Annotated in this window: 106 protein-coding genes (1 of these 106 only partly in view); 72 read left to right on the top strand and 34 right to left on the bottom strand. The window is 70.6% G+C overall.

Annotated elements, in window-relative coordinates; genetic code table 11:
* Positions 1–119 precede the first annotated feature (119 nt).
* Both ACFWHU_RS19215 and ACFWHU_RS19220 read right to left on the bottom strand, forming a co-directional pair.
* Positions 120–2483: a helix-hairpin-helix domain-containing protein gene (locus ACFWHU_RS19215; RefSeq protein ID WP_387225856.1), complete on the bottom strand. Its 2364-nt coding sequence runs from the start codon at positions 2481–2483 to the stop codon at positions 120–122.
* Positions 2480–3463, bottom strand: a complete 984-nt coding sequence (locus tag ACFWHU_RS19220; RefSeq protein WP_385795922.1) for an aldo/keto reductase — start codon at positions 3461–3463, stop codon at positions 2480–2482. Before ACFWHU_RS19220 ends, ACFWHU_RS19215 begins: the two co-directional genes overlap by 4 nt.
* A 150-nt stretch (positions 3464–3613) precedes the next feature.
* On the opposite strand from ACFWHU_RS19220, the gene ACFWHU_RS19225 reads away from it, so the two are divergent.
* Positions 3614–4666, top strand: coding sequence for an LLM class F420-dependent oxidoreductase (locus ACFWHU_RS19225; RefSeq protein WP_385795924.1), 1053 nt, complete (start codon positions 3614–3616; stop codon positions 4664–4666).
* Between the two features lie 302 nt (positions 4667–4968).
* The gene (locus tag ACFWHU_RS19230; RefSeq protein WP_385795927.1) at positions 4969–5751 is read left to right on the top strand and encodes a ferritin-like domain-containing protein; all 783 of its coding nucleotides are present in this window, start codon (positions 4969–4971) and stop codon (positions 5749–5751) included.
* A gap of 82 nt (positions 5752–5833) precedes the next feature.
* Here the strand turns inward: ACFWHU_RS19230 and ACFWHU_RS19235 are convergent, their stop codons facing one another.
* A complete protein-coding gene (locus ACFWHU_RS19235; protein ID WP_385795929.1) occupies positions 5834–6850 on the bottom strand; it encodes a magnesium and cobalt transport protein CorA in 1017 nt (338 codons plus the stop codon).
* A 121-nt stretch (positions 6851–6971) separates the two neighbouring features.
* Here ACFWHU_RS19235 and ACFWHU_RS19240 point away from each other — a divergent pair, with 121 nt between their 5' ends.
* The 4 genes from ACFWHU_RS19240 (at position 6972) to mshC (ending at position 10503) form a co-directional block, all read left to right on the top strand.
* Complete coding sequence (locus ACFWHU_RS19240) at positions 6972–7676, top strand: histidine phosphatase family protein (protein WP_387225859.1); 705 nt, start codon at positions 6972–6974, stop codon at positions 7674–7676.
* A gap of 106 nt (positions 7677–7782) precedes the next feature.
* Positions 7783–8373 carry a DUF3090 domain-containing protein gene (locus tag ACFWHU_RS19245; RefSeq protein ID WP_242569605.1) on the top strand — a complete coding sequence of 197 codons (591 nt, stop codon included), beginning with the start codon at positions 7783–7785 and terminating at the stop codon, positions 8371–8373.
* Positions 8337–9170, top strand: coding sequence for an SCO1664 family protein (locus ACFWHU_RS19250; protein ID WP_387225861.1), 834 nt, complete (start codon positions 8337–8339; stop codon positions 9168–9170). Before ACFWHU_RS19245 ends, ACFWHU_RS19250 begins: the two co-directional genes overlap by 37 nt.
* Positions 9171–9273: 103 nt before the next feature.
* On the top strand, positions 9274–10503 hold the full coding sequence (gene mshC / locus ACFWHU_RS19255; RefSeq protein ID WP_387225863.1) for a cysteine--1-D-myo-inosityl 2-amino-2-deoxy-alpha-D-glucopyranoside ligase: 1230 nt from the start codon (positions 9274–9276) through the stop codon (positions 10501–10503).
* Positions 10504–10604: 101 nt separating this feature from the next.
* Here the strand turns inward: mshC and ACFWHU_RS19260 are convergent, their stop codons facing one another.
* Positions 10605–11672: a PAC2 family protein gene (locus ACFWHU_RS19260; protein ID WP_385795939.1), complete on the bottom strand. Its 1068-nt coding sequence runs from the start codon at positions 11670–11672 to the stop codon at positions 10605–10607.
* Between the two features lie 255 nt (positions 11673–11927).
* On the opposite strand from ACFWHU_RS19260, the gene ACFWHU_RS19265 reads away from it, so the two are divergent.
* From ACFWHU_RS19265 to ACFWHU_RS19285, 5 genes are read left to right on the top strand one after another with little or no spacing between them, the layout of a single operon-like run.
* Entirely contained in the window at positions 11928–13247 is a 1320-nt protein-coding gene (locus ACFWHU_RS19265) for an enolase C-terminal domain-like protein (protein WP_385795942.1), read from the top strand.
* Positions 13244–14032: an SDR family NAD(P)-dependent oxidoreductase gene (locus ACFWHU_RS19270; RefSeq protein WP_387225865.1), complete on the top strand. Its 789-nt coding sequence runs from the start codon at positions 13244–13246 to the stop codon at positions 14030–14032. Before ACFWHU_RS19265 ends, ACFWHU_RS19270 begins: the two co-directional genes overlap by 4 nt.
* 43 nt (positions 14033–14075) lie before the next feature.
* Positions 14076–15149 (top strand): sugar ABC transporter substrate-binding protein, encoded by a 1074-nt coding sequence (locus ACFWHU_RS19275; protein WP_078078144.1) that lies wholly within the window; start codon positions 14076–14078, stop codon positions 15147–15149.
* Positions 15150–15151: 2 nt separating this feature from the next.
* On the top strand, positions 15152–16711 hold the full coding sequence (locus ACFWHU_RS19280; protein ID WP_387225868.1) for a sugar ABC transporter ATP-binding protein: 1560 nt from the start codon (positions 15152–15154) through the stop codon (positions 16709–16711).
* Entirely contained in the window at positions 16708–17739 is a 1032-nt protein-coding gene (locus ACFWHU_RS19285; RefSeq protein ID WP_385795949.1) for an ABC transporter permease, read from the top strand. Before ACFWHU_RS19280 ends, ACFWHU_RS19285 begins: the two co-directional genes overlap by 4 nt.
* Before the next feature lie 116 nt (positions 17740–17855).
* Here ACFWHU_RS19285 and ACFWHU_RS19290 read toward each other — a convergent pair whose 3' ends face one another.
* The 5 genes from ACFWHU_RS19290 to ACFWHU_RS19310 form a co-directional block, all read right to left on the bottom strand.
* A complete protein-coding gene (locus tag ACFWHU_RS19290) occupies positions 17856–18527 on the bottom strand; it encodes a FadR/GntR family transcriptional regulator (RefSeq protein ID WP_385795951.1) in 672 nt (223 codons plus the stop codon).
* A 185-nt stretch (positions 18528–18712) separates the two neighbouring features.
* A complete protein-coding gene (locus tag ACFWHU_RS19295) occupies positions 18713–20326 on the bottom strand; it encodes an FAD-dependent oxidoreductase (RefSeq protein WP_387225871.1) in 1614 nt (537 codons plus the stop codon).
* A gap of 31 nt (positions 20327–20357) precedes the next feature.
* Entirely contained in the window at positions 20358–21911 is a 1554-nt protein-coding gene (gene glpK, locus ACFWHU_RS19300; protein ID WP_385795957.1) for a glycerol kinase GlpK, read from the bottom strand.
* A gap of 46 nt (positions 21912–21957) precedes the next feature.
* Positions 21958–22749: an MIP/aquaporin family protein gene (locus ACFWHU_RS19305; protein ID WP_355183695.1), complete on the bottom strand. Its 792-nt coding sequence runs from the start codon at positions 22747–22749 to the stop codon at positions 21958–21960.
* 227 nt (positions 22750–22976) lie between these two features.
* Positions 22977–23741 (bottom strand): IclR family transcriptional regulator, encoded by a 765-nt coding sequence (locus ACFWHU_RS19310; protein ID WP_385795960.1) that lies wholly within the window; start codon positions 23739–23741, stop codon positions 22977–22979.
* A gap of 220 nt (positions 23742–23961) precedes the next feature.
* Between ACFWHU_RS19310 and metH the strand changes: the two genes are divergently transcribed.
* The 4 genes from metH to ACFWHU_RS19330 all read left to right on the top strand — a co-directional run bounded on the left by metH (position 23962) and on the right by ACFWHU_RS19330 (position 30381).
* On the top strand, positions 23962–27477 hold the full coding sequence (gene metH / locus ACFWHU_RS19315; protein ID WP_387225875.1) for a methionine synthase: 3516 nt from the start codon (positions 23962–23964) through the stop codon (positions 27475–27477).
* Positions 27478–27607: 130 nt separating this feature from the next.
* Positions 27608–28312: an HAD family hydrolase gene (locus ACFWHU_RS19320; RefSeq protein WP_387225877.1), complete on the top strand. Its 705-nt coding sequence runs from the start codon at positions 27608–27610 to the stop codon at positions 28310–28312.
* A gap of 87 nt (positions 28313–28399) precedes the next feature.
* Complete coding sequence (locus tag ACFWHU_RS19325; protein ID WP_385795967.1) at positions 28400–28570, top strand: hypothetical protein; 171 nt, start codon at positions 28400–28402, stop codon at positions 28568–28570.
* Between the two features lie 206 nt (positions 28571–28776).
* Positions 28777–30381, top strand: a complete 1605-nt coding sequence (locus tag ACFWHU_RS19330) for an ABC transporter substrate-binding protein (protein WP_387225879.1) — start codon at positions 28777–28779, stop codon at positions 30379–30381.
* Positions 30382–30475: 94 nt separating this feature from the next.
* Here ACFWHU_RS19330 and ACFWHU_RS19335 read toward each other — a convergent pair whose 3' ends face one another.
* Both ACFWHU_RS19335 and ACFWHU_RS19340 read right to left on the bottom strand, forming a co-directional pair.
* On the bottom strand, positions 30476–31147 hold the full coding sequence (locus ACFWHU_RS19335) for a response regulator transcription factor (RefSeq protein ID WP_023542799.1): 672 nt from the start codon (positions 31145–31147) through the stop codon (positions 30476–30478).
* An 82-nt stretch (positions 31148–31229) separates the two neighbouring features.
* Positions 31230–32114 carry a RecB family exonuclease gene (locus ACFWHU_RS19340; protein WP_385795972.1) on the bottom strand — a complete coding sequence of 295 codons (885 nt, stop codon included), beginning with the start codon at positions 32112–32114 and terminating at the stop codon, positions 31230–31232.
* A gap of 109 nt (positions 32115–32223) precedes the next feature.
* Between ACFWHU_RS19340 and ACFWHU_RS19345 the strand changes: the two genes are divergently transcribed.
* The 3 genes from ACFWHU_RS19345 (at position 32224) to ACFWHU_RS19355 (ending at position 35221) form a co-directional block, all read left to right on the top strand.
* On the top strand, positions 32224–33471 hold the full coding sequence (locus ACFWHU_RS19345; RefSeq protein ID WP_385796205.1) for a site-2 protease family protein: 1248 nt from the start codon (positions 32224–32226) through the stop codon (positions 33469–33471).
* A 53-nt stretch (positions 33472–33524) separates the two neighbouring features.
* Positions 33525–34427 (top strand): tRNA (adenine-N1)-methyltransferase, encoded by a 903-nt coding sequence (locus tag ACFWHU_RS19350; RefSeq protein WP_385795973.1) that lies wholly within the window; start codon positions 33525–33527, stop codon positions 34425–34427.
* 206 nt (positions 34428–34633) lie between these two features.
* A complete protein-coding gene (locus ACFWHU_RS19355; protein ID WP_385795975.1) occupies positions 34634–35221 on the top strand; it encodes a hypothetical protein in 588 nt (195 codons plus the stop codon).
* Positions 35222–35284: 63 nt separating this feature from the next.
* On the opposite strand, the gene ACFWHU_RS19360 is transcribed toward ACFWHU_RS19355, so the two are convergent.
* Positions 35285–35605: a ferredoxin gene (locus ACFWHU_RS19360; RefSeq protein ID WP_385795977.1), complete on the bottom strand. Its 321-nt coding sequence runs from the start codon at positions 35603–35605 to the stop codon at positions 35285–35287.
* A gap of 253 nt (positions 35606–35858) precedes the next feature.
* On the opposite strand from ACFWHU_RS19360, the gene arc reads away from it, so the two are divergent.
* The 6 genes from arc to prcA all read left to right on the top strand — a co-directional run bounded on the left by arc (position 35859) and on the right by prcA (position 41950).
* A complete protein-coding gene (arc, locus tag ACFWHU_RS19365) occupies positions 35859–37625 on the top strand; it encodes a proteasome ATPase (protein WP_385795980.1) in 1767 nt (588 codons plus the stop codon).
* A 236-nt stretch (positions 37626–37861) separates the two neighbouring features.
* Positions 37862–39373 (top strand): depupylase/deamidase Dop, encoded by a 1512-nt coding sequence (gene dop, locus ACFWHU_RS19370; protein ID WP_387225883.1) that lies wholly within the window; start codon positions 37862–37864, stop codon positions 39371–39373.
* Positions 39374–39507: 134 nt separating this feature from the next.
* Positions 39508–39726, top strand: coding sequence for a ubiquitin-like protein Pup (locus tag ACFWHU_RS19375; protein ID WP_078078162.1), 219 nt, complete (start codon positions 39508–39510; stop codon positions 39724–39726).
* A 7-nt stretch (positions 39727–39733) separates the two neighbouring features.
* On the top strand, positions 39734–40327 hold the full coding sequence (locus ACFWHU_RS19380) for an endonuclease VII domain-containing protein (protein WP_387225885.1): 594 nt from the start codon (positions 39734–39736) through the stop codon (positions 40325–40327).
* Complete coding sequence (gene prcB, locus ACFWHU_RS19385) at positions 40279–41124, top strand: proteasome subunit beta (protein WP_078079884.1); 846 nt, start codon at positions 40279–40281, stop codon at positions 41122–41124. The genes ACFWHU_RS19380 and prcB overlap by 49 nt, the downstream gene beginning before the upstream one ends.
* A 52-nt stretch (positions 41125–41176) precedes the next feature.
* Positions 41177–41950, top strand: a complete 774-nt coding sequence (gene prcA, locus ACFWHU_RS19390) for a proteasome subunit alpha (protein ID WP_385795991.1) — start codon at positions 41177–41179, stop codon at positions 41948–41950.
* A 111-nt stretch (positions 41951–42061) separates the two neighbouring features.
* On the opposite strand, the gene ACFWHU_RS19395 is transcribed toward prcA, so the two are convergent.
* Positions 42062–43114: a LacI family DNA-binding transcriptional regulator gene (locus tag ACFWHU_RS19395; RefSeq protein ID WP_385795994.1), complete on the bottom strand. Its 1053-nt coding sequence runs from the start codon at positions 43112–43114 to the stop codon at positions 42062–42064.
* A gap of 160 nt (positions 43115–43274) precedes the next feature.
* On the opposite strand from ACFWHU_RS19395, the gene ACFWHU_RS19400 reads away from it, so the two are divergent.
* From ACFWHU_RS19400 to ACFWHU_RS19460, 13 genes are all read left to right on the top strand, one after another.
* Entirely contained in the window at positions 43275–44546 is a 1272-nt protein-coding gene (locus ACFWHU_RS19400) for an MFS transporter (RefSeq protein ID WP_385795997.1), read from the top strand.
* A gap of 9 nt (positions 44547–44555) precedes the next feature.
* Positions 44556–45917 (top strand): Pup--protein ligase, encoded by a 1362-nt coding sequence (pafA, locus tag ACFWHU_RS19405; protein WP_078078166.1) that lies wholly within the window; start codon positions 44556–44558, stop codon positions 45915–45917.
* 124 nt (positions 45918–46041) lie between these two features.
* On the top strand, positions 46042–46977 hold the full coding sequence (locus ACFWHU_RS19410; protein WP_385796000.1) for an FKBP-type peptidyl-prolyl cis-trans isomerase: 936 nt from the start codon (positions 46042–46044) through the stop codon (positions 46975–46977).
* Between the two features lie 43 nt (positions 46978–47020).
* Positions 47021–47395, top strand: a complete 375-nt coding sequence (locus ACFWHU_RS19415; RefSeq protein WP_078078168.1) for an FKBP-type peptidyl-prolyl cis-trans isomerase — start codon at positions 47021–47023, stop codon at positions 47393–47395.
* Positions 47396–47529: 134 nt separating this feature from the next.
* Positions 47530–48486 carry a helix-turn-helix transcriptional regulator gene (locus ACFWHU_RS19420; protein ID WP_387225889.1) on the top strand — a complete coding sequence of 319 codons (957 nt, stop codon included), beginning with the start codon at positions 47530–47532 and terminating at the stop codon, positions 48484–48486.
* A gap of 17 nt (positions 48487–48503) precedes the next feature.
* Entirely contained in the window at positions 48504–49475 is a 972-nt protein-coding gene (locus ACFWHU_RS19425) for a helix-turn-helix transcriptional regulator (protein WP_387225891.1), read from the top strand.
* A gap of 23 nt (positions 49476–49498) precedes the next feature.
* Complete coding sequence (locus ACFWHU_RS19430; protein ID WP_385796011.1) at positions 49499–49750, top strand: hypothetical protein; 252 nt, start codon at positions 49499–49501, stop codon at positions 49748–49750.
* Positions 49751–49877: 127 nt separating this feature from the next.
* On the top strand, positions 49878–50075 hold the full coding sequence (locus tag ACFWHU_RS19435) for a hypothetical protein (protein WP_387225893.1): 198 nt from the start codon (positions 49878–49880) through the stop codon (positions 50073–50075).
* A gap of 207 nt (positions 50076–50282) precedes the next feature.
* Complete coding sequence (tatA, locus tag ACFWHU_RS19440) at positions 50283–50576, top strand: Sec-independent protein translocase subunit TatA (protein WP_078078173.1); 294 nt, start codon at positions 50283–50285, stop codon at positions 50574–50576.
* Positions 50577–50688: 112 nt separating this feature from the next.
* On the top strand, positions 50689–51582 hold the full coding sequence (tatC, locus tag ACFWHU_RS19445) for a twin-arginine translocase subunit TatC (RefSeq protein ID WP_385796017.1): 894 nt from the start codon (positions 50689–50691) through the stop codon (positions 51580–51582).
* Positions 51583–51625: 43 nt separating this feature from the next.
* Positions 51626–52522 (top strand): diacylglycerol kinase, encoded by an 897-nt coding sequence (locus tag ACFWHU_RS19450; RefSeq protein ID WP_387225896.1) that lies wholly within the window; start codon positions 51626–51628, stop codon positions 52520–52522.
* Positions 52523–52591: 69 nt separating this feature from the next.
* Complete coding sequence (locus ACFWHU_RS19455) at positions 52592–55420, top strand: DEAD/DEAH box helicase (protein WP_385796208.1); 2829 nt, start codon at positions 52592–52594, stop codon at positions 55418–55420.
* A gap of 176 nt (positions 55421–55596) precedes the next feature.
* Positions 55597–55881 (top strand): DUF6355 family natural product biosynthesis protein, encoded by a 285-nt coding sequence (locus ACFWHU_RS19460; protein ID WP_385796022.1) that lies wholly within the window; start codon positions 55597–55599, stop codon positions 55879–55881.
* A gap of 7 nt (positions 55882–55888) precedes the next feature.
* Here ACFWHU_RS19460 and ACFWHU_RS19465 read toward each other — a convergent pair whose 3' ends face one another.
* The 3 genes from ACFWHU_RS19465 to ACFWHU_RS19475 form a co-directional block, all read right to left on the bottom strand.
* On the bottom strand, positions 55889–56923 hold the full coding sequence (locus ACFWHU_RS19465; RefSeq protein ID WP_387225898.1) for an ADP-ribosylglycohydrolase family protein: 1035 nt from the start codon (positions 56921–56923) through the stop codon (positions 55889–55891).
* A gap of 43 nt (positions 56924–56966) precedes the next feature.
* Positions 56967–57614: a fasciclin domain-containing protein gene (locus ACFWHU_RS19470; protein ID WP_385796028.1), complete on the bottom strand. Its 648-nt coding sequence runs from the start codon at positions 57612–57614 to the stop codon at positions 56967–56969.
* A gap of 92 nt (positions 57615–57706) precedes the next feature.
* On the bottom strand, positions 57707–59386 hold the full coding sequence (locus tag ACFWHU_RS19475; protein ID WP_387225901.1) for a molybdopterin-dependent oxidoreductase: 1680 nt from the start codon (positions 59384–59386) through the stop codon (positions 57707–57709).
* A 163-nt stretch (positions 59387–59549) separates the two neighbouring features.
* Here ACFWHU_RS19475 and ACFWHU_RS19480 point away from each other — a divergent pair, with 163 nt between their 5' ends.
* Genes ACFWHU_RS19480 through ACFWHU_RS19500 form a run of 5 tightly spaced genes read left to right on the top strand, consistent with a single transcriptional unit; the run spans position 59550 to position 65179 of the window.
* Positions 59550–60857 carry an NAD(P)/FAD-dependent oxidoreductase gene (locus tag ACFWHU_RS19480; RefSeq protein WP_387225903.1) on the top strand — a complete coding sequence of 436 codons (1308 nt, stop codon included), beginning with the start codon at positions 59550–59552 and terminating at the stop codon, positions 60855–60857.
* On the top strand, positions 60854–61624 hold the full coding sequence (locus tag ACFWHU_RS19485; RefSeq protein WP_385796037.1) for a DUF1365 domain-containing protein: 771 nt from the start codon (positions 60854–60856) through the stop codon (positions 61622–61624). The genes ACFWHU_RS19480 and ACFWHU_RS19485 overlap by 4 nt, the downstream gene beginning before the upstream one ends.
* Positions 61621–63000 carry a class I SAM-dependent methyltransferase gene (locus tag ACFWHU_RS19490; protein ID WP_387225906.1) on the top strand — a complete coding sequence of 460 codons (1380 nt, stop codon included), beginning with the start codon at positions 61621–61623 and terminating at the stop codon, positions 62998–63000. The genes ACFWHU_RS19485 and ACFWHU_RS19490 overlap by 4 nt, the downstream gene beginning before the upstream one ends.
* Positions 62997–64376: a class I SAM-dependent methyltransferase gene (locus tag ACFWHU_RS19495; RefSeq protein WP_387225908.1), complete on the top strand. Its 1380-nt coding sequence runs from the start codon at positions 62997–62999 to the stop codon at positions 64374–64376. The genes ACFWHU_RS19490 and ACFWHU_RS19495 overlap by 4 nt, the downstream gene beginning before the upstream one ends.
* Positions 64373–65179, top strand: a complete 807-nt coding sequence (locus ACFWHU_RS19500) for a DUF1295 domain-containing protein (RefSeq protein ID WP_387225910.1) — start codon at positions 64373–64375, stop codon at positions 65177–65179. The genes ACFWHU_RS19495 and ACFWHU_RS19500 overlap by 4 nt, the downstream gene beginning before the upstream one ends.
* Before the next feature lie 68 nt (positions 65180–65247).
* Here ACFWHU_RS19500 and ACFWHU_RS19505 read toward each other — a convergent pair whose 3' ends face one another.
* The 4 genes from ACFWHU_RS19505 to ACFWHU_RS19520 all read right to left on the bottom strand — a co-directional run bounded on the left by ACFWHU_RS19505 (position 65248) and on the right by ACFWHU_RS19520 (position 68955).
* The gene (locus ACFWHU_RS19505) at positions 65248–66009 is read right to left on the bottom strand and encodes an anti-sigma factor domain-containing protein (RefSeq protein WP_387225912.1); all 762 of its coding nucleotides are present in this window, start codon (positions 66007–66009) and stop codon (positions 65248–65250) included.
* Positions 66006–66590, bottom strand: coding sequence for a sigma-70 family RNA polymerase sigma factor (locus ACFWHU_RS19510; RefSeq protein ID WP_385796051.1), 585 nt, complete (start codon positions 66588–66590; stop codon positions 66006–66008). Before ACFWHU_RS19510 ends, ACFWHU_RS19505 begins: the two co-directional genes overlap by 4 nt.
* 516 nt (positions 66591–67106) lie before the next feature.
* Entirely contained in the window at positions 67107–67949 is an 843-nt protein-coding gene (locus ACFWHU_RS19515) for a siderophore-interacting protein (protein WP_385796054.1), read from the bottom strand.
* Between the two features lie 100 nt (positions 67950–68049).
* Entirely contained in the window at positions 68050–68955 is a 906-nt protein-coding gene (locus tag ACFWHU_RS19520) for a 5'-3' exonuclease H3TH domain-containing protein (RefSeq protein WP_387226110.1), read from the bottom strand.
* Positions 68956–69243: 288 nt separating this feature from the next.
* Here ACFWHU_RS19520 and ACFWHU_RS19525 point away from each other — a divergent pair, with 288 nt between their 5' ends.
* The 4 genes from ACFWHU_RS19525 to ACFWHU_RS19540 all read left to right on the top strand — a co-directional run bounded on the left by ACFWHU_RS19525 (position 69244) and on the right by ACFWHU_RS19540 (position 74686).
* Entirely contained in the window at positions 69244–70401 is a 1158-nt protein-coding gene (locus ACFWHU_RS19525) for a glycine betaine/L-proline ABC transporter ATP-binding protein (protein ID WP_385796056.1), read from the top strand.
* Entirely contained in the window at positions 70394–73015 is a 2622-nt protein-coding gene (locus ACFWHU_RS19530) for an ABC transporter permease/substrate binding protein (RefSeq protein ID WP_387225915.1), read from the top strand. The genes ACFWHU_RS19525 and ACFWHU_RS19530 overlap by 8 nt, the downstream gene beginning before the upstream one ends.
* A gap of 388 nt (positions 73016–73403) precedes the next feature.
* On the top strand, positions 73404–73952 hold the full coding sequence (locus tag ACFWHU_RS19535) for a helix-turn-helix domain-containing protein (RefSeq protein WP_385796062.1): 549 nt from the start codon (positions 73404–73406) through the stop codon (positions 73950–73952).
* 11 nt (positions 73953–73963) lie between these two features.
* Entirely contained in the window at positions 73964–74686 is a 723-nt protein-coding gene (locus ACFWHU_RS19540; RefSeq protein WP_385796065.1) for a helical backbone metal receptor, read from the top strand.
* On the opposite strand, the gene ACFWHU_RS19545 is transcribed toward ACFWHU_RS19540, so the two are convergent.
* A complete protein-coding gene (locus ACFWHU_RS19545; protein ID WP_387225919.1) occupies positions 74625–75848 on the bottom strand; it encodes a TDT family transporter in 1224 nt (407 codons plus the stop codon). The genes ACFWHU_RS19540 and ACFWHU_RS19545 overlap by 62 nt on opposite strands.
* Positions 75849–75918: 70 nt before the next feature.
* On the opposite strand from ACFWHU_RS19545, the gene ACFWHU_RS19550 reads away from it, so the two are divergent.
* Positions 75919–76839 (top strand): LysR family transcriptional regulator, encoded by a 921-nt coding sequence (locus ACFWHU_RS19550; protein WP_385796071.1) that lies wholly within the window; start codon positions 75919–75921, stop codon positions 76837–76839.
* 91 nt (positions 76840–76930) lie between these two features.
* On the opposite strand, the gene ACFWHU_RS19555 is transcribed toward ACFWHU_RS19550, so the two are convergent.
* The 4 genes from ACFWHU_RS19555 to ACFWHU_RS19570 form a co-directional block, all read right to left on the bottom strand.
* Entirely contained in the window at positions 76931–78397 is a 1467-nt protein-coding gene (locus ACFWHU_RS19555; protein WP_387225921.1) for an alkaline phosphatase PhoX, read from the bottom strand.
* Between the two features lie 96 nt (positions 78398–78493).
* Positions 78494–79225, bottom strand: coding sequence for a gamma-glutamyl-gamma-aminobutyrate hydrolase family protein (locus ACFWHU_RS19560; RefSeq protein WP_385796075.1), 732 nt, complete (start codon positions 79223–79225; stop codon positions 78494–78496).
* Between the two features lie 94 nt (positions 79226–79319).
* Complete coding sequence (gene eat, locus ACFWHU_RS19565; RefSeq protein ID WP_385796077.1) at positions 79320–80852, bottom strand: ethanolamine permease; 1533 nt, start codon at positions 80850–80852, stop codon at positions 79320–79322.
* Between the two features lie 199 nt (positions 80853–81051).
* Positions 81052–81804 carry a FadR/GntR family transcriptional regulator gene (locus ACFWHU_RS19570; RefSeq protein WP_385796080.1) on the bottom strand — a complete coding sequence of 251 codons (753 nt, stop codon included), beginning with the start codon at positions 81802–81804 and terminating at the stop codon, positions 81052–81054.
* Positions 81805–81882: 78 nt separating this feature from the next.
* On the opposite strand from ACFWHU_RS19570, the gene ACFWHU_RS19575 reads away from it, so the two are divergent.
* The 6 genes from ACFWHU_RS19575 to ACFWHU_RS19600 all read left to right on the top strand — a co-directional run bounded on the left by ACFWHU_RS19575 (position 81883) and on the right by ACFWHU_RS19600 (position 87036).
* Positions 81883–83253 carry a glutamine synthetase family protein gene (locus tag ACFWHU_RS19575; RefSeq protein ID WP_385796083.1) on the top strand — a complete coding sequence of 457 codons (1371 nt, stop codon included), beginning with the start codon at positions 81883–81885 and terminating at the stop codon, positions 83251–83253.
* Between the two features lie 11 nt (positions 83254–83264).
* Positions 83265–84638: an aldehyde dehydrogenase family protein gene (locus ACFWHU_RS19580; RefSeq protein WP_387225924.1), complete on the top strand. Its 1374-nt coding sequence runs from the start codon at positions 83265–83267 to the stop codon at positions 84636–84638.
* A gap of 3 nt (positions 84639–84641) precedes the next feature.
* On the top strand, positions 84642–85445 hold the full coding sequence (locus ACFWHU_RS19585; protein ID WP_385796089.1) for a 3-oxoacyl-ACP reductase: 804 nt from the start codon (positions 84642–84644) through the stop codon (positions 85443–85445).
* A gap of 96 nt (positions 85446–85541) precedes the next feature.
* A complete protein-coding gene (locus ACFWHU_RS19590; RefSeq protein ID WP_385796092.1) occupies positions 85542–85847 on the top strand; it encodes a YrhB domain-containing protein in 306 nt (101 codons plus the stop codon).
* A 1-nt stretch (position 85848) separates the two neighbouring features.
* Positions 85849–86070, top strand: a complete 222-nt coding sequence (locus ACFWHU_RS19595) for a hypothetical protein (RefSeq protein ID WP_387225927.1) — start codon at positions 85849–85851, stop codon at positions 86068–86070.
* A gap of 33 nt (positions 86071–86103) precedes the next feature.
* Positions 86104–87036 carry a DUF2510 domain-containing protein gene (locus tag ACFWHU_RS19600; RefSeq protein WP_387225929.1) on the top strand — a complete coding sequence of 311 codons (933 nt, stop codon included), beginning with the start codon at positions 86104–86106 and terminating at the stop codon, positions 87034–87036.
* A 42-nt stretch (positions 87037–87078) separates the two neighbouring features.
* Here the strand turns inward: ACFWHU_RS19600 and ACFWHU_RS19605 are convergent, their stop codons facing one another.
* Positions 87079–88281, bottom strand: a complete 1203-nt coding sequence (locus ACFWHU_RS19605; RefSeq protein WP_387225931.1) for an amino acid deaminase/aldolase — start codon at positions 88279–88281, stop codon at positions 87079–87081.
* Positions 88282–89146: 865 nt separating this feature from the next.
* Between ACFWHU_RS19605 and ACFWHU_RS19610 the strand changes: the two genes are divergently transcribed.
* Entirely contained in the window at positions 89147–89986 is an 840-nt protein-coding gene (locus ACFWHU_RS19610) for a hypothetical protein (protein WP_387225933.1), read from the top strand.
* A gap of 74 nt (positions 89987–90060) precedes the next feature.
* Positions 90061–91302, top strand: a complete 1242-nt coding sequence (gene mycP / locus ACFWHU_RS19615) for a type VII secretion-associated serine protease mycosin (RefSeq protein WP_387225936.1) — start codon at positions 90061–90063, stop codon at positions 91300–91302.
* Here the strand turns inward: mycP and ACFWHU_RS19620 are convergent.
* The gene (locus tag ACFWHU_RS19620) at positions 91280–92005 is read right to left on the bottom strand and encodes a serine hydrolase (protein ID WP_387225939.1); all 726 of its coding nucleotides are present in this window, start codon (positions 92003–92005) and stop codon (positions 91280–91282) included. The genes mycP and ACFWHU_RS19620 overlap by 23 nt on opposite strands.
* A 156-nt stretch (positions 92006–92161) precedes the next feature.
* Between ACFWHU_RS19620 and ACFWHU_RS19625 the strand changes: the two genes are divergently transcribed.
* The gene (locus tag ACFWHU_RS19625; protein ID WP_387225941.1) at positions 92162–92899 is read left to right on the top strand and encodes an SseB family protein; all 738 of its coding nucleotides are present in this window, start codon (positions 92162–92164) and stop codon (positions 92897–92899) included.
* A 47-nt stretch (positions 92900–92946) separates the two neighbouring features.
* On the opposite strand, the gene ACFWHU_RS19630 is transcribed toward ACFWHU_RS19625, so the two are convergent.
* Positions 92947–93309: a DUF1844 domain-containing protein gene (locus tag ACFWHU_RS19630; RefSeq protein WP_385048855.1), complete on the bottom strand. Its 363-nt coding sequence runs from the start codon at positions 93307–93309 to the stop codon at positions 92947–92949.
* A 345-nt stretch (positions 93310–93654) separates the two neighbouring features.
* Here ACFWHU_RS19630 and infC point away from each other — a divergent pair, with 345 nt between their 5' ends.
* The 9 genes from infC to ACFWHU_RS19675 all read left to right on the top strand — a co-directional run bounded on the left by infC (position 93655) and on the right by ACFWHU_RS19675 (position 103815).
* The gene (infC, locus tag ACFWHU_RS19635) at positions 93655–94350 is read left to right on the top strand and encodes a translation initiation factor IF-3 (RefSeq protein ID WP_385796114.1); all 696 of its coding nucleotides are present in this window, start codon (positions 93655–93657) and stop codon (positions 94348–94350) included.
* A gap of 121 nt (positions 94351–94471) precedes the next feature.
* On the top strand, positions 94472–94666 hold the full coding sequence (gene rpmI, locus ACFWHU_RS19640; protein WP_385796117.1) for a 50S ribosomal protein L35: 195 nt from the start codon (positions 94472–94474) through the stop codon (positions 94664–94666).
* A 95-nt stretch (positions 94667–94761) separates the two neighbouring features.
* On the top strand, positions 94762–95148 hold the full coding sequence (gene rplT / locus ACFWHU_RS19645; protein WP_242571084.1) for a 50S ribosomal protein L20: 387 nt from the start codon (positions 94762–94764) through the stop codon (positions 95146–95148).
* A 158-nt stretch (positions 95149–95306) separates the two neighbouring features.
* Positions 95307–96146, top strand: a complete 840-nt coding sequence (locus tag ACFWHU_RS19650; RefSeq protein ID WP_385796121.1) for a TrmH family RNA methyltransferase — start codon at positions 95307–95309, stop codon at positions 96144–96146.
* A 95-nt stretch (positions 96147–96241) separates the two neighbouring features.
* Positions 96242–97468 (top strand): ATP-binding protein, encoded by a 1227-nt coding sequence (locus ACFWHU_RS19655; RefSeq protein ID WP_385796124.1) that lies wholly within the window; start codon positions 96242–96244, stop codon positions 97466–97468.
* Between the two features lie 186 nt (positions 97469–97654).
* Positions 97655–98791 (top strand): phenylalanine--tRNA ligase subunit alpha, encoded by a 1137-nt coding sequence (pheS, locus tag ACFWHU_RS19660; RefSeq protein ID WP_385796127.1) that lies wholly within the window; start codon positions 97655–97657, stop codon positions 98789–98791.
* On the top strand, positions 98791–101340 hold the full coding sequence (gene pheT / locus ACFWHU_RS19665) for a phenylalanine--tRNA ligase subunit beta (protein WP_387225946.1): 2550 nt from the start codon (positions 98791–98793) through the stop codon (positions 101338–101340). The genes pheS and pheT overlap by 1 nt, the downstream gene beginning before the upstream one ends.
* Positions 101341–101886: 546 nt before the next feature.
* Complete coding sequence (locus ACFWHU_RS19670) at positions 101887–103224, top strand: transcriptional regulator (RefSeq protein WP_385796133.1); 1338 nt, start codon at positions 101887–101889, stop codon at positions 103222–103224.
* Between the two features lie 51 nt (positions 103225–103275).
* On the top strand, positions 103276–103815 hold the full coding sequence (locus ACFWHU_RS19675) for an NUDIX hydrolase (RefSeq protein WP_385796136.1): 540 nt from the start codon (positions 103276–103278) through the stop codon (positions 103813–103815).
* Between the two features lie 26 nt (positions 103816–103841).
* Here the strand turns inward: ACFWHU_RS19675 and ACFWHU_RS19680 are convergent, their stop codons facing one another.
* Entirely contained in the window at positions 103842–104702 is an 861-nt protein-coding gene (locus ACFWHU_RS19680; protein ID WP_387225948.1) for a 3-hydroxybutyryl-CoA dehydrogenase, read from the bottom strand.
* Between the two features lie 158 nt (positions 104703–104860).
* On the opposite strand from ACFWHU_RS19680, the gene ACFWHU_RS19685 reads away from it, so the two are divergent.
* Entirely contained in the window at positions 104861–106183 is a 1323-nt protein-coding gene (locus tag ACFWHU_RS19685; RefSeq protein WP_387225950.1) for a glycoside hydrolase family 10 protein, read from the top strand.
* Between the two features lie 40 nt (positions 106184–106223).
* Here ACFWHU_RS19685 and ACFWHU_RS19690 read toward each other — a convergent pair whose 3' ends face one another.
* A complete protein-coding gene (locus ACFWHU_RS19690) occupies positions 106224–107120 on the bottom strand; it encodes a DMT family transporter (RefSeq protein WP_385796143.1) in 897 nt (298 codons plus the stop codon).
* On the opposite strand from ACFWHU_RS19690, the gene ACFWHU_RS19695 reads away from it, so the two are divergent.
* The 4 genes from ACFWHU_RS19695 (at position 107119) to ACFWHU_RS19710 (ending at position 110395) form a co-directional block, all read left to right on the top strand.
* Positions 107119–108555, top strand: a complete 1437-nt coding sequence (locus ACFWHU_RS19695) for a PLP-dependent aminotransferase family protein (RefSeq protein ID WP_385796146.1) — start codon at positions 107119–107121, stop codon at positions 108553–108555. The genes ACFWHU_RS19690 and ACFWHU_RS19695 overlap by 2 nt on opposite strands.
* A gap of 63 nt (positions 108556–108618) precedes the next feature.
* Positions 108619–109062, top strand: coding sequence for a GNAT family N-acetyltransferase (locus tag ACFWHU_RS19700; RefSeq protein ID WP_385796149.1), 444 nt, complete (start codon positions 108619–108621; stop codon positions 109060–109062).
* Positions 109063–109093: 31 nt separating this feature from the next.
* The gene (locus tag ACFWHU_RS19705; RefSeq protein ID WP_385796152.1) at positions 109094–109672 is read left to right on the top strand and encodes a histidine phosphatase family protein; all 579 of its coding nucleotides are present in this window, start codon (positions 109094–109096) and stop codon (positions 109670–109672) included.
* A gap of 57 nt (positions 109673–109729) precedes the next feature.
* Entirely contained in the window at positions 109730–110395 is a 666-nt protein-coding gene (locus tag ACFWHU_RS19710) for an ATP-binding protein (RefSeq protein WP_387225953.1), read from the top strand.
* A 99-nt stretch (positions 110396–110494) separates the two neighbouring features.
* Here ACFWHU_RS19710 and ACFWHU_RS19715 read toward each other — a convergent pair whose 3' ends face one another.
* The 4 genes from ACFWHU_RS19715 to ACFWHU_RS19730 all read right to left on the bottom strand — a co-directional run bounded on the left by ACFWHU_RS19715 (position 110495) and on the right by ACFWHU_RS19730 (position 113798).
* Entirely contained in the window at positions 110495–111472 is a 978-nt protein-coding gene (locus tag ACFWHU_RS19715; RefSeq protein WP_385796156.1) for an SDR family NAD(P)-dependent oxidoreductase, read from the bottom strand.
* A 41-nt stretch (positions 111473–111513) separates the two neighbouring features.
* Complete coding sequence (locus ACFWHU_RS19720; RefSeq protein WP_387225955.1) at positions 111514–112785, bottom strand: RNA polymerase sigma factor; 1272 nt, start codon at positions 112783–112785, stop codon at positions 111514–111516.
* Entirely contained in the window at positions 112785–113138 is a 354-nt protein-coding gene (locus ACFWHU_RS19725; protein WP_385796160.1) for a YciI family protein, read from the bottom strand. Before ACFWHU_RS19725 ends, ACFWHU_RS19720 begins: the two co-directional genes overlap by 1 nt.
* 153 nt (positions 113139–113291) lie before the next feature.
* A complete protein-coding gene (locus ACFWHU_RS19730; RefSeq protein ID WP_387225957.1) occupies positions 113292–113798 on the bottom strand; it encodes a hypothetical protein in 507 nt (168 codons plus the stop codon).
* A 214-nt stretch (positions 113799–114012) separates the two neighbouring features.
* Between ACFWHU_RS19730 and ACFWHU_RS19735 the strand changes: the two genes are divergently transcribed.
* On the top strand, positions 114013–114660 hold the full coding sequence (locus tag ACFWHU_RS19735; protein ID WP_387226112.1) for an HD domain-containing protein: 648 nt from the start codon (positions 114013–114015) through the stop codon (positions 114658–114660).
* Positions 114648–115343 carry the 5' portion of a GlxA family transcriptional regulator gene (locus ACFWHU_RS19740; RefSeq protein WP_387225959.1) on the top strand. It continues 318 nt past the right edge of the window, so only the first 696 of its 1014 coding nucleotides appear in the window; its start codon is at positions 114648–114650; the stop codon falls past the right edge of the window. The genes ACFWHU_RS19735 and ACFWHU_RS19740 overlap by 13 nt, the downstream gene beginning before the upstream one ends.

The raw sequence follows: 115343 nt of genomic DNA on the forward strand, positions 1-115343 counted from the left end.
CCCGCGGGCCGCGGGCGGCGGCCGCCCTCCTCGGGCCGCCCCACGGCTGCGGCGGCCCGCCCCGCGTGTGGGGGGGGGGGCCCCACGGCCGTTCGGGTGGCACCGCTCGTTCACACCCCTCACACGGCGGGCGTCAGCAGGACCTCCAGGAGCGTACGGAGCCGCGTCGTCCGCTCGGCGGCCGGAACCCCGGCCACCGCGTGCGCGAGCGCCTGGTCGACGCCGTGGACCACGGACAGATGGCGCTCGCCCCGGCCGAAGGCCGTGTACACCCAGGGCCGGTTCAGGCCCTGCGCGGCGTCACCGGGCAGGACGACGACGGCGGCCGGCCACCGCATCCCCGCCGCCTGGTGCGCGGTGAGCGCCCAGCCGTGCCGTACGACCGATTCGACCAGCTCCCTGGGCACCACGACGGGCACCCCGTCGCAGTCGAGACGGAGCCCTTCCGCGTCCGCCGACACGACCGAGCCCGTCAGGGTCCGGCCCGGGGCGGGCACATAGGCGACCCGGTCGTCCGGGTCGAAACCGCCGAACCGGCCGGGACCGGGATTCAGCCGCTCCTTGAGGGCCGTGTTCAGCGCGCGCGTTCCCACCGCGCCGCCGTGCCCGACCGTGATCACCTGCGTCTGCCCGGACGGCACACCGATGGCGCGCGGCACGGAGTCCGCGACGAGCTGCACCGTACGGTGCACGGCCTCACCCGCGTCGCGTACGGGCACGATCACGATCTCCTTGCCGGGGGCCTCGACCTGGTTCAGCTCACCGATGCCGATACCGGACACCAGCTCGCCGAGCGGCCCGGGGTCGGGCGTGCGCGAGGCGATCTGCGGGCACACACGGGCCGCCAGCAGATCCGCGAAGACCCGCCCGGCACCTGCCGACCACAGCACCCCGGGGTCGCCGGAGAGGACCAGCCGCGCGCTGTCGGGCAGCGACTCGACCAGCACCGTCGCCGTCTCCACGTCCAGTTGGGGCGCGTCGAGGACGACGAGGAGGTCGAGGTCCAGCGCCCCGTCCGCATCCCGCCCCGGCCCCTCCGTGCCGGACAGCAGCCCCGCGACGGTGACCGCCCCCGGCCCCAGCCGGCGTCGGCCGTTCTCGCTGTGCGCGGCGACGACCGGCCGCAGACCGAGCGTGCGCACGGCCTCGGCGAGGGCCACCGGCTCGGCACGCGCGGCCTCGCCACCCGTGTGGACCACCAGACCGTGTCCGGCGACCGCGCGGATCAGCTCGGCGGCCGAGGGCGACGGGGCCTGCGCCGCCGCCTCGTCCCAGGACGCCCCCTGGACGGTCTTCACCAGCCGGGCCAGACCGTCGGCGAGGCTCTCCTCGGCGAGGGCGTACCGGTCGAGTCCGAGCAGGACGGGTACGGCCGGACCGTCGGCGGCGCCGCCCGCGTCTTCGTCTTCCGCCGTCTCGTCCTCCGTGTCCCCGTCGGCGTCCTCGACGCCGTCCTGGAACACCAGCACGGCGCCCTCCGCGATCGCGTGCTGGAGCGCCTGGTCCGGATCGGGCACCGACCGCTCCGCCAGCGCGGCCCGCACCGCCGGGAACGTGAGCGCGGTGTGTCCCTGAAGGGCGGCGCGCTCAAGCAGCCAGCCGACGAGAGCGGCGGACCGCCGCTCGTCACCGGGACCGCATGCGTCACCGAGGAGCGCGCGGGCGAAACCGTCGGCCTGTTCGGGCCGGACACCGGGGACGGACAGCAACAGCCACGGATCCCCGCGCAGCGCGTCGCCGGCCCGCTCCCCGAGCGTGGCGGTGACCTGTGGGGCCAGCGTGCCCGGCGCACCGCCTTCGGCGAGCACGGCGGCGACGGCCGCCACGGCCTCCGGAGCGGTCGCGGGGGCGCCGGAGGCGGCGCGGGCGGACTCGGGAGCCAGGGGCCGGTTCTGAGCCGGTACGGCGGGGGCCGCGGGCTCGGGAGCGGCGGCGGGTGCCACCGGGCGGGCCGGGGCCGCCCGACCGCCCTCCATGGCCCGTACGGCGGCGAGCAGATCCGCCGCCTGCCCGCTGAGCTTGGCGCCCGCGGGGATCGGGCCCTCCTTCTCGGCCTTCCGCCGCGCGATCCGCTCGCGCAGCTCACGCTGGGCGGCGATCTCGGCCTCGGCCTCGGACGGTTGCGCCGCCGCGTCCCCGGCGGGAGTCGCCCCGCCCGGTGCGCCGTCCTCGCCCGCCTTCGCGTCCTCGTCGGGTGTGACCCCGTCCCCGGCGGACGCCGACGCGTCCTCGGCCTCGCCTTCGCCCCCCGAGGGTGTGGCTCCGTCCGGCGCGCCTGATACGGCGTCGCCGTCGACGGCGACCGCGTCCCCGGCGGACGCCGCCCCGTCCTCGCTCCCGGCGGGCTCCGCGTCGCTCACCGGGTCGTTCACGGCTGCACCGTCCCCGCCCGTCGCTGACGGCGACCCGGCCTCCTCCGCGACTGCGGTGTCGCGGTCCTCGGCGGGGGATCCGGGGGTCGTCCCCCGGGAAGGCACAGTCACAGCGTGCTCCAGTCCTGATCGGGATAGCGGTGCACGGGCGCCGACACGTCGTCGAGCGCCTGGCAGATCTCGTCGGGAAGCCTAAGGCTCTCCACTGACAGCGCGGCCGTGAGCTGCCGCGCGTTGCGCGCCCCGACGATCGGGGCGACCACACCCGGCCGGTCCCTGACCCACGCCAGCGCCACCTCCAGCGGCGTCGTCGCCAGACCCTCCGCCGCCGTCACCACCGCGTCCACGATGCGGCTCGCCGGTTCGTCGAGATACGGCTCGACGAACGGCGCCAACTGCACCGACGCGCCACGGGAGTCGGCGGGCGTGGAGTGCCGGTACTTGCCCGTCAGCACCCCCCTGCCGAGCGGCGACGAGGGCAGCAGTCCCACCTCCAGATCGACGGCCGCCGGCAGCACCTCGCGCTCCACCCCCCGTTGCAGCAGGGAGTACTCCATCTGTGTGCTGGCCAGCCGGGTCCGTACCCCGGGCGAGGCAAGCTGCCAGGTCGCCGCCTTGGCGAGCTGCCAGCCCGAGAAGTTCGACACCCCCGCGTATCTGGCCCGGCCGCTGCTCACGGCTATGTCGAGCGCTTGGAGCGTCTCCTCCAACGGCGTCCCGGTGTCGAACGCGTGGAGCTGCCAGAGATCGACATGATCGGTCCCCAGCCGCTCCAGCGAGGCGTCCAGGGCGGAGAGCAGATGCCCGCGCGACCCGTTGAAGCGTCTGTACGGATCCGGCACGCTGCCCGCCTTCGTGGCGATCACCAGATCCCGGCGCGGCAGGAGTCTGTCCACGAGCTGCCCGAGCAGATACTCGGCCTCACCGCCCCCGTAGACGTCGGCGGTGTCGACGAGAGTGCCGCCCGCCTCCCAGAAAGCCTTCAACTGGTCGGCGGCGTCGTGCTCGTCGGTGTCGCGCCCCCAGGTCAGCGTGCCGAGTCCGATCCGGGACACTCGCAGGCCGGTACGGCCGAGATGCCTCTGCTCCATGACCGCTGAGATTACTGGCCGTGGCCCCACTCGCAGTGAGCCTGTGGACAACCCGCCCCCGGCGGGCGCCCGATGCCGCCCCTGACGGATGCCGGCACCACGCGCTAGAGTCCCGGCACAGGGACGTTACTGATCAGTAAGGGAGTGGTTATGCGGCTCGGCATCAATCTCGGCTACTGGGGCGCCGGCATGGACAGCGACAACCTCGCCGTCGCCCAGGAGGCCGACCGGCTCGGCTACGACGTCTGCTGGGCCGCCGAGGCGTACGGCTCCGACGTCCCCACCGTGCTGAGCTGGGTCGCCGCCCAGACTGCGAACATCGACGTCGGCTCGGCGATCATGCAGATCCCGGCCCGCCAGCCCGCCATGACCGCGATGACGGCCGCCACGCTGGACTCTCTCTCCGGCGGCCGGTTCCGCCTCGGCCTCGGCGTCTCCGGACCGCAGGTCTCCGAGGGCTGGTACGGCGTGAAGTTCGACAAGCCGCTGGCCCGCACCCGCGAATACGTCGAGATCGTCCGCCGCGCGATGTCCCGCGAGCGCCTCTCCTACGAAGGCGAGCACTGGACCCTGCCGCTGCCCGGCGGCCCCGGAAAGCCGCTCAAGCTCACGGTTCACCCCGAGCGCGAGCACATCCCCCTCTACATCGCCGCGATCGGCCCCAAGAACCTGGAACAGACCGGTGAGATCGCCGACGGCGCCCTGCTGATCTTCCCCTCGGCCGAGCATCTTGAGGAGACAGCGCTCAGGCATCTGCGCGCGGGCCGGGAGAAGGCCGGTCTGACCATGGACGGATTCGACGTCTGCCCGACCCTGCCGATCGCACTGGGCGACGACATCGACGCGCTGGCCGACATGTTCCGCCCGTACACCGCGCTCTACGTGGGCGGCATGGGCAGCCGTAAGCAGAACTTCTACAACCAGCTGGCCCGGCGCATGGGGTACGAGCGCGAGGCCGCGGAGATCCAGGACAAGTACCTGAGCGGCGACAAGGACGGGGCCGGGGCTGCCGTACCGCACCAGCTGATCGACTCGACCACGCTGCTCGGTTCCGTGGAGCGGATCGCCGACCGGATGAAGGCGTACGCCGCGGCCGGTGTCACGACGCTGACGCTCGCTCCCGCGGGCTTCACCCTCGACGAACGGCTCGCGGCCCTGCGCGCGGGCACCGAGGCCCTGGAACTGGCCGGTCTCGTCACCTGAGCGCGCCAAAAACAGGCCCGAACGCGCCCGAACGCGCCTGATCACGTTCCGAGGCGCGTCCGAGCGGCTGAGAGGTCCGCGGCCGTGGTGGGGGCTCGGGGGGTCTTCCCCGCCACGGCCGTCATGAAGGACAACGCCCCGCCCCTCCACCCGGTTACGCGCCCCCGCATACGTACGGACGTGCCCCCGCGTCTCCCTCCTTCGGCCGAGTCGGGGCCCTGAGCTGTTGCCTGTTCCGCCGTGTCGGATTTGACTCCTTGTGCGGGTGTCTGTGGGGACATCCGGCATGGAGGTGGCATTCGATGTTCTCGGCCCGAGGCCTGTTCGAGGAAATCCTCGACAACGACGACTCCTTCCGGCTCTTCTGCTCCATCGCGGCCAGCGGCGAGGCCCAGGGCGGCTGGGAGAACGGCCGTATCGCCGCACTGGTGCCCGAAGGGATGCGGGATCTCGCACCCAAGATCACCCGGCACGGCGCCGACGAGGAAAAACACGGCCGGATCTTCGACGCGCTGCTCAAGCGGCGAGGTCTGGAGCCGGTCGACGTCCCGCCCGCCACCGACTACACGATGCTGCTCGAACAGCGGGGTATCGGCCTCCCGCACGACAAGCTGCGCCGGGACGACCCGCTGACCGAGGACGACGTCGTCGTCTACCTCTGCCACAGCCGGGTGACCGAACAGCGCGCCGCCGACCAGATGGACATGCTGGTGAAGTACTTCGGCGACCACCCGCTCGTCGGCAACGCCATCAAGATCATCAGCGCCGACGAGGTCAACCATCTCGCGTACTGCCACGAGGAGTTGCTGCGCCTCGCGCGCCGGGGTCACGGCCGCACCATCCACCGGGTGCTCCAGGAGAGCGCGCGGGCCGAGATCCGGATCTACCGCGATGTGAGCCTCGCCGTGATGGACCACATGGGACGCGTGCTGGGCTGGCCGCGGGCCAAGTCGGTGCTGCTGGCCGCCGGGATCCACGGTCTGTACGCGGTGGAGCGGGCGGGAGCCTGGCGGCGGATGGTCAGCCTCTCGATGCCGGAGCGCCGCGACGCGCTGAGCGGCCCGGCGACCGCCCCCGCCTTCTGAGCCGCCGGGCCGTCGGGCTGCCGAGCCGTCGGGCCGCCGGGCCGTCGGGCTGCCGAGCCGTCGGGCCGTCGGGCCGTCGGCGTCAGAGCCAGCCGTTGCGCTTGAACAGCCGGTGCAGGAACGTCACCGCGCCCACCATCAGGACCAGCGCGCCCGGATACCCCCACACCTGCCCGAGTTCGGGCATGTGCTGGAAGTTCATGCCCCAGATCCCCGCGAGCAGCGTCGGCACGGCCGCCATCGCCGCCCAGGCCGAGATCTTGCGCATGTCGTCGTTCTGCCGCACGCCCATCTGCGCGAGATGGGCGGACAGAATGTCCGACAGCAGCCGGTCGAGCCCTTCCACCTGCTCGTTGACGCGCGTCAGATGGTCGTCCACGTCCCGGAAGAACGGCTGCGACCGCTCCTGGACGAACGGCACCCCGGAGCGCGTGAGCCGCGAGATGGGCGCCGCCAGCGGCCCGGCGGCCCGGCGGAACTCCAGCACCTGCCGTTTGAAGGTGTAGATCCGCTCCGCGGCCGGCTGGTCGCCCGCCTCACGGCGGCGTCCGGAGCCGCCCTCGGTGGGCGAGAAGACCTGTGTCTCCAGCTCCTCCAGGTCGACCTGGAGTTCGGCGCCGACATCGAGGTAGTGGTCGACCACCGCGTCACTCACGGCGTAGAGGACCGCGGTGGGCCCGTGCTTGAGCACCTGGGGCTCCGACTCCAGGCGCCGGCGTACGGCGTGCAGGGGCGCGCCCTCGCCGTGCCGGACCGTCACCACGAACGAGTCGCCGATGAAGACCATCAGCTCGCCGCTGGAGACGGTGTCGTGCTCGGAGTCGTACACCACCGGCTTGAGCACCATGAACAGGGAGTCGTCGTAGACCTCCAGCTTGGGCCGCTGATGTGCCTTGAGCGAGTCCTCCACCGCCAGCGGGTGCATGCCGAACTCGCTGCTGACGAGTTCGAACTCGTCCTCCGTCGGCTCGTGCAGCCCCACCCACAGGAAGGCGTTCCCCTCGGCCCGCGCCTCGGCGAGGGCGTCGGACAGATCGGCGGGCCCGTCCGTACGGCGCCCGTCGCGGTAGATGGCACTGTCGACGATCACGCCGGACATTCTTCCCGGGCAGCGGACTTTGACGCACCTCCGTCGCATCCGCGCCGCGCGCCCCGTACGTCCCGCGTCCGCCCTCCGGGCGCCCGCCGCCCCCGTCACCGAAGCGTTTAGGCTGGCCGGCATGGCCACCCTGATCCTCGTACGGCACGGACGCTCCACCGCCAACACCTCGGGCGTCCTCGCCGGCCGGACCCCCGGCGTCGCGCTCGACGAACAGGGCGTCGCACAGGCCGCCGCCCTGCCGGGACGGCTCGCGGGACTGCCGCTCGCCGCCGTCGTCAGCAGCCCGCTCCAGCGCTGTCTGGAGACGGTCCGGCCGCTTCTCGACGCCCGCCCCGGCATCGAGACGCACCAGGAGGAGCGGATCAGCGAGTGCGACTACGGCGACTGGTCCGGGCGCAAACTCTCGGAACTCGGCGACGAGCCCCTGATGTCGGTCGTGCAGCAGCACCCCTCGGCCGCCGTGTTCCCCGGCGGTGAGTCGATGCGCGCCATGCAGGCACGCGCCGTGGACGCCGTACGGGACTGGAACGCCCGTGTCGAGGCCGAGCACGGCGAGGGCGCCGTCTTCCTGATGTGCTCGCACGGCGACATCATCAAATCCGTGGTGGCCGACGCGCTCGGCATGCATCTCGACCTCTTCCAGCGGATCCACGCCGACCCCTGCTCCGTCACCGCCATCAGGTACACCCGGCTGCGCCCGTTCGTGGTGCGGCTGGGTGACACCGGCGACCTCGGTTCCCTGACACCGCGTGAGAACGGCGCGGGCGGAAAGAAGGACAGCGGTGGTACCGCGGTCGTGGGCGGCGGCACCGGCGCGCCGTGATCTCCGCGCGCAGTAGGGTGGACGGGCCGTCCGTGCCACCCCGGAAGTTCGCTCCCCGGGCGCCCGGGCCCGCCCCATTGCCGTCAATTCCCAAGGGAGACAGGACGTGTCCCGTCAGGTGTTCCTCTACGACCCGCCGGACCGCTTCGTGGCCGGTACGGTCGGGCTGCCTGGCCGCCGTACGTTCTTCCTCCAGGCATCCGCCTCGGGCCGCGTCACCAGCGTGGCCCTGGAGAAGACCCAGGTCGCCGCGCTCGCCGAGCGGATCGATGAGCTGCTGGACGAGGTCGTGCGCCGTACCGGCGGCAACGCACCGGTGCCCGCCATGGCACCCACCGATGTCGCCGACGCCGCACCGCTCGACGCCCCCGTCGAGGAGGAGTTCCGGGTCGGCACCATGGCGCTGGCCTGGGACGGCGACGAACAGCGCATGATCGTCGAGGCCCAGGCCCTGGTCGAACTCGACGCGGACACCGACGAAGACCTCGCCGACGCCGAGGAACGGCTGCTCCAGGACGAGGAGAACGGTCCGCCGATGCTCCGCGTCCGGCTGTCCGGCGCCCAGGCGAGGGCCTTCGCCAAACGTGCCCTGGACGTGGTCAACGCAGGCCGGCCGCCGTGCCCGCTGTGCAGTCTGCCGCTCGACCCGGAGGGACACGTATGCCCGCGCCAGAACGGATACCGCCGCGACGCATGAGCGTGACAGCGGTCGATCTGATCACCAAGGGCGAACTCACCGTGCGGGGCCGGATCCGTGAGGCCTCCAACGCGGTTCTGTACTGCGCGGTGTCGTACGAGGGCGAGGAGGCCCTGTGCGTCTACAAGCCCGTCGCGGGGGAGCAGCCGCTCTGGGACTTCCCCGACGGGACGCTCGCCCAGCGCGAGGTGGCCGCGTACGAGATCTCCGAGGTGACCGGCTGGGGTCTGGTCCCGCCCACGGTGCTGCGTGACGGTCCGTACGGCGAAGGCATGTGCCAGCTGTGGATCGAGGCCGACGAGAGCGACACGGCGCCCCAACTCCTCGCCCTGGTCGAGGAGGAGGAGCCGGCCGAAGGCTGGAAGGCGATCGGCTTCGCCGAGGTCGGCGAGGGCCGTACGGCGCTGCTGGTGCACGCCGACGACCCACGGCTGCGGCGGCTCGCCGTCCTCGACGCCGTGATCAACAACGGCGACCGCAAGGGCGGCCATCTGCTGCCCGAGGCCGGCGGCCGGCTGTACGCGATCGACCACGGCGTCACCTTCAACGTGGACGACAAACTGCGCACCCTGCTGTGGGGCTGGGCGGGGGAGCCACTGCCCGCCGAGGCCGTGACCGTCCTGGACCGGCTGGCCGACGAACTGGCCGAAGGCACTCCGCTCACCACCCGGTTGGCCGAATTGATCACACCGGCCGAGATCGAGGCCGTTCGGTCCCGGGTCCAGCAGATGCGCCGTACGGGACGCCATCCGAAGCCCTCCGGACAGTGGCCCGCGATCCCCTGGCCGCCGGTCTGAGCGTCGGCCACGCATCAACAGGCCGATCACGCAAGAGCGCCGAACCGGACAACAGCCCCGGTCCGGTTCGTATCCGGAACCAACGTCCGGTTACGCTCATGACATGCATGCCTGGCCCGCTTCCGACGTCCCCGCCCTGCCCGGCAAGGGCCGCGACCTCCGGATTCACGACACAGCGACCGGTGGTCCCGTCACCGTCGCCCCCGGCCCCGTCGCCCGTATCTATGTCTGCGGCATCACGCCGTACGATGCGACGCACCTCGGCCACGCGGCGACCTACAACGCGTTCGACCTCGTGCAGCGCGTATGGCTCGACACCAAGCGGCAGATCCAGTACGTCCAGAACGTCACCGACATCGACGACCCGCTCCTTGAGCGGGCGGCGCGCGACGGGGAGGACTGGACCGGGCTCGCCGAGCGCGAGACGGCCCTCTTCCGCGAGGACATGACGGCGCTGCGGATGCTGCCGCCGCAGCACTACATCGGCGCGGTCGAGGCGATACCGGGCATCGTGCCGCTCGTGGAGCGGCTGTGCGACAGCGGCGCCGCGTACGTCCTGGACGGAGACGTCTACTTCTCCGTCGAGGCCGACCCGCACTTCGGCGAGGTGTCCGGTCTCGACGCCGATGCGATGCGGCTGCTCTCCGCCGAGCGCGGCGGCGATCCCGAGCGCCCCGGCAAGAAGAACCCGCTCGACCCGATGCTCTGGATGGCCGCCCGTGAGGGTGAGCCGAGCTGGGACGGCGGCAGCCTCGGCCGCGGCCGGCCCGGCTGGCACATCGAGTGCGTGGCCATCGCGCTCGACCATCTCGGCATGGGCTTCGACGTCCAGGGCGGCGGCAGCGATCTGGCCTTCCCGCACCACGAGATGGGCGCCTCGCACGCGCAGGCGCTGACCGGCGACTACCCGTTCGCGAAGGCGTACGTGCACGCCGGGATGGTCGGGCTCGACGGCGCGAAGATGTCCAAGTCCAAGGGCAATCTGGTCTTCGTCTCGACCCTGCGCCGCGACGGCGTGGACCCGGCCGCCATCAGGCTCTCGCTGCTCGCGCACCACTACCGCGCGGACTGGGAGTGGACGGACCAGGTCCTCGAAACCGCGGTGGCGCGGCTGGAGCGCTGGCGTGCCGCCGTGTCCCGGCCAGACGGCCCGTCGGCCACGAGCCTGGTGGAAGAGGTGCGCGAGGCGCTGTCGAACGATCTGGACGCCCCGGCGGCGCTGGCCGCCGTCGACCGCTGGGCCGCCCTTCAGGAGGCCACGGGCGGTACGGACGAAGGAGCGCCCGGCGTGGTGTCCCGCACGGTCGACGCGCTGCTGGGCGTCGCGCTGTAGAAGCAAGTGACGGATCGGTTCACCGGGTCTCCGCCCGGTGGCCGGTCCGTCCTCGATCGGCGGACGGGCCGCATGCGCGGTCCGCCCGCCGATCCAGTAACTCAGTCGTCCGAGGAATCCTCGTCGTCCGCAGGGCCGGAATCCGGCCCCGGCTTCCCGTCCTGCCCGGCACCCGGCTCCGTGTCGGGCTCGGCACCCGAATCCGGTCCCGGCCCCGGCCGCGGCGCCCGCGGCGGTCTGCTACGCCCCGGGCCCGACGTGTCGCGCAGATACGTCCCCGAGCCCTCGCCGGTCTCCGTGGCGTGCCCGCCAGGCGACTGGCCGGGCCCGCCGTCACGCCGGCGCAGATACCGCTCGAACTCCCGCGCGATGGCCTCGCCCGACGCCTCCGGCAGCTCCGCGGTGTCCCGCGCCTCCTCCAGCGACTGGACGTACTCCGCCACCTCGCTGTCCTCGGCGGCCAGTTGGTCCACCCCGAGCTGCCACGCCCGCGCGTCCTCCGCCAGTTCGCCCAGCGGGATCCGCAGCCCGATCAGGTCCTCCAGCCGGTTCAGCAGGGCCAGCGTCGCCTTCGGGTTGGGCGGCTGCGAGACGTAGTGCGGTACGGCGGCCCACAGACTCACCGCGGGCACACCCGCGTGCGTGCACGCCTCCTGGAGGATGCCGACGATGCCGGTCGGGCCCTCGTACCGCGTCTCCTCCAGATCCATCGTCCTGGCCAGGTCCGCGTCCGAGGTCACGCCGCTGACCGGCACCGGGCGGGTGTGCGGGGTGTCGCCGAGCAGCGCGCCCAGGATCACCACCATCTCCACGCCCAGTTCATGGGCGAAGCCCAGGATCTCGTTGCAGAAGGAGCGCCAGCGCATGGACGGTTCGATGCCGCGGACCAGTACCAGGTCACGGGGTTTCTCCCCGCCGACGCGGACCACGGAGAGCCGGGTCGTGGGCCAGACGATCTTCCGCGTGCCGCCGTCCAGCCAGACCGTGGGCCGGTTGACCTGGAAGTCGTAGTAGTCCTCGGCGTCCAGCGCCGCGAACACCTCGCCCTTCCACTCCCGGTCCAGATGCCCGACCGCCGTGGAGGCGGCGTCGCCGGCGTCGTTCCAGCCCTCGAACGCGGCCACCATGACCGGGTCGATCAGCTCGGGTACCCCCTCGAGCTCGATCACCCAGGCCTCCTTCCGAAGTGTTCTCTGAACGTACGGACCAACCTTACGGCTTCTCAGCTACCCGTCCGCAGCCCCCGTGCACGCGTGGGTGAACTTCCGCGTCGCTGGGCATGGCTGGGGGTGCCGATGCAACGAATCGGAGAATTCATCCGAGCTGTGACCGTAAATTTCGTTCCGCCCCTGGACGTTTACCCGTCAACGACGCTATACATCGGATGACCGAAGAGGTCCGATGTTCTTCTCAGGGGGCGTGCAGTGAGTCAGACCGTCACAGAGTTCGGGGTACACGACATCCGCTTCCCCACCTCGGAACAGCTCGACGGCTCGGACGCCATGAACCCGGACCCCGACTACTCCGCCGCATACGTCGTCCTGCGCACCGACGACGGCGCCGAGGGCCACGGGTTCTGCTTCACCATCGGCCGGGGCAACGACGTACTCGCCGCCGCCATCGAGGCCCTGCGTCCGTACGTGATCGGCCGCCGGGCGCCGCGTACCGCAGCCGATCTCGCCGCGCTCCACATCGAGCTCACCCACGACTCGCAGCTGCGCTGGCTCGGTCCGGAGAAGGGCGTCATGCACATGGCCGCGGGCGCGGTCATCAACGCGGCCTGGGACCTCGCGGCCAAGACCGCGGGCCTGCCCGTCTGGGAGTTCCTGGCCTCCATGACGCCCGAGGAACTCGTCTCACTCGTCGACTTCCGCTATCTCACCGACGCGCTCACCCCGGCCGAGGCGCTGGAGATCCTGCGCGCCGCCGAACCGGGCCGCGCCGAACGCGCCGCGAGACTGCGCGCCGAGGGCTACCCCGCGTACACCACGTCACCGGGCTGGCTCGGCTACTCCGACACCAAACTCGTCACCCTCGCCGAACAGGCCGTCGCCGACGGCTTCGGGCAGATCAAGCTCAAGGTGGGCGGCGACCTGGACGACGACGTACGCCGGATGAAGCTGGCCCGCGCGGCGGTCGGCCCCGACATCCGTATCGCCGTCGACGCCAACCAGCGCTGGGACGTCCCCGACGCGATCCGCTGGATGACCGCGCTGGCCCCGCACGAACCGCACTGGATCGAGGAGCCCACCAGCCCCGACGACATCCTCGGCCACGCCGCCGTACGGGCCGGACAGCCCGTCAAGGTCGCCACCGGCGAACACGCCGCCAACCGCGTCGTGTTCAAGCAGCTGCTCCAGGCCGAGGCCGTCGACTTCGTCCAGATCGACGCCGCACGCGTCGCCGGCGTCAACGAGAACCTGGCGATCCTGCTCCTCGCCGCCAAGTACGGCAAACCGGTCTGCCCGCACGCCGGCGGAGTCGGACTGTGCGAACTGGTCCAGCATCTGGCCATGTTCGACTACGTTGCCGTCTCGGGCACGTGGGACGACCGCGTCATCGAGTACGTCGACCACCTCCACGAGCACTTCACCGACCCCGCGGTGATCGACTCCGGCCGCTACGTCGCACCCGGCGCACCCGGCTTCTCCGCGCGGATGCGCCCCGAGTCCATCGCCGCGCACCGCTACCCCGAAGGGCCCGTCTGGCAGGCCCGCCGCACCACCGAGGAGGTCAACTCATGAAGGCAGCACACGACACAGGCGACTTCACGGGCCTGAGCGCCCTCGTCACCGGCGGCGCCTCCGGCATCGGCGCGGCCGTCGCGACCCTGCTGCTGGCACGCGGCGCGCGCGTGGCCGTACTCGACCGCGACACCGCGTCCGCCCCCGCGGGCACCCTGGCACTCAAGGCCGACGTCACGGACGACGACGCCGTCCGCGCGGCCGTCGACGCCGCGGCCGCCGAGTTCGGGGCCCTGCACACCGTCGTCTCCAACGCCGGGATCGGCGCCATCGGCACCGTCACCGACAACGACGACGCCGAATGGCTGCGGGTCATCGACATCAACGTCCTCGGCATGGTCCGCACCGCACGCCACGCACTGCCCCATCTGCGGCGCGCCGCCGCCGACCGGCCCGGCCACGTCTCGATCACCCAGACCTGCTCCATCGCCGCCACGGCCGGGCTCCCGCAACGCGCCCTGTACAGCGCCAGCAAGGGCGCCGTGTACTCGCTGACCCTCGCGATGGCCGCCGACCACGTCCGTGAGGGCATCCGCGTCAACTGCGTCAACCCCGGTACCGCGGACACGCCGTGGGTCGGCCGCCTGCTCGACCAGGCACCCGATCCCGCGGCCGAACGCGCCGCCCTCGAAGCACGCCAGCCCACGGGACGGCTGGTCGGTGCGGACGAGGTCGCCGCCGCGGTCGTCTATCTCGCAAGCCCCGCCGCGGCTGCCGTAACGGGCACGGCACTCGCGGTCGACGGCGGAATGCAGGGACTTCGCCTGCGCCCCGCCACCCCCTGAACCTGTGAGCTTGAGCCGACACTCACCCAAGGACGGACAATCCATGCTGCGACACCCTGTGGGGCGATCCCCACGCACCGCACTGCGTACGAGCGCCGCTGCCTGCGCCGCGCTGCTCGCCGTCACGGCCCTCGCGGGCTGCAACCGTGACTCGGAGAGCGGGAGCGCCGAAGGCGGCGGCAAGGTCGGCATCGACCTGCCGCGCAGTGACAGCGACTTCTGGAACTCCTACCAGCAGTACATCGAGTCCGGCGTCAAGGACGAGGGAATCGACGCGCTGTCGCTGACCAACTCGCAGAACGACATCGGCAAGCTCGTCTCCAACGTCCAGGCCTTCACCGACCAGGGCGCCAAGGCCGTGGTCATGGCCCCGCAGGACACCGGCGCGATAGCCGAGACGCTGGCGAACCTGAACGAGAAGAAGATCCCCGTCGTCAGCGTGGACACCCGCCCCGACAAGGGCGACGTCTACATGGTCGTGCGGGCCGACAACCGCGCGTACGGCCAGAAGGCCTGCGAGTACCTCGGCGAGCAACTGGGCGGCAAGGGCAAGGTCGCCGAGTTCCAGGGCGACCTCTCCTCCATCAACGGCCGTGACCGCTCGGAGGCGTTCAAGAGCTGCATGGACGAGAAGTTCCCGGACATCAAGGTGTTCGAGCTGGCCACCGAGTGGAAGGGCGAGGTGGCGTCCGCCAAGCTCCAGTCCACCCTCGCCGCGCACCCGGACCTCAACGGCATCTACATGCAGGCCGGCGGCGTCTTCCTGCAGCCCACGCTCGCGCTCCTGGAGCAGAAGAAGCTCCTCAAGCCACCGGGGGAGAAGGGCCACATCACGATCATCTCCAACGACGGCATCCCCGAGGAGCTGGACGCGATCCGCGCGGGCAAGATCGACGCCACGATCTCCCAGCCGGCCGACCTGTACGCCAAGTACGCCCTGTACTACGCGAAGGAGGCGCTGGCCGGGAAGACCCCGAAGGTGGGTCCGACCGACCACGACTCCAACATCATCAAGATCCCCAACGGATACGAGGACCAGCTCCCCGCGCCCTTGGTGACCAAGGAGAACGTGGACGACAAGGCGCTGTGGGCCAACCAGCTGGAAAAGAAGAGCTAACCATGCATCACGCCCAGGCACCCGCGGCCGGATCGCCCACGCCCGCCGTCCACGCGGAGGGCATCGTCAAGCGCTTCGGTCCCACCGTGGCGCTCGACGGTGTCCGGCTGACCGTCGCGCCCGGCGAGTCGCACGCACTCGTCGGGCGCAACGGCGCCGGCAAGTCCACCCTCGTCAGCGTCCTCACCGGACTCCACGAGGCCGACGCGGGCGAGGTGAGCTTCGGAGGCGAGCCGGCGCCCGCCTTCGGCGACATCTCGGCCTGGCAGTCCAAGGTCGCCTGCGTCTACCAGAAGTCGATGGTCGTGCCCGACCTGACCGTCGCCGAGAACCTCTTCCTCAACAACTACGGGCTGGACAAGGGCCGTTCCGGGATCGGCGGCCGGTTCATCAGCTGGCGCCGGCTCCGTAGCCGGGCCGAGGAACTGCTCGCCGAGTACGGCGTCAGCGTCGACCCGGACACCAGGGCCAAGGATCTCGCCGTGGAACAGCGGCAGTTCGTGGAGATCGCGCGCGCCCTGTCGTTCGGCGCCCGCCTCATCATCCTGGACGAGCCCACGGCCCAGCTCGACGCCCGTGGCATCGACAGCCTCTTCGACAAGCTCCGGGACCTCCAGAGCCAGGGGGTGGCGTTCCTCTTCATCTCCCACCACCTCCAGGAGGTGTACGAGCTGTGCACCGCCGTCACCGTCTACCGCGACGCCCGCCACGTCCTGACCGCACCGGTCGCCGACCTGGCCAAGGCGGACCTGGTGACGGCCATGACCGGTGACGCGGCGAGTTCCACCGCGGCCTGGCACGCCGCGCACGCGGTGGCCCCGGACCGCACGGTGGAGCCCGTACTGACCACCGAAGGACTCTGCCTGGAGGGCGAGTTCGAACCGCTCGACCTCGAAGTGCGCCCCGGCGAGGTCCTCGGCCTGGCCGGGGCCGCCGCCAGCGGCAACACCGCGCTGGGCGAGACCCTGGTCGGCATGCGCAAGGCGACGGCCGGCCGGATCGCGGTCCGCGACCGTACGGTCAGGCCGGGCAGCGTCCCGCACTCCCTGGACGCCGGGATCGGCTACATCCCCGAGGACCGGCACCTCCAGGGGCTCGTACTGAACCGCAGCGTCGCCGAGAACGCCACGCTCACGGTCGCCGACCAGCTCGGCCCGTGGGGGACCGTACTGCCCTCCCGCACACGGGAGTTCGCCCGGTCCATGATCGACTCGCTGGACATCAAGACGACAGGACCCGAGCAGCCGGTCTCGGGCCTGTCGGGCGGCAACCAGCAGAAGGTGGTCGTCGCCAGGGCCCTGGCCCGCGCGCCCAGCGTGCTGGTGGCGCTGCGCCCCACGGCGGGCGTCGACGTCAAGTCGAAGGACTCGCTGCTCGGCGTCGTGCGCCGGGTGGCCGATGAGGGAAACGCGGCCGTGATCATCTCGGACGAGCTGGATGATCTACGGGTCTGCGACCGCGTACTGGCCCTGTTCCACGGGCGAGTGGTGGCAACGTTCGGGAGCGGGTGGACCGACCGGGAACTGGTCGCCGCCATGGAAGGTGTGGGGGAGAGCCGATGACCGAGACGATACGACCGCCGGTGCTCGACAAGGAGCGCGACGACGACCATCCGCTGAGCCGGCTGAAGTTCATCAGATGGAGCGACTTCTCGCTCGTGCCGGTGATCCTGGTGCTGATGGTGATCGGCTTCATCGTCTCGCCGGTCTTCCTCACCTCCAACAACCTGATCAGTGTCGTCCAGCAGTCGTCCGAACTGAGCCTGCTGGTGCTCGGCCAGGCGCTGATCCTGATCTGCGGCCGGATGGACCTGTCGCTGGAGTCGACCATCGGCATCGCGCCGGTGATCGCCATGTGGATGGTGCTGCCGTCCGAGGGCGGCCGGTTCGCGGGCCTCGACATCCTGCCCGTCTGGTCGGCCATCCCGGCGTGTCTGCTGGTCGGCCTGATCGTCGGCGTGATCAACGGCTTCCTCATCCTGAAGCTGCGGGTCAACGGCTTCATCGCCACCCTCGGCATGCTCACCATGCTGCGCGGCCTCCAGATCGGCATCACCGAGGGCAAGTCGATCACCGACGTCCCGGAGTCCTTCCGCTACCTCGGCAAGACCGACTGGCTGGGCGCGCCCGCCGCCGTCTGGATCTGTCTCGCGCTGTTCGCCATCGGCGGCGCGTCGCTCGCGTGGCTGCGGCACGGACGTTCGCTGTACGCCATCGGCGGCAACCCGGAGGCGGCGCGCGCCGCCGGTGTCCGGGTCGACCGCATCACCTGGATCGTGCTCGCCATCGGCGGTGTCCTCGCGGCCTTCGCCGGCATCCTCTACACCGGGCACTACGGCTCCGTCGCCGCCACCCAGGGCAACGGCTGGATCTTCCAGGTCTTCGCCGCCGCCGTGATCGGCGGCATCAGCCTCAAGGGCGGGCGCGGCACGCTCTTCGGCGCGCTGACCGGTGTGCTCACGCTCCAGCTGGTGGTCAACGTGATGACGCTCGGCGGGGTGCCCGCGCTCTGGAACCAGTTCCTGAACGGCGCGATCATCATCGTCGCCCTGGTCATCTCGCGGTTCGCGAGCGGCGAGAAGCAGGACTGACCGCAGATCCGCCGCCGGTCCGCCGACGAGGCGGACCGGCACGGACACGGGCCCGACCGGGAGAGATCCTCCTCCCGGTCGGGCCCGTGTCCGTCAGGTCTCCGTCCCCCGCCGCGTCAGAGGGTCGACCGCAGCCACTGCTCCACACTCGCGACATGCACCGTCGCCCACGACCTGGCCGCCTCCACGTCCCGGTCGCGCAGCGCGGCCAGGATCGCCCGGTGCTCGTGCAGGGTCCGGCTGACCGCGTCCTCCTGCGTCAGCCCGCGCCACACCCGGGCCCGCGTCGTCGGTCCCGACAGCCCGTCGAGCAGTGAGCAGAGAACCGAGTTGCCCGAGGCCTGCACGATGCCGCGGTGGAACTCCAGATCGGACGCGACCAGCTCCTCCACCGAGGGATCCTCGCCGAGCGCGTCCAACTGCTCGCCCAGCACGTCCAGTTCGGAATCCTTGATCCGGGACGCGGCCATCGCCGTCGCGGCCGGCTCCAGGATCCGCCGTACCGCCAGGAACTCCAGCACCGTGTCGTCCCGGTGGAAATCGACGACGAAACTCAGCGCTTCGAGGAGCAGTTGAGGATCGAGGCTGGTGACGTAGGTCCCGTCGCCCTGCCGTACGTCGAGAATGCGGATCAGCGACAGGGCGCGTACCGCCTCGCGCAGTGAATTGCGCGACAGGCCCAGTTCGGCGGCGAGCTCGCTCTCCTTGGGAAGGCGGTCCCCCGGGCGCAGCGCGCCCGAGACGATCATTCCCTTGATCTTCTCGATGGCCTCGTCGGTGACAGCCATGGGCGACCTCCATACATCCGATGTATCGGCCTCCATTATGCGTCTCCCAGCGCGCCCGGCGCCCCGTTCCGCCGGAGTTCTCCAGGACGGAGGGTGCCGGGGCCGTCGCTTCCGGCCCCGGCACCGTTTCGGAACTTGGTTCGAGGCGTGCCGCTCACGTGCCGCGCACCACTCGGCCCGCTCGCTCAGCCGCTCCGCCTGCTCAGCAACTCCTCGACCCGGGTACGGATCGCGTCCGTGGCGAGCCCCCGGATCGTCAGCGTCGTACGCCGCCGCAGCACGTCGTCCGCCGTCTCCGCCCACTCGTGGTCACGCGCGTACACGACCTGCGCCCAGATCTCGGGGGCGTCCGGGTGGATACGCTCGCCCAGCTCCGGCCGCTCGTACGCCAGCCGCGCGATGTCGAACGCCAGCGAACCGTAGTGCCTGGCCAGATGGTGCGCCGTGTCCCGCGCGATGCCGTCGCCGTGCGCCCCGCCGTCGATCAGCAGCCGGTGCGTCACCGCCTGCGGATTGGCGATGCCGGGCAGCGGCAGCATCTTCGGCAGCCGCGACGTCGGCTCGATGTCCGAGCCGAGCGGACGGCCGGGCAGGGTCTCCAGCTTGTCCAGCACCGTACGGCCGATATGGCGGAACGTCGTCCACTTGCCTCCCGCCACCGACAGCATGCCGCCACTGCCCTCGGTGACGACCGTCTCCCGCTTGGCGGTCGACGTGTCACCGGGACCGCCGGGCAGCACCCGCAGACCGGCGAACGAATACGTCATCAGCTCACGCGAGAGCTGCTGGTCCCGGACGGAGAGCGACGCCTCGTCCAGGATCTGGTGGATGTCCGCGTCGGTGACCGCGACGTCCGCCGGATCGCCCTCGTACACCTCGTCCGTCGTCCCGAGCAGCAGCATGTCCTCCCAGGGGAGGGCGAAGGTGATGCGGTACTTGTCGATCGGCGTCGCGAGCGCCGCGTTCCACGGGGCGGTGCGCCGCAGCACGAGGTGCGCGCCCTTGGAGAGCCTGATCGAGGGCTCGGACCGGGGGTCCTCCAGCCGGCGCAGATGGTCGACCCAGGGGCCGGTGGCGTTCAGCACGAGCCGGGCGTCGACCCCGAACTCCGTACCGTCCATACCGTCCTTGAGGTCGGCGCCCGTCACCCGGCCGCCGGTGAACCGCAATCCGGTCACCTGGGCGTGGTTGAGGACGGCGGCCCCCGACTCGACGGCCGCGCGGACCGTCATCACGGCCATCCGCGCGTCGTTCATCTGGTCGTCGCCGTACACCGCCACGGCCCGCAGATTGTCCGTACGCAGTTCGGGCACCGCGCGCCGCGCCTTGGCGGGGCTCAGCAGATGCCCGACGCCGTCGCCGAAGGCGGAGAGCGCGGAGTACGCGAACACTCCGGCGCCCAGCTTGGCCGCGCTGTGCGGCCCGTTCTTGTAGACGGGCAGATAGAACGTGAGCGGGTTCGCCAGATGGGGCGCCACGCGGCGGGAGACCGCGCGGCGCTCGAAGTGGTTCTCGGCGACAAGCCGCACGTCGCCGGTCTGGAGATAGCGCAGACCGCCGTGGAGCAGCTTGGAGGAGGCGGAGGAGGTGGCGCCGGCGAAGTCGCCACCGTCCACCAGGGCCACCCGCAGTCCCGACTGGGAGGCGTGCCAGGCGGTGGAGATGCCCAGGATGCCGCCACCGATGACCAGCAGGTCGTAGGTGGCGCGGGACAACTGCTCCCGGGTCTCCGCGCGGCTCGGGAGTGAGCCGCCGGCCGGGTGCGTGCCAAGGGCGGGACTGCTGTGAAGGGTGGTCATGGTGTCTCCTCACTCGGACGAAACGCCTGGGTCAGCTCTCGTCGTCTTCGTCCACCCAGGCCTTGGTGCGCTCCACGGCCTTGAGCCATTTCTTGTACTCGCGGTCGCGCTCCGCCGGGTCCATGTCCGGCGTCCACTCCGCGGCCCGGCGCCAGTTGGCCCGCAGCGCGTCGGTGTCCGGCCAGAAGCCGACCGCGAGCCCGGCGGCGTACGCGGCGCCCAGACAGGTGGTCTCCGCGACCATCGGGCGCACCACGGGCGCGTCGAGGACGTTGGACAGCGTCTGCATCAGCAGGTTGTTGGCGGTCATACCGCCGTCGACCTTCAGGGACGTCAGCTCGACCTTGGAGTCCTTGGTCATGGCGTCGCTGATCTCACGGGTCTGCCAGGCCGTGGCCTCCAGCACCGCGCGGGCGATGTGCGCCTTGGTGACATAGCTGGTGAGGCCGGCGATCACACCGCGGGCGGCCGAGTCCCAGTGGGGTGCGAAGAGCCCGGAGAAGGCCGGGACGAAGTACGCGCCGCCGTTGTCCTCCACGGAGGAGGCGAGCGTCTCGATCTCGGGCGCGGAGTTGATCAGGCCCAGCTGGTCGCGCATCCACTGCACCAGCGCGCCGGTGACGGCGATGGCGCCCTCCAGCGCGTACACGGCCGGCTCGTCCCCGATGCGGTAACCGACCGTCGTCAGCAGCCCGTTGTAGGAGTTGACCGGCTTGTGGGCGGTGTTCATGAGCATGAACGTGCCCGTGCCGTACGTCGACTTGGCCTCACCCTCGGCGAAGCAGCACTGGCCGAACAGGGCCGCCTGCTGGTCACCGAGCGCCGAGGCGACCGGAATCCCGTTCAGCGGGCCGCCCTTGGCCGTTCCGTACACCTCGGAGGAGGAGCGGATCTTCGGGAGCATCGCCATCGGGACACCGATGGAGTTGCAGATCTTCGGGTCCCACTCCAGCGTGTCGAGGCGCATCAGCATCGTGCGGGAGGCGTTGGTGACGTCCGTGACGTGCACACCGCCGTCGACACCACCGGTCAGATTCCAGATCACCCAGGTGTCCATGGTGCCGAAGAGGATGTCGCCGGCCTCGGCCCGCTCGCGCAGCCCCTCGACGTTGTCGAGCAGCCAGCGCGCCTTCGGCCCGGCGAAGTACGTCGCCAGCGGCAGCCCGGTGTCACGGCGGAACCGGTCCTGACCCACGTTGCGGCCCAGCTCCTTCACCAGCGAGCTGGTGCGGGTGTCCTGCCAGACGATGGCGTTGTGGACGGGCTCACCGGTCTTCTTGTCCCAGAGCATGGTGGTCTCGCGCTGGTTGGTGATCCCGATCGCCAGGACGTCGGCCTTGGTGATACCGGCCTTCTCGATGGCGTTCGCCACGACTTCCTGGACGTTGGTCCAGATCTCCTTGGCGTCGTGCTCGACCCAGCCCGGCTTCGGGAAGATCTGCCGGTGTTCCTTCTGGTCGACGGCGACGATGCGCCCGTCGACGTCGAAGACGATGCAGCGGCTGGACGTCGTGCCCTGGTCGATGGCCGCGATGAACGGTCCCGTTCCGTGGGAGGAAGTCCCGGTGCTCTGTGCGTCACTCACGGTGTCTGCTCCTGCTCGGTGCGGAGGGCGGAGGGAGGGCGTGGGCCTACTTGAAGGCCACGTTGTAGAGACCGGCCGCGGCGGCGCCGCCGATGAGCGGAGCGACGACCGGGATCCAGGCATACGTCCAGTCGGAGCCGCCCTTGTTGGGCAGCGGCAGCAGCGCGTGGACGATACGGGGGCCGAGGTCGCGAGCCGGGTTGATCGCGTATCCGGTGGGGCCACCGAGCGAGAGACCGATGCCCACCACCACCAGCGAAGTGATCAGCACGCCGAGGACACCGAGGCCGTTGCCCTCGTCGTTCAGTCCCTGGGTGAGGATCGCGATCACCAGGGCGAAGGTGGCGATGATCTCGGTGAGCACGTTCTGCACGGTGTGCCGGATCTCCGGGCCCGTCGAGAAGATACCGAGGACGGGACCGGCCTTGGGCGCGGTCTTCTGGTCGACCAGCCCCTCGACCGCGGGCTGCGCGGCGAGGATCTCCGGATCGGTCAGATGGGCCTTGAACTGGCCCATGTACGTCACCCAGACCAGGAAGGCGCCGATGGCGGCACCGAGCAGCTCGCTCGCCATGTAGAGCGGCACATCGCTCCACTCCGTCCCGCCGGATATCGCGAGGCCGAGGGTGACGGCAGGGTTCAGATGGGCGCCCGAGACGCCCGCGGCGAGATACGCACCCGTGAGGACGGCGAATCCCCACCCGAAGCTGATGGCGACCCAGCCCGCCCCGTGCGACTTGGAGCGTTTGAGGACGACGCCCGCGACCACGCCACCACCGAGCAGGATCAGGAGAGCGGTACCTACGGTCTCGCCTATGAAGATGTCGAAGTGTGACACCCAAGACTCCTTCGTCCAGGGGGAGGCGGACCAGCGGCTCGCACCGATGGTCCGAGCCCTCAGGTGAGGGCGTTGCCGGCCTCTGGCCTTGTCGTGCACACATGTTGACCCGTCGATCAATGTTCGACAATGCCGACCGCTGAACGGCAGTGTCATCCTGGGGTGAAGGAGTCGTCAAGGGTCCTGTCGCCGGAACCTTGTTCTCTTCAGATCATCGGCCATGCGACTCAAAACCGCCCGGCGCCGACATCCCTGGACACCGAACGGGCACATTCGCGCACCGCCGTGATCAGCTCCGGACGGATCTCGCCGTCCTCGCACAGTCGTTCCACCGCGCCCGTGAGAGCTATGGCCCCGACGGGCATCCGCCGCCGGTCATGGATCGGCGCGGCCACCGCGGCCACCCCCTCCCAGGTCTCCTCGACATCCGTCGCCCACCCCCGTGACCTGGTGACTTCGAGAATCGCCTCGAATTGCTCCAGATCGGTGACGGTGCGCCCGGTCAGCTGCTCACGGGCGCCTCTGACGGCCTCGCCGCGGGCCACCGGGTCGTACGCCGCGAGCACCTTCCCCAGGGCCGTGGAGTGCAGCGGCTGCATCGCGCCCACTTCCAGGACCTGCCGGCTGTCGTCCGGCCTGAAGACGTGGTGCACGATCAGTACGCCCTCCAGGTGCAGCACCCCCAGATGCACGCTCTCACCGCTGGACCGCGCCAGATCGTCCGTCCACACCAGGGCGCGGGAGCGCAGCTCGTGGACGTCCAGATAGCTGTTGCCGAGCCGCAGTAGCTCCGCCCCCAGCTGATAGCGGCCCGAAGCGGCGTCCTGCTCCACGAACCCCTCCTCCTGGAGGGTCCGCAGGATGCCGTGCGCCGTCCCCTTGGCCAGCCCGAGCGAGGAGGCGATGTCGGACAGGCCGAGCCTGCGCTCGCCGCCCGCGAGAAGCCGCAGCACCGCCGCCGCGCGCTGGAGCGACTGGATGCTCTTCGCCATCGGCCCGGACCTCCCTGACGCAGTCGTTCGACAATGCTGAACAATATCGGCCCATGCCGACTCCGTGTTACGGACAACCGGATTCCAAGTTGGCCGACGCGCGACCGTCCGCCCCCTGAAACAGACCGCCGCCGCGAGCCGGGCACCGCTACCCTGGCCGGGTGCCCCTTCCACCGGAAGGCGCAAAGCCGACAGCCGTCGCATCCCCGGGAGTATTTTCATGGCCCCGTCCTCCAGCACTTCCGCCGACAGCCGGACCCGAGTCGAAGCCCTCCGCGAGGCGCTCGCCACGCGCGTGGTGGTGGCCGACGGGGCGATGGGCACCATGCTCCAGGCGCAGGATCCGACGATGGAGGACTTCCAGGATCTGGAGGGCTGCAACGAGATCCTGAACGTGACCCGCCCGGACATCGTGCGCTCCGTCCACGAGGAGTACTTCGCGGTCGGTGTCGACTGCGTGGAGACCAACACCTTCGGTACGAACTTCGCCGCGCTGGCCGAGTACGACATCCCCGAGCGGGTCTTCGAACTCTCCGAGGCCGGCGCCCGTATCGCCCGCGAGGTCGCCGACGAGTTCACCGTCTCGACCGGACAGCAGCGCTGGGTGCTGGGCTCCATGGGCCCGGGAACGAAACTGCCGACCCTCGGGCACGTCGACTACGTGACCCTGCGCGACGCCTACCAGCGCAACGCCGAGGGCATGATCGCCGGTGGCGCGGACGCCCTGCTGGTGGAGACGACACAGGACCTCCTCCAGACGAAGGCCGCCATCCTCGGAGCCCGCCGGGCCCTCGCCACCACCGGCACGAACCTGCCGATCATCTGTTCCGTGACGGTCGAGACGACGGGCACGATGCTGCTGGGGTCGGAGATCGGCGCGGCCCTGACGGCGCTGGAGCCGCTGGGGATCGACATGATCGGGCTCAACTGCGCGACGGGGCCGGCGGAGATGAGCGAGCACCTGCGCTATCTGGCCCGCCACTCACGTATCCCCATCTCCTGCATGCCCAACGCCGGACTGCCCGTCCTCGGCAAGGACGGCGCGCACTACCCGCTGACCGCGGGCGAACTCGCGGACGCGCAGGAGAACTTCGTCCAGGAGTACGGCCTCTCCCTGGTCGGCGGCTGCTGCGGAACGACTCCGGAGCATCTGCGGCAGGTCGTGGAGCGGGTGCGGGGCGCCGATGTCACCGAGCGGGTGGCGCGGCCCGAGCCGGGGGCGGCGTCGCTGTACCAGTCGGTGCCCTTCCGGCAGGACACGTCGTATCTGGCGATCGGCGAGCGCACGAACGCGAACGGGTCGAAGAAGTTCCGTGAGGCGATGCTCGAGGGCCGCTGGGACGACTGCGTGGAGATGGCACGGGCGCAGATCCGTGAGGGCGCGCACCTGCTCGACCTGTGCGTCGACTACGTGGGCCGTGACGGCGTCGCGGACATGGCGGAGCTCGCGGGCCGTTTCGCCACCGCCTCCACCCTGCCGATCGTGCTGGACTCCACCGAACTGCCGGTGCTGCGGGCCGGGTTGGAGAAGCTGGGCGGGCGCGCGGTCATCAACTCGGTGAACTACGAGGACGGTGACGGGCCGGAGTCGCGCTTCACGAAGGTCACCGAACTGGCCGTCGAGCACGGCGCCGCGCTGATCGCGCTGACCATCGACGAGGAGGGCCAGGCCCGCACCCCCGAACACAAGGTCGCGATCGCGGAGCGGCTGATCGCGGACCTGACCGGCAACTGGGGCGTGCACGAGTCGGACATCCTGATCGACACCCTCACCTTCACGATCTGCACGGGTCAGGAGGAGTCGCGCAAGGACGGGATCGCGACGATCGAGGCGATCCGTGAGCTGAAGAAGCGCCACCCCGATGTCCAGACGACGCTGGGTCTGTCGAACATCTCCTTCGGACTGAACCCCGCCGCCCGCATCGTCCTGAACTCCGTCTTCCTGGACGAGTGCGTGAAGGCGGGGCTGGACTCGGCGATCGTGCACGCGTCGAAGATCCTGCCGATCGCGCGGCTGGAGGAGGAGCAGGTCAAGGTCGCACTCGACCTCGTCTACGACCGGCGCGAAGAAGGCTACGACCCGCTCCAGAGGCTCATGCAGCTGTTCGAGGGCGTCAACACCAAGTCGATGAAGGACGGACGGGCCGAGGAACTGCTCGCGCTGCCGCTGAACGAGCGGCTGGAGCGGCGGATCATCGACGGGGAGAAGAACGGCCTGGAGGACGACCTCGCCGCCGCACTGGAGACCCGGCCGGCTCTGGAGATCGTCAACGACACCCTGCTGAACGGCATGAAGGTCGTGGGCGAGCTGTTCGGCTCCGGGCAGATGCAGCTGCCCTTCGTCCTCCAGTCGGCGGAGGTGATGAAGCAGGCGGTGGCTTTCCTGGAGCCGCACATGGAGAAGACGGATGACGACGGCAAGGGCACCATCGTCCTGGCCACCGTCCGGGGCGACGTGCACGACATCGGGAAGAACCTGGTCGACATCATCCTGTCCAACAACGGCTACACGGTGGTGAATCTCGGCATCAAGCAGCCGGTCTCCGCCATCCTCGAAGCCGCCGAGGAGCACCGGGCCGATGTGATCGGCATGTCGGGGCTGCTGGTGAAGTCGACGGTGATCATGAAGGAGAACCTTCAGGAGCTGAACCAGCGCAAGATGGCGGCCGACTTCCCCGTCATCCTCGGCGGCGCCGCCCTCACCCGCGCCTACGTCGAGCAGGACCTGCACGAGATCTACGAGGGTGAGGTCCGCTACGCCCGCGACGCGTTCGAGGGCCTGCGCCTCATGGACGCCCTGATCGGCATCAAGCGCGGCGTCCCCGGAGCCGTACTCCCCGAGTTGAAGCAGCGCCGCGTCAAGCCGGTCACGGCCACGGCGACGGTGGTGGAGGACCTTCCGGAGGAAGGCACCGTCCGCTCCGACGTGTCGACCACCAACCCGGTCCCGGAGCCGCCGTTCTGGGGCACCCGCGTCATCAAGGGCATCCAGCTCAAGGAGTACGCCTCCTGGCTGGACGAGGGCGCCCTGTTCAAGGGGCAGTGGGGGCTCAAGGAGGCCCGCAAGGGCGGACCGTCGTACGAGGAGCTGGTGGAGTCCGAGGGACGGCCGCATCTGCGGGGCTGGCTGGACAAGCTCCACACCGACAACATGCTGGAAGCGGCCGTGGTCTACGGCTACTTCCCCTGCGTCTCCAAGGGCGACGACCTGATCCTGCTCGGCGAGGACGGGGCGGAGCGGACCCGCTTCACCTTCCCCCGCCAGCGCCGCGGCCGGCGGCTCTGTCTGGCGGACTTCTTCCGCCCCGAGGAGTCCGGCGAGACCGACGTCGTGGGCCTCCAGGTCGTCACCGTCGGGTCGAAGATCGGCGGCGCGACCGCGGAGCTGTTCGAGAAGAACGCCTACCGGGACTATCTCGAACTCCACGGCCTGTCCGTCCAGCTCGCCGAGGCCCTCGCCGAGTACTGGCACGCCCGCGTCCGCTCCGAGCTGGGCTTCGCCGCCGAGGACCCGTCGCAGGTCGAGGACATGTTCGCGCTGAAGTACCGGGGCGCCCGGTTCTCGCTCGGCTACGGTGCCTGCCCCAACCTGGAGGACCGCGCCAAGATCGCCGACCTCCTGGAGCCCGGCCGGATCGGTGTCGAGCTCTCCGAGGAGTTCCAGCTCCACCCGGAGCAGTCCACCGACGCCATCGTCATCCACCACCCCGAGGCGAAGTACTTCAACGCGCGATAGCGCCCATCGCGCACCTTCCGCGGACGAGTCGTACACTTATCGGTCCAGCGCAGGCCGGTTGCCGGCCCTGACGGGAACCCCCGTCAGGAAAGGCGACCGGCCTTCTCGTCCCTCTCGGAGGTGTGCCCGGATGACCAGTACGGTTCCCGCGTCCTTGACTCGTACGGCCGAAGGATCGGCGCTCCAGGCCGTTCTTCTCGACATGGACGGCACCCTGGTCGACACGGAGGGCTTCTGGTGGGACACGGAGGTCGCGGTCTTCAAGGACCTCGGACACGCCCTGGACGACGCATGGCGCGACATCGTCGTCGGCGGGCCCATGACCAGGAGCGCCGGCTATCTCATCGAGGCGACCGGCGCCGACATCACCCTCGCCGAGCTGACCGTACTGCTCAACGACCGCTTCGAGGAGCGCATCGGCTTCGACGTACCGCTGATGCCCGGAGCCGCCAGGCTGCTGGCCGAACTGGCCCGGCACGGCGTGCCCACGGCCCTGGTCTCCGCCTCGCACCGGCGCATCATCGACCGGGTGCTGGAATCCGTGGGACGCCACCACTTCAGCCTCACCGTGGCCGGTGACGAGGTGGTGAACACCAAGCCGCACCCCGACCCGTACCTGCTCGCCGCGCGCGGTCTGAACGCCGCCCCGGCCAGATGCGCGGTCATCGAGGACACGGCGACGGGCGTGGCGTCGGCCGAGGCCGCGGGCTGCCGGGTGGTGGCCGTGCCCTCCGTCGCGCCGATCGCCGCCGCCGACGGACGGGTGGTCGTGGGCTCTCTCGAAGAGGTCGATCTGCTATTCCTGCGTGGTCTGATTACGCACGAGCACAGATAGTCATACAGAGCGTGCCCCCTGAAACTATCCAAAGTCCGGGGGATTGGGGTACGCCTTTGCGGCGGTCGCCGACTGATCGTCGTGTTCGTGATCATGGTGGACCGGCCGGAAATGCGGGTGACCTTTGTCACTCAGCGTGGTGTCGCCGAGGGTGATCACGCCCGTTCAGCGGGCCCGCCCTGCCCGTTCGCCGCGCCGATCCGGGCATCCATGTGTCCTGCTTTATGGCTGGATGTGCGAATCATTCTCAAGCGCTGATACCGCTTCATGGCATTTGCTGAGCGCTTTGCGATTACGCCCGAACTGAGCCCGGTTCATAACATCCGCACCTGCCGACTAATCTCGTCGCGAGAACTTCGCCACACGTTCACCGCCTCAACGGTGTGTTCCGACGGTCAATCACGTCGCGAAATTCTCAACCACCGTTGTATCGCAGGGTGTTCGGATGAGGGAGTACGTCCAGGATGAAGCGCAAGAGTCTCGTGCTGCCGGTTGTGGCAGGACTGCTCGCCCCGGTGCTCGCCGCCTGCGGCGGCTCGGACGGCGGGTCCGGCAGCGGTGACGCCATCGTCGTCGGCACCACGGACCAGTTCACCGCCACCAAGGAGTCCCCGGCGCCCTTCGACCCGGCGTTCGCCTACGACGCCGGCTCCTGGAACGTCCTGCGCCAGTCCCTCCAGACCCTGATGCGCGTACCGCGCGGCGGCGGCGCCCCCGTCCCCGAGGCCGCGTCCAACTGCCGCTTCTCGGACAACCAGAACCAGAGCTACCGCTGCGAACTGCGCGAGGGCCTGAAGTTCGCCGGCGGCGCCGAGATCACCTCGGAGGACGTGAAGTTCTCCATCGACCGCGTGATCGACATCAACTCCGAGGCCGGCGCGGTGGGCCTGCTCAAGAACATCGACACGATCGAGACGCCCAGCGCCTCCGAGATCGTCTTCCACCTCAAGACCCCCGACGCCACGTTCCCGTACAAGCTCTCCACACCCGTCGCCGGCATCGTCGACCCCGAGTCCTACGACGGCAAGAAGCTCCGCGACGGCTTCGACGTGACCGGCTCCGGCCCGTACAACTTCAAGGCCGAGATCGACGGCGACCGGATCGTCAAGGCGGTCTTCACCAAGAACTCCTCGTACACGGGCGACCTGAAGCTCCGCAACGACAAGGTCGAGCTGCGCTCGTACCCCGACGCGGCGGCCATGGGCAAGGCCCTCGACTCCGGCGAGATCGACGTCATGGCCCGCACCATGTCGCCGGACCAGATCGAGGACATGACCACGAAGCCCACGGACAAGGTCGAGCTCACCGAGATGCCCGGTCTGGAGATCCGCTACCTCGCCTTCGACACCGACGAGCCCGTCGTGAAGGACAAGGCCGTACGCCAGGCCGTCGCCTCCCTCGTCGACCGCGGCCAGATCGCCTCCGAGGTGTACGGCTCCACGGCCGAGCCCCTCTACTCGCTCATCCCGTCGACCATCACCGCGCACACCAACTCGTTCTTCAACAAGTACGGCGAGCCCGACCGGGCCGAGGCCGAACGACTCCTCGACGAAGCCGGTGTCGAGACACCCGTGAAGTTCACCCTGAACTACACCACCGACCACTACGGCGAAGCCACGGCCAAGGAGTTCGAGACGCTCAAGGAGCAGCTCAACTCCAGCGGCCTCTTCGATGTCGACACCAAGGGCACCGAGTGGTCCAAGTTCCGGCCCGCCCAGACACGCGGTGACTACACCGTCTACGGCATGGGCTGGTTCCCCGACTTCCCCGACCCGGACAACTACATCGCGCCGTTCCTCGACGAGGACAACTTCCTCAACGCGCCGTACTCGAACAAGAAGGTCAGCGGACAGCTGATACCCCAGTCGCGCAGCGAGGCCGAACGCAGCGCCGCCGCCAAGAGCTTCGCGCAGATACAGGACATCGTCGCCGAGGACGTACCGGTACTGCCGCTCTGGCAGGGCAAGCAGTACGTGGCCGCCGACGACGACATCTCCGGCGTGGAATGGGCACTCAACCCCTCGGGCGAACTGCTGCTCTGGGAGCTCGGCACCGGCAGCGCGGTCTGACCGGCCCCACCGTCCGACAGTCGCAACGGCAGAGGTCCCCGGCATCGCACCGATGCCGGGGACCTCTGCCGTAACCGCCCGAAGCGCCGCCCGCTCACTGGGCGCCGGGGCGCACCAGACCGCTCTCGTACGCGTACACCGCCGCCTGCACACGGTCGCGCAGGCTCAGCTTCGTCAGCACATGACCCACATGCGTCTTGACCGTGGTCTCACTGACGAACAGATCCGCGGCGATCTCCGCGTTGGACAGCCCCCGCGCCACCAGCTTCAGCACCTCGACCTCACGCTCGGTCAGCGTGTGCAGGGTGTCCGGCACCTGCTCGTCACCGGACGGCAGATGGTCCGCGTACTTGTCGAGCAGCCTGCGCGTGATGCTTGGCGCCAGCATCGCCTCACCGGCGGCCACCACCCGGATCGCCTGCACCAACTCGTTCGCGGGCGCGTCCTTCAGCAGGAAGCCACTGGCCCCCGCGCGCAGCGCCTCCACCACGTACTCGTCCAGATCGAACGTGGTCAGCACCAGCACCTTCGCCGGACCGTCCTTGCCGGGACCCGTGATCTGCCGCGTCGCCTCCACACCGTCCATCCGAGGCATCCGGATGTCCATCAGCACGACATCGGGCTGAAGCGCCCGCACCTGGTCGATGGCCTGAAGACCGTCCCCGGCCTCCCCGACGACCGCGATGTCCTGCTCGGCCTCCAGGATCATCCGGAAGCCGGTGCGCAGCAGTGGCTGGTCATCGACCAGTAGGACGCGGATCGCCACGGGATCTCCTTCAGTAGACCGATCCCGGTCCATTCTGCCCTGAGTGCCCGCCCACGGAAGCGGCGGGCACACGCCGCCCCCGCTACACCCCCTGCGCCGGCTCGGTGGAAACCACCGGCTCCGCCACCACAAGCGCCTCCGCACCCTGCGGTGGCGCCACCGTCAGCGGATACACCGGGGGAGTCCCGCCGAACTCCGGACACACCGCCCGGTGATCGCACCAGCCGCACAGCTTCGTCGGCCGGGGCCGCCAGTCACCCGTCTCCGTCGCCTGCCTGATCGCGTCCCAGAGCGCCAGCAGCTTGCGCTCGATACGCTCCAGATCCGCCTCCACCGGGTCATACGTCAAAACATCACCACTGCCCAGATAGACCAGCTGGAGCCGGCGCGGCACCACCCGCTTCCACCGCCAGATCACCAGCGCGTAGAACTTCATCTGGAACAGCGCGCCCTCCGCGTACTCCGGACGCGGCGCCTTGCCCGTCTTGTAGTCCACGATCCGCACCTCGCCCGACGGCGCCACATCGACCCGGTCGATCACCCCGCGCAGCCGCAGCCCCGACTCCAGCTCCGTCTCCACGAACAGCTCACGCTCCGCCGGCTCCAGCCGCGTCGGATCCTCCAGCGAGAACCACCGCTCGACCAGACCCTCGGCCTCCGACAGCCAGCGCGTCAGCCGCTCACCGCCCTCGTCCCCCTCGAACAGCTCACCCAGCTCCGGCCTCGACTCCAGCAACCGGTCCCACTGGCCGGGAACCATCGACCTGGCCCGCGGCGCCGTACGCTCGACAGCGGGGTCGTCGAACAGCCTCTCCAGCACCGCGTGCACCAGCGTCCCCCGAGTGGCCGCCTCGCTCGGCTTCTCCGGCAGCTTGTCGATCACCCGGAACCGATACAGCAGAGGGCACTGCATGAAGTCGCTCGCACGCGACGGCGACAGCGACATGGGCTGCTGACTCGTACTCATGACTCAGACCCTACGGCCCGCCACCGACAGCGAGCGGAATACCATCGACGCAAGACCTCGCGCACACGGCACCATCGAGCGAGTGACCGCGCCGCAACGAAGGGACGACGTGAACAAGGACGACGAGAGCGGCGAGAGCAGGAGGCCGCGGTCCGGTCCTGAGGACGCGCCCCCCGGCCGCAAGCGGAAGCGGCCCGAAGACCCCGGAGGCGGGATCCTGATGGGCCGCCCCTTCGGCGTGCCCGTCTACGTCGCCCCCAGCTGGTTCCTGGTGGCCGCCCTCATCACCTGGGTCTTCGGCGGCCAGCTCGACCGCGTGCTGCCCGAGCTCGGCGGCGTCCGCTACCTCGTCGCGCTCTTCTTCGCCGTCGCCTTCTACGCCTCCGTACTGGTCCACGAACTGGCCCACACCGTCGTCGCCCTGCGCTACGGCCTGCCCGTACGCCGCATCCAGCTCCAGTTCTTCGGCGGCGTCTCCGAGATCGAGAAGGAGTCCGAGACCCCCGGCCGCGAGTTCATGCTCGCCTTCGTCGGCCCCCTGCTCTCACTCGTCCTCGCCGGCTTCTTCTACCTCACGATGATGGCCGTCGAACCCGGCACCGTCCCCGGCGTCCTCCTCGCCGGACTGATGATCTCCAACCTCATCGTCGCCGCCTTCAACCTCCTGCCCGGCCTCCCCCTGGACGGCGGCCGGATGCTCCGCGCCGTCGTCTGGAAGATCACCGGCAAACCCATGACCGGCACCGTCGCCGCCGCCTGGGTCGGCAGGGCCCTCGCCGTAGCCGTCCTCATCGGCCTCCCGCTGCTCACCCACACCGGCGCCCTCGGCAACTCCACCAAGGACATCGGCGGCATGGAGACCGTCACCGACGCACTCCTCGCCGCCATCCTCGCCGCCATCATCTGGACCGGCGCCGGCAACAGCCTGCGCATGGCACGCCTGCGCGAACACCTTCCCGAACTGCGAGCCCGCGCCCTCACCCGCCGCGCCGTCCCCGTCGAATCCGCCACCCCGCTCTCCGAAGCACTGCGCCGCGCCAACGAAGCCGGCGCCCGCGCCCTCGTCGTCGTCGACGGACAGGGCGAACCCACCGCACTCGTCCGCGAAGCGGCCATCGTCGGCGTCCCCGCCCACCGCCGCCCCTGGGTCGCCGTCAGCGGCCTCGCCCAAGACCTCACCGACGGCATGAAAGTCCCCGCCGAACTCGCCGGAGAAGCACTCCTCGACCGGCTCAGGGCCAGCCCCGCCACCGAGTACCTCGTGGTCGAGGACACCGGGGAGATCTACGGAGTCCTCTCCACCGCCGACGTCGAACGCGCCTTCGTCGCCGCCATGGCCAGGCCCGACTCCAAATGAGGCACCCCCAAGCCAGGTGAGGGAGCCTCAAATGGAGCAGGTAGTCTGACCGCATGTCCGAACCGACCGGTGCCGCCCGTCGTCGCGGCCCCTTCAAGGTCGGGGACCAGGTCCAGCTCACCGACCCCAAGGGACGCCACTACACCTTCACGCTCGAAGCCGGGAAGAACTTCCACACCCACAAGGGTTCCTTCCCCCACGACGAGCTGATCGGTGCTCCCGAGGGCAGTGTTGTCCGCACCACGGGAAACGTCGCCTACCTCGCGCTGCGCCCCCTGCTCCCCGACTACGTCCTGTCCATGCCCCGCGGCGCCGCCGTGGTCTACCCCAAGGACGCGGGCCAGATCCTGGCCTTCGCCGACATCTTCCCCGGCGCCCGCATCGTCGAAGCCGGAGTGGGATCGGGCTCGCTCAGCAGCTTCCTGCTGCGCGCCATCGGCGACCAGGGCATGCTGCACTCCTACGAGCGCCGCCAGGACTTCGCCGACATCGCCCAACAGAACGTGGAACGCTACTTCGGCGGCCCCCACCCCGCCTGGCAGCTCACCGTCGGCGACCTCCAGGACAACCTCTCGGACACCGAGGTCGACCGCGTCATCCTCGACATGCTCGCACCGTGGGAATGCGTCGAGCCCGTGTCGAAGGCGCTCGTACCCGGCGGCATCCTCTGCGCGTACGTCGCCACCACCACCCAGCTCGCCCGCACCGTCGAGACGATCCGCGAACACGGCTCGTTCAACGAACCGGCCGCCTGGGAGTCGATGGTCCGCAACTGGCACGTCGAGGGACTCGCCGTACGCCCCGACCACCGCATGATCGGCCACACCGGCTTCCTGATCACCGCCCGCCGCCTCGCCGATGGCGTGGAGCCGCCCCTGCGCCGCCGCCGCCCCTCCAAGGGCGCCTACGGCGACGACTACGACGGCCCCGGAAGCGGCAGCGGCACCCGAGGCTGAGCCGGCATCACCTCCCCGGCCCGAAGGGCCGAGCCGCCCGACGATCCACAACACGACAGAGCCGCCGCCGAGTTCACGTCCGCCCGACGCGAACTCGGCGGCGGTTTCTTTACGTTGGCCTTAACGACCCCGCTGTTCCACCGCACTGTGACGTGTGGCACGATTCACGCCACCCCCACCGGACCTGCCTTCACAGGAGACACCGCGTGCAGATCTCCGACGTCCCGGACCTCGCGCACACCCGCCCGCGTCCCGTGCACTGGCTCGCCACGGCCACCGCGATGGCCGCAGTGATGGCCGGCGCGGGTCTGCTCCAGCCCGACGCCGCCACAGCGAACCAGACAGGCTCCGGAACCACCGCGCGGACCACCCCGAACGCCGCACCACTGCCCGCGCCCGATACCGCCGCGGTCGACTTCCCGCTCGAATGCGGTGGCGCGAAAGCACTGGTCACGAAGGAAGCCACCGGCGACCTCGACGGCGACGGCCGCCCCGAGACCGTGGCCGCCGCCCGCTGCGACGCCGGATCCGGCACCCCGCCCAGCGGCGTCTACGTACTCACAGCGACGAAGGACGCGAGCGCGCCCCGCGTCGTGGCCACACTGGTGGACCCGGCCGACCGCCAGACCGTCGCCGACCTGGTGATACGCGACGGTCTCGTCCGGGCCCGGCTGCTCGGCTACTCGGGGCCCGACGTACCGGGCTGCTGCCCCGACGAGGAGCAGCGGCTGACCTGGCAATGGCAGAACGGCGGCTTCGTACAGAGCGCCCAGAGCGAATCACGGAGCGTCTGACCGGTCACACCGCGTGACCGGCCCGCCGGTGCCGCTACGGCGCCGCCGACACCCCGGAACCACTCACTCCGCGTCCGGGCCGTACACCTCGACGCTGTCCGAGACGCGCCGTACATGAATGCAGTCACCCGGGCACTCCTTGGCCGAGTCGACGACATCCTTGAGGATCGTCAGAGGCACCCTGGTGGTGGCGCCGGGAGACTGGAGCAACTCGTCGTCCGCGCTCTTCACATAAGCGAGGCCGTCGATGTCCAGCTCGAAGACGTCGGGCGCGTACTGGGCGCAGATCCCGTCGCCGGTGCAGAGGTCCTGGTCGATCCACACTTCGAGCGTCTCGCCGCCCTCGGTGACGGTGTCGGTCGGAGCCTGCTGCTGCACGGTCATATCTCCTGCCGTTTCCTGCGTGGGGCGAGGCGACCTCGGGCAAGTCGCGCCAGCCCTGACGGGTGTTGAACACCTCGACGATACAACCGGCGGCTTTCCGATGTTGATCGGTGGGTATTCCCCTGGCGTGAGGGAGAGCGCAAGGGTGAAGATCGGACACACCCCGACAGTCTTTGTGATCTAGGGGTTTTAATCACCACCTACCCAGGTAGGGTCAGGAAGCGTCCAGCTCCCCTTGGAGGAGGTGAGGACCGTGGCAGCCCACGACGACGACATCAACCGCGGCATCCGGCCCGGGCGGGGGTCAGAAGACCCAGCCGGCCAGGTTGCCTTTCTCGAGCAGGAAATCGCCGTCCTGCGACGTAAGCTCGCCGACTCTCCGCGTCATACGAGGATTCTCGAAGAGCGGATCGTCGAACTGCAGACAAACCTGGCAGGTGTGTCCGCGCAGAATGAGCGGCTCGCCAATACGCTGCGTGAGGCCCGCGACCAGATCGTGGCCCTCAAGGAAGAGGTCGACCGGCTCGCACAGCCGCCGGCCGGCTTCGGTGTCTTTCTGCATGCGAACGAGGACGGTACGGCCGACATCTTCACCGGGGGCCGCAAGCTCCGGGTGAACGTCAGCCCCGGCGTCGAGCTCGAAGAGCTCCGGCGCGGCCAGGAAGTCATGCTCAACGAGGCTCTCAACGTGGTCGAGGCCATGGAATTCGAGCGGGCCGGGGACATCGTCACCCTCAAGGAGATCCTTGAGGACGGCGAGCGCGCCCTGGTCGTGGGGCACACCGACGAGGAACGGGTGGTGCGGCTCGCTGAGCCGCTGCTGGACATCACCATCCGCGCCGGCGACGCCCTCCTGCTCGAACCGCGCTCCGGCTACGTCTACGAAGTGGTCCCCAAGAGCGAGGTCGAGGAACTCGTCCTCGAAGAGGTACCGGACGTCGACTACAGCAAGATCGGCGGTCTCGGCGGCCAGATCGAGATGATCCGAGACGCGGTCGAGCTTCCGTACCTCTACCCGGACCTCTTCAAAGAGCACGAACTGCGCCCGCCGAAGGGCATCCTGCTCTACGGCCCGCCCGGCTGCGGCAAGACGCTCATCGCCAAGGCCGTGGCCAACTCCCTTGCCAAGAAGGTCGCGGAGGTGAGCGGCCGGCCCGCCGGGAAGAGCTACTTCCTCAACATCAAGGGCCCCGAGCTCCTCAACAAGTACGTCGGCGAGACCGAGCGGCACATCCGCCTGGTCTTCCAGCGCGCCCGTGAGAAGGCCAGTGAGGGCACCCCCGTCATCGTCTTCTTCGACGAGATGGAATCCCTCTTCCGCACCCGGGGCTCCGGCGTCAGCTCGGACGTGGAGAACACCATCGTCCCGCAGCTCCTCGCCGAGATCGACGGTGTGGAGGGCCTGGAGAACGTCATCGTCATCGGCGCCTCCAACCGCGAGGACATGATCGACCCCGCGATCCTGCGGCCCGGCCGTCTCGACGTGAAGATCAAGATCGAGCGTCCGGACGCGGAGGCGGCGAAGGACATCTTCGCGAAGTACCTGCGGTCCTCGCTGCCCCTGCACGAGGACGACCTGTCCGAGCACAAGGGCTCCCCCGAGTCCACGGTGCAGGGCATGATCCAGTCGGTCGTCGAGCGGATGTACACCGAGTCCGAGGAGAACCGCTTCCTCGAGGTCACGTACGCCAACGGCGACAAGGAAGTCCTCTACTTCAAGGACTTCAACTCCGGCGCGATGATCCAGAACATCGTCGACCGGGCCAAGAAGATGGCCATCAAGGACTTCCTCGACGAGAACCAGCGAGGACTCCGCGTCGCCCACCTCCTCCAGGCCTGCGTGGACGAGTTCAAGGAGAACGAGGACCTGCCCAACACCACCAACCCGGACGACTGGGCCCGCATCTCCGGCAAGAAGGGCGAGCGGATCGTCTTCATCCGCACCCTCGTCACCGGAAAACAAGGCGCGGACACCGGACGCTCCATCGACACGGTGGCGAACACCGGACAGTACCTGTAAGACACAGACCGGCTGCGGATGTCCGGACGGGCATCCGCAGCCGGTTGTTTTCCCCATACCTTTCACGACACCAGGGCAATGACGGAAACGATCTCCCCACCAGTGCAAAGCCGTTTTAGGCTCTTCGGTACCGCCACGTCGCGCAGTGCGGGGACGGGCACCGCACACGCACCGGAGAGACAGCGGTACTTGAGCGGCGCTCCCGAAGGGGAGCACCGCCGGGCAAGGAGGGCCGCATGACCGTACGGCGAGTAATGGGCATCGAGACGGAGTACGGCATCTCCGTCCCCGGCCAACCGAACGCCAATGCCATGCTCACCTCGTCCCAGATCGTCAACGCCTACGCGGCGGCGATGCACAGGGCGCGCCGCGCCCGCTGGGATTTCGAGGAGGAGAATCCGCTGCGGGACGCACGAGGCTTCGACCTCGCCCGCGAGGCCGCCGAGTCCAGCCAGCTCACCGACGAGGACATCGGGCTGGCCAATGTGATCCTCACCAACGGCGCACGGCTCTACGTCGACCACGCGCACCCGGAGTACAGCTCCCCGGAGATCACCAACCCGCGCGACGCTGTGCTGTGGGACAAGGCCGGCGAACGGATCATGGCCGAGGCCGCCGAGCGCGCCGGACAGCTCCCCGGCGCCCAGCCGATCCTTCTTTACAAGAACAACACCGACAACAAGGGCGCCTCGTACGGCACGCACGAGAACTACCTGATGAAGCGGGAGACCCCGTTCTCGGACATCGTGCGGCACCTGACGCCGTTCTTCGTCTCGCGGCAGGTCGTCACCGGCGCCGGGCGGGTCGGCATCGGCCAGGACGGCCACGAGCACGGTTTCCAGATCAGCCAGCGAGCCGACTACTTCGAGGTCGAGGTCGGTCTGGAGACGACACTCAAACGGCCCATCATCAACACCAGGGACGAGCCGCACTCGGACGCCGAGAAGTACCGCAGGCTCCATGTGATCATCGGCGACGCGAATCTCTCGGAGATCTCCACCTATCTCAAGCTCGGGACGACGTCCCTGATCCTGTCCATGATCGAGGACGGGTTCATCAACGTCGACCTGGCCGTGGACCAGCCCGTGCGCACGCTCCACCAGGTCTCGCACGACCCGTCCCTGGCCCAGCTGATCACTCTCCGCAGCGGCCGGACACTCACCGCTGTGCAGCTCCAGATGGAGTATTTCGAACTGGCGCGCAAATATGTCGAGGAGCGCTACGGCGCCGACGCGGACGAGCAGACCAGGGACGTACTGGGCCGCTGGGAGGACACCCTCAACCGCCTGGAGAACGACCCGATGAGTCTGTCGGGCGAACTGGACTGGGTGACCAAGAAGGAGATCCTGGAGGGCTACCGCCGCCGCGACGGCCTGGAGTGGGACGCGGCGCGGCTCCACCTGGTGGATCTCCAGTACTCGGACGTACGCCCCGAGAAGGGCCTGTACAACCGTCTGGTGGCCCGCGGCAAGATGAGCAGGCTCCTGGAGGAACCGGACGTCGAACGGGCCGAGACGAAGCCTCCTGAGGACACGCGCGCGTACTTCCGTGGCCGCTGTCTGGAGCAGTACGCGGACGACGTGGCCGCGGCCTCCTGGGACTCGGTCATCTTCGACCTGCCGGGCCGGGACTCCCTCCAGCGGGTACCGACCCTGGAACCGCTCCGGGGCACCCGTAACCACGTGAAAGAGCTCCTGGACAGGTGCCGCACGGCCGAGGACCTGGTCCGGGTGCTCTCGGGCGGCTGAAATGGTCCCGGTCCGGGAATCATGGGAGTGGCCCCCGGACGTTGCAAGAACTGCGGGGCCGATGTCGGACCCTGCTTGTAGGGTCGGATCTTGAAGGTCACATCGAGCGGGGCGAACCGAGCGGGGTGAGGGTTATGGCGACCAAGGACACCGACGGCGGGCAGCAGAAGGCAACGCGTTCCACCGAGGAGGTCGAGGAGCAGACCGAGGACGCGCAGCAGTCCGAGGACCTCAAGGAACGCCAGGAGAAACTGTCGGACGACGTGGACTCCGTACTGGACGAGATCGACGACGTACTCGAGGAGAATGCCGAGGACTTCGTGAGGTCATTTGTTCAGAAAGGTGGCGAGTAGTCCTCGAATGTCCGAATCGAGCGATGGTAGGAAGTGCTCTCGCTGCCGGCGGACGCTGAAGCGCGGGGCATTTGCGAGTAATCGCTCGATGAGCGACGGGCTCCAGGCTTACTGCAAGGAGTGCGCCGCGGACTACTACCGGCAGCGCCAAGGAGCGAAGGGGCGCGCGGTACGGGTGAAAGTCCTCGTGCCGCGCGGCCATAAGCGTTGTCCGCAGTGTGGCGAAGTCAAACCCCACTCCGAGTGGGAACAGAACGGGACGACGCCGGACGGATATGCGAGCTACCGCAGGCCATGTCGTGCCACCCGGAATCAGAAGTCCTACTTCAAGCGGAAGTACGGCATCACCATGGCCCAGCGCGACGAGATGATCTCGTCGCAGATGGGCATCTGCGTCATCTGCCTATCTGCTCCCGCCGCGCATGTGGATCACTGCCATGAGACGGGTAGGGTCCGGGGCGTACTGTGCTTCAACTGCAATTCGGCCATTGGCAAGTTGGGGGACGATCCCGACACCCTGCGCCGTGCAACCGCATACCTGGAGGGAAACGCGTGGAAGCCAACACTCGTAGCACCGGGCGTCTACCGGCTGCCTTCCTGACGCCCGGCTCCGCCTCGTTCATGGACTTTCTGTCCGTCCACTCGCCGGAGATCCTGCCGGGCAATCGGGTGCTGCCGCCCGTCCAGGGTGCGATCGAGGCGCCGCACGGGACGACGATCGTCGCCGTGACGTTCGCGGGCGGGGTCATCCTCGCCGGTGACCGCCGGGCCACCATGGGCAACATGATCGCGCAGCGCGACATCGAGAAGGTCTTCCCGGCCGACGAGTACTCGGCCGTGGGCATCGCGGGTACGGCGGGTCTCGCCGTGGAGATGGTCAAGCTCTTCCAGCTGGAGCTGGAGCACTTCGAGAAGGTCGAAGGCGCGCAGCTCTCCTTCGAGGGCAAGGCCAACCGGCTCTCCACCATGATCCGCAGCAATCTCGCGATGGCCATGCAGGGCCTGGCCGTCGTCCCGCTCTTCGCCGGCTGGGACGTCGACCGTGAGAAGGGACGAATCTTCTCGTACGACGTCACGGGCGGCCGTTCCGAGGAGCACGGGTACGCGTCCACCGGATCGGGCTCGATCTTCGCGCGTGGTGCGATGAAGAAGCTGTTCCGGGACGATCTGACGGAGGAGCAGGCCATCACGCTCGTCATTCAGGCGCTCTACGACGCGGCTGACGACGATTCGGCCACCGGCGGTCCGGATGTCGCCCGCAAGATCTATCCCATCGTCAACATCATGAGTGACGAGGGTTTCCGCAGGGTGACCGACGAGGAGTCCTCGCGGATCGCCCGCTCGATCATCGAGCGCCGGCTGGAGCAGCCCGACGGCCCGCGCGCCGAACTGCTCTGATCCCGGCCTCCGCTGAATAGACATGTCACTGACAGGAAGGGACGGATAGCCGGTGTCGACGCCGTTCTATGTCTCACCCCAGCAGGCCATGGCCGACCGGGCGGAGTACGCCCGCAAGGGCATCGCCCGCGGCCGCAGCCTGGTTGTGCTGCAGTACGCCGACGGCATCGTCTTCGTCGGTGAGAACCCGTCCCGCGCGCTGCACAAGTTCAGCGAGATCTACGACCGGATCGGCTTCGCCGCCGCCGGTAAGTACAACGAGTACGAGAATCTTCGTATCGGCGGTGTCCGTTACGCGGATCTGCGTGGATATACCTACGACCGTGACGATGTGACGGCGCGTGGGCTGGCGAACGTCTACGCGCAGACGCTGGGCACGATCTTCTCCAGTGCGGGCGAGAAGCCGTACGAGGTGGAGCTGGTCGTCGCCGAGGTGGGTCCGACGGCCGACGGTGACCAGATCTACCGGCTGCCGCACGACGGGTCGATCGTGGACGAGCACGGTTCGGTGGCCGTCGGTGGCAATTCGGAGCAGATCAGTACGTTCCTCGACCAGCAGCACCGCGACGGGATGTCGTTGGCCGAGGCGTTGAAGCTGGCTGTGCAGGCTCTGTCGCGGGACACCAACGGGAGCGAGCGGGAGATTCCCGCGGAGCGGCTGGAGGTGGCGGTCCTGGACCGGACCCGGCCGCAGGAGCGCAAGTTCAAGCGTGTTGTGGGCCGTCAGCTGGCCCGCCTCCTCGAGGCGGACGGCGCGGCGTCCACGCCGACTGACGCTCCGTCGGACACCGAGGAGTCGGAGGAGTCCGGCGACGCCGAGAGTTGAGCGGCGCGGTTCTTCCGGTGCCCCGAATCGCCCGTGCGGTTCGGGGCACCGGTTCGTTCGGGGCGGGGCGGGGCGGGGCGGGGCGGGGCGGAACAGACCTGCGGCGTGGCCTCAGGCGGGCGGGGGCGCGGTGGAGCCGCGGATCACCAGGGACACGGGCAGGACGGTGTTCTCGGGTTGGCGTCCGTCGAGGATGGCCAGCAGGGCGGACATCCCGTGCCGGCCGACGAGCTCGGCCGGCAGTCGTACGGTGGTCAGTTCCGGCTCCACCGCCGTGGCGAGCGCGAGGTCGTCGAAGCCGGTGACGGAGACGTCGTCCGGGACCCGCAGGCCGAGTTTCCGTACGGCCTTGACGGCGCCCGCCGCGAGGACGTCGCTGTCGCAGATCAGTGCCGTGGGCCGGGGTCCGGGTCCGCTGAGTGCTCGTTCGGCGGCCTCCCGCGCGGCGTGCACCTCCAGGGGTGAGGGCACGGTCCGTACGACCGCGTCGGGCACGCCTCGTACCGCCTCGGCCAGCGCGTCGGCCCTGACGGTGAACGTCCAGGAGGTGACGGCGGAGGCGAGGTGGGTGATCCGGCGGTGGCCGAGTCCGAGCAGATGGTCCGTCACCTGCCGTATGCCGTCGGCGATGTCGAGGTTGACGTGCGCGGCGGCGCCGGATCCGGTGGGGTCGCTGTCGAGCATCACCAGCGGCAGGTCGGTGCCGCGGATGGCTGCGAGCGCGTCGGTCGCGATGGACGAGGCGATGACGCCGTCCAGTGCGGCGCGTGCCGAAGCGAAGGGGTCCTTGGCGGGTCCGACGCCCTCGGGTGAGGGGTAGAGGACCACGCCGAAGCTGTGTTCGGCGGCGACCGTCGCGGCGCCGGTGTAGACGCGGGCGAAGAACTCGTGGGTGAGCGCGGGCACCACCAGCAGCGCGGTCCTGGTCCGGCCGAGCCGGAGGTTGCGGGCGGCGAGGTTGGGCCGGTAGCCGAGTTCGCGCGCGGTGTCCCGGACGAGTCCGGCGGTGCGTTCGGAGACCCGGCCGGGCCATTTGTCGCCGAGGACGAGGGAGACGGTGGCCTGCGAGACCCCGGCGGCCCGTGCGACGTCCCTGCTGGTCGGTCTCGCGGGGCGCGCGGCCGTGCCGGGACCGGGCCGGTCCGTGCCGGGCGGCTCTGCCATGGGTGTCGTCCTCCGTGGTGACTGCCGCGGGCGGGGGCGCCCGGACCGTGCGCCCCGTCAAGTCTGTGGACCCGCGGACTGCGGACATGGTACGTATGACACCGGAAGTTATACGTAAAACTTGGCTGTACCGGGTGAACCGGGGGAGAGAAGGGGAGTCATGGCCGCAGGCTATGTGGACATTCTCAGGGCGCCGCACGCCGCACGACTGCTCGCCGGCACGCTCGTCGGGCGGCTGCCCAGCGCCACCGGCCATATCGCCATCGTCCTGTTTGTCCGTGAGGCGGGCGGCAGCTACACCCTCGCGGGCGCCCTGGCGGCCGCCTACGGGCTGTCCACCGCGATCGGCCAGCCGCTCCTCGGCCGCGCCGTCGACATGGTGGGCCAGCCGCGCGTCCAGCTCCCCGCCGCGTTCGTCTCCGCCCTCGGCATGGTGTTCCTCGCCCTGACCGGAATCGAGCCGCTGGTCCTGGCGTACGCGGCGGTGGTCGTCGCCGGCTTCTTCACCCCGCCCCTCGAAGGCGGTCTGCGGGCCCTGTGGCCCAGCGTTCTCGGCCGGGAGGACCGGGTGCACAGGGCGTACGCCATGGACGCCGTGGCGCAGGAGGTGATGTTCACGGCGGGCCCGCTGTTCGTCACCCTTCTCGTCGCCCTCTGGTCCCCGGCCGCCGCCCTGCTGGTCATCAACGGCATCGGCGTCCTCGGCGCCCTCACGGTCGTGCTCTCCAAGCCCTCGCGCGCCTGGCGTTCCGCGCCCCGTGAGGCGCACTGGCTCGGCGCCCTGCGCTCGCCGGGGCTCCTGGCGCTCCTCGCGGCCTTCCTCTTCATCGGTCTGGCGCTCGGGTCCATCACCGTCGCGGGCGTGGCGTACGCAGACGACCAGGGCCGTGAGTCCGTGTACGGCTGGCTGATGGCCGCCCTCGGCCTCGGCGCGCTGCTCGGCGGTCTGGTGTACGGGGCCAGGCAGTGGACCGGCACCCCCGAGCGCAGGCTGCTGTGGATCACCGCGCTGCTCGCCGCCGGTTATCTGCCCCTGATGCTCACTCCGGGCGTGGTGGCCATGACGGCGCTCGCCGCTCTCTCCGGTGTGTTCCTGGCGCCCGCGCTGGCCTGCGCGTTCATCGTCGTCGACCGGCACGCCCCGCGCGGCACGGTCACGGAGGCGTTCTCCTGGCTCGTGACCACCTTCGGTGTCGGTGCCGCGTTCGGTACGGGAGTGGCCGGTCCGGCCGTCGAGATCGACGGGACATCGGCGGGCTTCGCCGTCGCGGGGGCGGGCGGTGTGGCCGCGCTGCTGGTTCTGCTGGCCACCCGGAGAGTCCTCGCGGCTCCCGCGGACGGTGCGGGGATCGACCTGGCCGGGGAAGCCGGATACGAAAATGATCGCAACGGTGCGGCCCAACACGGTTTCAGCTCAGGCCATCAGGCGTAATGTTCAGACATGGACCGCCGCATTTTCGGGCTGGAGAACGAGTACGGCGTCACGTGCACCTTCAGGGGACAGCGCCGGCTGTCACCTGACGAAGTGGCGCGCTACCTCTTCCGCCGTGTTGTGTCATGGGGCCGCAGCAGCAACGTCTTCCTGCGGAACGGCGCCCGCCTGTACCTCGACGTGGGATCGCATCCGGAATACGCGACACCCGAATGCGACAACGTGACCGAACTGGTCACGCACGACAAGGCGGGCGAGCGCATTCTGGAAGGCCTGCTCGTCGACGCCGAACGCCGCCTGCACGAGGAGGGAATCGCGGGCGACGTCTATCTGTTCAAGAACAACACCGATTCGGCTGGAAACTCCTACGGCTGCCACGAGAATTACCTCGTCGCCCGCCACGGGGAATTCTCCCGGCTCGCGGACATCCTCATCCCGTTCCTCGTCACCCGGCAGCTGCTCTGCGGCGCGGGCAAGGTGCTGCAGACTCCGCGTGGCGCGGTCTACTGCGTAAGTCAGCGCGCCGAGCACATCTGGGAGGGCGTCAGCTCCGCCACCACCCGTTCCCGTCCCATCATCAACACCCGCGACGAACCGCACGCCGACGCGGAGCGCTACCGCCGGCTGCATGTCATCGTCGGCGACTCGAACATGTCCGAGACGACGATGCTCCTCAAGGTCGGTGCCACGGATCTCGTGCTGCGCATGATCGAGGCGGGCACCGTCATGCGTGACCTCACTCTGGAGAACCCGATCCGGGCGATCCGCGAGGTCAGCCACGACATCACCGGTCAGCGCAAGGTGCGCCTGGCCAGCGGGCGTGAGGCGTCCGCGATCGAGGTCCAGCGGGAGTACTACGAGAAGGCCGTGGACTTCGTCGACCGCCGGGGCATCCGCACCGGCACCGTCGAGCAGGTGCTGGAGCTCTGGGGCCGTACGCTCGACGCGATCGAGGCCGAGGACCTGGACCGGATCGGTACCGAGATCGACTGGGTCATGAAGTACAAGCTCATCGAGCGCTACCGGGCCAAGCACAACATGACCATGTCCCATCCGCGGGTCGCGCAGATAGACCTCGCCTACCACGACATCCACCGCCGCCGGGGGCTCTACTACCTGCTGGAGAAGCGCGGCCAGGCGGCCCGGATCTGCAACGACATGAAGATCTTCGAGGGCAAGTCGGTGCCCCCGCAGACCACCCGGGCGCGGCTGCGCGGAGACTTCATCCGGCGGGCCCAGGAGCAGCGGCGGGACTTCACCGTCGACTGGGTCCATCTCAAGCTCAACGATCAGGCGCAGCGCACCGTGCTGTGCAAGGACCCGTTCCGCTCGGTGGACGACCGGGTGGAGAAACTGATCGCCGGTATGTGACCGCCGGCGGTTGACACCTGAAGTCCGGAACACGACTCGGGCCCCGTACGTTTCTCGTGCGGGGCCCTTGCCACGCCCTAGAGTGTCGAGGAACTTAACCTTCCGTCTGAGATCTGAGGAATTCGTGCGCCGACTTGCCGGCCTCATCGTCATCCCCCTACTGCTGCTGTCCACGGCGGCATGCGGTGACGACGGAGGCTCCGACTCAACCTCGTCCAAGAACGGGCTTCCCGAGATCACAGCGGGTGCCAAGTTCGGTGAGAAGCCGACCCTGGGGAAGGGGGAGGGGAAGCCGCCGAAGGAGCTTCAGACCGATGTCATCAGTGAGGGTGACGGCGCGAAGCTGAAGAAGGGTGACGCGATCCAGGTCAACTACCTGGGGCAGTCGTGGGACTCGGCCAAGCCGTTCGACAACAGCTTCGACCGTAAGGCCCCCTTCGATCTGACGCTGGGCGCCGGCATGGTCATCCAGGGCTGGGACAAGGGTCTGGAAGGGCAGAAGGTCGGCAGCCGTGTCGCGCTCGGCATCCCGCCGGAGCTGGGTTACGGAGCGCAGGGCCAGGGCGACATCAAGCCCAACGCCACGCTGGTCTTCGTCGTCGACATTCTGAAGGCGACGCAGGTTCCGACCACCGCCAAGGGCAGTGAGGTCGCGCAGGACAACATCGATCTGCCGAAGGTCGGGGTCAACGCGGACGGCAAGGCGCCGAAGGTCACGGTCCCGAAGACGGATCCCCCGAAGAAGCTCGTCTCCAACTATGTGCTGGAGAGCAAGGGCGAGGTCGTCAAGGAGACGGACTCGGTCGTGCTGAACTACGAGGCGCTGCTGTGGAAGGACGCCAAGACGTTCGACAGCACGTACAAGAACGGCAAGACGGTGACGTTCCCGCTGCCGCAGCTCACCCTCAAGGGGCTGAAGGACGGCGTCGTCGGCAAGAAGGTCGGCAGCCGTGTGCTGGTCGTCATCCCGCCGGCCGACGCGTTCGGTGACAAGGAGCAGCAGGGCATCCCCAAGAACTCCACTCTGGTGTTCGCCGTGGACATCCTGGCGAAGGTGTAAGACTGTCCCGGTTGCCCCGTTCATCATTTAGAGGAGCAGTTCAGTGAGCATCGAGAAGCCCGAGATCGACTTCCCGGGTGGCGAGCCGCCGGTCGACCTGGAGATCAAGGACATCTGGGAGGGGGAGGGTGCCGTGGCCAAGTCGGGCGACACCGTCTCCGTCCACTACGTGGGTGTGGCCTTCTCCACCGGTGAGGAGTTCGACGCCTCCTGGAACCGCGGTACGCCGCTCCAGTTCCAGCTCGGTCAGGGACAGGTCATCTCCGGCTGGGACAAGGGTGTCGAGGGCATGAAGGTCGGTGGCCGTCGTCAGCTGACGATTCCCTCGCACCTCGCCTACGGCGAGCGTGGCGCGGGTGGCGGGGCGATCGCTCCCGGCGAGACGCTGATCTTCGTCTGCGATCTGGTCGCTGTCTGACCTGAGTCCGATCACTTACGGACACACCGAGGGCCCATGCTGTCCGGCGTGGGCCCTCGGCTTTTACCGCGGGACCCCCGGGCGGTACGGTCGACGCGCGGATGCGGCACTATCAGATGAGGTGTAGGGCGTCGATGGCCATTGCCAAGGCCGAGCGGTTGATGAATCTCGCGCTGTGCCTGCTCGGTACGCGGCGCCCGCTCAGCAAGCGCGAGTTGCGCGAGTCCATCGAGGCATATCTGGAAGCCGGTTCCGACGACAGCTTCAACCGGATGTTCGAGCGGGACAAGGACGATCTGCGCGAACTCGGTCTGGTCATCGAGACGGTGGAGAATCTGGACGGCGAGACCGGTTATCTGGCCCGCCGGGACAGCAACCGTCTCCCGGCCATCACGCTGGACGCCGAGGAGGCCGCGGCGCTCGGACTCGCCGCGAAGGTCTGGCAGCAGGCGCGTCTCGCGGGCGCCGCCAGCGGTGCGCTGCAGAAGCTGCGGGCCGCGGGGATGCCCGAGGCGGAGGATTCGTACGAGGCGCACCACAGCGCCCTGGAGCCGCGCATCCCCGTTCACGAGGCGGCGTTCGAGCCGTTGATGCTCGCCTGCCGTGACCGTCGGCCGGTCGTTTTCGACTACCGCAAGGCCAATGCCGCGAAGCCCGAGCAGCGGCAGGTGGAGCCGTGGACCCTGGAGTGCTGGCGCGGGCACTGGTATCTGGCGGGCTGGGACCGGGAGCGCCGGGCGGAGCGGGTCTTCAGGCTCTCGCGGATCAGCGGCCGGGTCCGTTCCAGGACCGGTGGCTTCACCGCTCCGGTACCCGATGTGGTCACGGTGCGTGAGACGGTCGAGAGCTGGGCGGGGGAGACGGCGACGCGTTCGGCGCTGATCCGGCTGCGCTCGGAGTGCGGTTACCCGCTGCGTGCCCGGGCGGTGTCGTCACGGGAACTGGGCGACGGCTGGGACGAGTTGGAGATCCCGTACGGTCATGGCCTGGACGCCTGGCTGGTGGAGTTCGGCCCCGACGTGGTCGTGCTGGAGCCCGCGGATCTGCGGGCCGACGTCGTGGACCGGCTGCGCGCCGTGGCCAAGGCCTGAGGGGAACTCGTACACACATGGCAGCCAACGCCATCGACCAGACCCGCCGGATGCTCTCGCTGGTGACCTATCTGCGGGAGCGTCCCGGCGCGCATGTGAGTGATGTCGCCCGTGCCTTCGGAATCACCGAGGACGAGCTGATCTCCGACCTCGACGTCCTGCCCATGTGCGGGACGAGTTTCCGTGGTGGGGATCTGCTGGACATCGACACCGACGGTGACCGTATCTGGTGGCACAACCCGGACGACGTGGCCGAGCCGCTGCGGCTGGCCGCGGACGAGGCGACCGCGCTGCTGGTGGCGGCCCGTGCCGTCGCGACGCTGCCGGGGTTGCGGGAGAGCGACCGGCAGGCGCTGTTGCGTGCGACCGCGAAGCTGGAGGCCGCCGCCGGGGAGGTGGCGGGTGCCAGTTCCCGGCTCTCGGTGACGTTCGAGTCCGAGGGCGGCGTCTTCGCCGATGTGGACCGGGCGATCTCGGAGCGGCGCAGGCTGTGGCTGCGTTACTACTCGCCGGCGCGGGACGAGCTGACGGAGCGCGAGGTCGACCCGATCAGGCTGTTCGCCGTGGGCCACACGTATATGGAGGCGTGGTGCCGGCTCTCCGAGGCGCGGCGTACGTTCCGGCTGGACCGGGTCGCCGAGATCAAGCTGCTGGACGCTCCGGCGGCGCCGCCGGAGCTGGAGCTGCGTGATCTGTCGGAGGGGCTGGTGCAGCCGTCGGCCGACGATCCCGAGGTGGTGGTCGAGGTCGGCCCCGGCGGGCGCTGGGTCGCCGAGTACTACCCGCACGACAGTGCGGAGGAGCTTCCCGACGGGGGGCTGCGGATCACGTTGCGCACCCCGGCGCCGGCCTCGCTGCGGCGGCTCGCGCTGCGGCTGGGCCGGGACGGCCGTATCGTGTCGCCGCCGGAGCTGGCGGACAGTGCGCGTCGGGCGGCGGGTGAGGCGCTGGCGGCGTACGACAGCGGCGACGCGAACCAACGAAACTAGGGGAATTGGGGGATTTGTCCGTGATGACTGGCTTCTCCGCTTCGGCATCCATGGTGCCGGTCCTCTTCCAGGCCGCCTGCCCCGAGTGCCGGGCCCGGTTCGAACTCTCGGCCGGCGCGCTGCGGCTCGCGATCGGCGCCAGTCGCCGTACGACCTTCTACTCGTTCACCTGCCCCGAGTGCGAGACGGCGGTACGCAAGCCCGCGGGCGAGCGCATCGTGGAGTTGCTCACCGGGGGCGGCGTACGGACGCTGCGCCTGCATTCGACGATCTAGGGGGTGTGTCTTGCCGATCTTGCCGGGCTCGCGGTCCCTGGCACCGCGCCTCGCCGCGTAGTCGTCCCCCCCAGCAAGCTGATCCAGCCTGATCCACCGGACAGGCCCAGCGGAAAAGGCTCCTCGCATGTTCTGGCCCATGCTCGCCATCGCTCTCGGGTTCTGCGGGATCGCCGTGCTCGGCGTCCTCGCGATCCGGGTCTTCGTCGAGGCCCAGCGCCTCGGTCACCAGGTCGCCTCCACGACGCGGCGGATCAACCGGGCCGCGGAGGAACTCGAAGTCGCCGCCACCCATCTCGCTCGTACCGGAGACGCCATCCGATAAATGAATGCACCCTCCCTCCATCGTCAGTTCGGGCGGTAGGCTGACGAAGCGGTCCCGGACTGGAGGCGGGGGCCGTCGTAGGGAGTACGCACAGGCATTGCCCTGCGTTTACCCCTGCGGGTTACGATCGCTGCCAGCACGATGCTCGGACAGGTGTCCGGCCGTCGTCGCAGACCCCCTGTCGCCTCGGTGAAGAAGGTAATCGCTATGGGTAGGCTCGGCCCCACCGAGATCATCCTTATTCTCGTCGTCATCATTCTGCTCTTCGGCGCCAAGAAGCTCCCCGACATGGCCCGTTCGCTCGGCAAGTCGGCGCGCATCCTCAAGAGCGAGGCGAAGGCGATGAAGTCCGACGAGAACAAGAGCGGCACGGCTCCGACGGACCCGCCGACCGCCTCCGCCGACCCGGACCAGCCCGCGCCCCGGACCATCCAGGCCGCGCCCGGCGATGTCACCAGCTCGCGCCCCGTCGCTGAGCCCACCGACTCGACCAAGCGCTGATCCGACCCCTGGGCCGATGCACGCACCGGGCACGGTGACGGCCTGCCGCACGAGATGAGGACGTGGGTTGCCCAAGTCTGCCCGCACAGAAGAGAAGGATCCCGAGGGGCGCATGCCGCTCGTGGAGCATCTTCGTGAGCTGCGCAACCGGCTGTCGAAAGGGCTGCTCGCGATCGTCGTGGTGACGATCGTGGCCGTGTTCTACAGCGAGCAGATCATGTCGTTCCTCTCCGAGTCGGTTCCCAAATGTGAGAACGGGCTCCAGGAGAGCGACGGCGGCAACTGCGCGGTTGTCTCCTTCAACACCCTCACCTCGCCGTTCACCACGACGATCCGGGTCAGCCTCACCGCCGGCATCATCGTGGCGAGCCCGATCTGGCTCTATCAGCTGTGGGCGTTCATCGCCCCGGGCCTGCACAAGAACGAGAAGAAGTACACCTACGCGTTCGTCGCGAGCGCGGTGCCGCTCTTCACGGCCGGTGCCTACCTGGCCTACATCATCCTGCCGATCAGCGTGAAGGTGCTCATCAGCCTGACGCCGGAAGGCTCGTCCAACATCCTCTCGCTCGACGAGGTCCTCGACTTCACCACCCGTATGGTGCTGGTCTTCGGTCTCGCCTTCGAACTGCCGCTGGTCCTGGTCATGCTCAACATGACCGGCATCGTCACCGGCCGCAGGATGGTCGGATGGTGGCGCGGCGTCGTCATGGGCGTCTTCGTCTTCGGCGCGGTGATCACCCCCACGACCGACCCCGTGGGCATGCTCGCGCTGGCGGGCCCCATCGTCATCCTCTACTTCGGCGCGGTCGGCTTCTCACTCCTCAACGACCGCCGCAGGCGACGCAAGAACCCGGACGCGGAGCTGGACGACGACGAGGCGTCGGATCTGGACCACACCCCGGAGAACGTCGGCAGTGTCGAACCGGTCGCCGCGGTGCCCGCCCTTCCCGAGCAGGCGGACAGCAGCCGCACGAGCCGTGTGAACGGCTACGACGACATCACCTGATCCGGATCGGACCGAGCCCGACCGTGAGCTGTGGAACCCGACCGTGACCAGTGAGATCAGCCTCTTCGTCAATCCCACCGCCGGGCGCGGCAGGGGCGCCCGCGCCGCGCAGCCCGCCGCCCGCGCGCTCAGGGACGCGGGCTACTCCGTCCGTACGGTGCTGGGATCCGACGCCGAGGACGCGCTGCGGCGGGCACGTGAGGCCGTCGCGGCGGGCACCGGCGCGCTGATCGCCGTCGGCGGGGACGGTCTGGTCTCCCTCGCCCTCCAGGCCGTGGCCGGTACGGACACCCCGCTCGGCGTCGTCGCCGTCGGTACGGGGAACGACTTCGGCCGGGCGCTGGGCCTGCCGGTCCGGGACCCCGCGGCCGCCGGGCGGATCGCGGCCGACGCGCTCAAGAGCAACGGGATCCGGGACGTGGACCTCGGCCGGGTCGCCGGGCGTTGGTTCGGCACCGTCCTCGCCTCGGGATTCGACTCACGCGTCAACGACCGCGGCAACCGCATGCGTTGGCCGAGCGGCCGCGCCAAGTACGACCTGGCGATGGTCGCCGAACTCGCCGCCTTCAAACCCGCCCCGTACCGCATGACCCTGGACGACGGCACCGAGCGGGAGATCGAGGCGACCCTGGTCGCCGTGGGCAACGGCCCCTCCTACGGAGGCGGCATGCGGATCTGCGCCGACGCAACCATGGACGACGGCCTCTTCGACGTGACCGTCGTCGGGGACTGCAGCCGCGCCACGCTGCTGAAGGTCTTTCCACGTGTGTACCGGGGCACGCATCTGAGCCACCCCAAGGTCACCGTCCACCGCACCTCGAAGATCACCCTGGCCGCCCCAGGTCTCACCGGCTACGCCGACGGGGAGCCGCTCGGACCGCTCCCGCTGACCGCCGAGTGTGTCGCCGGGGCCGTACGGGTACTCACCGCCGGCCCCTGACGGGCGCCCGCCAGCTCACCCATAAAGATCGCCTGACTGTCAGAGGGGACGGGTAGGCTCGTGAGCAAGATGACAGAGGACCTCACACCGGCCGAGCGTTACGCCGCAGCTCGGATCCGCGCAGCCGAGCAGGCCACCGCACTCGCACCGTTCCGCGAGATGTACGAATTCGGCCTCGATCCGTTCCAGATCGAGGCATGTCAGGCGCTGGAATCGGGCAAGGGCGTCCTGGTCGCGGCGCCCACCGGCTCCGGCAAGACGATCGTCGGTGAGTTCGCCGTGCACCTGGCGCTCGCCGAGGGCCGTAAATGCTTCTACACCACACCCATCAAGGCACTGTCGAACCAGAAGTACGCGGACCTGGCGAAACGCTACGGCGCCGACAAGGTCGGCCTGCTCACCGGCGACAACAGCGTCAATTCGGACGCCCCGGTGGTCGTGATGACCACCGAGGTCCTGCGGAACATGCTCTACGCGGGCTCGCAGTCGCTGACCGGGCTCGGCTATGTCGTGATGGACGAGGTGCACTACCTCTCCGACCGCTTCCGCGGCGCCGTCTGGGAAGAGGTGATCATCCACCTCCCCGAGTCCGTGACCCTGGTGTCCCTGTCGGCGACCGTCTCCAACGCCGAGGAGTTCGGTGACTGGCTGGACACCGTCCGTGGCAGCACCGAGGTGATCGTCTCCGAGCACCGCCCCGTGCCGCTGTGGCAGCACGTCTTCGCGGGCCGCCGGATGTACGACCTCTTCGAGGAGAGCACCGACCACGGAGGCCGCGGCGGGGCGCGCCGCGAGGTCAACCCCGACCTCGTCCGCCTGGCCCGGATGGAGAACCAGAAGACGTACAACCCGCGGGACCGCCGCCGCGGCAAGATGGTCCGCGAGGCCGACCGGGAGCGCGAGCGCAGACAGCGCGGCCGGATCTGGACCCCGGGCAGGCCCGAGGTCATCGAGCGGCTCGACGCCGAGGACCTGCTGCCCGCCATCACCTTCATCTTCAGCCGGGCCGGCTGCGAGGCCGCCGTCCAGCAGTGCATGTACGCGGGGCTGCGGCTCAACGACGACAACAGGCGCGCCAGGGTCCGCGAGATCGTGGAGCAGCGCACCGCGTCGATCCCCACCGAGGACCTGCACGTCCTCGGTTACTACGAGTGGCTCGAGGGCCTGGAGCGCGGCATCGCCGCCCACCACGCGGGCATGCTGCCCACGTTCAAGGAGGTCGTCGAGGAGCTGTTCGTACGGGGTCTGGTCAAGGCCGTGTTCGCCACGGAGACCCTGGCGCTCGGCATCAACATGCCCGCCAGGTCGGTCGTCCTGGAGAAGCTCGTCAAATGGAACGGCGAGCAGCACGCGGACATCACGCCCGGCGAGTACACGCAGCTGACCGGGCGGGCCGGGCGGCGCGGCATCGACGTCGAGGGCCACGCGGTGGTCCTGTGGCAGCGCGGCATGGACCCGGGCGCGCTCGCCGGCCTCGCGGGCACGCGCACGTATCCGCTGCGCTCCAGCTTCCGGCCGTCGTACAACATGGCGGTCAATCTGGTGCAGCAGTTCGGCAGGCACCGCTCACGCGAACTGCTGGAGACCTCGTTCGCGCAGTTCCAGGCGGACAAGTCGGTCGTCGGGATCTCCCGGCAGGTCCAGAAGAACGAAGAGGGGATGGAGGGCTACCGGGCGGGCATGACCTGCCACTTGGGGGACTTCGAGGAGTACGCGCGGCTGCGCCGCGACCTCAAGGACCGCGAGACGGAGCTGGCCAAGCAGGGGGCGGTGCAGCGGCGGGCCGCCGCCGCGTCCTCCCTGGAGAAGCTCAAGACCGGCGATGTCATCCACGTCCCGACCGGCAAGTTCGCCGGTCTCGCCCTGGTGCTCGACCCCGGACTGCCGGCCGGGCGCGCAGGCGGACACCGGGGCGTGGAGTACCACGACGGCCCCAGGCCCCTGGTCCTGACCGCCGAGCGGCAGGTCAAGCGGCTCGCGTCGATGGACTTCCCCGTGCCGGTCGAGGCGCTGGACCGGATGCGGATCCCCAAGAGCTTCAACCAGCGGTCGCCGCAGTCGCGCCGCGACCTGGCGTCCGCGCTGCGCTCGAAGGCCGGTCATGTCGTCCCGGAGCGGCACCGCAAGGGGCGCGCGCCGGCGGCCGACGACCGCGAGATCGCCAGGCTGCGCACCGCTCTGCGCGCGCACCCCTGCCACGGCTGCGACGAGCGTGAGGACCACGCACGCTGGGCCGAGCGCTACCACCGGTTGCAGCGGGACACCCGTCAGCTGGAGCGGCGGATCGAGGGCCGTACGAACACCATCGCCCGCACCTTCGACCGGATCGTCGCCCTCCTCACGGAGATGGACTATCTGCGCGGCGACGAGGTCACGGGCAACGGCAAGCGGCTCGCGCGGCTCTACGGCGAGTTGGACCTGCTCGCCAGCGAGTGCCTGCGCGAAGGCGTATGGGAAGGGCTCTCCCCGGCGGAACTGGCCGCGTGCGTCTCGGCGTTGGTCTTCGAGGCGCGCCAGTCGGACGACGCGGTGGCGCCGCGGCTGCCCAGCGGCGCGGCGAAGGCCGCGCTCGGCGAGATGGTTCGTATCTGGGGCCGGCTCGACGCGCTGGAGGAGGACTTCAAGATCAATCAGGCGGAGGGGGTCGGGCAGCGTGAGCCCGATCTCGGTTTCGCCTGGGCCGTCCACATGTGGGCGTCGGGCAAGGGCCTCGACGAGGTGCTGCGCGACGCGGAGATGCCGGCCGGTGACTTCGTCCGCTGGTGCAAGCAGGTGATCGACGTCCTCGGGCAGATCGCCGCGGCGGCGCCCCGCGAGAACAGCACGGTCGCGAAGAACGCGCGCAAGGCGGTCGACGGGGTGCTGCGCGGGGTGGTGGCGTACAGCTCGGTGGGGTGACGGCCGGCGGTCGAGGACCGGCCGGCCGGGGACGGCGGGCCGGGAGTCGCCCAGTTCAGTGACCTGGCGGCCACGTGCGGGTGAATGGCGCGGTTACTCAAGGTAGTTGATGCGAGGCTCTCTGTGTGCACCGATTCCGGTGCCCGGGTTCCACGCACTCAACAAGGAGTAGCCGCATGCGCGTTCGTCAGTCCCTCCCCGCCCTCGTCGGCGCTGTCGCCATGGTCCTGGGCATGTCCACTGCGGCGTCCGCCGCGCCGTCGGCCGCCGCGACCCCTTGCGGCTACTACTCGTCGTCCAGCGACTCGTACTACAACCACTGCACGACTGACGGCTCGCGCATTGTCATCGAGGTGGAGGTGTCGGGCTGGAACTACGAGCAGTGTGTGGGCCCCGGTGTCACCTGGCTCGGCTCGAAGAGCAAGGTCAGTGACGCGTGGTACGTCGGCCGCACCTGCTGACGCCGGGTCACTGATCCGCCGACTCGCGGAAGGGCCCGGACACCGCGGCGTCCGGGCCCTTCGCTGCGCCGGCCGTCGGGTGTCGGACCGTCAACGACTCGGCGAGCCGGGCCAGTTCCGGCGTACGCAGCACCCGGTCCCCGTATCCGGGCAGGGACACATGAAGCGGGTCGAGCCAGCGGCGGGGGACGGCGGCGAAGCCGTACACGGCGCCCGCGAGCGCGCCGGTGACCGCAGCGACCGTGTCCGTGTCGCCGCCCAGATCGATCGCCGCCGCCAGCGAAGCCTCGTACGAGCCGGTCGTCCGCAGCGCCCAGAGCGCCGAGCCGAGGCAGGGCCAGACCGCGCCGTTGAACTCCGTCGCGTCGTCGGGGTGCCAGCCGGGGTCGAGCACGGTGGCCCAGCGCGGACGGTGCTCCTCGCGTACCTCATCGAGGACGTCGGGGACGGCGGCCACCGGGTCACCGCCGTCCAGCGCCACCCGGATCAGCTCGTGCAGTACGGCCGTGCCCTCCCACGCCGCGGCGTCGCCATGGGTGAGTGCCGCGATCCGGCGGGCGGCCGACATGGTGGCCTCGCGCCCCGCCGCCGCGAAGTGCACGGCGGGGGTGGCGGCGCGCATCAACGAGCCGTTGCCGGCGGCCCGTCCGGAGCTCTGGAAGTGGATCGGGGCGGCGAGATCCCAGGGATCGCCGCTCGTCAGGACCTGTTCGGTCTGGAGCCCGATGTCCTTGGGACCGGCCGCCGCCCAGCGGCGGAACCGGTCGAAGATGTCGGGCAGGTCGAGGCCCCCGCGCTCCAGCAGGGATTCGCCGATCAGCACCGCCATCTGCGTGTCGTCGGTGGCCTCGCCCGGCTCCCAGCCGCCGCCTCCGCACATCTCGCCCACGCCGTCCGGGAAGCGGGCGACGAAGGCACCGGCCGGGCCGAACTCGAAAGGTGCCCCGAGCGCGTCGCCGACCGCTGAGCCGACGACCGCTCCGAGCACCCGATCGCGTCGAGCTGCGCCGTCCGAAGGGAGCGGCTGATCCACGGAGGTCATCCGGCCAGCATAGGGAGGCCGGACAACACCCGTGGACAGGGCACTACTTCGGCATCAGCACCGTGTCGATGATGTGCACCGTGGCGTTGGCCGTCGGGACATCACCGCAGACGACACTCGCCGAGTCGTTCACCTTGTACGAGTCGCCGGAGCCCGCCGTGGTCAGCGTGCTCTTCTGGAGGGTGTCGTACGTGCCGCTCTCGAGCTGCTTCTTGGCCAGCTTCTCGCCCACCACGTGGTAGGTGAGGATCTTGGTGAGCATGGCCTTGTCCGCGAGGACCGCGTCCAGGTCGGCCTTCGGGATCTTGGCGAAGGCGTCGTTGGTGGGCGCGAACACCGTGATGTTCTCGGCGGTGTTGAGGGTGTCGACCAGTCCGGCCTTCTTCACCGCGGTGACCAGGGTGGAGAGTTCCGGGTTGTTGGACGCGGCGGTCGCGACCGGAGCCTGGCCCATGCCCTCGAAGCTGCCCGGACCGGTCTTCGGCACCGACGCACAGGCAGCGCCGAACGGACCTTCGGCGGTGTCGCCCGCGGCGTCGTCGGCGGTCTCCTCCGGTGCCGTGTCCTCGGCCGCGGACGAGGACTCCGCCTTGCTGTCCTTGTCGTCGCTGGAGCAGGAGGTGAGCGCCAGCGGAAGGGCGACGGCGGCGACAACGGTGACGGCGGCACGCTGGAAACGGGTGATCTTCATGTCAATCTCCTTGAAAGATGGTGCTGTTCGAGCAGGGGACGGCACAGAAATGCCGGGTATTGATGGGCGGTGCGGTACTGGGTGGGGAGGGCTCAGTCGACGGCGACCACCACCGAGTGCCAGCCGGTCGCGCCGTTGGGTACGGTCCCCACGCGCTTGTCGGTCTGAATGTCGCCGTCCCGGTCCGTCGCACGGACCTCCAGCGTGTGGTTGCCGGAAGTGGCGGGCCACTCCCACATCCACTGGCGCCAGGTGTCCTCGGTGTCCTCGGCGGCGAGCTTCGCCGGGTTCCACTCGCCGCCGTCGACACGCACCTCGACCCGCTCGATACCGCGGTGCTGCGCCCACGCCACTCCGGCGACGCGCACCGGGCCCGCCTTCGGCGAGGCGAAGGGGCGCGGCGTGTCGATCCGCGACTGGGTCTTGATGGGCGCCTCACGGGACCAGTCGCGCTTGACCCAGTACGCGTCGTAGTCGGCGAACGTGGTGAGTTCGAGGTCTTCCAGCCACTTGCACGCCGACACGTATCCGTAGAGGCCGGGGACGACCATCCGGACCGGGAAGCCGTGGTCGAACGGCAGGGGCTCGCCGTTCATGCCGACCGCGAGTATCGCGTCGCGGCCGTCCATGACCGCGTCGACCGGGGTGCCGATCGTCATGCCGTCGACGGAGCGGGACACCAACTGGTCGGCCCGGCCGCCCTTCGACGGCGGTTTCACACCGGCCTCGCGCAGCAGGTCGGCCAGGGGGACGCCGATCCAGCGGGCGTTGCCGACGTACGGGCCGCCGACCTCGTTGGAGACACAGGTCAGCGTGATGTCCCTTTCGATCAGCTTCCTTTGGAGGAGATCCTGGAAGCTGACGGTGAGCGGTCGGGTGACGCCCTCGCCGTGGATGCGCAGCCGCCAGCTGTCGGCGTCCACACGGGGCACGACCAGGGCGGTGTCCACCCGGTAGAAGTCCTTGTTGGGCGTGGTGAAGGAGCTGAGGCCGCGGATCCTCAGATCCGCTCCGGCCGGTATCGGCCGGGCCGTCGAGGCCGGGGCGGGCAGTGCGATCGTCCGGCGTGAGGCGGCGGCCTCGGCCGCCCCCGAGGCGTTGAGCCGCCGGCCGAGGAGGCCGGCTCCGGCCGACGCCGCGGCGGCGGCCGTCGCGGCGATGACGAATCCGCGCCGGTCGAAGGTGCCGGGGTCCGCGCCGACCGTTTCCGCGCCGACCGCTCCAGTGGTGCCCCCGGTGTCCTCGGTGGTCCCGTCCGGCCCCCGATCCCCAAGGGGGGACGGACGGAAGGCCAGCCTGCCGGCCAGCAGATACAGCACTCCGCAGGCCGTCAGACCGCCCACGACCGAGGGCAGGGCGTCGGAGAGGCGGCCGTCCGGCCGTTCCACCGCCGCCAGTGCCCCGATCGCGCCGAAGACCAGGACCGCCGCCGAGCCGACCTTCCGGTACCGCAGCGAGGCCACTCCGACCGCCATGGCGAAGAGCGCCAGGAGGGCCAGGATGCCCAGTTGTAGTACCAGCTTGTCGTCGTTGCCGAAGTTACGGACGGCGAAGTCCTTCACCGGTGCCGGTGTGCGGTCGATGACCGCACCGCCCACCGCGGTGACGGGACCCGCCTCGGGCCGTACGGCCGCCGAAACCAGCTCGGCGACGCAGAGCGCCACGAGCCCGGCGATCAATCCGCTGAGCGCGGCCAGGGCGCCGCGCACCACTCGTACGCCACGCGCCGCATGGCCGGCCCCGCTCCTCGGATCTTTCTGATCTTCGCTCACACCGGCCATTCGGTGCGAGATGCAAGGCGGATTGGTCCATCACCCGAAGGAATTAAAAGTAGGACCGGACGGAAGAAAGATCGCTCCGACACCAATCCGTCGGCCGCCGTGGCTCGAATCCTCCCCGAGGGGCTGTGCCCGAAGCCGGACCGGAGGGAACTGTATGAGCGGGGAAGGCCGGCGCCGGCGTACCGCGGTCGTGGGTGGCGGAGTCGCCGGACTGACCGCCGCGTACGTACTGCGGCGCTCGCACGAGGTGTCGCTGTACGAGGCGGACGAGCGCCTCGGCGGCCACGCCCACACCCATGACCTCGCGTCGTCCGACGGCCGGACGCACAGCGTCGACTCCGGGTTCATCGTCCACAACGAGCGCACCTATCCGCTGTTGCTGCGGCTGTTCCGCGAACTGGGCGTCACCACCCAGGAGTCGGAGATGAGCATGTCCGTACGGTGCGACGGCTGCGGCCTCGAATACGCCGGTGCCCGGGGGCCGGCCGGCCTCTTCCCGCGCCCCGGCCATGTCCTGCGCGGGCGGTATCTGCGGATGCTCACCGAAGTGCCCGCATTCCACCGCCGGGCACGACGGCTGCTCGCGGACGACACGGACGACACCGACAACGCGGCCGGAGCCCGTCCCGACGAGACCATGACGCTGGGACGGTTCGTCGCGGACGGCGGGTTCTCGCCGTACTTCGTGTCCCACTTCCTGACACCGCTCGTCTCGGCCGTCTGGTCCTGCGACGCTGGAACGGCCCTGCGCTACCCGGCCCGCTATCTGTTCCGCTTCCTGGACCACCACGGCCTGCTGTCCGTCAGCGGCTCACCGGTCTGGCGCACGGTCAGCGGCGGCTCGCGCGAGTACGTCGAACGCGTCGGCAAGCAGCTCGACGCCGTCCATACGGGGGCCCCGGTCCGGTCCCTACGGCGCGGCCCGCGAGGTGTCGAGGTCACCACCGCCGACGGCTCCACCCGCCGTTACGACTCGGTCGTCGTCGCCGTCCACCCCGACCAGGCCCTGCGACTGCTCGCCGACCCGACCGACGACGAACGGCGGGTGCTCGGCGCCTTCCGCTACTCGCGAAACGCCACCGTGCTGCACACCGACACGAGCGTGCTGCCCCGCAGCCGGCGCGCCCGCGCCTCCTGGAACCTGACCATGCCGTCCTGCGAGGCGGACGCCGGCCGCGTACGGGTCAGTTACGACATGAACCGGCTTCAACGCCTGGACGCGCCCGAGAACTTCGTGGTGTCGCTGAACGGCGCCGACCGCGTCCGCGAGGACCGCGTGATCGCCCGGATGACCTACGAACACCCCGTCTACACACCGGAGTCCGTGGCCGCCCAACGCCGGCTGCCCGGACTGGGCGGACCCGTCACGGCGTACGCGGGGGCGTACCACGGGTGGGGATTCCACGAGGACGGCTGCCGCTCGGGTGTCGAGGCGGCCGCCGCGCTGGGGGTGACGTGGTGAGCACCGACACCCACGCGACCACCGCCGTTCCCGCGCTCTACCCGTGCACCGTCACGCATGTGCGGACCGCGCCCCGCCGCTACGACCTGCGGCTGCGCACCTACATGTGGCTGATCGACCCCGACCGCCCGCCCCGGCTGCCGAGGTTGCTGAGGCCGCTGGCCCGCTTCGACGCGCGCGACCACTTCGGCGGTGCGTCGCCGACGATCCGCGCCGGCCTGGAGGCATATCTCGCGTCGCGCGGCGTGGAACTGGACGGCGGGCGGGTGGTGATGCTCGCGCACGCCCGCGTCCTCGGCCACGTCTTCAACCCACTGACCCTCTACTGGTGCCACGCGCCCGGCGGCGAACCGCTCTGCGTCGTGGCCGAGGTGCACAACACCTACGGCGAGCGGCACTGCTATCTCCTGCGGCCCGGCGACCGGGCCGAGGGAGCGGACGAGAACACCTTCCGGGTGGACAAGGAGCTGTACGTCTCGCCCTTCTTCCCCGTCGACGGCGGCTACCGGATGCGGCTGCCCGAACCGGGGGAGCGGCTGGAGCTGACGGTCCATCTGGAGCGTGACGGGGGACGGCCGTTCACCGCGACGTTGAGAGGCGTGCGGCGCGCGGCCACCCCGTGGGCGCTGCTGCGGACCGCACTGCGCCACCCGCTGTCCACCGCCGTCGTCTCCGCCGGCATCCGCTACCACGGCATCCGTCTGTATCTGCGCGGCCTTCCTGTGCGGCCCCGTCCCCTACACCGCCCCCAGGAGGGTGTGAAATGAGCGTGCACGTCTCCCCGCCGTCGCCGACCTCGCCGGAGCCCCCGGTGGCCGCGGCGCCGTCGTCAGCCGGTGCGGCGGCCGACACAGTTGGTACGGCCGCCACCACGGCCGCCACCACCGCCGGTGCGGCGACCACCACGGCGTCGTCCGCCGTGGACGCGCGGCGCTGGCCGGACGTGGCCCGGCTGCCCCGCGCCTCGTGGCCGCGTACGGCGATCGCGGAGCGCGTCGTGCGCCACGCGCTGGCCCGGCTGGCACTGCGGGTCAGGCTCGGGGAAGGCGAGACGCTGGGCCTCGGTGGACCGCTGATGGTCGTGCGCGATCCGCACGCGTTCTTCCGGCGGATCGGCGCCACCGGCCTGATCGGCTTCGGCGAGTCGTACATGGCGGGCGAATGGGAGGCCGACGATGTCGTCGGCGTCCTGACCGTCCTCGCCGAGAACGCGGCCGTACTCGTCCCCGCCCCGCTCCAAAGGCTGCGCCGTGTCTGGGCGTTGAAGCGGCCCGACGCGCAGCGCAACACCCCCGAAGGATCGCGCGACAACATCAGCCACCACTACGACCTGTCGAACGAGCTGTTCGCGCTCTTCCTGGACGAGACCCTCTCGTACTCCTCCGCCCTCTTCCGCGGATTTCCCGCCGACGCTTCGCTGCTCCCGGCCGCGCAGCACCGCAAGATCGACCGGCTCCTCGACGAGGCGCGGGTGGGGCCCGGTACCCGACTGCTCGAAATCGGCACCGGCTGGGGCGAGTTGGCGATACGCGCGGCGGCGCGCGGAGCGAGTGTCGTCACCGTGACGCTCTCCCGGGAGCAGCTCGACCTGGCGGAGAAGCGGATCAGGGCGGCCGGTATGGAGGACCGGGTGACGGTGCGGCTGTGCGACTACCGAAGGGTCGGGGGCACGTTCGACGCCGTGGTCAGCGTGGAGATGATCGAGGCGGTGGGGGAGGAGTTCTGGCCGGAGTACTTCACCACGCTGGACAGGCTGCTCGCGCCCGGCGGCCGGATCGCGCTCCAGGCGATCACCATGCCGCACGACCGGCTGCTCGCCTCGCGCACCACCCACACCTGGATCGGCAAGTACATCTTCCCCGGCGGACTGATCCCGTCGGTCGAGGTGATGGAGCAACTGACCGCCGCGCACACGTCGTTGCGGGTGGTCGAGCGGGACGGATTCGGGCCGCACTACGCGCAGACGCTCCGGCTGTGGCGCGAGCGGTTCGCCGAACAGGAGGCGCTGGTCGACGCGTTGGGGTTCGACGCGACATTCAGGCGCATGTGGACCTTCTATCTCGCCTACTCCGAGGCCGGGTTCCGATCCGGCTATCTCGACGTCCAGCAGATGGTGCTGGCCAGGGAGGGAACGACCCGATGACGGGAATCCGACCGGCGACGGGCACCCGGCCCGCGCGCGTGCCACGCCCGCGCACCTCCACGGGCGCCGCGCACCGGCTCCTGCCGCTCGCCGAGCAACTCCTCGGCGCCCCGCTGCCGTTGCGGCTGCGCGCCTGGGACGGCAGCACCGCCGGCCCCGAGGGCGCCCCCGTCGTCGTCCTGCGCTCACGCCGCGCCCTGCGCCGACTGGTCCGGCAGCCCGACGAACTCGGCCTGGCCCAGGCGTACATCACCGGTGAACTCGACATCGACGGCGACCTCACCGACGGGCTGCGCACCGTCTGGGGCGCCGCGCGCGAGCGAGGGCTGCGCCCGCCGAAGCTCACCCTCACCGACCGGGCCCGCGCGGTCGGCACCATGGTGCGGATCGGCGCGGTCGGGCCGCGCCCGCCCGTACCGTCCTCCCGGGCCAGGCTCGGCGGCGCCCTGCACAGCAAGGCACGTGACCGGGCGGCGATCAGCCATCACTACGACCTCTCCAACGACTTCTACGCCCTGCTGCTGGACGAGACCATGGCGTACTCCTGCGGTTACTGGACGCAGGACGAGCACGAGGGCGACGACGGGGGCGACGGCGAGCAGGGTTACGGCCCCGCCGACGCCCAGCGCGACAAGCTGGAGCTCGTCTGCCGCAAGCTCGGTCTCGGTCCCGGATCGACGCTGCTGGACATCGGCTGCGGCTGGGGATCCCTCGCCCTGTACGCCGCCGAGACGTACAGGACGCGGGTCACCGCCGTGACGCTCGCCGCCGAGCAGGCGCGGTACGTGAGCGAACAGGTCGGCGCGCGCGGCCTGACGGAGCTGGTCGAGGTGCGGCTCTCGGACTACCGTGAGATCAGGGCCGGTTCGTACGACGCGGTGTCGACCATCGAGATGGGCGAGCACGTCGGCGACGCTGAGTACCCCGGATTCACCGCCACGCTCCACCGGATGCTGCGGCCGGGCGGAAGGGCGCTGGTGCAGCAGATGTCGCGGGGCGCGGTGGCGCCGGGAGGCGGAGCGTTCATCGAGTCGTACATCGCGCCCGACATGCACATGCGCCCGCTCGGCGACACCGTCTCGCTGCTGGAGGGCGCGGGGCTGGAGGTGCGGGCGGTGGAGTCGATGCGCGAGCACTACACGCGCACGATCCGGGCCTGGCACCGCACGCTGGAGGAACGCTGGGCGGAGTTCGGCGCTCTCGTGGGTGAGGAGACCGCGCGTGTGTGGCGGTTGTACCTGGTGGGCAGCGCCCTCGCCTTCGAGGAACAACGGATGGGCGTGGACCAGATCCTGGCCGTACGCCCATCGGAACGCGGGCACAGCGGCATGCCGCCCACCCCGCGCCGCTGGTACGGGGAAGGTGATCCGCGGTGAACGGGTATCCCTGGGGCGCGTTCGGTCAGGGGGTCGGCTTCGCGGCGCTCGCCGCTCTCGCCGTCATGCTCGTGACCTTCGCGATCGCCGTTGCCAAGGGCCTGCACCGGATCGTCGACATCGCCTGGGGGATCGGCTTCACGGCGGTGGCCGTGACCGGTTACGTGGTGTCGGCGGGGGAGGGGGACGACGCGCGCCGGCTGCTGGTCACCGTACTGACCGCCGTCTGGGGGCTGCGGCTGGCCGTCCATATCGCCCGGCGCGGGCGGGGGCACGGCGAGGACGCGCGGTACGAGGCGCTGCTCGCCAAGGCGCCGGGCAACCGGAATCTGTACGCGCTGCGCATGGTGTATCTGCTCCAGGGGCTGCTGGTCGTGCTGGTCTCGCTGCCCGTACAGGCCGCGCAGTACATCCCCGGTGGCCTCGGCCCGGTCGCGTTCGCCGGTTGTGCGCTCTGGCTCGTCGGTGTGCTCTTCGAGGCGGTCGGCGACGCCCAACTCGCCCGGTTCAAGGCCGATCCGGCCAACAAGGGCCGGATCATGGACCGCGGTCTGTGGAGCTGGACCCGGCATCCGAACTATTTCGGTGACTTCTGTGTGTGGTGGGGGCTGTTCCTGATCGTCTGCGACGATCCGGTGGTCGCGGCGGCGACTCTGGTGAGTCCGCTGGTGATGAGCTATCTGCTGGTGGGCGGTAGCGGGAAGCGGCTGCTGGAGCGGCACATGGCGCGGCGGCCGGGCTTCGCCGAGTACGCCGCCCGTACGAGCGGCTTCTTCCCGCTTCCGCCGCGCAAGGCGGGCTGAAGGGCACGAACAGCCGGACGGCCCGCACCCCTTGTCATCGGGTACGGGCCGTCCGGCTGTCGCGCGTATCAGGTCGGGAAGTTCATCAGTGCCACCGGATCGGAGGTCGGCTGCGGTGAGCCGCCCGCCGGTTCGACGGTGATGCCCATCCCCGAAGCCGCCCCGACGGAACCGGCCATCAGCACCGAGCCCGACGTGGCCGAGGGGTCCATCAGACCCGCGTCCCGCATCGTGCCGTCGTCGTTGTACCAGAGCTGGTAGACCTTGCCGCCGGGCGGTTTCGGCATGCCGGACGCGATGAACGCCGCCTTGTCCTGGGCGCGCGAGACGACGACCGTGCCGGTCGCGCCGTCGGTCAGCTCGCCCGTCCTGATCTTGGCGTCGGGCGCGGCGAGTACGGCGGCCAGAGCCTCGGACCGCTGCTGCGAGGCCGACGCCCGCTCGACGGCGTCCTGGGCCTCCTGGTGCTGCCAGACGGCGATCCCGCCGAAACCCGCCGCGGCGGCGAGGCAGGCGGCCAGTGCGAAGCGCGACAGCGCCCGCCCCCTGGCGGCCCCGGCCCCGCCACCGGCGCCACGGGACTCCTGTGTCACCTTGGGCGGCTCCTGGCGCTCGGTGGCGATCCGCCGCAGCACCCGCGCCTTCAGCTCCGCCGGCGGCGTGACCGCCACGGCCAGCCCCAACCGCGTGGTGGTGGCGGCCAGTTCGGCGACCTCCTGGGCGCAGGCCGGGCACACCTCCAGATGCCGCTCGAACTCGGCGCGCTCGTCGGCCGCCAGCGCGTGCAGCGCGTAGGCGCCGGTCAGTGTGTGCAGTTCAGCGGTGCTCATGCGGTCACCCCCAGGCAGTCGCGCAGGCGGATGAGGCCGTCGCGCAGTCGTGTCTTGACCGTGCCGAGCGGCACGGAGAGCAGTTCGGCGACTTCCCGGTACGCGAGCCCCTGGTAGTAGGCGAGCGTGACCGACTGGCGCTGGAGTTCGGTGAGGGTACGGACACAGCGCCGTACCTGCTCGCGCTCCAGCCGGGACTCGACCTGCTCGGTGACCTCGTCGAAGGCCGGTGTCCGGTCCAGCAGCGCCGCCCGGTGTTCGCGGTCGCTGGACGCCTGGGCCGAGCGGACCCGGTCCACCGCGCGCCGGTGCGCGAGGGTCAGGACCCAGGTCATACCGCTGCCGCGGGACGCCTGGAAGCGCGGGGCGCTGCGCCAGACCTCGAGCAGGACCTCCTGGGTCACTTCCTCGGACTGGGCGGGATCGCGCAGGACGGAGCGGACGAGCCCGAGTACGGGCCCGCAGACCATGTCGTACACACGGGCGAAGGCCTCCTGGTCGCCCCTGGCCACCTGGCCCAGCAATTCCTGCAGGTCCGGCCCGGCAGAAGCGGGGCCGCCGATATGTACGGCTTGTTTCACGCGGCTGTTCCTCCACGGTGCGAGCGGGCTGGCACGCCGTCCGGCGCACCGGACGGCTTCACCGGGAATTCGGAGCGGGGTGCGCGACGGATTGGTCCGGTCCCGGTCCGATCGTGCCACGGCAGGCCAAATTCGCGATATGTCGTGGTTGACGCCCATCAGTACGTCTGGATGGGGCGGGTGGAGATGCTCCTGATCGGAGTTCTGCCGCCGGACGAGGCGGTGGCACCCCTGGAGGAACGGGGGCGGCGCGCTCGACATGCGGCACGCGGCCGTCGAGGCCGGCCGCAGGGCGAAGACCCGCCGGATGACGTTCCTCTCGTCGGCCTTCGCGGCGCCCGCGCAGAAGCCCCCCGCGCAGAGGCCCTCGTGGATGGCCGGGATCGCCGACTTCAACCTGATGAACCGCGCGACGGTCACGGGCCGTTCGGCGATGTCGGCCGATCCCGCCCGACCCGGTGACGGCCGTCCTCGGGCGCCGGGCGGCCCATCAGCCCGCCCGGCACCGGAGGGTACTCAGCCCTTCGCGTTCTCCTGCTCGCGCTCCACCTGCTCGTTCCACTCCCGCTTGACGGCCCGCCACGCCTCGTCGCTCTGGCCCAGCCGCCAGTAGCCCGAGATCGACAGCCGCTCGCGCGGGATATTCCGGTCGTGCCGCAGATGGCGGCGGAGCTCCTTCACGAAACCGGCCTCGCCGTGCACGAACGCGTGCACGTCGTCGGCGGGCAGGTCCAGCGCCCGTACGGCGGCGACCAGTGCCTCGCCGACGGGACGGCTCCCGCGGTGCAGCCAGACGATCTCCGCCCCGGCGGGAGCGGCGATCTTCTGCTCCTCCTCGGGCCCTTCGACCTCGATGAACGCGTGGATCACGGCGTCCTCGGGAGCCTGCTCGATCGACGCGGCGATGGCGGGCAGCGCGCTCTCGTCACCGACGAACAGATGCCGGTCGGCGGCCGGGTCGGGGGCGTACGACCCGCCGGGGCCCAGGAACCGCACCGTGTCACCGGGCCGCGCGGCGGCGGCCCACGGCCCCGCCAGGCCCTCGTCGCCGTGGACCACGAAGTCGATGGTGATCTCCCCGGCGGCCCTGTCCCATTCGCGCACCGTGTACGTACGGCTGGTGGGCCACTGCTCACGCGGGAAGTCCTCGCGGACGCGGTCCATGTCGAACGGCTCGGGATAGCTGACGCCCTCGGGAGCGAAGAGCAGCTTCACGTAGTGGTCGGTGAACTCGCCCGCTTCCAGCCCGGCCGGCCCGTCGCCGCCGAGAACCAGGCGCACCATGTGCGGAGTGATGCGCTGGGTGCGTATCACGCGCGCTTCGCGGACCTTCGGTGACTTACGGGCCTGCTGTGCCACGGCGGTCTCCCTTGACTGATGCGGCCGCCCCCGGACGGGCGAGCAATGCTTAGGCTTACCTAACTTAACACCCCGCCGCCGGACGCACCCCCCGGCGCCGTCACTTTCCGAGCACGGTGAGCAACCGGTGCAGCGCGTTGTTCAGACCCCATCGCGCCGCCAGCGCGTCCAGCGTCTCCGGGTCCAGCGGCTCGGAGGGCAGCGCCGGGTCGAAGTCCGGCAGGGGGACGTCCCCGGCGACCCGCACCACCGTCGGCGCGACGGCCACATACGCCCTGGCCTCGTCCAGCCGCTTGCGCTGCGAAGGTGTCAGCCCCGAACGCGGATCGTCGACCGCCGCCATGATCCCCGCCAGATCACCGAAGGTGTCCAGCAGCTTGGCCGCCGTCTTCTCACCGATCCCGGGCACGCCGGGCAGCCCGTCGCTCGGATCGCCCCGCAGCAGCGCCAGATCGACATAGCCGGAGCCGGCCACCCCGTACTTCTCGCGCAGCCACGCCTCGTCCGTCATCTGGAGCGATCCGACGCCCTTGAGCGGATACAGCACCCGTACGCCACGGGCGTCGTCCACCAGTTGATACAGGTCCCGGTCGCCGGTGACGATGTCGACCGGGCCGGTGGCGGCGCCGGCGAGGGTGCCGATCACGTCGTCCGCCTCGTACCCCGCCACGCCGACACGGGCGATACCCAGCGCGTCCAGCACGGCCTCGATGATCGGCACCTGCGGCGCCAGGGTGTCCGGGGTCTCCTCCTCGTCCGGCCCCTCCGGCGTCTCCACCGCCACGCGGTGCGCCTTGTACGACGGGATCAGATCCACCCGCCACTGCGGCCGCCAGTCCGCGTCCCAGCAGGCCACGAGATCGTCCGGATGATGGTCCTGGACGAGCCGGGTGATGAAGTCGAGCAGGCCCCGGACCGCGTTGACAGGTGTGCCGTCGGGGGCGCGCACCGAGTCGGGCACCCCGAAATAGGCCCGGAAGTAGAGGGAAGCGGTGTCGAGGAGCATCAGGCGTCGCGTCACATCCCTGATGATGCCCCATCCCACCGACAGCGGCCGTCGGGCGGCGGCGGATCACCGCCGGGTCCCCTCCGACCTGCGCGGGAGTGCTCCCGAGTGGTGTGGACCACAGAAACGTTTGGTCCATGTAAGTAAGGGCAGGCGCGCACTCGGAGCGAACCCGGGCGCGGACTCTTCGAAGGCCGCCGACCGGCCGCACGGGCAGACCCCGTACCGCTCCACGGCCCGCCGGCGGGGGTGGCGGGCCGTTTCTCATTTCGACGGCGTGAGGTATATGTGTCCAGGCTGCAGGCGGAACACCTGTACAAGGTATTCGGCGCACGACCCGAAGAAGCGGTGAGGAAGCTCGAAAGCGGCACGGACCGCGACGAGTTGCGCGCCGACGGTACGACCGCAGCGGTGATCGATGCCTCGTTCTCCGTCGATCCCGGTCAGATATTCGTCGTGATGGGCCTCTCCGGATCCGGCAAGTCCACGTTGCTGCGCATGCTCAACGGACTGCTGGAGCCGACGGCCGGCCGGGTGCTCTTCGACGGCCAGGATCTGACCGCCCTGAGCGCGAACGAGCTGCGCACCGTGCGCTCCACCAAGATCAGCATGGTCTTCCAGCACTTCGCGCTCTTCCCGCACCGCAGTGTGCTGGAGAACGCGGGATACGGCCTGGAGGTCCAGGGCGTCCCGCGCGCGGCGCGTGACAGACGGGCCACGGAGGCCCTTGAACTCGCGGGGCTGGCCGGCTGGGAGAAGGCCTGGCCCGACGAGCTCTCGGGCGGTATGCAGCAGCGTGTGGGCCTGGCCCGCGCGCTCGCCACCGACGCGGACCTGCTGCTCATGGACGAGTCGTTCAGCGCGCTCGACCCGCTGATCCGCCGTGACATGCAGGACCAGCTCCTGGAACTCCAGAAGCGGCTGAAGAAGACCATCGTCTTCATCACCCACGACCTCAACGAGGCCATGCGGCTCGGCGACCGGATCGCCGTCATGCGCGACGGCGAGATAGTCCAGCTCGGCACCGCCGAGGACATCCTCGTCACCCCGGCCAACGACTACGTCGCGTCCTTCACCCAGGACGTCGACCGCTCGCGCGTCCTGACCGCCGGGGCGATCATGGCGGACGCCGACACCGCCCATGGCAGCCGTACGGACGACGGCAAGGAACTGCGCACCGACAAGGACGTGCTCGCGGCGGCGCCCGCCACCGTCTCTGTGAGCACCCCGATCATCGAGCTGTTCACCCCCTGCTCGACCAGCTCGGTCCCCGTCGCCGTCACCGACGACGAGGGACGGCTGGTGGGAGTCGTACCGCGCGCCCGGCTGCTTGCCGTACTCGGCGAGCCGATGACACCCGCAGACGCACCCCCGAGCACCTCCGCGCCGGTGGCCGACACCGGCCCGACGACGCTCTTCGTCGACAAGGAGGCGGCCAGTGCCTAGGCTCCCGCTCGGCGAATGGGTCGACAGCGGAGTCGACTTCCTCCAGCGCCATCTCTCCTGGCTGTTCGACGCGATCAGCTCGCTCGTCACCGGCATGTACGACGCCGTGGACGCGGTGCTCAACGGCCCCGAGCCGCTCATCCTCGCCGGCATCCTCGCCGTACTCGCCTGGTGGCTGCGCGGACTGCTCGCCGCCGGTCTCGCCTTCGTCGGCTTCGCGCTCATCGACTCGATCGAGCTGTGGGAACTGGCGATGTCCACGCTCTCGCTGGTCCTCGTCGCGACGATCGTCATCCTGGTCATCGCGGTGCCGCTCGGCGTCTGGGCCTCGCGCTCGGCCACCGTCAGCGCCGTCATCCGGCCGGTGCTCGACTTCATGCAGACGATGCCCGCGATGGTCTATCTGATCCCCGGCATCATCTTCTTCGGCGTCGGCGTGGTCCCCGGCATCATCGCCACGATCATCTTCGCCCTGCCGCCCGGAGTCCGTATGACGGAGCTGGGCATCCGGCAGGTCGACGCCGAACTGGTCGAGGCGGCCGAGGCGTTCGGCACCAGCCCGCGCAACACCCTGCTGCGCGTCCAGCTCCCGCTCGCGCTCCCGACGATCATGGCCGGCATCAACCAGGTGATCATGCTGGGTCTGTCGATGGTCGTCATCGCGGGCATGGTCGGCGGCGGCGGCCTCGGCGGCGCCGTCTACCGCGCCATCGGCAACGTCGACATCGGCCTCGGCTTCGAGGCGGGCGTCTCCATCGTCATCCTGGCGATGTACCTGGACCGGCTGACCGGCGCGCTGGGCCGGCAGGTCTCACCGCTGGGCCGCCGCGCGCTGGCCAAGGCGCAGGCGATGAGCGGTTCGCTCAAGGTCTGGGACCACCGTCCGCGTCCCTCGGTCGCCGTGGTCGGCGTGGTCGTCCTCGCGCTGGTCGCGGGCGGCATGAGCATCTTCGGCGGCGCCAAGAGCGCGACGGTCGCCGGCGAGGGAGATGTCGGCCAGGGCAAGAAGATCAGCATGGGTTACATCCCCTGGGACGAGGGAATCGCCTCCACCTTCCTCTGGAAGGAACTGCTGGAGCGGCGCGGTTACGAGGTCGAGGCCACCCAGTACGAGGCCGGGGCGCTCTACACCGGCCAGGCGAACGGCCAGATCGACATCCAGACCGACTCCTGGCTGCCGACCACCCACGCCACCTACTGGGACAAGTACCAGGACAAGCTGGAGGACATGGGCGCCTGGTACGACGAGACGTCCCTGGAGCTGTCCGTGCCCTCGTACGTGAAGGGCGTCGACTCCCTCGCGGACCTCAAGGGCAAGGCCGACCAGTTCAAGGGCCGGATCATCGGCATCGAGCCCAGCGCCGGCGAGATGGGCATCCTCAAGGACAAGGTCCTGAAGGAGTACGGCCTCGAAGGCGAGTACAAGGTCGTCGACGGCTCCACGCCCGGCATGCTGGCCGAGCTGAAGCGCGCGTACGAGAAGAAGGAACCGGTCGTCGTCACGCTCTGGTCCCCGCACTGGGCGTACAACACCTACGACCTGAAGAAGCTCAAGGACCCGAAGGGCACCTGGGGCGCGGGCGACGGCGTGCACACGCTCGCGCGCAAGGGCTTCTCGGCCGAGAACCCGAGCGTCGCCAAGTGGCTCAAGAACTTCAAGATGACCGAGGAACAGCTCACCAGTCTTGAGGCGGAGATCCAGGGCGCCGGCAAGGGCAAGGAGCAGGACGCCGTACGCGCCTGGCTGAAGGACAACCCCGAGCTGGCGGAGAAGTGGACCCCGGTCTCCGGCGTCAGCAAGGGCGCGAACGGCAAGGACGAACGCGAACGGCCCATCGAGGTCGCCTGGTTCCCCTGGGAGGAGGACATCGCCGCCACGTATCTGTGGAAGGCGGTGCTGGAGGACCGGGGCTACAAGATGAACCTCAAGCAGTTCGAGGTCGGCCCGATGTACACGGCCCTCTCCAGAGGGCAGATCGACGTCCAGTTCGACGGCTGGCTGCCCAACACGCAGAAGAAGTACTGGGACAAGTACGGCGACAAACTCTCCGACCTGGGCTCCTGGTACGGGCCGACGTCACTGGAGATCGCCGTGCCCTCGTATGTGAAGGGCGTCGACTCGCTGGCGGATCTGAAGGGCCGCGAGGACGAGTTCAAGGGGCGGATCGTCGGCATCGAGCCCGGCACCGAGACCATGAACATCCTCAAGAACAAGGTCCTGCCCGGCTACGGCCTGGCCGGCGACTACAAGGTCGTCGACAGCTCCACGCCCGGCATGCTGGCCGAGCTGGAGCGCTCGTACGCGAAGAAGGAACCCATCGCGGTCATGCTGTGGACCCCGCACTGGGCCTACAGCGAGTACGAGCTGACCAAGCTGAAGGACCCGGAGAAGGCCTTCGGCGACGGCGACCAGATCCACACCGTGGGCAACAAGGACTTCCCGAAGAACTACCCGCAGCTGACCAAGTGGTTCAAGGACTTCAAGCTGAGCGAGGAACAGCTCGCCGGTCTGGAGAACGAGATCCAGAAGCGCGGTACGGGCCATGAGGAAGAGGCGGTGGCGGCCTGGATGGAGAAGAATCCGGGCATCGCCGACGAGATCGCTCCGCAGTAACGTGGAGCACTGAGAGTACGGAGAAGGTACCGAGAACCGCCGTAGGCCGCCGCGAGGCGCCGGGACGAGGCGGGTGCCGCCAGGGGCGGCGCCCGCCTCCGTCGGCTTCCGGCGCGAGGGCGCGGCTCCGCCTGCGGCCTCCGCCGGGGCGGCCCCGCGTGCCGTGCGGATGGGGCCGCACGGGAGCCGGACGGAGGCCCCACCAGTGGTGGGAAGGCCCCGGCGGTCGGAGGATGGAGGTCTGTCGACCGGACGTCGTCATGCTCGACCGGGGCCGTCGGTTTCCACGGGGTTCACCGTGGCGCCTTCCACTCCGGGTGAGGCAGACCGCCTTTGCGCGGCCGTCAACTCTGAGAAGATGACGATCCGGCCGGGAGGGAGCCCAGACATGGACGACAAGGAAGCGCTCAGGGTGGGCGCCGCCGTCCGCAGGCGGCGCAGGTCCCTCGGCCTCACACTGGCGGCCGTGGCCGACCGCAGCGGGCTTTCCGTACCGTTCCTCAGCCAGATCGAGAACGAACGCGCCCGGCCGAGCGCCCGCTCGCTGGAGCGGGTGGCCGGCGCCCTGGAGACCACCATCCCCGTGCTGCACGCGGCGGCCGACTCGGCGCGCACCGTCGACGTCGTACGGGCCGACGGTGACGGCCCCGGCGTACGCAGGGTGGCCCGTGGCGGACACCAGCTGCACGCCAAGGAGTACACCGGCGAGCAGGACACCGGGCGCGAGTACCAGCACCGCAACGACGAGGTGATGTACATCGCCGACGGCTCGGTGGAGGTCGAGGCCGAAGGCCGCGCGTACCGTCTGGAGCGCGGCGACACGCTGTATCTCTCCGGCGGAGTCAGGCACCGCTGGCGCGCCACCGAGCCCGGCACGCGCATCCTGGTCGTCGCCGTCGCCGAACACATCGACGCGACGTTCGACACCCGGCGCTGAGAGCCGCCGCCGTGACCGGAGCGCGTCGGGTCGTCTCGCTGGTCCCCTCACTCACCGAGGCGCTCGCGGTCACCGCGCCCGGACTCCTGGTCGGCGCCACCGACTGGTGCACCCACCCCGCCGACCTTGACGTCGTACGCGTCGGCGGCACCAAGAATCCGGACATCGCCGCCGTCATCGCGCTGCGCCCCGACCTCGTGGTGGCCAACGAGGAGGAGAACCGCGAGCCGGATCTGGCCGCGCTGCGGGACGCGGGCGTCGAGGTGCTGGTCACCGAGGTGCGCGACCTCGACCAGGCGTTCGCCGAGCTGGAGCGGATGCTCGTGACGGGCTGCGGGCTCACCGCGCCGCGATGGCTGGACGAGGCCCGCGAGTCCTGGGCGGCGGTGACTCCTCCGTACGGAGGAGAGCGCCGGGCGGTCGTACCGATCTGGCGCAGGCCGTGGATGGTGCTCGGCGGCGACACCTTCGCGGGTGACCTGCTCGCGAGGCTGGGCGTGCGGAACGTGTACGGCGACCTGGCCGAGCGTTATCCGCGTATCCCGGTGGAGCGGCTACGGGCCTCGGGGGCCGACCTGGTCGTCCTGCCCGACGAGCCGTACCGCTTCACCGCCGACGACGGCCCCGAGGCGTTCCCGGGGCTGCCGGCCGCGCTGGTCGACGGGCGTTACCTCACCTGGTACGGGCCGTCGCTGGTCCGGGCACCGGCGGCGCTGCGGGCAGCGCTCCGCTGACCAGGCCGCGCACGGTACGGGTCCAGGCGAGCGCCCAGGCGGCCGTCAGCAGGACGAACAGGGTGAGTGACAGATGGGCCAGGGCGATGAGTCCCGTGGCGTGGGCGAGTCCGGCGGCGCCGGTCACACACGTACCGACCGGGAAGGTGAAGGCCCACCACGTCATCGAGAACGGCATCCCGCGCCGCACCGCCCGTACGACCATCGCGGCCGCCAAGGCCAGCCACAGCAGCGCGAAGCCCAGCACAGGGACGCCGTACAGCACGGCGAAGGCGTCCAGGGCGGAGACGTACGAGGCGGTGGAGGCGGGCGGCGTGGAGGTGAGCGCGTCGGGCGCCGACCGCGCGAGGTTGCCGACGGCTGTCGTCGACTGCCCGAGCGGGCCGAGGACGAGGAAGAGCGCGGGTGTCAGGGCGAGGGGCAGCGGTCCGTGCGTCAGCAGCCTGCCGAAGATCAGCGGCAGCAGGGTGAGCGTGGCGAGCAGGCTCAGGCCGAACATGGCGTAACACGCCAGCAGAAGCGCCTCGCGCCACTGGCCGGCGGGCAGATACGGGATCAGCGCCGGGCCGAGCGCCGCCGACACCATCGGCGCCACCACCGGCAGGAGCCACACCGGGGACGCGTCGGCGGGGCGCACCCTGTGCCGTACCACCATCAGATACGGGACGGCCACGGCCGCCGTGAGGCCGACGAGCGTGCCCGCCGTGAAGAGCACGGCGTCGACGGCGACGGCCGCGCTCTCGCCGATCATGTACCGGCCCACGGTGAGGGTGGCGCCGCCGACCGCGAGCAGCGCCATCGCCAGACATCCGTAGAAGGGCGCCACCGAGGGATCGAGCAGATGGGCGCGCGCCCGGTCGCGGTGGTGGATCCAGTGGCCGATGCGGGCCGCCAGTACGAGCGTGAGCATCAGCGCCGACAGCGCCCATACGGTCACGCAGGCGGCACGCAGTACGGGGACGTCCATCGGCCCGGCGAACCCGAGCGACTCCGTCGGCAGGGCCACGCCCGCGCTCGCGACGATCGCGGTCCCCATGACGCTCGCGTACCAGTTGGGACCCACATGGCGCAGGACCGCGAAGCGCGTGGGGCGGGCAGGCGGGAGGAACGCGGTGACTTCGGCGATCGGAGCTGTGCGGGCGGTCGGGGCGAGGGTGGCCATGCTCGCACCCTCGTCGTTCCGCACCCTCCCCACCAGGCCCCTTGGCGCTATGAGGCCATAACCTGAATGTATGACTGACGAGCCCCCTGTGTCCCTCGCCCACCGGGTGCCCGAGCTGGGCGCGCTGGAGCTGCTGATCGCCGTCGCCCGGCACGGCAGCATGGGCGGGGCGGCCCGTGAGCTGGGCATCAGCCAGCCCGCGGCGAGCAGCCGGATACGGTCGGTCGAACGGCAGCTCGGCGTCAGCCTCTTCGACCGGTCGCCGAGCGGCTCCCGGCTCACCGGCGCGGGCGCGCTCGTCACGGACTGGGCGCGGCGGATCATGGAGGCGGCGGAGGCGTTCGACGCGGGCGCGCAGGCGCTGCGCGGCCGGCGCGACTCACGGCTACGGGTCGCCGCGAGCATGACCATCGCCGAGTATCTGCTGCCCGGCTGGCTCATCGCGCTCCGTGCCGCCCGGCCGGACACGGCCGTCTCGCTCCTCGCGGGCAACTCGGGAGCCGTGGCCGCACGGCTGATCGGCGGCGAGGCGGATCTCGGCTTCGTGGAGGGCCTGGCCGTGCCGGCGGGGCTGGACGGCACGGTGATCGGCCGTGACCGGCTGGTGGTCGTGGTCGCGCCGACGCACGCGTGGGGGCGCCGTACGTCCCTGACGCCCGAGGAACTGGCCGCCGCACCGCTGATCCTCCGTGAGGAGGGCTCGGGCACCCGCCAGGTACTCGACGCGGCGCTCGCCTCCTACGGAGGTCTCGCCACGCCGCTGCTGGAACTGTCCTCGACGACGGCGGTCAAGGCGTCGGTGGTGAGCGGCGCGGGGCCCTCGGTGCTCAGCGAGCTGGCCGTGGTCGAGGAGCTGGCGTCACGCAGGCTGACGGAGGTGGAGGTGCCGGGGATTTCACTGCGCCGCGACCTGCGCGCGGTCTGGCCGACGGGCCACCGCCCGACCGGCCCGGCCCGCGAACTCCTGTCACTGACGCGCGTGGCTCCGTAGCCCGCGCCCCCGGGCCGCACGGTCCCTCGACCCCCGCGACCGCCACGGCCGCGCCCCGACTGATCGGGGCGCGGCCGTGAAAGGTGGACCGTCAGCGCTGGTGGCGCCAGGGGCCGGTGATGGCCAGCAGGATGCCGGGGTTCTGGATGCTCGCGTACAGCGTCCTGCCGTCGGGCGAGAAGACCACACCGGCGAACTCGCTGTACTCGGGCTCCTCGGCGGTGCCTTCGTTCAGTTCGTTGCGGGCGATCGGGTAGGTCTTGCCCTTGTCCGTGGCGCCGAACAGATGCTGGACGCCCTGGCCGTCCTCGGCCAGGATCACGCCGCCGTACGGGGAGACCGTGATGTTGTCCGGGCCGTCGAGGGCGCCGTCCTTCGACGGGTCCTGGTTGACGCCCAGGATCAGCTTCAGGGTCAGCTGGCGGCGGGCCGGGTCGTAGAACCACACCTGACCGTCGTGCTGCTTCGGGCTCTCCTCACGCGCGTACGAGGAGACGACGTACGCGCCGCCGTCGGCCCACCACATGCCCTCCAGCTTGCGGGCCCGGGTGACCTGCGTGTCCGTGAACTGCTCGCGCACCGACACGGTCTTGGCGTCGCGGTCGGGCACGGTCACCCAGTCGACGCCGTACACGGTCCCGGCCTTCGTGGCGCGGGAGAGGTCGTCGACGAACCTGCCCCTGGAGTCGAAGCACTTGAAGGCCTCCAGCACTCCGGCGGTGTCGGAGAGCCCGCGCAGCTTGCCGCGGCCGTGGCGGAACCCCTTCGGCGGAGTCCAGCGGTACAGCAGGCCGTTCGGCTCGTCGGCGTCCTCGGTGAGATACAGGTGGCCGCGCTTGGTGTCGACTACGACGGCCTCGTGGTCGTACCGGCCGAGCGCCTTGATCGGCCTGGGATGCTGGTTCGCACGGCGGTCGTACGGGTCCACCTCAAAGACATAACCGTGGTCCTTGGTCATGCCGTCCTCGCCGGCCCTGGTGGTGTCCTCCTCGCAGGTCAGCCAGGTGCCCCAGGGGGTGCGCCCGCCCGCGCAGTTCTCCTGGGTGCCGGCGACCCCCACCCACTCGGCGACGCATTCGCCGTGCTTGTCGACCTCGACGACGGTGCAGCCGCCGGGGGCGGCGGGGTCGTACACGAGCCCCGGCGTGAGCGGTACGGGGAAGTCGACCTCGGCCCGGTCGCCGCCGAGCTCGTGGTTGGTGACCAGGAGTGTGGAGCCGCGGGTGCCCGGGAAGGTGGCCGTGCCGTCGTGGCTGTTCGGCGTGAACTCGCCACTGTCCAGCTTGGTGACACCGGCGTGGTTGACGATCTTGTACGAGAACCCGGCGGGCAGCGCGACGAGCCCCTTCGGGTCGTCGATCAGCGGGCCGTACCCGGTCTTGCTGCCGAGCGCCTGGGAGGAGCGGTCGTCCTGCTCCGGGTCGCCGCCCGCGACGGAGTCCGTGTTCTCGTCCGCGTAGGCGTACGCGGACGCGGTGGACAGGACACCGGCGGTACCGACGAGGGTGAGGCCCACGCCGGCTGAGGTCTTGGAGAAGTCTCTACGGGTGATGGGCACGTTCATCTCCTGGGGGTGCGCGGTCGGTCGGCCGAGGTGAGCCGAGCCCGGGTTACGGTCCCCCCCATCCGCGAACCGCGGGTGAACGCGACACGATCAACACATGCTGTTTCGCCTGCCGGGCGGTCGTGCGCCGATCCGTTCCCGCTCGCGCGCCGCCGCCACCAGCGCCGCCATCACGCGCGTGTCCTCGCCCATCTCCGGATGCCACTGCACCCCCAGCGCCCACCGCTCGTCCACCAGCTCCACCGCCTCCACCGTGCCGTCGCCCGCGTACGCCGAGACGATCAGCCCCTTGCCCAGCCGGTCCACCGCCTGGTGGTGGGAGGACGGGACGTCCGACTCCTCCGGGACGGCGGTTCCGTACCGCGTGCCCGGCACCGGCTTCACCGGGTGTTCGCCGAACACGCCGAGGGTCGCGGCCGTATGACCCTCCAGATGCTGGATCAGCGTCCCGCCCAGCGCGACGTTCAGCAGCTGCATGCCCCGGCAGATCGCGAGCAGCGGCGTTCCGGACGCCAACGCGGCCTCGATGAGCGCCAGTTCCCAGTCGTCCCGCTCCCTGGCGGGTGGTCCCGTACGGGGGTCCGGCTCGGCCCCGTACCGAGCGGGCTCCACATCCGGGCCGCCCGAGACGACCAGCCCGTCGAGCCGGGCGACCACCGAGGCGGCGGTGGCCGGCTCGTCCGGCGGGAGCATGACGGCGACGCCGCCCGCGCGCTGGACGAGCCGGGGGTAAGCCATGGGCAGCAGGGCGGCGGGCAGGTCCCAGACGCCCCACCTGGCCGACGTCTCCAGGTAAGTGCTGACGCCGATGAGCGGCTTCACTGAACGTTCCTCCGATGTGGTGCTGTGCTGTGGTGCGGCGGTGCTGTGGTGCGTGGCGCTGTCGGCTCAGGCGTGGTGCTTACGGCCTTACGGCTCAGTCCCGTTTCAGCTCGGCCTCGGCCTCCGCGAGCGCCGCGAACTCCTCCTCGGGCGCGGCGGCCACCAGCCGGTGCCGACTGTAGAAGGCGAAGTAGGCGAGAGCCACGACGTAGACGCCGAGGGCGATGAACGCGGCGTCCTTGTCCACCAGGAACGTCGCCACCAGCGCCGACAGGGCCAGGACGAACGCTACGCCGGAGGTCAGCATGCCGCCCGGTGTCCGGTACGGACGGTGCAGACCCGGCTCGCGGCGCCGCAGGACCAGGTGCGACAGAGCCATCAGGGAGTAGGAGATCGTGGCGCCGAAGACCGCGACGTTCAGCATCCGGCCGCCGTTGCCGCTGCCCGCGGCGAGGGCGAAGCCGATCGCGCCCGGTATCAGCAGGCCGAGGTACGGCGCCTTGCGGCTGCTGGTCAGCGAGAGGAAGCGGGGCAGATAGCCGGCGCGGGAGAGCGCGAACAGCTGCCGGGAACCGGCGTAGATGAGCGAGAAGAACGAAGCGACCAGACCGGCGAGGCCCGCGTAGTTGACGAACCTGCTGAGCGCCGTGGGCTCGCCGTCCCCCTGGAGCGCGACGACCAGCGGATTGCCCGCCTCCTGGACGGCGGCCGAACCCCGGGCGCCCGTCGCGGCGAAGAACGTGATCAGGGCCAGCAGGACGAGGATGCCCATGGAGATCGACAGCGCCTTCGGCATCGAGCGCACCGGGTCCTTGGCCTCCTCGGCGGCCAGCGGCACACCCTCGACGCCGAGGAAGAACCACATGCCGAACGGGAACGCGGCCCAGATGCCCAGCAGGCCGTACGGCAGCCAGGAGTTGGACCCGAAGGCGTCCTCCTGGACCGGTATGTCGTTGAGGCCGCTGCTGTCGAACTCGGTGAAGGCACCCACGGCGAAGATCAGCAGCGCGGCCACCGCGATGGCCGTCACGACCAGGCTGAAGCGCAGCGCCTCGCCGACGCCCCAGAGGTGGATGCCGATGAAGATGACGAAGCAGGCGAGATAGACCGGCCAGCCCGCGTCGAGTCCGAAGAGGTTCAGCGACTCGACGTAGTCACCGATGAAGATGGAGATCGCGGCCGGCGCCAGGATGTACTCGATGAGGATGGCCGTGCCGGTCAGGAAGCCGCCCCAGGTGCCGAGCGCGCGGCGGGCGAAGCCGTAACCGCCGCCCGCCGTGGGCAGGATCGCGGAGAGCTCGGCGAGCGAGAAGACGAGACAGGCGTACATCGCGCCCATGAGGAGGGTCGCGATGGCGAGTCCGCCGAAGCCGCCCTCGGCGAGCCCGAGATTCCAGCCCGAGAAGTCCCCGGAGACGACGTACGCGACGCCGAGGCCGGTCAGCAGCAGCCAGCCGGCGCTGCCGCCCTTCAGCGCCCGGCGCCGCAGATAGGCCGCGTCGTCGGCGGAGCCGCCCTGCGCGGGAACCGCCGGGGAGCCGTCCCGCCCGGGACCGGCAGGACCGGCAGGACCGGTCGGACCCGACGGATCGGCTGGTGGGATACGGGATTCCGTGCCTTCGGCCATGAGCCGCTCCTGCCTCGGGTAAAGGTGTGGGGCCACACCATTGCGGCCGGAAACGTCCGTGCGCAAGCCCTGTGCGTTAAGCGACTGTTACGGACGACCGGCACGGGCCCGCCGGGGCGGGGACGGCCGGGACTCCCGTGACGGTCCAGCGACGCCACCCGCCCCGAAACCCGCCCGATACCCGTCCCGGTACCCGCTCTCAGGCCAGGAATCCCCGCAGCAGCGCCGCCGTCCCGCCGCAGTGCTCGCGCATCACCTCGCGCGCCGCGTCCGCGTCGCCGGCCAGGACCGCCTCGACCAGTGCCGTGTGCTGCTGCTGGGAGTGCTCCAAGTTCCGTACCAGCAGCGGGATGCAGTCCAGCAGGTCGTTCACGGTCGCACGCACCGACGCGTACTGCTCGGTGAGCCGCGCCGACCCCGACAGCTCCGCGAGCGTCAGATGCAGCAGCGTGTCGAGGCGGCGGTAGTCGCCAAGCGGGGCGTCGTGCGTCGCCGCCAGCGCCGTACGCAGGCGGGACACCTCCGCATCGGACAGGCCGTGCGCCGCGCACAGCCCCGCCGCGCCCACCTCCAGCACCTCGCGGAACCGCAGCACGTCCTCGATGTCCACTCCCGAGACCCGGCGCCGCAGCTCCTCCTCCACCCCCTGCGACGGGGTGTCGGGCCGGGGCAGGACGAACGTGCCGCCGTAGCGACCCCGCCGGCTCTCCACCAGCCCCTGGTCGGTCAGGACCTTCAGTACCTCGCGCAGCGTGACCCGGCTGATCCGCAACCGCTCCGCCAGATCCCGCTCGGCGGGCAGCCGCTCACCGCCCGCGACCAGACCGAGGCGCAGCACCTGGAGGATCTGCTCCAGGGCCTCCTCGAAACCGTTGCCCGCCCGCACGGGACGCAGGACGGGCGTCAGCCGGTCGGCCGGCTCACTCTTCCTCGCCGCATCCTTCTTCGCCACGTCGCCGTTTCCCCTTCCCAAGCAATGGTCTCCCGGAATACCTTAAGGTCCCCGGCTGGCCGATGGAGGAGTTGTCCCGTGGCAGACCGCACACCCCCACTCTCCGTCGAAGAACTGCGCGCCCTCGTGGCGAACGGCGAGATCGACACCGTGGTCCTGGCCTTCCCCGACATGCAGGGCAGACTCCAGGGCAAGCGGTTCGCCGCCCAATTCTTCCTGGAGGACGTCCTGGAACACGGCACCGAGGGCTGCAACTACCTTCTCGCCGTCGACGTCGAGCTGAACACCGTCGACGGCTACGCGATGTCCTCCTGGGACCGCGGCTACGGCGACTTCGCCATGCACCCCGACCTCGCGACCCTGCGCCGCGTCCCCTGGAACGAGGGGACGGCGATGCTCATCGCCGACCTCGCCTGGAACGACGGCTCACCGGTCGTCGCCGCGCCCCGCCAGATCCTGCGCCGCCAGCTCGACCGGCTTGCCGAGCACGGCTACACCGCGCACGTCGGCACGGAACTCGAGTTCATCGTCTTCAAGGACACCTTCGAGCAGGCCTGGGACAGCGGCTACCGCGGCCTCACCCCCGCCAACCAGTACAACATCGACTACTCCGTCCTCGGCACCGGCCGTATCGAGCCCCTGCTGCGCCGGATCCGCAACGACATGACCGCCGCCGGTCTGATCGTCGAGTCCGCCAAGGGCGAGTGCAATCCGGGTCAGCACGAGATCGTCTTCCGTTACGACGAGGCCCTGCTCACCTGCGACCAGCACGCCATCTACAAGACCGGCGCCAAGGAGATCGCCTCCCAAGAGGGCGTCTCGCTCACCTTCATGGCCAAGTACAACGAGCGCGAGGGCAATTCCTGCCACATCCACCTCTCGCTCCAGTCCGTCGACGAGCCGGGCACGAACGTCATGGCGGGCGACGACGCCCACGGGATGTCACCCGTGATGCGCCACTTCCTGGCCGGCCAGCTCGCCGCGCTGCGCGAGTTCTCCGTGCTGTACGCGCCGAACATCAACTCCTACAAACGCTTCGCGCCCGGCTCCTTCGCCCCGACCGCCGTCGCGTGGGGCAACGACAACCGCACCTGCTCCCTGCGGGTCGTCGGCCACGGCCGCTCCATGCGCTTCGAGAACCGGCTGCCCGGCGGCGACGTCAACCCCCACCTGGCCGTCGCGGGACTGGTCGCGGCGGGGCTCTACGGCATCGAGCACGAGCTCGAACTGCCCGAGGTCTGCACCGGCAACGCCTACACCTCCGAGTACGAGCAGGTGCCCACCACCCTGCGCGAGGCCGCCGACCTCTGGGAGCACAGCCCCATCGCCAAGGCCGCCTTCGGGGACGAGGTCGTCGCCCACTATCTGAACCTGGCGCGGGTCGAACTGGCCGCCTTCGACGCCGCCGTGACCGACTGGGAGCTGCGCCGCTCCTTCGAACGCATGTGAGGAAGAGAGACGTGCCCGACCAGCCCCACACCCACCAGATCCTCAACCCGGCGACCGAGGAGGTCGTCGCCACCGTCCCGGCGACGAGCGCGGCCGAGGTCGACGCCGCCGTCGTACGGGCCGCCGCCGCCCAGCGACGGTGGTCGCAGGCCGCGCCCGCCGACCGCGCACGCCTCCTGCGGCGGTTCGCCGCCACCGTCGACGGTCACCTCGAAGAACTCGCCCGCCTGGAGGTCCGGGAGGCGGGCCACACCCTGGGGAACGCCCGCTGGGAGGCGGGCAACGTCCGCGACCTCCTCGACTACGCGGCCGGGGGAGTGGAGCGACTGACCGGCCGTCAGATTCCGGTCGCCGGCGGCCTCGACATCACCCTGCTCGAACCGCTCGGCGTCGTCGGGGTCATCGCCCCCTGGAACTTCCCCATGCCGATCGCCGCCTGGGGCACCGCACCGGCCCTGGCGGCAGGCAACGCCGTACTCCTCAAGCCCGCCGAGACCACCCCCCTGACCGCGCTGCGACTGGCCGAACTCGCCCTGGAGGCGGGTCTTCCCGAGCATCTGTTCCAAGTGCTGCCGGGCGCCGGGGGCGTCGCGGGCCAGGCCCTGGTCGACCACCCCGGCGTCGCCAAGATCGTCTTCACCGGCTCCACCCGGGTGGGCAAGGAGATCATGGCCAGGGGTGCGCGGCAGATGAAACGCGTGACCCTCGAACTCGGCGGCAAGAGCCCCAACATCGTCTTCGCCGACGCCGACGTCGAACGGGCCGCCGCCGAGGCGCCGATGGCCTACCTCGACAACGCCGGCCAGGACTGCTGCGCCCGTACCCGCATCCTTGTCCAGCGCACCGCGTACGACCGGTTCCTCGAACTCCTCGCGCCCGCCGTGCGGTCGGTCGTCGTGGGCGACCCGTCGGACGAAAAGACCCAGATGGGGCCGCTCATTTCGCGCGCCCAACTGGAGCGCGTACGCGGATACGTCCCCGAGGGCAGGGCGGCCGTACGGGGCAGCGTCCCCGAGGGGCCCGGCTTCTGGTTCCCGCCGACCGTCCTGACCGACGTCGCCGCCGACGACCCCGCCGTGACCGAGGAGATCTTCGGCCCGGTCGCCGTCGTGATCCCCTTCGACGACGAGGCGGACGCGATCCGGCTCGCCAACGACACCGAGTACGGGCTCTCCGGCTCCCTGTGGACCCGCGACCTCGGCCGCGCACTGCGCGTCTCGCGCGCCGTCGCCGCCGGCAACCTGTCCGTCAACTCCCACAGCAGCGTGCGCTACTCGACCCCCTTCGGCGGCTACAAGCAGTCCGGCGTCGGCCGTGAGCTGGGCCCGGACGCCCTCACCGCGTTCACCGAGACCAAGAACATCTTCATCAGTACGGAGGCCTGACCCATGCCCGACGAGATCAACCAGAGCGCCGAGGCGCCCGTCTGCCGCCGGCTGATCGGCCGCACCGCCGTCGTCACCGGCGCGGGCAGCGGCATCGGTCTCGCCACCGCGCGCCGACTCGCCTCCGAGGGCGCGCACGTCGTCTGCGGCGACATCGACGAGACGGCGGGCAAGGCGGTGGCCGACGAGGTGGGCGGCACGTTCGTACGGGTCGACGTCACCGACGCGGAACAGGTCGACGCCCTCTTCAAGAAGGCGTTCGACACCTACGGCAGCGTCGACATCGCGTTCAACAACGCGGGCATCTCACCGCCGGAGGACGACTCGATCCTCACCACCGGCATCGACGCCTGGCGCCGGGTCCAGGAGGTCAACCTCACCTCCGTGTACCTCTGCTGCAAGGCCGTCATCCCCTACATGCGGCAGCAGCGGCGCGGCTCGATCATCAACACCGCGTCGTTCGTCGCGACCATGGGCGCGGCCACCAGCCAGATCTCCTACACCGCCTCCAAAGGAGGCGTGCTCGCGATGTCACGCGAACTGGGCGTCCAGTTCGCCCGCGAGGGCATCCGCGTCAACGCACTCTGCCCGGGCCCGGTCAACACCCCCCTGCTGCGCGAACTGTTCGCGAGCGACCCCGAGCGGGCGGCACGGCGCCTCGTGCACATCCCGGGCGGCCGCTTCGCGGAGGCGGACGAGATCGCCGCGGCGGTCGCCTTCCTCGCCAGCGACGACGCGTCGTTCGTCAACGCGACGGACTTCATGGTGGACGGCGGCATCGGAGGCGCGTACGTGACGCCGCTGTAGTACCTGTCCGCGAACGCCGACCGGGTGGCGCGGCTCATGGGCCGCGCCATGTCCCTGGCTGGGGGACGCCGACAGCACCAGCTCGGAGCTTCACAGATGGTGACAAAGGGCGAAGCAGTGACGGCGGCTGCCGGATTCCTGAGGAGTACCGCATACCCGGACCGACCTGATTCCGTGGTGATGCTCCCGGAGACGGCCATTGAATTCACCTACGGCTGGACCGTTCGCTTCGACTTCAAGGAACACATTGAAACAGGGGCCTTCATAGACGCCCCGTTCAACTCAGTGGTCGTAGTCCCGCACGACGGAACCGCCGCCCATTCAGCTCCCTCGTTCCCGCCCACGGAGGAGTACATGGCCCTCCAGGCGTCGGGCAACTGGCCCCCCAAGAAGGGGCATTGAGATGCCCGGCCCCGGACAGCGGGCAGTGGCCTGGCTCGATCGGACCTACCGCGGTCTTCTCGAACTGGCCGCGCCCCACCCGGTGCACGAGTCGGCCACGGCTTGGCTCATGGCCTGCCGGACCGTGCACCAGCCTGTGATGCTGTTCGACGGCTCGTCCGAGGACCCCGTGTCCTTCGACCCGACGGGAGTTCACGCACTGCACGTGATCCGGTACCGCTGACCGTCTGCCGGACGGCCCGTCTAGGGTGGCGGGATGAGCATGACGACGCCGCCCGGGTGGTACGCGGATCCGGGTGTGCCCGGGGGCGAGCGGTGGTGGGACGGGAGCGGCTGGACCGCGCACACCCGGTCGGTCGGTGCGGCCGCCGTGCCGCAGCCGTATCAGCCGCCGTATCAACAGGCGCCCCGGCAACCGCCGCCGGCGGGCCGCAGCCGGAGCGTGGTTCTCGGCGCCGTCGCGGCCGGGCTCATGCTCGTCGCCGCGATCGTCGCCGGCGTCACGCTGCTCGGCGACGACGGGACGAAGACCGTGCCCCGGTCCGCGCCGACCACCAGTGAGCCCGCGCCCGGTCCGACGGGCGGCGGTGACGACGAGAGTCCCACCGCGGAGCCGACCGCCGACCCCACCGTGCTCGTCGACCAGCTCAACGGCATCACCCTGCCCATCCCCGACGACTGGGAGAAGTCGGACAGCATCGTCGACCGCGCGGTCACCATGACCACGGTGGCGGACTACGAATGCCCCGGCCAGAAGAGCCGGTACTGCCGATACGGCAGGGTCATGTCCTCCACCGCCACCCAGACCGACGCGGCCACCCCCGAAGCCCTCGCCAAGGAGGACATCCAGGACGCGTCCGACGCCCTGTACGACGAGGACTCCATCGGCAACTCCTACTACGGAGGCGTCACGTCGCACACCGTCGTCAAGTCCGGGGCCGTCACCGTCGCCGGACGCACCGGGTATGTCGTGCGCTGGAAGGTCAAGACAGGTTCGGGGCCCGGCGGTTACGTCCAGTCGCTGGCATTCCCCTCGACCATCGGCGCCGAATCGCTGATCGTCGTCCGGTTCGCCTTCGACGCGGGCCCCAAGGGCCCGCCGCTCAGCGGTATGGACACGATCACGAAGGGCATCCGGGCGATCGGCGACACGACGGGCGGCGTCGGCAGCTCCATCGGTCCTTCCTGAGGCCGGACGCCGGCCCACCGGGGCCGGCACCTTGAACGAACCTCAGAGGTACGTACGGCCCTCGCCCCGGTACGTCGGCACCGTCGCCGTCACCCGGTCGCCCTCGATCAGCAGCAACTCGTCGAAGCGCTCGCACAGTTCCCCGGCCTTGGCGTGCCGGAACCACACCCGGTCGCCGATCAGCAGATCGTCGGCGGCGGACCCGAGCAGCGGTGTCTGCACCTCTCCGGCGCCCTCCTGCGGGTCGTAGCGCAGTCCCTCCGGCAGATACGGCTCCGGCAGCCGGTCCCGGCCCGACGCGCCCGACGCCGGATAGCCGCCGCCGAGGACGGTCACCACGCCGACACCCGGCCTGCGCACCACCGGCTGGGCGAACAGCGCGGCCGGACGGCCCGTGAACGACGTGTAGTTGTCGAACAGCCGCGGCACATACAGCCCCGAACCGGCGGCGATCTCCGTCACCGAGTCCTCGGTCGCCGTGTGCTGCACGCTGCCCGTGCCACCGCCGTTGACGAACTCCAGCTCCGGCGCCACCAGCCGCACCGCCCGCACCACGGCCCGGCGCCGCTCCGCCAGTTCCTTGCGCGCGGCCGACTGCATCATCCGCACCGCCCGCGAGCGCAGCGGCCGGCCCGCGACCGAGTCGCCGACACCGGCCACATGCCCCTCGTACGCCATCAACCCCACCAGCCGGAAACCGGGCCTGCGGGCGATCGACCGGGCCAGCTCGGCCAGTTGCGCCGGCTCACGCAGCGGTGAGCGCCTGGCCCCGATCCGTACCCGGCCGCCGAACAACTGGAACGCGGTGTCCAGCTCCAGACAGACCCGGATCTCCTCCGTGCCGCCCGCCCGCGCGAGATCGACGAGATCCAGCTGAGCAGGATCGTCGACCATCACCGTCACGGCCGTCGCCAGTTTCGGATCGGCGGCGAGTTCGGCGAACGCCCCCCGGTCCACCGACGGATAGGCGAGCAGCACGTCCTCGAAACCGGCGCGCGCCAGCCACAGCGACTCGGCCAGGGTGAACGACATGACGCCCGCGAAGCCGTCGCGCGCCAGGACCCGCTCCAGCAACGCGCGGCAGCGCACCGATTTGCTCGCGACCCTGATCGGTTTGCCCGCGGCCCGGCGGACGAGATCGTCCGCGTTGGCGTCGAAGGCGTCGAGATCGACCACGGCGAGCGGGGCGTCGAGATGGGCGGTGGCCCGGTCGTACCGGGCCCGGTCGGCGGCGCGGGGAGTCATCGTCCGAGCTTGCCAGACGGGCTTACCCGACGGTAGGGGGATGTTCTGGTCAGATCCGCCCCGACCTGCGGACCTGTTCCCGCGGGGTGCTCTCCAGCCCGTAGAGTGACGCCCACGCGGCGACGAACGGGCCTGCCCCGGACGGCGATCCGGCGTGGACAAGGCCATGATCACAGGGGGGCGGATGAGTACCGAAGCGCGGCGCGCGCCCGTGCCACCCCGGCCCACCGGCCCACCCCCACCGTCAGGCTTCCCGACCGCACAGCCTCCCGCACCGCCCCTCGCGGACCCCGCCCGCAGCACCGGGACCGCACCCGTCGGCAACAGAGCCGACAACAGCGACGGCGACGAGAACGGAACAGCCGCCGGTACGGAGCCTGGCCCCCCGCCGGGCCCCCCGGCCACGGCGCCGACCCGAACCCCGGAAACCAGGACCACCGAGCCGCCGGCGCGCCCACCGGGCGCGACGCCCGCCACCCCGCCCGCCGGGACATCGGGCCGGTCCTCGGGCGGGAAGCCCGGCATACCCCCGCGCCCGGCCGGACCTCCTCCCCAGCGCGCGGCCCCACGACGAACGGCACCGCGCTCCACCGTGCCCCCCGACGAGGACACCGCCCGCCTCCGTCCCGTCCCCCCGGCCCCGCCGGCCGGTACGGTCCCGCCCCGGCCCACCCGGAGCCCCGCACCACCACCGCCCACTGGACCGACCTTCGCTTCCACGGGCACCTCCACCCGGCTGCCGCCACCGCCTCCTGGTTACGAGATCGCGCGCGGCGCCCCGCGGCGCCCGGACGGCCCGCCCGCCCCGCCGCACCGAACTCCCATCCCCGTCGACCTCACTCGGACACCGCCCGGCGGCCGGCTCATGGCCCCGCCGCCGCACCGCTGGTCGGCCGAACCTCCCGAGACCCCGGCCGAGACGACCACCCGGCTGCGCCCCGTACCCGCCCGCCCGCCCGGCAGGACCGCCGCCGCGGTCGCCTGCGTCGTCCTCGGCCTGGGTCTGATCGGCGGCGCCGTCACCGGCAGTTGGCTGACGGGAGACTCGTCCGCCGACGCCGCGTCGGGCGGCGGCTACGCACCGCTCCGCACGCTCTGGCACAGCACCCCTGTCGACACCTTCTTCCCGCGCACCCTCAAGGGCGACGGCGCGGGACCCGGCGGCGCCGACCGCACCTGGACCAGGGTCGCCGTGTCACCGGACACCGGCTGCACGGCCGCGCTCGACCCGCTCCTCCTCAAGACGCTGCGTCCGGTCGGCTGCGAGCGGGTCCTGCGGGCGACGTACGCCGACGTCACCAGCAGCACCGTCACCACCGTCGGCCTCGTCTTCACTGAAGGCGAACCGTCGGCCATGGAGGCGCTGGGCACCCGCTTCACCGACGAGAAGCTCACCGAGCGCAGCGACCTGATGCCCCGCACCTACCCGGTGAAGGGCACCGTGGCGGCCGGCTTCGGCGACGGACAGCGCGCGAGCTGGACGGTGAACGTCCTCACCGAGGCCCCCGTCGTCGTGTACGCCGTCTCCGGCTTCGCCGACGGACGGCGGATCCCGGCCCCGCAGCCTGCCGCCAAGGCCACCGCCGACGGTGCGAAGACGGCCGCCGCCCAGTCCGGTCTCGGCCACGACGCCAAGGGCATCGCGGAGCGGGTGGAGCGCGGTCTGCGTACGACAGTCAGCATGGCAACGGAGAAGCCCCGATGACGACGCCCCCGACACCGGCAGCGGGACCGAGTCCGGCAGTGAAACCGGCACCGGCAGTGAAACCGGCACCGGCAGTGAAACCGGCACCGTCAGCGAAACCGACACCGGCAGCACGGAAGACGCGACTGTTCCGGGCCAGCTCCCGCCCCTTCGCGGCCGCGCTCGCCGCCGCCTCCTTCCTGCTCGCCGTCCCGGCGACGCCCGCGCACGCCGACGTCATCCGCGCCCAGCAGTGGGCCCTGGAGGCGATGCACACCGACGACGCCTGGCGCACCACCAAGGGCGAGGGCATCACCGTCGCCGTACTGGACACCGGCGTCGACCCCACGCACCCCGACCTCGCCGGGCAGGTCCTGTCCGGCAAGGACCTCATCGGCTTCGGCGCCAAGAGCGGCGACCGCGCCTGGGCCCGCCACGGCACGGCCATGGCCGGCATCATCGCGGGCCGCGGGCACGGCCCCGGCCGGGAGGACGGTGTCCTCGGTATCGCCCCCGAGGCGAAGATCCTGCCGGTCCGCGTGATCCTCGAAGGCACCGACCCGGACCGGGCCAAGGCCCGTAAGTCACGCGGCGGTTCACTCTCCGACGGCATCCGCTGGGCCGCCGACAACGGCGCCGACGTCATCAACCTCTCCCTCGGCGACGACAGCGAGTCCGCCCACCCGGAGCCCGGCGAGGACGCCGCCGTCCAGTACGCGCTGTCCAAGGGAGCCGCCGTCGTGGCGTCGGCCGGCAACGGCGGTGAGAAGGGCGACCGCATCTCGTATCCGGCCGCGTACCCCGGCGTTATCGCCGTGACGGCCGTCGACCGGTACGGCACCCACGCCGCCTTCTCCACCCGCCGCTGGTACGCCACCGTCAGCGCGCCCGGCGTCGACGTCGTGATAGCGGATCCCGACCGCCGCTACTACGAAGGCTGGGGCACCAGCGCCGCCTCGGCGTTCGTCTCCGGCGCCGTCGCCCTCGTACGCGCGGCCCACCCCGACCTCCGCCCGGCCCAGATCAAGAAGCTGCTCGCCGACACCGCGCGCGACGCCCCCGACGACGGCCGCGACGACGCCACCGGGTACGGCATCGTCGATCCGGCCGCCGCGATCAAGGCGGGCGGAAAGCTCGCCACCGCCAAGGCGGACACGGAGAAGGCGGCGACCGGCTACACGAAGCAGTACTTCGGCCGCGGCCCCGACAACACCCGGGGCGGCTCCGAGCCGGCCGCCTGGCTCGCCCCGCTCGCGGGCGGCCTCGGCGCGCTGCTGCTGGCCGGCGCGGTGGTGCTCTGGCGCGGCGGACCGATCACCGGCCGCCGACCGCGCTGACGGCCGCCCGCGCCGCCCTCTCGACCAGGGCCATGCCCGCGTCCTTCGTAGGATGCCCGCCCGACAGGACGGCCACGAGGACGTCGCGGCCCCCGGCGGTGACGCGGCCGACCGAGTTGACCACCCACAGCCCCGTGGCGCTCAACGGCATCCAGCCGTTCTTGAGCGCCGGCGCGCTCCCCGCCGCCGAGACGCCCCACGCCTGGTCCGCCACCACATGCGTCATCAGGTCCACCACGAAGGCGCGCGAGCGCTCGCTCAGAGGCGTCGCCCCTTCGCCGAACACGGCGGCCAGCAGCGTCAGTTGATCCGTCGCGGTGGTGCGCGAGAGCCCCCATTCCGGCGCCGCGGCCGACTCGCGCAGACCGAGCCGTCGGTGGGCCGCGTCCATCGCGTCGGCGCCGCCGATCACGTGCCACAGCGCGGTCGCGGCGTCGTTGTCACTGCGTTCCATCATCTGGGCGGCCGACACCCGCTCCTCGGCGGTCGGCTCCCGGCCGGCGTCCTGGCAGCGCAGGAGCAGCGCCACGAGGATCCCGAGCTTGACGACGCTGGCGGACGGGTGGGCGGGTGTCGGGCCGCGGTGGTGGGCCGTGGTGCGGCCGGTGGCGGTGTCGCGGACGGCGACGCCGTACGTGACGCTCTCGTCGGCGGTGGCGGCGATGCCGGCGATGTCGGTGAGGTGTTCCCTGCGAGCGTCCATGGTGTCCCCCTCGGTTCGCGGCCGATTCTGCCCCCGACCACGGGGCGGGCCGGTCGTGTTCTCGATCGCCGTAAGGCTGACAGCGTCCTCGATCGCCGTACGGTCTCGAAAGAGGCGCCCGGCGGGTGCGGTCGGCCCGCCCATTAGGCTCGACCCGTGGCTCTCAAGAACATTCCCGATTCCGGCTTCTCCGACGACGACGGCACCGCCGACCCCGTCCTTACCGACGCCCTCGCCGCCTGGTCCGCCGATCGGGCCGCCGAGCCGCGCGTCCTCGCCGCACTCAAGGGCGCCCGGCTGCTCGTCCCCGTCGTCGCCGTGCTCGGTGAGACCGAGGAGGACGAGCGGGGGCTGCGTCGTGAGAAGAACAGCGACATGGCCGTCCCCACGCTTCGGGCCGGCGGCCGGCGTGCCCTGCCCGCCTTCACCTCGACCGCCTCGCTGGCCCGCTGGGACCCCGCCGCGCGCCCCGTCGCCGTACCGCTGCACCAGGCACTGAGCGCGGCGGCGCACGAGAAGGCGGACACGCTCGTCATCGACCTGGCGGGGCCGGTGCCGTACGAACTCGCCGGACCTGCCCTGTTCGCGCTCGCCGAGGGCCGCACCAGCACGGACCCGCTCGACGACCCGGCCGTCGTCACCGCGGTGAAGGAGGTGGCCGCCGCCGAGCCCTCCGTACAGAGGGCCCATCTCGGTCCGGGGGAGGCCGACGGCACCCTCGCGCTCGTCCTGCTGCCGGACGCGGCCCCGGCGGACGCCGTGCGCCGGATCGCGGGCGCGCTGGCGGCGCACGACGTGCTGAGGGCCCGCCTGGTGCGCGGTCTCGACCTGGCACTGCTGCCGGCCGGCGCCGCACCTCCGGGCGAGCCCCTGTTCGTACGCGATCAGCCGTAGACAGGCGGTGGACCGGCGACAGAGCCGGCCGGGATCCCGGCCCTGGATCAGCCGTAGACCGGACCCGTGTACTTCTCGCCGGGGCCCTGGCCCGGCTCGTCCGGGACCAGCGACGCCTCGCGGAACGCCAGTTGCAGCGACTTCAGCCCGTCACGCAGCGGAGCCGCGTGGAAGGAGCTGATCTCCGTCGCGCTCGCGTCCATCAGCCCGGCCAGCGCGTGCACCAGCTTGCGGGCCTCGTCCAGGTCCTTGTGGGCGTCGCCGTCCTCCGTGAGACCGAGCTTCACCGCGGCGGCGCTCATCAGATTGACGGCGACCGTGACGATCACCTCGACGGCCGGTACCTCCGCGATGTCGCGGGTCATGGCGTCGAAGTCGGCTGGTTCCTGGGGGGAGGTCGTGTCGCTCATTCCGCACACGATATGCCCCGCCGCGGGAGGAGGGGACAGCCGGTTAGCTCACCCGGGCCGGAGCTGCTAACCTTGTGTAACGACCGGTCGGACACGTGTGTGCCCGACCCACAAGTGGAGGCTCCGTTCTCCCACCTGGCCGCCCCTCGGGGTGGCGGGTCACCGGTCAGGTGGTCCCCATCGTTCCGTACGGACGATGGAGCCGCCCGATACGCCCCGCGGTTCGACGCGGCGGTGTTCCGGTATTCATGGAGCTCCCGCCTGTGTCCCGTCCGGGGCATTTTTAGATTCTCCGCGCGGTTGGTCTGACGAAACAGACGTTACGCGGCTGCCTGCCAGACAGCCGTGTGGTGCTACCGAGGAGGATCCATCAGCGCTGAGCCCCGCATTAACGACCGGATTCGTGTTCCCGAGGTCCGCCTTGTCGGCCCCAGCGGCGAGCAGGTCGGCATCGTGCCGCTTGCGAAGGCCCTGGAGCTCGCACAGGAGTACGACCTGGACCTGGTCGAGGTCGCGGCGACCGCCCGTCCGCCCGTGTGCAAGCTCATGGATTACGGGAAGTTCAAGTACGAGTCGGCCATGAAGGCCCGTGAGGCGCGCAAGAACCAGGCGCACACGGTCATCAAGGAGATGAAGCTCCGGCCGAAGATCGACCCGCACGACTACGACACCAAAAAGGGTCACGTCGTCCGGTTCCTCAAGCAGGGCGACAAGGTCAAGATCACGATCATGTTCCGTGGTCGTGAGCAGTCCCGCCCGGAACTGGGCTTCAGGCTGCTCCAGCGGCTCGCTTCGGACGTCGAGGAGCTCGGCTTCATCGAGTCGAACCCGAAGCAGGACGGCCGAAACATGATCATGGTGCTCGGCCCGCACAAGAAGAAGACCGAAGCCATGGCAGAAGCCCGCGAGGCCCAGGCGGCCCGCAAGGCGGAGCGCCAGAGCCACGCGCCCGACGACCATGTGGACGAGTCTCCGGACGCCACGAAGGCCCGTGCGGACGCCGAAGCCGAGGCTCCGGCCGAATCGTCCTCCGAGGCGTGATCCAAGGGCCGCCGGCCAGGCGCCCCAGGAATCCCGCCCGGATTTCATACATAGCAATCTGACGCTCCCAGGCGCCGGTTCCGACCGGCCGGGGAGTGCCACTGATGAGGAGAACGGCGTTATGCCGAAGAACAAGACGCACAGCGGTGCGAAGAAGCGCTTTCGCGTGACCGGCTCCGGCAAGATCCTTCGCCAGCGTGCGGGCCGTCGCCACTACCTGGAGCACAAGCCGTCCACCCTGACGCGCCGTCTCGCCGGCACGGTGCAGCTGGCTCCCGGTGACGCCGCGAAGGCCAAGAAGCTTCTCGGCCTGTAGGCGCGAGCCCCGCCGGGCGGGGCCCAGCCGCCATACCGACCACGCCGTTCTCGGGTCACGTCAACGCCCGTGACCCAGCTACAAGGAGTTAACAAGTGGCACGCGTCAAGCGGGCAGTGAATGCCCACAAGAAGCGCCGGGCGATCCTCGAGCAGGCCAAGGGTTACCGCGGCCAGCGTTCGCGCCTGTACCGCAAGGCCAAGGAGCAGGTAACCCACTCCCTGGTCTACAACTACAACGACCGCAAGAAGCGCAAGGGCGACTTCCGCCGGCTGTGGATCCAGCGGATCAACGCCGCCGCCCGCCAGAACGGCATGACGTACAACCGCCTCATCCAGGGTCTCAACGCCGCCAACGTCGAGGTGGACCGCAAGATCCTGGCCGAGCTCGCGGTCAACGACGCCAACGCGTTCGCCGCGCTCGTCGAGGTCGCCCAGAAGGCGCTCCCGAGCGACGTCAACGCCCCGAAGGCCGCCGCCTGATCCCCAGCCGGATCACGGATCGCGACACTTCCCGCCGGACCCGCAGGCACACCGCCTGCGGGTCCGGCGCGTTCCACCCCCGTACACGGAGCACGTAACCGCGCGCGTCAGCCAACCCCACGCACGCCTACGTCCGCACGAGAAGCGAGCCGCCGCCCATGGGCACCCCCGAGCTGATCTCTCCGCGTTCCCCGCGTGTCGTCGCCGCCCGGCGGCTCGTCAGACGGGCCTTCCGCGGCAAGGAGCGCCGGTTCATCGCCGAGGGACCGCAGGCCGTGCGCGAGGCGGTCGAGCACCGGGGCGAGGACGGTGCCCCGACGCTGGTCGAGCTGTTCACCACCGTCGAGGCGGCCGAGCGGTACGCCGACATCGTGGAGGCCGCCCGCGCCGCCGGGGTACGGGTGCACTACGCCGACGCCGAGGTCGTCGCAGACGTCTCGCAGACCGTCACCCCGCAGGGCCTGCTCGGCGTCTGCCGCTTCCTGGACTCGCCGTTCGAGTCCATCCTGCGGGCGCGCCCCCGACTCGTCGCCGTCCTGGCCCATGTACGCGACCCGGGCAACGCGGGCACCGTGCTGCGCTGCGCCGACGCGGCGGGCGCCGACGCCGTCGTCCTCACCGACGCGTCCGTCGACCTCTACAACCCCAAGTCGGTCCGGGCGTCGGTCGGTTCGCTGTTCCATCTGCCGGTCGCCGTCGGCGTCCCCGTCGAAGAGGCCGTCGCGGGCCTGCGGGGGGCGGGAGTGCGGGTGCTGGCCGCCGACGGGGCGGGCGAGGACGACCTCGACGACGAGCTCGACGCGGGCACCATGGGCGGTCCGACCGCCTGGATCTTCGGCAACGAGGCATGGGGGCTGCCCGCCGAGACACGGGCGCTGGCGGACGCCGTCGTACGGGTGCCGATCCACGGCAGGGCCGAGAGTCTGAACCTGGCGACCGCCGCGGCCGTATGTCTCTACGCCTCCGCTCGGGCGCAGCGGGTCCGCACCGCGAGCTGAGGGGGTCCGCGCAGTCACCTTGAGCGATGAGAGCTAGTAGGGTGACCGGAAACTCGGGGGCCCACTGTGCTCTTCGGAAGAGGTGGGATGCGGGCATGACGGTCGGGGCGAGCGGGTCGGCCACCACACGGGGACCCGTCAGGCCCGATCCCGGCGAATCCGTCCCCGACGGCCCCGGTGGCCCCACGCACAACCCCGGACAGGACCTCGGACAGGACTTCGGGATCGACCCCGACGACCTCCCCGACGGTCTCGTCGTCGCCGACGAGACCGGCCGCGTGATCTGCTTCAACGCCGCCGCCGCCCGGATCACCGCCGTCGTCGCCGCCGAGGCCGTCGGGAGCCCGCTGGAGCGCGCGCTGCCCCTCGAAGACCTCGAGGGCCGCCGCTGGTGGGCGCTCACCGATCCGTACGGCGGTCTCCGCACCCGCTTCGGCCAGCCCGAGCGCAATCTGCTGCTGCCCGGCGGCCGTGAGGTCCTGGTCTCCGCCCGCTACGTGCGCGCGTTCCCCCAGGGGCCCGTACGCAGGCTCGTCATCAGCATCCGCGGCACCGAGGCCCGTCGCCGTACCGAACGCAGCCACGCCGAGCTGATCGCGACCGTCGCGCACGAGCTGCGCTCCCCGCTCACCTCGGTGAAGGGGTTCACCGCGACACTGCTCGCCAAGTGGGAACGCTTCACCGACGACCAGAAGCGGCTCATGCTGGAGACCGTCGACGCCGACGCCAACCGCGTGACCAGGCTGATCGCCGAGCTGCTCGACATCTCCCGGATCGACTCCGGCCGTCTCGAAGTACGCCGTCAGCCGGTCGACATCGGCACCGCCGTCGGGCGCCACATCCAGTCGTTCACCGCCTCCGGGCAGTCCCCGGACCGTTTCCTCGTACGGATCCAGCAGCCGCTGCCCGCGCTGTGGGCCGACCCCGACAAGATCGACCAGATACTCGGCAACCTGCTGGAAAACGCCGTGCGCCACGGCGAGGGAACCGTCACCATTGAAGTGGCACCGGCCCAGGTCAAACATGTCGACCACGGGCCCGCTGAGCGTGCCGGCGCGGAGCACACCCATGCCGACGGCGGCGCGAAAGGAACGGCGGTCACCGTGAGCGACGAAGGCCCCGGCATCCCCGAGGAGTCGATGGCCCGTGTCTTCACCCGCTTCTGGCGGGGGAGCAAGCGCGGTGGGACCGGTCTCGGGCTGTATATCGTCAAGGGCATCGTCGAGGCGCACGGCGGGACCATCACCGTCGGCCGCGGACCCGGCGGCGGTGCCCAGTTCCGATTTATCCTGCCCGTCGGCGCCCCGGCCTACCTGGCCTGACCGCCCACGGGCTTCTTCACTCCGTACGGCCTTTAGACTCGACCCTTGGCACCTTTGCGTCCTCGGCCATCGAGCGGGGTCGTTTTCGCCTGGACCCTGTCCGGCCGGTCTTCGCGGGCCCGCGAAGCGGACCGGACCGCGAATACCGACCGGACAGGACCCAGCCAACCGGAAGTACGGGAACAGATGTCGGCACCCAACAAGTCGTACGACCCAGTCGAGGTCGAGGCGCTGAAACCGGAAGAGATCGAGCGCATGCGGGACGAGGCGCTCGCCGCCTTCGCCGCGGCGGGCGACCTCGACGCGCTCGCTCACGCGAAGACGGCGCACGCCGGTGGTACCTCGCCCCTGTCGCTCGCCAACCGCGAGATCGGCGCACTGCCGCCCCAGGCCAAGGCCGAGGCGGGCAAGCGCGTGGGCCAGGCCCGCGGCGCCGTGAACAAGGCGCTCGCGGCCCGGCAGACGGAGCTGGAGGCGGAGCGGGACACCCGGGTGCTGGTCGAGGAGGCCGTGGACGTCACGCTGCCTTACGACCGCACCCCCGCCGGCGCCCGGCACCCGCTCACCACGCTCTCGGAGCGCATCGAGGACATCTTCGTGGCCATGGGCTACGAGGTGGCCGAGGGCCCCGAGGTCGAGACCGAGTGGTTCAACTTCGACGCGCTCAACATGGGCCCGGACCATCCGGCCCGCGGCGAGCACGACACCTTCTTCGTCGGTACCGGCGCGGGCGCGGACGGCGCGGACGACGGCTCCGGCCTCGTCCTGCGTACGCACACCTCGCCGGTGCAGGCCCGCGCCCTGCTCGGCCGTGAGCTGCCCGTCTACGTGATCTGTCCCGGACGGGTCTACCGCACGGACGAACTGGACGCCACGCACACCCCCGTCTTCCACCAGGTCGAGCTGCTCGCCGTCGACGAGGGCCTCACCATGGCCGACCTCAAGGGCACCCTCGACCACATGGTCCAGGCGCTGTTCGGCGGCGAGGGCATGAAGACCCGGCTGCGGCCGAACTTCTTCCCCTTCACCGAGCCGTCCGCCGAGATGGACATGGTCTGCTACGTGTGCCGCGGCGAGTCCGTCGGCAACCCGGACCGGCCCTGCCGCACCTGCGGCAGCGAAGGCTGGATCGAGCTCGGCGGCTGCGGCATGGTCAACCCGAAGGTGCTCGTCGCCTGCGGTGTGGACCCGGAGAAGTACAGCGGATTCGCCTTCGGCTTCGGTATCGAGCGGATGCTGATGTTCCGGCACAACGTCGAGGACATGCGAGACATGGTCGAGGGTGACGTCCGGTTCACCCGGCCGTTCGGGATGGAGATCTGATGCGCGCCCCGCTTTCCTGGCTGCGCGAGTACGTCGAGCTGCCGGCCACCGAGACCGGTCGCGACGTCCAGGCCAGACTCATCTCCGCCGGCCTCGAGGTCGAGACCGTCGAGCAGGTCGGCGCGGGCCTCAAGGGCCCCCTCGTCGTCGGCAAGGTCCTCACCGTCGAGGAGCTGACCGAGTTCAAGAAGCCCATCCGCTTCTGCACCCTCGACGTCGGCGACGCCAACGGGACCGGTGAGCCGCAGGAGGTCATCTGCGGTGCCCGGAACTTCGCCGTCGGCGACAAGGTCGTCGTGGTCCTCCCCGGCGCCGTGCTGGCCGGCGGTTTCGAGATCTCCGCGCGCAAGACGTACGGCAGGACCTCGCACGGCATGATCTGCTCCAGCGCCGAGCTGGGCATGGGCGACGACGGCAGCGGCGGCATCGTCGTCCTGCCGCCCGAGTACGAGGTCGGCACCGACGCCGTCGAGCTGCTCCAGCTCGTCGACGAGGTCCTCGACATCGCCGTCACGCCGGACCGCGGCTACTGCCTCTCGATGCGCGGCATCGCACGCGAGACCGCCATCTCGTACGGGCTTCCGCTGCGCGACCCGGCGCTGATCGACGTCCCGGCGCCGAACTCCTTCGGCCACCGCGTGGAGATCGCGGACCCGGTCGGCTGCGACCACTTCACCATGCGCACCGTCACCGGGATCGACCCCGAGGCGCGCTCCCCGATCTGGCTGAAGCGCAGGCTCCAGAAGGCCGGGATGCGCCCCATCTCGCTGGCCGTCGACATCACCAACTACGTGATGCTGGAGATCGGCCAGCCGCTGCACGCGTACGACCGCAAGCTCGTGGACGGCACCATCGGCGTACGGCGTGCCGAGCAGGGCGAGGAGCTGACCACCCTCGACGGCGTCAAGCGCGTCCTGGACGCGGCCGACCTCGTCATCACCGACGAACGCGGGCCGATCGGTCTCGCCGGTGTGATGGGCGGCGCCGACACCGAGATCGCCGACGGCGAGATCGTGGCGAGCCCGCTGGCCTCGTCCGCCGCCGAACGCGCGGCGCGCGGCACCACCGAGGTCGTCGTCGAGGCGGCGCACTTCGACCCGGTCACCGTGGCCCGCACCGCACGCAGGCACAAGCTGTCGTCCGAGGCGTCCCGGCGCTTCGAGCGCGGCGTCGACCCGCACGCCGCGGCCGCGGCCGCGCAGCGCACCGTCGATCTGCTGGTGCTGCTCGCGGGTGGATCCGCGGAGGCCGGTGTCACCGAGGTCGTCGCGCCGTCCGGACCGCACACCATCACCATGGCCGCCGACCACCCCGACAAGGTGGCCGGTGTCGGGTACGGCAGGGAGACCGTCGTACGCCGTCTCCAGGAGATCGGCTGCGACGCCGTCGGACAGGACGAGCTGATCGTCACCGTCCCGAGCTGGCGTCCCGACCTCCGCGAGATCAACGACCTCGCCGAAGAGGTCATCCGGCTCGAGGGCTACGAGAACCTGCCGTCCACGCTGCCCCGGCCGTCGTCGGGGCGCGGGCTCACCGGGCGGCAGCGGCTGCACCGCAGGGTCGGCCGCGCGCTGGCCGGAGCGGGCTATGTCGAGGCGCTGAACTACCCGTTCATCGGCGGGGCACAGCTCGACCAGCTCGGGCTGCCCGCCGACGACGACCGGCGCCGTACGGTCACCCTCGTCAACCCGCTCGCCGACACCGAGCCCGAGATGCGTACGACGCTGCTGCCGGGTCTCTTCGGCGTACTGCGCCGTAACGACGGCCGGGGCTCGCACGATCTGGCGCTGTTCGAGACGGGGCTGGTCTTCCGGCCCACGGGCGAGGAGAGCGCGCCGGTCAGGCTGCCCGTCGACCGGCGGCCCACGGACGAGGAGATCGCCACGCTCGACGCCGCGCTGCCCCGGCAGCCGCGTCGCGCCGCCGTCGTACTCGCCGGTGCGCGAGAGCAGGCCGGCTGGTGGGGCAAGGGCCGTCCGGCCGACTGGGCGGACGCCGTCGAGGCGGCCCGTACGGTCGCCGCCGAGGCGGGCGTCGAGCTGACGGTGGAGGCCGATCAGCACGCGCCGTGGCACCCGGGCCGCTGTGCGGCGCTGTACGCCACGGTGGACGCCGAGCGGACCCTCGTCGGTCACGCGGGTGAGCTGCACCCGCGTGTCATCAAGGCGTACGGCCTGCCGGAGCGCACCTGCGCCATGGAGATCGATCTGGATCTCGTGGAGCGGGCGGGCACGGGCGCGCTGACGGCGCCGCGGATCTCGACATTCCCCGTCGCCACACAGGACGTGGCGCTGGTCGTCGGCCAGGACGTGCCGGCCGCCGACGTGGAGCGGGCGCTGCACGAGGGCGCGGGTGAACTGCTGGAATCCATCAGGCTGTTCGACGTCTTCACCGGGGAGCAGCTCGGCGAGGGCAGGAAGTCCCTGGCGTACGCGCTGCGGTTCCGCGCCGCGGACCGGACGCTGACCGTCGAGGAGGCGTCCGCCGCGCGCGACACGGCGGTGTCGCTGGCCGCCGAGCGCACGGGGGCGGTGCTGCGCGGGGGGTGAGCCCCGTGGACCCGCTGTACGGCCGGAGAGTTGAACGGCCGGGAAGCTGAACGACCGAGGGGCACGTCCGGATTCAGGTCCGGGCGTGCCCCTCGGCCGTGCCCTTACGCCGGGTCTCGTCGGCTCGCGTCGAGTCGCGCAGGGGGAGAACGCGGATACGGCGCAGGCCGGGGGGCGAACACTGCGCCGTAGATCCGCCTCGCAATCTCCCGTTCGCCGTCGCCGGCATCGGGTCGTGCGGCCTCGTCGTCCGTCCCGCCCGCGGAGTGTCCGGCAGGTGGGCGGGACGGACGACAGGGTGTGGGCCGCCGTACCGCACGAGGGGGAGTGCGACGGCCCGGCCGCTCCTTGCGAGACGACCAAGTCAACCGGCCCGTCGACCTGCGCGGCAGGGCGCACAACGGACCGATCCGGGCATTACGTTCACACCCCGTGCGATGCCCCACTAACCTGAGGCTGCCCAGGGCCTGTCATTCGGATCAGGCGGATCAGGGACCGTGAGCCCGGCAAGATCCGAAGGACAGGCGCCAACCCCCGGAGGGGCACATGCAGCCCAATACCCTGCTGGACTCACTGATCGACGAGGCGGGCATGTCCCACGCCGGGTTCGCCGCCCGGGTCAACCGGGCCGGGCAGGCGCGTGGACTCGGGCTGCGGTACGAACACACGTCTGTGCTGCGGTGGTTGAGGGGGCAGCGACCGCGCGGCCCGGTGCCCGAGCTGATCTGCCAGGTGCTCGGCGACCGGCTGGGGAGGACCCTCACCCTGGACGACATCGGCCTCGGCGCGGCCCCCGGGGCGCCGAGCCGCGACGCCACCCTGTCGGTGTTCGTGGAGCGCGCCACCGCGCTGTGGCGCTCCGACCAGCAGCAGCGGGGCCATGTCGTTGCGGCGCCCGCGGTGACCGGCACGCACGCCGTGATGCCGGTCTGGGAGTGGGAGAACCCGCCGCAGGACGCGGACGTCTCGCGCGCCGGCCACAGCCGCGTCGGCCCGGCGGACATCGAACTGCTGCGGACGGCCAGGACGCACTACGAGCTGATGTATCGCCGAGCGGGCGGTCTCGCCACCCACGCCAGGGTCGTGGGCTTCCTCAACGCCGAGACGGCGCCCATGCTGCGCGGCGGCTACAGCGACGCGATGGGCCGACAGCTGCACCGCGCCACGGGCGGACTGGTCGCGGTGGCCGGTATCTGCGCGTACGACTCCGACGCGCAGGGTCTCGCCCAGCGCTACTTCCACCAGGCGCTGCGGCTGGCGAAGGCCAGCGGGGACACGGGGCTCGGCGCGTACGCCATCGCGCTGCTGGTCAACCAGTCGCTGTTCATGGGGGAGTACCGGCAGGCGGTGGCCTTCGCCGAGGCGGCGCTGCGCACGGCGGGGCGGGCGATCACCCCGGCGCTGGCCGCCGATCTGTACGCGATGCAGGCCAAGTCGTACGCCCTGCTCGGCGACGGGGGCGCGGCGCGGGTGTGCATCGGACGGGCGGAGGCCGAGGCGGGGCGGATCAGACCGGGCCAGGAGCCTGAGGAGACCGGCTATGTGGAGCCCGGCCTGGTCAATGTGCAGGTGGCCGAGGCGCTGCTCGGTCTCGGTGATCTGACGGCGGCGCGGACGCACGCCACCGAGGCGGTGGGCGCTCCGGCGCACGAGCGGGGGCGGGTGCACCGGCTCGCGATGCTCAGCCAGATCGAGCTGCGGCAGGGTGAGGCGGACCGGGCGGCCGGTACGGCCCGGGAGATGGCCGAACGGGCCCGGGGGATGGAGTCGCTGCGGCTCAGGGACCGGATGGGTGTGGTGCGGCTGGGGCTGATGGAGAGCGGCTCCGCGGAGGCGACGGAAGCGGCGGGATTCATCGCACGGGCCCTGCGCGTTCCCCTGTGAGGAGGCGCCTGCTGCCATATTGCCAACTCCCAACCGGAAGGTGGCAAAACCGTGCAGTGGGCGAACTTAAGCGAACAGACTGTGTATGAGAATCGCTGGTTCCAGGTGAATCTGGCGGACGTCGAACTTCCCGACGGCCGGCATCTGGACCACTTCCTCATCCGGCTCCGCCCGGTGGCCGTGGCGACGGCGGTCAACGAGGCCAACGAGGTGCTGATGCTCTGGAGGCACCGCTTCATCACCGACAGCTGGGGCTGGGAACTGGCCGCGGGCGTCGTCGAGGACGGCGAGTCCGTCGAGACCGCGGCGGCGCGGGAGATGGAGGAGGAGACCGGCTGGCGCCCCGGCCGCCTCCGGCACCTGCTCACCGTCGAGCCGTCCAACGGCCTGACCGACTCCCGGCACCATCTCTACTGGTCGGACGCGGCCACCTACATCGGCCATCCCGAGGACGACTTCGAGTCCTCACGCCGGGAGTGGATACCGCTCGAGCTCGTGCCCGGCATGATCGCGCGCGGCCAGGTGCCGGCCGCCAACATGGCGGCCGGACTGCTGATGCTCCATCACCTGCGACTGGGTGGCGGCGCGTAGCGCCGACGTATGCCCGGTCCTGAGGCTCAGCCGTACGGGTAGAAGCCCGAGCCCGACTTACGGCCGAGGCGCCCCGCGTCCACCATGCGCTGGAGCAACGGGGGAGCGGCGTACAGGGGCTCCTTGTATTCGGCGTACATCGAATCGGCGACGGAGGCCACGGTGTCCAGACCGATCAGATCGGCGAGCTTGAGCGGGCCCATCGGATGGGCGCAGCCCATCTCCATGCCGTTGTCGATGTCCTCACGGCTGGCGATGCCGGACTCGAACATCCGGATCGCCGAGAGCAGATAGGGGATGAGCAGGGCATTCACCACGAAACCGGACCGGTCCTGGGCGCGGATCGCGTGCTTGCCCAGCACGTTCTGGACGACGGCCTCGGCGCGCTTGACCGTGTCGTCCGACGTGGTCAGCGCCGGGATCAGTTCGACGAGCTGCTGGACCGGTGCCGGGTTGAAGAAGTGGATGCCGATGACCTGGTCGGGACGGGATGTCGCGACGGCCAGCTTCACCAGCGGAATGGAGGAGGTGTTGGAGGACAGGATCGCGTCGGTGCGCGTCACGACCTGGTCGAGGACCTGGAAGATCTCCGTCTTGACCTGCTCGTTCTCGACGACGGCCTCGATCACCAGATCGCGGTCGGCGAACTCCCCGAGGTCGGTGGTGAAACTGAGCCTGCCGAGCGTCGCGTCGCGGTCCTCCTCGGTGATCTTGCCGCGTTCGGCGGCCTTCGAGAGGGAGTTGTAGAGGCGGGTACGCCCTATCTCCAGTGCCTCGCCGGTGGTCTCGGCGACCATCACTTCGAGGCCGCTTCGGGCGCACACCTCCGCGATGCCTGCGCCCATCTGGCCGCAGCCCACCACTCCGACGCGTTCGATGTCGGTCACATCGTGCCTTTCGCTGGTCCCGGTTCTGCGGGGCGCCGTGCGATTCCGGTGCCCGCTTCGGCCCTCGACGTTACTCCGCGCAGGTGTGTGCACCGTGGGTCGGGGCGGGCATGCTGTGCGGCAACGTCAGTCCGAGTTCACCCACGAGGGGTCAGTAAATGCGGCAAATCGGTAGAAGAGGGTTCGTGGCGGTCACGACGGGCGCGCTCACGTCACTGGCGATGGCGGGCGACGCCGTCGCCGCGGCGGGAGCGGCGCGGGCGACCGGGGCAACCGGGGCGACCGGAACGACCGGAGCGGCGGCGGGTGCGGGGGTCGCCGGGGGTTCCGGAGGCCGGCACAGCACACACAGTGAGCTGCGCGGTATGTGGCTCGCCACGGTCGTCAACCGCGACTGGCCGTCGAAGCCCGGACTGCCGGTGGCCGAACAGCGTGCGGAACTGCTGAAGTTCCTGGACACCGCGGTCGACCGGAAGCTGAACACCGTCGTCTTCCAGGTGCGGCCGACCGCCGACGCGCTGTGGCCCTCGCCGTACGAGCCCTGGGCCGAGTGTCTGACCGGCGTACAGGGCAAGGACCCGGGCTGGGACCCGCTGGGTACGGCCGTCAAGGAGGCCCACAAGCGCGGTCTCGAACTGCACGCCTGGTTCAACCCGTACCGCGTGGCCAATCACACGGACCCCTCCCGGCTGATCCCGAGCCACCCGGCGCGCAAGCACCCGGAGTGGATCCTTCCGTACGGCGGAAAGCTGTACTACAACCCGGGCATCCCGGAGGTCAGGAAGTTCGTCCAGGACGCGATGCTCGACGCCGTACGGCGCTACGACATCGACGCCGTGCACTGGGACGACTACTTCTATCCGTACCCGGTCGCCGGTCAGGTCTTCGACGACGACGCGCAGTACGCGCAGTACGGCGCGGGCTTCCCGGACAAGGCTTCCTGGCGGCGCGACAACACCGACCGGCTGGTGCGCGAGACGTCGGAGCGGATCAAGAAGATCAAGAAGCATGTCGCCTTCGGCATCAGCCCGTTCGGGGTGTGGCGCAACATCGCCACCGATCCGACCGGCTCCGACACCAAGGCCGGCGTGCAGACCTACGACGACCTGTACGCCGACACCAGGAAGTGGGTCAAGGAGGGCTGGATCGACTACATCACCCCGCAGGTCTACTGGAACATCGGCTTCGCCGCCGCCGACTACGCCAAGCTCGTGCCCTGGTGGAGCGAGGTGGTGAAGGGGACAGGCGTCGACCTCTACATCGGTGAGGCCCTCTACAAGGCGGGCGACCCCGCCCAGCCCGCGCCGTGGCAGGACGTGGCGGAGGTCTCCCGTCATCTGACCTTCGCCAAGCAGTACCCGGAGGTACGGGGACACTGCTACTTCTCCGCGCTGGAGTGCGTGAACGACAAGAACGGCGCGTTCGCGAGGGCGGTCGCCGACCACTACAAGTCCCGGGTACGCCCGCCACGCCAGGGCTGACACCGCACACCGGGCCGGGTGACGACCGCCCGGAGCGGGCCTACGCGCGGGCGCGCTGAGTGACCGCGATGCACAGCAGTACGGCGACGGCCGCCAGCGGCGCGGCCGTCGCCAGGTGTTCACCGAGCAGCAGCACCGACCAGACCAGCGTCAGCAGCGGCTGGGCGAGCTGAAGCTGGCTGGCCCGCTCGACGCCGATCGACGCCATGCCCCGGTACCAGACATAGAGCCCGAAGAACGTCGACCCCGCCGCCACCCACACCAGGCCGGTCACACCCTGAGCCGTCAGCCGTACCGGCTCGACGGACAGGGCGACCGCCGAGACGACCAGGTTGAGCGGCAGACACGCGACCAGCGCCCAGCCGATCACCTGCCAGCCGGGCATCAGCCGCGCCAGCCTGCCGCCCTCCGTGTAGCCGGCCGCGCAGACCAGCAGCGCGCCGAACAGATACAGATCACCGGTCGAGACGGCCCCGCCGCTCTGCTGGAGGGTGAAGACGATCACCACGGCCGCGCCCGCGACGGCCGCGCACCAGAACGTACGGGAGGGGCGCCTGCCGGTACGCAGCGCCGAGAACGCGGCGGTGCTGAGCGGCAGCAGCCCCACCACGACGGCGGCGTGTGCCGTGGTCGACGTCTGGAGGGCCAGCGTCGTGAGCATCGGGAAGCCGAGCACCACACCGGCCGCCACCACCGCGACGGCGCCCCAGTGCCGACGCTCCGGGAGCGGTACGCGCACCGCCAGTAGGAAGCCGCCCGCGATCAGCGCGGCGAGCACGCTGCGCACCGCGACCAGGGACCAGGGGCCGAAACTCTCCAGCCCCCAGACCGTCGCCGGGAAGGTGAGGGAGAAGGCGAGGACACCCGCCGATGCGAGGAGGGTGCCACCGGTGACCGCTACCGGTGCCGGGCGAGTAGCGCTATCCTGTGCTGTCATGCAAGAGCGTAGCAGTGTGGCCGAGTTGGCGAAATCTCTGCGAGCGGAGCTCAACCGCTACTCACCTGGTGGAAAGCTGCCGTCCAGCAGGGAGTTGGTCGAACGCCATCGGGTCTCCCCGGTGACCGTCTCCCGGGCGCTCGCCCAGCTCTCCGCCGAAGGGCTGGTCGTCACCCGCCCCGGCGCCGGAGCCTTCCGCGCACCGGCCCGGCCCGGCACCCCGCGAGCCGGTGACACCTCCTGGCAGGAGGTCGCGCTCAGCGCCGACGCCAGCACCGAACTCGTCCCGCGCAGCGTCGACTCGTCCGCCGTACTGACGACCCTCGCCGCGCCCGCCCCAGGGGTGATCGAGTTCAACGGCGGCTATCTCCACTCCTCCCTCCAGCCCGAGCGCGCCATGGCCGCCGCCCTGGCCCGCGCCGGCCGACGCCCCGGCGCCTGGAGCCGCCCTCCCACCGACGGACTGCCCGAACTCCGTGAGTGGTTCGCCCGCGGCATCGGCGACACCTGGACGGCCGCCGACGTGCTCGTCACCTCCGGCGGCCAGAGCGCCCTGACCACCGCGCTGCGCGCGCTCGCCCCGCCCGGCGCGCCGGTCCTCGTCGAATCACCCACCTATCCCGGCATGCTCGCCATCGCACGGGCCTCCGGACTGCGGCCGGTCCCCGTCCCCGTCGACCCCGACGGCGTACGCCCCGAGCTCCTCGCCTCCGCCTTCCGCGCCACCGGAGCACGGGTGTTCGTCTGTCAGCCGCTCATCCAGAACCCCACCGGAGCCATCCTCTCCACCGCCCGGCGGCCCGAGGTGCTGCGGATCGCCCGCGAGGCAGGGGCCTTCGTCGTCGAGGACGACTTCGTGCGCCGCCTCGTCCACGAGGACGCGGGCCCGCTGCCCGGCCCCCTCGCCGCCGACGACCCCGACGGAGTCGTCGTCCATGTCTGCTCCCTCACCAAGGCCACCTCACCGAGCCTCCGGGTGGGGGTGCTGGCCGCCCGCGGCCCGGTGCTCGAACGGCTCCGAGCCATCCATGTCGTCGACTGCTTCTTCGTCGCCCGCCCCCTCCAGGAAGCTGCACTCGAACTGGTCGGATCCTCCGCCTGGAACCGCCATCTGCGGTCCCTCTCAAGGGAGTTGAAGAACCGAAGGGACGTCATGGCCACCGCCGTCCGCCAACACCTCCCCGAACTGGCCCTCCCGTACATCCCGCCCGGCGGCTATCACCTGTGGCTGCGCCTGCCCGACGGCACCGACGAACAGACCCTCACCTCCGCCGCACTGCGCGCGGGTGTCGCCGTCACCCCCGGCCGCCCCTATTTCTGCGCCGAACCCTCCGCCGGCCATCTGCGGCTGGGCTACGCGGCCGTCGCAGGACCGCAGGAGATCGCCGACGGCGTGCGGCGGCTGCGTACCGCCTGTGACGAGGTGCTGGGCTGACCACATGAGCCGATCGTGGCATCCACCACTGACAACCGGTCCCCCGACTGGCAACCTTCCGCCATGACCGAGACGACGACCTCCGCCGCGTACGACATCTCCACCGACCCCGCGCGCCTCGACGCGGAGCGGATCCACCGCTGGCTGTCGACGGACGCGTACTGGGCGCTCGGCCGGGCCCGCGGCGTCCAGGACAGGGCGATCGCCGGGTCGCTCAACTTCGGCGTCTACGACAGGGCGTCGGGCGAGCAGGTCGCCTACGCCCGCGTCGTCACCGACCACGCCACCTTCGCCTGGCTCTGCGACGTGTACGTCGCTCCCGTCGCCCGTGGCAAGGGGCTCGGCACCGAACTGGTCATTGCCGCACGCGACCACCTCGCCCCGCTGGGCCCGCGGCGCGTGATGCTGGCCACGGAGGACGCCCACGGCGTCTACGAGAAGGTGGGGTTCAAGTCGCTCGAAAACCCCTCGATGTGGATGAGTCTGGACCTTCAGGCCCCCTCTTGACCTGTGCGGGTTTCGGGCTCACGATCCCGGCATGAGTGTTCGGGTCACGTTGGTCGCCGCCGCGCGCAGCTCAGCCCCACTTGCCGAACGTTTCGACGACGACCGCCCTCTCGACCAGGCCGGCTGGCACGAGGTGCAGCTCCTCGCGCACGCCCTCGTGCCGCTGGCCGCCGCCGATCTGCGCTACTGCTCGCCCACCGCGCGCAGCCGCGCCACCGGGGAAGCCCTCGGCTACGCGCCCCTCGTCCAGCCGGCCCTCCGGGACTGCGACATGGGCCGCTGGCGCGGCTGCACCTTCGCGGACGTCGCCGCCCGTGAACCGGCCGCCGTGGACGCCTGGCTGGCCGACCCGCGCTCGGCCCCGCACGGCGGCGAGCCGCTGCTGGCGTTCATCTCCCGTATAGGCGGCTGGCTGGACACCCGCCCGGCCGACGACATCGGCGCCATCGTGGCCGTCGCCGAACCGGCGGTCATCAGGGCGGCGCTCGTGTACGCCCTGCACGCCCCCGCCCCGACCTTCTGGAGCGTGGACGTCCGCCCACTGTCCACCGTCACCCTCATGGGCAGCCCCGGCCGCTGGAGCCTGCGCCTCGACGCCCGGCCGTCGTGACCGCCGTGACTGCCGTGACTGCCGTGACTGCCGTGACCGCCGTGCGAGACTGCCGGGATGACCATGGGCGCCGGACATCTGATCGCGGTCGTCGGCAGCAGTCCCGGAGTCGGTAAGTCGACTCTCTGCCGTGCCGTCGCCCGTCGGGCCGCCGAATCGGGCGCCACGGTGGACCACTTCGAGGAGGCGGACATCCTGAGCCGCCCGTCCTTCCGCCCCGTGGCCGAGGAGTTCGCCGGCGGAAGCGGCAGTGTGCGGCCCGGCACGCTGGTGGAATCCACCCGCGACTACGTGGCGAAGGCACGCGCCGAAGGCGTGGACGTCCTGGTCACCGACGCGCTGTTGCCCTTCATCCCCTCACTGGTCGCATGGGGCCACGACGAGACCACGATCGCCGCCGTGCTGGCCGACCTGGCGCGGGCGGTCCGGCCGACACGCGTGACCGTGGTGTATCTGCGGGACGACCCGGACACCGCCCTGCGACGTGCCGTCGAGCGCGAAGGGCCGGACTGGCTGGACTGGTACGTCGGCAAACTTGGCGCGGCGCCCGGCACCCGGTCCGTCAAGGATCTTCCGTCGGCGGCCGAACACCTGCGCCGCGAAGAGGAGTTGACGGCACGTCTGCTCGCCGGGACGCACTGGCGGGTGCTGCGCGTGGACGTCGGCGGGCGCGACGCGGAGCAGACGGAGCGGTACGTACGGGAGATCCTGCCCGACCTGTGAGCCACCGGCCGGCCCCCGTGGCCCGCCGCCCCGCCGCCCCGCCGCCCCGGCACCACGAGCGCCCGCTCGCGACGCCCGCCCCCGTCACCGTCGAACCGCTCAGCCCTTCGTCGCGAACGCGTCGACGCCCGTGAGTTCGGCGGAGAGCGCCCAGAGCCGCGCCGCCTGCTCGGGGTCCCTCGCGTACGCCCGCACGCCTCCCTTGAAGTCCGCCTCGTCGGCGGGTTCGGCGATGTCACAGTCCTCGCAGTACACACCGCCCGCGCCGTCCAACTGAGGAGAGGTCGCCGCCCACACCTGCGTGGCCGCCCCCTGCTCGGGCGTCTTGAACGACCGGTTGAGCAGGTTTCCCTCCTCGTCGATCCACCCGAAGGCGACCATCTCCTCCTTGGGAAGGTGACGCTGGAGCGGCGTGAGAATGCCACCGGGATGCAGCGAGAAGGCGCGGACACCCGCGTCCTTGCCGAGCGCGTCGAGATGCACGGCGAACAGCGCGTTGGCGGTCTTCGCCTGGCCGTACGCCTGCCACTTGTCGTAACCCCGCTCGAACCGCACGTCGTCCCAGCGGATGGGGGAGTTGCGGTGGCCCGCCGACGACACCGAGACGACGCGGGCACCGCCGGGCTCGATCGCGGGCCAGAGGCGGTTGACGAGGGCGAAGTGGCCGAGGTGGTTGGTCGCGAACTGCGCCTCCCAGCCCGGCCCAACGCGGGTCTCGGGGCAGGCCATGATCCCCGCGTTGTCGATCATCATGTCGATGCCGCGCCCCGAGGCCAGGAACCTCTCGGCGAAGGCGCGGACACTGTCGAGGTCACCGAGGTCGAGCTCGTCCACCTCGACCTTTCCCGCAGCTCCGGCGATGCCCGCGACGGCTTCCTCGGCGACGGCGCGCCGCCGGGCGGGCACCACGACATGGGCGCCCGCGCCGGCCAGCGCGCGCGTCGTCTCCAGCCCCAGGCCCGAGTAGCCACCGGTGACGACCGCGAGTTTCCCGGCGAGATCGACACCCCGCAGAACCTCCTCCGCGGTGCTGCCCGCGCCGAAACCTGATCCGATCTTGTGCTGAGGAGTAGTCATGACGCGACGGTACGTATTGGAGTGTCCTCGAAGTCAAGCGCTCACTCCGGGCGCGCCGGGCCACCCCGGCTCTCGCTCTCGCGGCGTCGCAGGAAGGCGCGCTCGGCGGCGTTCTCCGTCCGTGCGGCGGCCGCCGCGTACGCCGCCGCCGCTTCCGTACGACGGCCGAGGCGTCCGAGCAGATCGGCGCGGACGGCGTGGAACGCGTGATAGCCGTCGAGATCCGCCCGGAGACCCTCCACGAGCGCCAGCGCCGCGGCGGGGCCGTCGACCTCGGCCACGGCGACCGCGCGGTTGAGGGCGACGACCGGGCCCGGAGCGAGGGCGAGCAACTGGTCGTACAGCAGTCGGATCTGACCCCAGTCCGTGGCGGCGGCGGTCGGCGCGTCGCTGTGCACGGCGTTGACCGCCGCCTGGATCTGGTACGGGCCCGGCCGGCCGCGCCGAAGACACTGCCGCACCAGGGCCTGCCCCTCCGTAAGGAGGTCGCGGTCCCAGCGGCCGCGGTCCTGATCGGCGAGCAGGACGAGGCCGCCGTCGGCGGCGGTGCGGGCGGCCCGGCGCGACTCGATCAGCAGCATGAGCGCGAGCAGGCCCCGGGCCTCGGGCTCGTCGGGCATGAGGTCGACCAGCAGCCGGCCGAGACGGACGGCCTCCGTACAGAGGTCGTCACGGACGAGCCGGTCGCCCGAACTCGCCGTATAGCCCTCGTTGAAGATCAGATACACGACGGACAGCACCGCGTCGAGCCGGTCGGGCAGATCGGCGTCGCGCGGGATCCGGTAGGGGATCCCGGCGTCGCGGATCTTGCCCTTGGCGCGTACGAGCCGCTGCGCCATGGTCGGTTCGGGCACCAGGAAGGCGTGGGCGATCTCCGCGGTGGTGAGCCCGCCGAGCAGCCGCAGGGTGAGGGCGACGCGGGCGGCGGGGGCCAGCGCGGGATGGCAGCAGGTGAAGATCAACCGGAGCCGGTCGTCGCGCACGGGGCCCTCCTCGGCCGGTTCGTCGGAGGCGTACAGGAGAGCGGCCTGCGCGTACCGGTCGGCGCGGGTGGCTTCCCTGCGGAGCCGGTCGATCGCCCGGTTGCGGGCCGTGGTGATGATCCAGCCGGCCGGGCTCGGCGGGACCCCGGTGTCAGGCCAGCGCGAGAGCGCCGTGGCGAACGCGTCCTGGACCGCCTCCTCGGCGATCTCGATGTCGCCGAAGACACGGACCAGGACGGACACCGCCCGCCCGTACTCCGTACGGAAGACGCGCTCGATCGTGGACCGGGAGACGGCGTCCGCCGCCGGAGCGTCCGGGGAATCGGACATCAGCTGTCGGCCTCGCCGAAGAACGGCCGCACCTCGATGGGCAGCGTCGTCGCCCGGGTGGCCTTGGCGCCCCATTCGAGGGCCGCGTCCAGATCGGGGGCGCGGACGATGCACAGTCCGCCGAGGTACTCCTTGCTCTCCGTGTACGGGCCGTCGGTCATGAGCACGTCGCCGCCCTTGACCCGCACGACGGTGGCGGTGCTCGGGGAGTGCAGCCCGCCGGCGAAGACCCAGGCGCCCGCGGCCTTCAGCTCGTCGTGGAAGGCGTCGAGATCACGGCCGATCTCGGCCAGGACATCGGGGGCGGGCGGCTCTCCGACGGGCTGGATCACGCTGAGTAGATAGTGCTTCATTGCTGGTTCCTCCTCGGTACGGTGCCGGTGCCGACGCCGACGTGTGCCGGTGGCGGCGTGGGTGGCGGTGGCGATGGTTCGCCGACCTCTCACCGTCCATACGAACGGCCACGGCCCGGATCGACACGCGCAGGAGAATCGGACCGATATTTCTCAGTCCCACTCCTCGGAGCAACGCACACAGGACTCCCAGTGCGGCAGCGCGCTCAGGATCCGGTGCCGCACGCAGGACGCCGTCGCCCCCTCGTCCGGGCCGGGAAAACGCCCGTCACGCGATGGGTCCGCCGACGGCGCGGGCTCGTACGCCTCGACCATCTCCCTGAACCGCCGCAGATAGCGCTCCGCGTACGGCGCCTCGTAGTCCAGCTCCTCCCAGCGGTGCCGGGCCAGCGCCAGATCGGTGGTCCGCAGCACGAAGTCCTTCGCACGGGCGCGCTCGGCCGGTGTCGCGCCCCAGTCGATGTCCGCGAGGTCGAAGCCGACGCAGCCCCTTCCGGCGACGTTCTGGTCCTGGAGCGCCAGCAGCGCCGCGAAGCGGTAGTCCCAGGGCTCCTCGACCAGGGCCGAGACGGCCAGCATGAGGGCGTCGACGAAGACGGCCGTGCCGCCGTTGGACATGTCGAGGTCCACGCCGCCGCCCCCGTGAAAGATGTTCCCCATCCCGGCTTCCCCCGCTCCGGCTCTCCGGCCGCCTCAGGTCTATCCCGTTGCCCCGGCTCTCGTCCGGGCCTCACCGTACGGTGGCGCTGGATGTCCGTATCTGTGGGTCATACGGCCCTGTGGCCATGGCACGCCGCCCGGCGGCTCCCGAGACTGGAGATGTCGCGCACGAGCGCGGCCGACGAGTGGAACCGCCAAGGACCAGGTGATGACGATGACCGACGACCTCCCCGCACCGGCGGGCGTGCCCGTACCGGACACGAAGCTCGCACGTGCGGCGACCGAGCTCGTACGGGACACCGTGAGCGAACTGATCTACGACCACTCACGCCGCGTCTACTTCTTCGGCGGCCTCCAGGGGCACAACCGGGATCTCGGCTTCGACCCCGAACTCCTCTACATCGGGGCCATGTTCCACGATCTGGGCCTCGGCGAGCCCTTCCACGGCAGCGGCCGGCGCTTCGAGGTGGACGGCGCGGACGAGGCCCGCCGCTTCCTCCAGGCGCACCAGGTGCCGGAGGACAGCATCCGGCGTGTCTGGACCGCGATCGCCCTCCACACGACGCCCGGCGTGCCCGAGTTCATGGAGCCGGAGATCGCGCTGGTGTCGGCGGGTGTCGAGTACGACGTGCTCGGCATCGGCTACCACGACATCGGTGAGGACGACCGTGCCGCGATCGTCGCGCTGCACCCGCGCCCCGGCTTCAAGCAGCGCATCCTCGGCGCGTTCACGGACGGCGTGCGGCACAAGCCGGAGACCACCTTCGGCAACATCAAGGCGGACGTCCTCGCCCACTACGTGCCCGGCTTCGAGCGCGGCGACTTCGTGCGCAGGATCCTGGACTCGCCATGGCCCGAGTGACCGACGACGGGCGGGCCCCTCGGGCGTCGGTGTCCGAGCCCCGGACCGTGGTCGTCGTGGCCTTCGACGGGGTGCAACTTCTCGACGTCACCGGCCCGGCCGAGGTGTTCACCACGGCCAACATGTTCGGCGCCCGGTACGACGTACGGATCGTCTCCCCGGACGGAGCCGACGTGCGTACGTCGTCGGGCGTACGCGTCGGCGTGGACGACGGGCCGCGGGCGCTGCCCGCCCGCCTCCACACGCTCGTGGTGCCCGGCCGGGGCGACTGGCGGCGCGCCGTCAACGACCGGCCGCTCATCGCCCTCGTCGAGGAACTCCTGCGGCGCTCACGGCGGATCACCTCGGTGTGCGCCGGCGCTTTCGTCCTGGCGGAGACGGGCGCGCTGGACGGTCTGCGCGCCGCGACGCACTGGAGGCTGGCCGCACAGCTCGCCGCGGCGTATCCACTGGTGCGTGTCGAGTCCGATCCGGTTTTCGTGAAGGACGGCCGCGTCGTCACGTCCGCCGGTGTGACCGCCGGGATCGACCTCGCCCTCTCCCTGGTCGAGGACGACCACGGCGCCGAGGTGGCCCGCGATGTCGCCCGCGAACTGGTGGTCTTCATGGCCCGCCCCGGCGGACAGTCGCAGTTCAGCGCGCGCCTGGCCCCGCGCGAGGCGAGGCACCCGGTCGTACGGCGG

The sequence above is a fragment of the Streptomyces sp. NPDC060366 genome (genome assembly GCF_042725135.1).
Lineage (GTDB): Bacteria > Actinomycetota > Actinomycetes > Streptomycetales > Streptomycetaceae > Streptomyces.

Excerpts from the sequence above, each read along its gene's own strand:
- ACFWHU_RS19220 (WP_385795922.1), bottom strand. The coding sequence starts at position 3,463 with ATGGAGCAGAGGCATCTCGGCCGTACCGGCCTGCGAGTGTCCCGGATC.
- ACFWHU_RS19225 (WP_385795924.1), top strand. The coding sequence starts at position 3,614 with ATGCGGCTCGGCATCAATCTCGGCTACTGGGGCGCCGGCATGGACAGC.
- ACFWHU_RS19230 (WP_385795927.1), top strand. The coding sequence starts at position 4,969 with ATGTTCTCGGCCCGAGGCCTGTTCGAGGAAATCCTCGACAACGACGAC.
- ACFWHU_RS19235 (WP_385795929.1), bottom strand. The coding sequence starts at position 6,850 with ATGTCCGGCGTGATCGTCGACAGTGCCATCTACCGCGACGGGCGCCGT.
- ACFWHU_RS19240 (WP_387225859.1), top strand. The coding sequence starts at position 6,972 with ATGGCCACCCTGATCCTCGTACGGCACGGACGCTCCACCGCCAACACC.
- ACFWHU_RS19250 (WP_387225861.1), top strand. The coding sequence starts at position 8,337 with ATGCCCGCGCCAGAACGGATACCGCCGCGACGCATGAGCGTGACAGCG.
- mshC (WP_387225863.1), top strand. The coding sequence starts at position 9,274 with ATGCATGCCTGGCCCGCTTCCGACGTCCCCGCCCTGCCCGGCAAGGGC.
- ACFWHU_RS19270 (WP_387225865.1), top strand. The coding sequence starts at position 13,244 with ATGAAGGCAGCACACGACACAGGCGACTTCACGGGCCTGAGCGCCCTC.
- ACFWHU_RS19275 (WP_078078144.1), top strand. The coding sequence starts at position 14,076 with ATGCTGCGACACCCTGTGGGGCGATCCCCACGCACCGCACTGCGTACG.
- ACFWHU_RS19280 (WP_387225868.1), top strand. The coding sequence starts at position 15,152 with ATGCATCACGCCCAGGCACCCGCGGCCGGATCGCCCACGCCCGCCGTC.
- ACFWHU_RS19285 (WP_385795949.1), top strand. The coding sequence starts at position 16,708 with ATGACCGAGACGATACGACCGCCGGTGCTCGACAAGGAGCGCGACGAC.
- ACFWHU_RS19290 (WP_385795951.1), bottom strand. The coding sequence starts at position 18,527 with ATGGCTGTCACCGACGAGGCCATCGAGAAGATCAAGGGAATGATCGTC.
- ACFWHU_RS19295 (WP_387225871.1), bottom strand. The coding sequence starts at position 20,326 with ATGACCACCCTTCACAGCAGTCCCGCCCTTGGCACGCACCCGGCCGGC.
- ACFWHU_RS19310 (WP_385795960.1), bottom strand. The coding sequence starts at position 23,741 with ATGGCGAAGAGCATCCAGTCGCTCCAGCGCGCGGCGGCGGTGCTGCGG.
- metH (WP_387225875.1), top strand. The coding sequence starts at position 23,962 with ATGGCCCCGTCCTCCAGCACTTCCGCCGACAGCCGGACCCGAGTCGAA.
- ACFWHU_RS19320 (WP_387225877.1), top strand. The coding sequence starts at position 27,608 with ATGACCAGTACGGTTCCCGCGTCCTTGACTCGTACGGCCGAAGGATCG.
- ACFWHU_RS19330 (WP_387225879.1), top strand. The coding sequence starts at position 28,777 with ATGAAGCGCAAGAGTCTCGTGCTGCCGGTTGTGGCAGGACTGCTCGCC.
- ACFWHU_RS19340 (WP_385795972.1), bottom strand. The coding sequence starts at position 32,114 with ATGAGTACGAGTCAGCAGCCCATGTCGCTGTCGCCGTCGCGTGCGAGC.
- ACFWHU_RS19350 (WP_385795973.1), top strand. The coding sequence starts at position 33,525 with ATGTCCGAACCGACCGGTGCCGCCCGTCGTCGCGGCCCCTTCAAGGTC.
- ACFWHU_RS19360 (WP_385795977.1), bottom strand. The coding sequence starts at position 35,605 with ATGACCGTGCAGCAGCAGGCTCCGACCGACACCGTCACCGAGGGCGGC.
- dop (WP_387225883.1), top strand. The coding sequence starts at position 37,862 with ATGACCGTACGGCGAGTAATGGGCATCGAGACGGAGTACGGCATCTCC.
- ACFWHU_RS19375 (WP_078078162.1), top strand. The coding sequence starts at position 39,508 with ATGGCGACCAAGGACACCGACGGCGGGCAGCAGAAGGCAACGCGTTCC.
- ACFWHU_RS19380 (WP_387225885.1), top strand. The coding sequence starts at position 39,734 with ATGTCCGAATCGAGCGATGGTAGGAAGTGCTCTCGCTGCCGGCGGACG.
- ACFWHU_RS19395 (WP_385795994.1), bottom strand. The coding sequence starts at position 43,114 with ATGGCAGAGCCGCCCGGCACGGACCGGCCCGGTCCCGGCACGGCCGCG.
- ACFWHU_RS19400 (WP_385795997.1), top strand. The coding sequence starts at position 43,275 with ATGGCCGCAGGCTATGTGGACATTCTCAGGGCGCCGCACGCCGCACGA.
- pafA (WP_078078166.1), top strand. The coding sequence starts at position 44,556 with ATGGACCGCCGCATTTTCGGGCTGGAGAACGAGTACGGCGTCACGTGC.
- ACFWHU_RS19420 (WP_387225889.1), top strand. The coding sequence starts at position 47,530 with ATGGCCATTGCCAAGGCCGAGCGGTTGATGAATCTCGCGCTGTGCCTG.
- ACFWHU_RS19425 (WP_387225891.1), top strand. The coding sequence starts at position 48,504 with ATGGCAGCCAACGCCATCGACCAGACCCGCCGGATGCTCTCGCTGGTG.
- ACFWHU_RS19430 (WP_385796011.1), top strand. The coding sequence starts at position 49,499 with ATGACTGGCTTCTCCGCTTCGGCATCCATGGTGCCGGTCCTCTTCCAG.
- ACFWHU_RS19435 (WP_387225893.1), top strand. The coding sequence starts at position 49,878 with ATGTTCTGGCCCATGCTCGCCATCGCTCTCGGGTTCTGCGGGATCGCC.
- tatA (WP_078078173.1), top strand. The coding sequence starts at position 50,283 with ATGGGTAGGCTCGGCCCCACCGAGATCATCCTTATTCTCGTCGTCATC.
- tatC (WP_385796017.1), top strand. The coding sequence starts at position 50,689 with ATGCCGCTCGTGGAGCATCTTCGTGAGCTGCGCAACCGGCTGTCGAAA.
- ACFWHU_RS19455 (WP_385796208.1), top strand. The coding sequence starts at position 52,592 with ATGACAGAGGACCTCACACCGGCCGAGCGTTACGCCGCAGCTCGGATC.
- ACFWHU_RS19460 (WP_385796022.1), top strand. The coding sequence starts at position 55,597 with ATGCGCGTTCGTCAGTCCCTCCCCGCCCTCGTCGGCGCTGTCGCCATG.
- ACFWHU_RS19465 (WP_387225898.1), bottom strand. The coding sequence starts at position 56,923 with ATGACCTCCGTGGATCAGCCGCTCCCTTCGGACGGCGCAGCTCGACGC.
- ACFWHU_RS19470 (WP_385796028.1), bottom strand. The coding sequence starts at position 57,614 with ATGAAGATCACCCGTTTCCAGCGTGCCGCCGTCACCGTTGTCGCCGCC.
- ACFWHU_RS19480 (WP_387225903.1), top strand. The coding sequence starts at position 59,550 with ATGAGCGGGGAAGGCCGGCGCCGGCGTACCGCGGTCGTGGGTGGCGGA.
- ACFWHU_RS19490 (WP_387225906.1), top strand. The coding sequence starts at position 61,621 with ATGAGCGTGCACGTCTCCCCGCCGTCGCCGACCTCGCCGGAGCCCCCG.
- ACFWHU_RS19495 (WP_387225908.1), top strand. The coding sequence starts at position 62,997 with ATGACGGGAATCCGACCGGCGACGGGCACCCGGCCCGCGCGCGTGCCA.
- ACFWHU_RS19505 (WP_387225912.1), bottom strand. The coding sequence starts at position 66,009 with ATGAGCACCGCTGAACTGCACACACTGACCGGCGCCTACGCGCTGCAC.
- ACFWHU_RS19520 (WP_387226110.1), bottom strand. The coding sequence starts at position 68,955 with ATGCTCCTCGACACCGCTTCCCTCTACTTCCGGGCCTATTTCGGGGTG.
- ACFWHU_RS19535 (WP_385796062.1), top strand. The coding sequence starts at position 73,404 with ATGGACGACAAGGAAGCGCTCAGGGTGGGCGCCGCCGTCCGCAGGCGG.
- ACFWHU_RS19545 (WP_387225919.1), bottom strand. The coding sequence starts at position 75,848 with ATGGCCACCCTCGCCCCGACCGCCCGCACAGCTCCGATCGCCGAAGTC.
- ACFWHU_RS19550 (WP_385796071.1), top strand. The coding sequence starts at position 75,919 with ATGACTGACGAGCCCCCTGTGTCCCTCGCCCACCGGGTGCCCGAGCTG.
- eat (WP_385796077.1), bottom strand. The coding sequence starts at position 80,852 with ATGGCCGAAGGCACGGAATCCCGTATCCCACCAGCCGATCCGTCGGGT.
- ACFWHU_RS19585 (WP_385796089.1), top strand. The coding sequence starts at position 84,642 with ATGCCCGACGAGATCAACCAGAGCGCCGAGGCGCCCGTCTGCCGCCGG.
- ACFWHU_RS19590 (WP_385796092.1), top strand. The coding sequence starts at position 85,542 with ATGGTGACAAAGGGCGAAGCAGTGACGGCGGCTGCCGGATTCCTGAGG.
- ACFWHU_RS19595 (WP_387225927.1), top strand. The coding sequence starts at position 85,849 with ATGCCCGGCCCCGGACAGCGGGCAGTGGCCTGGCTCGATCGGACCTAC.
- ACFWHU_RS19600 (WP_387225929.1), top strand. The coding sequence starts at position 86,104 with ATGAGCATGACGACGCCGCCCGGGTGGTACGCGGATCCGGGTGTGCCC.
- ACFWHU_RS19605 (WP_387225931.1), bottom strand. The coding sequence starts at position 88,281 with ATGACTCCCCGCGCCGCCGACCGGGCCCGGTACGACCGGGCCACCGCC.
- ACFWHU_RS19610 (WP_387225933.1), top strand. The coding sequence starts at position 89,147 with ATGGCCCCGCCGCCGCACCGCTGGTCGGCCGAACCTCCCGAGACCCCG.
- ACFWHU_RS19620 (WP_387225939.1), bottom strand. The coding sequence starts at position 92,005 with ATGGACGCTCGCAGGGAACACCTCACCGACATCGCCGGCATCGCCGCC.
- ACFWHU_RS19630 (WP_385048855.1), bottom strand. The coding sequence starts at position 93,309 with ATGAGCGACACGACCTCCCCCCAGGAACCAGCCGACTTCGACGCCATG.
- rpmI (WP_385796117.1), top strand. The coding sequence starts at position 94,472 with ATGCCGAAGAACAAGACGCACAGCGGTGCGAAGAAGCGCTTTCGCGTG.
- ACFWHU_RS19650 (WP_385796121.1), top strand. The coding sequence starts at position 95,307 with ATGGGCACCCCCGAGCTGATCTCTCCGCGTTCCCCGCGTGTCGTCGCC.
- ACFWHU_RS19655 (WP_385796124.1), top strand. The coding sequence starts at position 96,242 with ATGACGGTCGGGGCGAGCGGGTCGGCCACCACACGGGGACCCGTCAGG.
- pheS (WP_385796127.1), top strand. The coding sequence starts at position 97,655 with ATGTCGGCACCCAACAAGTCGTACGACCCAGTCGAGGTCGAGGCGCTG.
- pheT (WP_387225946.1), top strand. The coding sequence starts at position 98,791 with ATGCGCGCCCCGCTTTCCTGGCTGCGCGAGTACGTCGAGCTGCCGGCC.
- ACFWHU_RS19670 (WP_385796133.1), top strand. The coding sequence starts at position 101,887 with ATGCAGCCCAATACCCTGCTGGACTCACTGATCGACGAGGCGGGCATG.
- ACFWHU_RS19685 (WP_387225950.1), top strand. The coding sequence starts at position 104,861 with ATGCGGCAAATCGGTAGAAGAGGGTTCGTGGCGGTCACGACGGGCGCG.
- ACFWHU_RS19695 (WP_385796146.1), top strand. The coding sequence starts at position 107,119 with ATGCAAGAGCGTAGCAGTGTGGCCGAGTTGGCGAAATCTCTGCGAGCG.
- ACFWHU_RS19690 (WP_385796143.1), bottom strand. The coding sequence starts at position 107,120 with ATGACAGCACAGGATAGCGCTACTCGCCCGGCACCGGTAGCGGTCACC.
- ACFWHU_RS19700 (WP_385796149.1), top strand. The coding sequence starts at position 108,619 with ATGACCGAGACGACGACCTCCGCCGCGTACGACATCTCCACCGACCCC.
- ACFWHU_RS19705 (WP_385796152.1), top strand. The coding sequence starts at position 109,094 with ATGAGTGTTCGGGTCACGTTGGTCGCCGCCGCGCGCAGCTCAGCCCCA.
- ACFWHU_RS19710 (WP_387225953.1), top strand. The coding sequence starts at position 109,730 with ATGACCATGGGCGCCGGACATCTGATCGCGGTCGTCGGCAGCAGTCCC.
- ACFWHU_RS19715 (WP_385796156.1), bottom strand. The coding sequence starts at position 111,472 with ATGACTACTCCTCAGCACAAGATCGGATCAGGTTTCGGCGCGGGCAGC.
- ACFWHU_RS19720 (WP_387225955.1), bottom strand. The coding sequence starts at position 112,785 with ATGTCCGATTCCCCGGACGCTCCGGCGGCGGACGCCGTCTCCCGGTCC.
- ACFWHU_RS19725 (WP_385796160.1), bottom strand. The coding sequence starts at position 113,138 with ATGAAGCACTATCTACTCAGCGTGATCCAGCCCGTCGGAGAGCCGCCC.
- ACFWHU_RS19730 (WP_387225957.1), bottom strand. The coding sequence starts at position 113,798 with ATGGGGAACATCTTTCACGGGGGCGGCGGCGTGGACCTCGACATGTCC.
- ACFWHU_RS19735 (WP_387226112.1), top strand. The coding sequence starts at position 114,013 with ATGACCGACGACCTCCCCGCACCGGCGGGCGTGCCCGTACCGGACACG.